Origin of the sequence: Rhizobium sp. BK418, from assembly GCF_004341105.1 — a bacterium.
Lineage (GTDB): Bacteria > Pseudomonadota > Alphaproteobacteria > Rhizobiales > Rhizobiaceae > Rhizobium.
Genome location: NZ_SLZK01000003.1, coordinates 961526 through 1071093, shown reverse-complemented (window position 1 = coordinate 1071093; position 109568 = coordinate 961526). Strand labels below are relative to the sequence as shown.

General features: G+C 61.0%; 123 protein-coding genes, 2 pseudogenes and 1 riboswitch (1 of these 126 cut by a window edge). Of the genes and pseudogenes, 72 read left to right on the top strand and 53 right to left on the bottom strand.

Going from position 1 to position 109568, the window contains the following annotated elements; translation table 11 throughout:
- Positions 1–16: 16 nt before the first annotated feature.
- The gene (locus EV281_RS16825; protein WP_132654210.1) at positions 17–883 is read left to right on the top strand and encodes a LysR family transcriptional regulator; all 867 of its coding nucleotides are present in this window, start codon (positions 17–19) and stop codon (positions 881–883) included.
- 6 nt (positions 884–889) lie between these two features.
- On the opposite strand, the gene EV281_RS16820 is transcribed toward EV281_RS16825, so the two are convergent.
- The gene (locus tag EV281_RS16820; protein WP_132654208.1) at positions 890–1093 is read right to left on the bottom strand and encodes a hypothetical protein; all 204 of its coding nucleotides are present in this window, start codon (positions 1091–1093) and stop codon (positions 890–892) included.
- A gap of 156 nt (positions 1094–1249) precedes the next feature.
- Here EV281_RS16820 and EV281_RS16815 point away from each other — a divergent pair, with 156 nt between their 5' ends.
- The 3 genes from EV281_RS16815 (at position 1250) to EV281_RS31185 (ending at position 2072) form a co-directional block, all read left to right on the top strand.
- Positions 1250–1474 (top strand): antitoxin MazE family protein, encoded by a 225-nt coding sequence (locus EV281_RS16815; RefSeq protein WP_132654206.1) that lies wholly within the window; start codon positions 1250–1252, stop codon positions 1472–1474.
- Positions 1471–1827 (top strand): type II toxin-antitoxin system PemK/MazF family toxin, encoded by a 357-nt coding sequence (locus EV281_RS16810; protein ID WP_132654204.1) that lies wholly within the window; start codon positions 1471–1473, stop codon positions 1825–1827. The genes EV281_RS16815 and EV281_RS16810 overlap by 4 nt, the downstream gene beginning before the upstream one ends.
- A 107-nt stretch (positions 1828–1934) precedes the next feature.
- Positions 1935–2072: a hypothetical protein gene (locus tag EV281_RS31185; protein ID WP_165911878.1), complete on the top strand. Its 138-nt coding sequence runs from the start codon at positions 1935–1937 to the stop codon at positions 2070–2072.
- A gap of 6 nt (positions 2073–2078) precedes the next feature.
- Here the strand turns inward: EV281_RS31185 and EV281_RS16805 are convergent, their stop codons facing one another.
- Positions 2079–2753 carry an RNA polymerase sigma factor gene (locus EV281_RS16805; RefSeq protein WP_132654202.1) on the bottom strand — a complete coding sequence of 225 codons (675 nt, stop codon included), beginning with the start codon at positions 2751–2753 and terminating at the stop codon, positions 2079–2081.
- A 188-nt stretch (positions 2754–2941) separates the two neighbouring features.
- Here EV281_RS16805 and EV281_RS16800 point away from each other — a divergent pair, with 188 nt between their 5' ends.
- From EV281_RS16800 to EV281_RS31180, 3 genes are all read left to right on the top strand, one after another.
- Positions 2942–3463 carry a DUF4142 domain-containing protein gene (locus EV281_RS16800; RefSeq protein WP_132654200.1) on the top strand — a complete coding sequence of 174 codons (522 nt, stop codon included), beginning with the start codon at positions 2942–2944 and terminating at the stop codon, positions 3461–3463.
- Positions 3460–3780, top strand: a complete 321-nt coding sequence (locus EV281_RS16795) for a cupredoxin domain-containing protein (RefSeq protein WP_132654198.1) — start codon at positions 3460–3462, stop codon at positions 3778–3780. The genes EV281_RS16800 and EV281_RS16795 overlap by 4 nt, the downstream gene beginning before the upstream one ends.
- A 194-nt stretch (positions 3781–3974) precedes the next feature.
- Positions 3975–4136: a hypothetical protein gene (locus EV281_RS31180; protein WP_165911907.1), complete on the top strand. Its 162-nt coding sequence runs from the start codon at positions 3975–3977 to the stop codon at positions 4134–4136.
- On the opposite strand, the gene EV281_RS16790 is transcribed toward EV281_RS31180, so the two are convergent.
- Positions 4115–4477 (bottom strand): hypothetical protein, encoded by a 363-nt coding sequence (locus EV281_RS16790; RefSeq protein ID WP_132654196.1) that lies wholly within the window; start codon positions 4475–4477, stop codon positions 4115–4117. The genes EV281_RS31180 and EV281_RS16790 overlap by 22 nt on opposite strands.
- 147 nt (positions 4478–4624) lie before the next feature.
- On the opposite strand from EV281_RS16790, the gene EV281_RS16785 reads away from it, so the two are divergent.
- From EV281_RS16785 to EV281_RS31660, 10 genes are all read left to right on the top strand, one after another.
- A complete protein-coding gene (locus EV281_RS16785; protein WP_132654194.1) occupies positions 4625–5155 on the top strand; it encodes a CYTH domain-containing protein in 531 nt (176 codons plus the stop codon).
- Positions 5156–5232: 77 nt separating this feature from the next.
- Positions 5233–5457 carry a hypothetical protein gene (locus EV281_RS16780; protein ID WP_245508287.1) on the top strand — a complete coding sequence of 75 codons (225 nt, stop codon included), beginning with the start codon at positions 5233–5235 and terminating at the stop codon, positions 5455–5457.
- Positions 5458–5859: 402 nt separating this feature from the next.
- Complete coding sequence (locus tag EV281_RS16770; protein WP_245508286.1) at positions 5860–6108, top strand: hypothetical protein; 249 nt, start codon at positions 5860–5862, stop codon at positions 6106–6108.
- 13 nt (positions 6109–6121) lie between these two features.
- Positions 6122–7807 (top strand): portal protein, encoded by a 1686-nt coding sequence (locus tag EV281_RS16765; protein ID WP_132654192.1) that lies wholly within the window; start codon positions 6122–6124, stop codon positions 7805–7807.
- Positions 7807–8160 carry a hypothetical protein gene (locus EV281_RS16760; RefSeq protein WP_132654190.1) on the top strand — a complete coding sequence of 118 codons (354 nt, stop codon included), beginning with the start codon at positions 7807–7809 and terminating at the stop codon, positions 8158–8160. Before EV281_RS16765 ends, EV281_RS16760 begins: the two co-directional genes overlap by 1 nt.
- Entirely contained in the window at positions 8144–8857 is a 714-nt protein-coding gene (locus EV281_RS16755) for a hypothetical protein (RefSeq protein WP_132654188.1), read from the top strand. The genes EV281_RS16760 and EV281_RS16755 overlap by 17 nt, the downstream gene beginning before the upstream one ends.
- Before the next feature lie 6 nt (positions 8858–8863).
- Positions 8864–9898 carry a major capsid protein gene (locus tag EV281_RS16750; RefSeq protein ID WP_132654186.1) on the top strand — a complete coding sequence of 345 codons (1035 nt, stop codon included), beginning with the start codon at positions 8864–8866 and terminating at the stop codon, positions 9896–9898.
- A gap of 106 nt (positions 9899–10004) precedes the next feature.
- On the top strand, positions 10005–10415 hold the full coding sequence (locus EV281_RS16745; protein WP_132654184.1) for a Bbp16 family capsid cement protein: 411 nt from the start codon (positions 10005–10007) through the stop codon (positions 10413–10415).
- On the top strand, positions 10408–10734 hold the full coding sequence (locus EV281_RS16740; RefSeq protein WP_132654182.1) for a hypothetical protein: 327 nt from the start codon (positions 10408–10410) through the stop codon (positions 10732–10734). Before EV281_RS16745 ends, EV281_RS16740 begins: the two co-directional genes overlap by 8 nt.
- Positions 10735–10913: 179 nt before the next feature.
- Positions 10914–12731, top strand: coding sequence for a hypothetical protein (locus tag EV281_RS31660; RefSeq protein ID WP_245508285.1), 1818 nt, complete (start codon positions 10914–10916; stop codon positions 12729–12731).
- Positions 12732–12738: 7 nt separating this feature from the next.
- On the opposite strand, the gene EV281_RS16730 is transcribed toward EV281_RS31660, so the two are convergent.
- The 4 genes from EV281_RS16730 to EV281_RS16715 form a co-directional block, all read right to left on the bottom strand.
- Positions 12739–13878, bottom strand: coding sequence for an acyltransferase (locus tag EV281_RS16730; RefSeq protein WP_132654180.1), 1140 nt, complete (start codon positions 13876–13878; stop codon positions 12739–12741).
- A gap of 135 nt (positions 13879–14013) precedes the next feature.
- Positions 14014–14514, bottom strand: a complete 501-nt coding sequence (locus EV281_RS16725) for a hypothetical protein (RefSeq protein WP_132654178.1) — start codon at positions 14512–14514, stop codon at positions 14014–14016.
- Positions 14515–14678: 164 nt separating this feature from the next.
- The gene (locus EV281_RS16720) at positions 14679–15731 is read right to left on the bottom strand and encodes an acyltransferase (protein ID WP_165911906.1); all 1053 of its coding nucleotides are present in this window, start codon (positions 15729–15731) and stop codon (positions 14679–14681) included.
- A 284-nt stretch (positions 15732–16015) separates the two neighbouring features.
- A complete protein-coding gene (locus tag EV281_RS16715) occupies positions 16016–16279 on the bottom strand; it encodes a hypothetical protein (protein ID WP_132654174.1) in 264 nt (87 codons plus the stop codon).
- A gap of 334 nt (positions 16280–16613) precedes the next feature.
- Here EV281_RS16715 and EV281_RS16710 point away from each other — a divergent pair, with 334 nt between their 5' ends.
- A complete protein-coding gene (locus EV281_RS16710) occupies positions 16614–17216 on the top strand; it encodes a serine acetyltransferase (protein WP_245508284.1) in 603 nt (200 codons plus the stop codon).
- 237 nt (positions 17217–17453) lie between these two features.
- The gene (locus tag EV281_RS16705; RefSeq protein ID WP_132654172.1) at positions 17454–17663 is read left to right on the top strand and encodes a hypothetical protein; all 210 of its coding nucleotides are present in this window, start codon (positions 17454–17456) and stop codon (positions 17661–17663) included.
- 192 nt (positions 17664–17855) lie between these two features.
- On the opposite strand, the gene EV281_RS16700 is transcribed toward EV281_RS16705, so the two are convergent.
- Together EV281_RS16700 and EV281_RS16695 are read right to left on the bottom strand one after the other, a co-directional pair.
- Positions 17856–18362, bottom strand: a complete 507-nt coding sequence (locus EV281_RS16700) for a hypothetical protein (protein ID WP_132654171.1) — start codon at positions 18360–18362, stop codon at positions 17856–17858.
- Between the two features lie 53 nt (positions 18363–18415).
- Positions 18416–18946 carry a hypothetical protein gene (locus tag EV281_RS16695; RefSeq protein ID WP_245508283.1) on the bottom strand — a complete coding sequence of 177 codons (531 nt, stop codon included), beginning with the start codon at positions 18944–18946 and terminating at the stop codon, positions 18416–18418.
- Between the two features lie 170 nt (positions 18947–19116).
- Here EV281_RS16695 and EV281_RS16690 point away from each other — a divergent pair, with 170 nt between their 5' ends.
- Both EV281_RS16690 and EV281_RS16685 read left to right on the top strand, forming a co-directional pair.
- Positions 19117–19419 carry a hypothetical protein gene (locus EV281_RS16690; protein WP_132654170.1) on the top strand — a complete coding sequence of 101 codons (303 nt, stop codon included), beginning with the start codon at positions 19117–19119 and terminating at the stop codon, positions 19417–19419.
- A gap of 66 nt (positions 19420–19485) precedes the next feature.
- Positions 19486–21114 carry a hypothetical protein gene (locus EV281_RS16685; RefSeq protein ID WP_132654169.1) on the top strand — a complete coding sequence of 543 codons (1629 nt, stop codon included), beginning with the start codon at positions 19486–19488 and terminating at the stop codon, positions 21112–21114.
- Between the two features lie 133 nt (positions 21115–21247).
- On the opposite strand, the gene EV281_RS16680 is transcribed toward EV281_RS16685, so the two are convergent.
- Positions 21248–21508, bottom strand: coding sequence for a KTSC domain-containing protein (locus EV281_RS16680; protein ID WP_132654168.1), 261 nt, complete (start codon positions 21506–21508; stop codon positions 21248–21250).
- Positions 21509–21837: 329 nt separating this feature from the next.
- Between EV281_RS16680 and EV281_RS16675 the strand changes: the two genes are divergently transcribed.
- The 3 genes from EV281_RS16675 (at position 21838) to EV281_RS16665 (ending at position 26349) form a co-directional block, all read left to right on the top strand.
- A complete protein-coding gene (locus EV281_RS16675) occupies positions 21838–22968 on the top strand; it encodes an acyltransferase (RefSeq protein ID WP_132654167.1) in 1131 nt (376 codons plus the stop codon).
- A gap of 333 nt (positions 22969–23301) precedes the next feature.
- Positions 23302–24096 (top strand): metallophosphoesterase, encoded by a 795-nt coding sequence (locus EV281_RS16670; protein WP_132654166.1) that lies wholly within the window; start codon positions 23302–23304, stop codon positions 24094–24096.
- A 345-nt stretch (positions 24097–24441) separates the two neighbouring features.
- Positions 24442–26349 (top strand): adenylate/guanylate cyclase domain-containing protein, encoded by a 1908-nt coding sequence (locus tag EV281_RS16665; protein ID WP_132654165.1) that lies wholly within the window; start codon positions 24442–24444, stop codon positions 26347–26349.
- Positions 26350–26600: 251 nt separating this feature from the next.
- On the opposite strand, the gene EV281_RS16660 is transcribed toward EV281_RS16665, so the two are convergent.
- The 16 genes from EV281_RS16660 to EV281_RS16580 form a co-directional block, all read right to left on the bottom strand.
- Positions 26601–26936, bottom strand: coding sequence for an XRE family transcriptional regulator (locus EV281_RS16660; RefSeq protein ID WP_132654164.1), 336 nt, complete (start codon positions 26934–26936; stop codon positions 26601–26603).
- Positions 26933–27286, bottom strand: coding sequence for a type II toxin-antitoxin system RelE/ParE family toxin (locus EV281_RS16655; RefSeq protein WP_184326913.1), 354 nt, complete (start codon positions 27284–27286; stop codon positions 26933–26935). Before EV281_RS16655 ends, EV281_RS16660 begins: the two co-directional genes overlap by 4 nt.
- 127 nt (positions 27287–27413) lie before the next feature.
- Positions 27414–28328 (bottom strand): RDD family protein, encoded by a 915-nt coding sequence (locus tag EV281_RS16650; RefSeq protein WP_132654163.1) that lies wholly within the window; start codon positions 28326–28328, stop codon positions 27414–27416.
- A complete protein-coding gene (locus tag EV281_RS16645) occupies positions 28325–29404 on the bottom strand; it encodes a stage II sporulation protein M (RefSeq protein WP_132654162.1) in 1080 nt (359 codons plus the stop codon). Before EV281_RS16645 ends, EV281_RS16650 begins: the two co-directional genes overlap by 4 nt.
- Positions 29401–30720, bottom strand: a complete 1320-nt coding sequence (locus EV281_RS16640; protein ID WP_132654161.1) for a DUF58 domain-containing protein — start codon at positions 30718–30720, stop codon at positions 29401–29403. The genes EV281_RS16645 and EV281_RS16640 overlap by 4 nt, the downstream gene beginning before the upstream one ends.
- Positions 30721–31677: a MoxR family ATPase gene (locus EV281_RS16635; RefSeq protein ID WP_132654160.1), complete on the bottom strand. Its 957-nt coding sequence runs from the start codon at positions 31675–31677 to the stop codon at positions 30721–30723.
- Positions 31664–32938 (bottom strand): hypothetical protein, encoded by a 1275-nt coding sequence (locus EV281_RS16630; RefSeq protein WP_132654159.1) that lies wholly within the window; start codon positions 32936–32938, stop codon positions 31664–31666. Before EV281_RS16630 ends, EV281_RS16635 begins: the two co-directional genes overlap by 14 nt.
- Positions 32931–33686, bottom strand: a complete 756-nt coding sequence (locus EV281_RS16625) for a hypothetical protein (protein ID WP_132654368.1) — start codon at positions 33684–33686, stop codon at positions 32931–32933. Before EV281_RS16625 ends, EV281_RS16630 begins: the two co-directional genes overlap by 8 nt.
- A gap of 5 nt (positions 33687–33691) precedes the next feature.
- A complete protein-coding gene (locus EV281_RS16620) occupies positions 33692–34135 on the bottom strand; it encodes a DUF805 domain-containing protein (protein ID WP_132654158.1) in 444 nt (147 codons plus the stop codon).
- A gap of 326 nt (positions 34136–34461) precedes the next feature.
- Positions 34462–34896: a DUF805 domain-containing protein gene (locus EV281_RS16615; RefSeq protein WP_132654157.1), complete on the bottom strand. Its 435-nt coding sequence runs from the start codon at positions 34894–34896 to the stop codon at positions 34462–34464.
- 1006 nt (positions 34897–35902) lie between these two features.
- Entirely contained in the window at positions 35903–37309 is a 1407-nt protein-coding gene (locus EV281_RS16605) for an adenylate/guanylate cyclase domain-containing protein (protein ID WP_132654156.1), read from the bottom strand.
- Positions 37310–37504: 195 nt separating this feature from the next.
- Entirely contained in the window at positions 37505–38026 is a 522-nt protein-coding gene (locus EV281_RS16600; protein ID WP_132654155.1) for a cytochrome P460 family protein, read from the bottom strand.
- A 156-nt stretch (positions 38027–38182) separates the two neighbouring features.
- Complete coding sequence (locus EV281_RS16595; RefSeq protein ID WP_132654154.1) at positions 38183–38584, bottom strand: response regulator; 402 nt, start codon at positions 38582–38584, stop codon at positions 38183–38185.
- A gap of 9 nt (positions 38585–38593) precedes the next feature.
- Entirely contained in the window at positions 38594–39661 is a 1068-nt protein-coding gene (locus tag EV281_RS16590; protein ID WP_132654153.1) for a PAS domain-containing sensor histidine kinase, read from the bottom strand.
- Positions 39607–40230, bottom strand: coding sequence for a PAS domain S-box protein (locus EV281_RS16585; RefSeq protein ID WP_132654152.1), 624 nt, complete (start codon positions 40228–40230; stop codon positions 39607–39609). Before EV281_RS16585 ends, EV281_RS16590 begins: the two co-directional genes overlap by 55 nt.
- A 212-nt stretch (positions 40231–40442) precedes the next feature.
- Positions 40443–40886, bottom strand: a complete 444-nt coding sequence (locus EV281_RS16580; protein ID WP_132654151.1) for an SRPBCC family protein — start codon at positions 40884–40886, stop codon at positions 40443–40445.
- Between the two features lie 200 nt (positions 40887–41086).
- Between EV281_RS16580 and EV281_RS16575 the strand changes: the two genes are divergently transcribed.
- From EV281_RS16575 to EV281_RS16535, 8 genes are all read left to right on the top strand, one after another.
- Positions 41087–42091 (top strand): LacI family DNA-binding transcriptional regulator, encoded by a 1005-nt coding sequence (locus tag EV281_RS16575; protein ID WP_132654150.1) that lies wholly within the window; start codon positions 41087–41089, stop codon positions 42089–42091.
- A gap of 64 nt (positions 42092–42155) precedes the next feature.
- Positions 42156–43517 carry a sugar ABC transporter substrate-binding protein gene (locus tag EV281_RS16570; RefSeq protein WP_132654149.1) on the top strand — a complete coding sequence of 454 codons (1362 nt, stop codon included), beginning with the start codon at positions 42156–42158 and terminating at the stop codon, positions 43515–43517.
- A gap of 110 nt (positions 43518–43627) precedes the next feature.
- Entirely contained in the window at positions 43628–44569 is a 942-nt protein-coding gene (locus EV281_RS16565; protein ID WP_132654366.1) for a sugar ABC transporter permease, read from the top strand.
- Positions 44562–45410, top strand: coding sequence for a carbohydrate ABC transporter permease (locus tag EV281_RS16560; RefSeq protein WP_132654148.1), 849 nt, complete (start codon positions 44562–44564; stop codon positions 45408–45410). Before EV281_RS16565 ends, EV281_RS16560 begins: the two co-directional genes overlap by 8 nt.
- A 19-nt stretch (positions 45411–45429) precedes the next feature.
- Complete coding sequence (locus EV281_RS16555; RefSeq protein ID WP_132654147.1) at positions 45430–46638, top strand: glycoside hydrolase family 172 protein; 1209 nt, start codon at positions 45430–45432, stop codon at positions 46636–46638.
- Positions 46639–46796: 158 nt separating this feature from the next.
- Complete coding sequence (locus EV281_RS16550; RefSeq protein WP_132654146.1) at positions 46797–47234, top strand: VOC family protein; 438 nt, start codon at positions 46797–46799, stop codon at positions 47232–47234.
- Between the two features lie 384 nt (positions 47235–47618).
- On the top strand, positions 47619–48554 hold the full coding sequence (locus EV281_RS16540; protein ID WP_132654145.1) for a sialate O-acetylesterase: 936 nt from the start codon (positions 47619–47621) through the stop codon (positions 48552–48554).
- 125 nt (positions 48555–48679) lie between these two features.
- Complete coding sequence (locus EV281_RS16535; protein ID WP_132654144.1) at positions 48680–49012, top strand: HNH endonuclease signature motif containing protein; 333 nt, start codon at positions 48680–48682, stop codon at positions 49010–49012.
- Positions 49013–49117: 105 nt separating this feature from the next.
- Here EV281_RS16535 and EV281_RS16530 read toward each other — a convergent pair whose 3' ends face one another.
- A complete protein-coding gene (locus EV281_RS16530) occupies positions 49118–49444 on the bottom strand; it encodes a hypothetical protein (RefSeq protein WP_132654143.1) in 327 nt (108 codons plus the stop codon).
- A 139-nt stretch (positions 49445–49583) separates the two neighbouring features.
- Positions 49584–50342 carry an SDR family oxidoreductase gene (locus EV281_RS16525; RefSeq protein ID WP_132654142.1) on the bottom strand — a complete coding sequence of 253 codons (759 nt, stop codon included), beginning with the start codon at positions 50340–50342 and terminating at the stop codon, positions 49584–49586.
- Between the two features lie 281 nt (positions 50343–50623).
- Between EV281_RS16525 and EV281_RS31435 the strand changes: the two genes are divergently transcribed.
- Positions 50624–51286 carry a hypothetical protein gene (locus EV281_RS31435; protein WP_184326898.1) on the top strand — a complete coding sequence of 221 codons (663 nt, stop codon included), beginning with the start codon at positions 50624–50626 and terminating at the stop codon, positions 51284–51286.
- Between the two features lie 553 nt (positions 51287–51839).
- Here the strand turns inward: EV281_RS31435 and crcB are convergent.
- The 3 genes from crcB to EV281_RS16510 form a co-directional block, all read right to left on the bottom strand.
- Positions 51840–52271 (bottom strand): fluoride efflux transporter CrcB, encoded by a 432-nt coding sequence (gene crcB / locus EV281_RS16515; protein ID WP_132654141.1) that lies wholly within the window; start codon positions 52269–52271, stop codon positions 51840–51842.
- 76 nt (positions 52272–52347) lie between these two features.
- Positions 52348–52409: riboswitch (Fluoride riboswitch) on the bottom strand.
- Between the two features lie 57 nt (positions 52410–52466).
- Entirely contained in the window at positions 52467–52637 is a 171-nt protein-coding gene (locus EV281_RS31175; protein ID WP_165911905.1) for a hypothetical protein, read from the bottom strand.
- Positions 52638–52761: 124 nt separating this feature from the next.
- Positions 52762–52971: a cold-shock protein gene (locus EV281_RS16510; protein WP_132654140.1), complete on the bottom strand. Its 210-nt coding sequence runs from the start codon at positions 52969–52971 to the stop codon at positions 52762–52764.
- Positions 52972–53276: 305 nt separating this feature from the next.
- Between EV281_RS16510 and EV281_RS16505 the strand changes: the two genes are divergently transcribed.
- The 3 genes from EV281_RS16505 to EV281_RS16495 all read left to right on the top strand — a co-directional run bounded on the left by EV281_RS16505 (position 53277) and on the right by EV281_RS16495 (position 54211).
- A complete protein-coding gene (locus EV281_RS16505) occupies positions 53277–53603 on the top strand; it encodes a hypothetical protein (protein ID WP_132654139.1) in 327 nt (108 codons plus the stop codon).
- A 17-nt stretch (positions 53604–53620) separates the two neighbouring features.
- Entirely contained in the window at positions 53621–53842 is a 222-nt protein-coding gene (locus EV281_RS16500) for a BON domain-containing protein (RefSeq protein WP_165911904.1), read from the top strand.
- Between the two features lie 81 nt (positions 53843–53923).
- The gene (locus EV281_RS16495; RefSeq protein WP_132654137.1) at positions 53924–54211 is read left to right on the top strand and encodes a hypothetical protein; all 288 of its coding nucleotides are present in this window, start codon (positions 53924–53926) and stop codon (positions 54209–54211) included.
- Positions 54212–54434: 223 nt separating this feature from the next.
- Here the strand turns inward: EV281_RS16495 and EV281_RS16490 are convergent, their stop codons facing one another.
- Positions 54435–54710, bottom strand: coding sequence for a DUF4242 domain-containing protein (locus EV281_RS16490; RefSeq protein ID WP_132654136.1), 276 nt, complete (start codon positions 54708–54710; stop codon positions 54435–54437).
- 169 nt (positions 54711–54879) lie between these two features.
- On the opposite strand from EV281_RS16490, the gene EV281_RS32005 reads away from it, so the two are divergent.
- Positions 54880–57468, top strand: a complete 2589-nt coding sequence (locus EV281_RS32005) for an AAA family ATPase (RefSeq protein ID WP_132654135.1) — start codon at positions 54880–54882, stop codon at positions 57466–57468.
- An 89-nt stretch (positions 57469–57557) separates the two neighbouring features.
- Here EV281_RS32005 and EV281_RS16480 read toward each other — a convergent pair whose 3' ends face one another.
- Positions 57558–58526 (bottom strand): LysR family transcriptional regulator, encoded by a 969-nt coding sequence (locus EV281_RS16480; RefSeq protein WP_245508281.1) that lies wholly within the window; start codon positions 58524–58526, stop codon positions 57558–57560.
- Between the two features lie 118 nt (positions 58527–58644).
- Between EV281_RS16480 and EV281_RS16475 the strand changes: the two genes are divergently transcribed.
- Positions 58645–59586 (top strand): AEC family transporter, encoded by a 942-nt coding sequence (locus EV281_RS16475; RefSeq protein WP_132654134.1) that lies wholly within the window; start codon positions 58645–58647, stop codon positions 59584–59586.
- Positions 59587–59800: 214 nt separating this feature from the next.
- Here the strand turns inward: EV281_RS16475 and EV281_RS16470 are convergent, their stop codons facing one another.
- The 4 genes from EV281_RS16470 to EV281_RS16455 are packed head-to-tail and all read right to left on the bottom strand — an operon-like array spanning position 59801 to position 62186.
- Positions 59801–60451, bottom strand: coding sequence for an HD domain-containing protein (locus EV281_RS16470; protein WP_132654133.1), 651 nt, complete (start codon positions 60449–60451; stop codon positions 59801–59803).
- 7 nt (positions 60452–60458) lie between these two features.
- Entirely contained in the window at positions 60459–60920 is a 462-nt protein-coding gene (locus EV281_RS16465) for a carboxymuconolactone decarboxylase family protein (protein ID WP_132654132.1), read from the bottom strand.
- Positions 60921–60939: 19 nt separating this feature from the next.
- A complete protein-coding gene (locus tag EV281_RS16460) occupies positions 60940–61470 on the bottom strand; it encodes a DUF4863 family protein (protein WP_132654131.1) in 531 nt (176 codons plus the stop codon).
- A gap of 17 nt (positions 61471–61487) precedes the next feature.
- Positions 61488–62186, bottom strand: a complete 699-nt coding sequence (locus EV281_RS16455) for a nitroreductase (protein WP_132654130.1) — start codon at positions 62184–62186, stop codon at positions 61488–61490.
- A 131-nt stretch (positions 62187–62317) separates the two neighbouring features.
- On the opposite strand from EV281_RS16455, the gene EV281_RS16450 reads away from it, so the two are divergent.
- The 8 genes from EV281_RS16450 (at position 62318) to EV281_RS16415 (ending at position 71427) form a co-directional block, all read left to right on the top strand.
- On the top strand, positions 62318–63274 hold the full coding sequence (locus tag EV281_RS16450) for a LysR family transcriptional regulator (protein ID WP_132654129.1): 957 nt from the start codon (positions 62318–62320) through the stop codon (positions 63272–63274).
- Between the two features lie 111 nt (positions 63275–63385).
- Positions 63386–64183: a class I SAM-dependent methyltransferase gene (locus tag EV281_RS16445; RefSeq protein WP_132654128.1), complete on the top strand. Its 798-nt coding sequence runs from the start codon at positions 63386–63388 to the stop codon at positions 64181–64183.
- A gap of 140 nt (positions 64184–64323) precedes the next feature.
- On the top strand, positions 64324–64887 hold the full coding sequence (locus tag EV281_RS16440) for a hypothetical protein (RefSeq protein WP_132654127.1): 564 nt from the start codon (positions 64324–64326) through the stop codon (positions 64885–64887).
- A gap of 331 nt (positions 64888–65218) precedes the next feature.
- Positions 65219–65854 carry a hypothetical protein gene (locus tag EV281_RS16435; protein ID WP_132654126.1) on the top strand — a complete coding sequence of 212 codons (636 nt, stop codon included), beginning with the start codon at positions 65219–65221 and terminating at the stop codon, positions 65852–65854.
- Entirely contained in the window at positions 65847–67940 is a 2094-nt protein-coding gene (locus EV281_RS16430) for a hypothetical protein (RefSeq protein WP_132654125.1), read from the top strand. The genes EV281_RS16435 and EV281_RS16430 overlap by 8 nt, the downstream gene beginning before the upstream one ends.
- Positions 67921–68397, top strand: coding sequence for a hypothetical protein (locus EV281_RS16425; RefSeq protein ID WP_132654124.1), 477 nt, complete (start codon positions 67921–67923; stop codon positions 68395–68397). The genes EV281_RS16430 and EV281_RS16425 overlap by 20 nt, the downstream gene beginning before the upstream one ends.
- On the top strand, positions 68390–68902 hold the full coding sequence (locus EV281_RS16420; protein WP_132654123.1) for a hypothetical protein: 513 nt from the start codon (positions 68390–68392) through the stop codon (positions 68900–68902). The genes EV281_RS16425 and EV281_RS16420 overlap by 8 nt, the downstream gene beginning before the upstream one ends.
- A gap of 8 nt (positions 68903–68910) precedes the next feature.
- Positions 68911–71427 (top strand): hypothetical protein, encoded by a 2517-nt coding sequence (locus tag EV281_RS16415; RefSeq protein ID WP_132654122.1) that lies wholly within the window; start codon positions 68911–68913, stop codon positions 71425–71427.
- Positions 71428–71467: 40 nt separating this feature from the next.
- Here EV281_RS16415 and EV281_RS16410 read toward each other — a convergent pair whose 3' ends face one another.
- Both EV281_RS16410 and EV281_RS16405 read right to left on the bottom strand, forming a co-directional pair.
- Entirely contained in the window at positions 71468–73135 is a 1668-nt protein-coding gene (locus EV281_RS16410; protein WP_245508280.1) for an alpha/beta-hydrolase family protein, read from the bottom strand.
- 329 nt (positions 73136–73464) lie between these two features.
- Complete coding sequence (locus EV281_RS16405) at positions 73465–74259, bottom strand: class I SAM-dependent methyltransferase (RefSeq protein WP_132654121.1); 795 nt, start codon at positions 74257–74259, stop codon at positions 73465–73467.
- Positions 74260–74572: 313 nt separating this feature from the next.
- Here EV281_RS16405 and EV281_RS16400 point away from each other — a divergent pair, with 313 nt between their 5' ends.
- From EV281_RS16400 to EV281_RS16390, 3 genes are all read left to right on the top strand, one after another.
- Complete coding sequence (locus EV281_RS16400) at positions 74573–75499, top strand: class I SAM-dependent methyltransferase (RefSeq protein WP_132654120.1); 927 nt, start codon at positions 74573–74575, stop codon at positions 75497–75499.
- A gap of 206 nt (positions 75500–75705) precedes the next feature.
- Positions 75706–77304, top strand: coding sequence for a hypothetical protein (locus EV281_RS16395; RefSeq protein WP_132654119.1), 1599 nt, complete (start codon positions 75706–75708; stop codon positions 77302–77304).
- Positions 77301–77714: a hypothetical protein gene (locus tag EV281_RS16390; RefSeq protein ID WP_132654118.1), complete on the top strand. Its 414-nt coding sequence runs from the start codon at positions 77301–77303 to the stop codon at positions 77712–77714. The genes EV281_RS16395 and EV281_RS16390 overlap by 4 nt, the downstream gene beginning before the upstream one ends.
- Before the next feature lie 58 nt (positions 77715–77772).
- Here EV281_RS16390 and EV281_RS16385 read toward each other — a convergent pair whose 3' ends face one another.
- Together EV281_RS16385 and EV281_RS16380 are read right to left on the bottom strand one after the other, a co-directional pair.
- Positions 77773–78444: a VOC family protein gene (locus tag EV281_RS16385; protein WP_132654117.1), complete on the bottom strand. Its 672-nt coding sequence runs from the start codon at positions 78442–78444 to the stop codon at positions 77773–77775.
- A gap of 109 nt (positions 78445–78553) precedes the next feature.
- Positions 78554–79471: a LysR family transcriptional regulator gene (locus EV281_RS16380; RefSeq protein WP_132654116.1), complete on the bottom strand. Its 918-nt coding sequence runs from the start codon at positions 79469–79471 to the stop codon at positions 78554–78556.
- Between the two features lie 118 nt (positions 79472–79589).
- Between EV281_RS16380 and EV281_RS16375 the strand changes: the two genes are divergently transcribed.
- Positions 79590–80468 (top strand): aldo/keto reductase family oxidoreductase, encoded by an 879-nt coding sequence (locus EV281_RS16375; RefSeq protein ID WP_132654115.1) that lies wholly within the window; start codon positions 79590–79592, stop codon positions 80466–80468.
- A gap of 165 nt (positions 80469–80633) precedes the next feature.
- Here EV281_RS16375 and EV281_RS16370 read toward each other — a convergent pair whose 3' ends face one another.
- Both EV281_RS16370 and EV281_RS16365 read right to left on the bottom strand, forming a co-directional pair.
- Positions 80634–81242 (bottom strand): hypothetical protein, encoded by a 609-nt coding sequence (locus EV281_RS16370; RefSeq protein ID WP_132654114.1) that lies wholly within the window; start codon positions 81240–81242, stop codon positions 80634–80636.
- A 237-nt stretch (positions 81243–81479) separates the two neighbouring features.
- The gene (locus EV281_RS16365) at positions 81480–82094 is read right to left on the bottom strand and encodes a hypothetical protein (protein WP_132654113.1); all 615 of its coding nucleotides are present in this window, start codon (positions 82092–82094) and stop codon (positions 81480–81482) included.
- Between the two features lie 75 nt (positions 82095–82169).
- On the opposite strand from EV281_RS16365, the gene EV281_RS16360 reads away from it, so the two are divergent.
- Both EV281_RS16360 and EV281_RS16355 read left to right on the top strand, forming a co-directional pair.
- Positions 82170–84464 (top strand): hypothetical protein, encoded by a 2295-nt coding sequence (locus tag EV281_RS16360; RefSeq protein WP_132654112.1) that lies wholly within the window; start codon positions 82170–82172, stop codon positions 84462–84464.
- A complete protein-coding gene (locus tag EV281_RS16355; RefSeq protein ID WP_245508279.1) occupies positions 84406–84861 on the top strand; it encodes a hypothetical protein in 456 nt (151 codons plus the stop codon). Before EV281_RS16360 ends, EV281_RS16355 begins: the two co-directional genes overlap by 59 nt.
- 162 nt (positions 84862–85023) lie before the next feature.
- Here EV281_RS16355 and EV281_RS16350 read toward each other — a convergent pair whose 3' ends face one another.
- Both EV281_RS16350 and EV281_RS16345 read right to left on the bottom strand, forming a co-directional pair.
- Complete coding sequence (locus EV281_RS16350) at positions 85024–85866, bottom strand: IS1595 family transposase (protein WP_132654360.1); 843 nt, start codon at positions 85864–85866, stop codon at positions 85024–85026.
- 523 nt (positions 85867–86389) lie between these two features.
- Positions 86390–86608, bottom strand: coding sequence for a hypothetical protein (locus tag EV281_RS16345; RefSeq protein ID WP_132654111.1), 219 nt, complete (start codon positions 86606–86608; stop codon positions 86390–86392).
- 187 nt (positions 86609–86795) lie between these two features.
- Between EV281_RS16345 and EV281_RS16340 the strand changes: the two genes are divergently transcribed.
- The 5 genes from EV281_RS16340 (at position 86796) to EV281_RS16320 (ending at position 92212) form a co-directional block, all read left to right on the top strand.
- Positions 86796–87224, top strand: a complete 429-nt coding sequence (locus tag EV281_RS16340) for a hypothetical protein (protein WP_132654110.1) — start codon at positions 86796–86798, stop codon at positions 87222–87224.
- A 101-nt stretch (positions 87225–87325) separates the two neighbouring features.
- Positions 87326–91084, top strand: coding sequence for a hypothetical protein (locus EV281_RS16335; protein ID WP_132654109.1), 3759 nt, complete (start codon positions 87326–87328; stop codon positions 91082–91084).
- Between the two features lie 55 nt (positions 91085–91139).
- Positions 91140–91391 carry a hypothetical protein gene (locus tag EV281_RS16330; RefSeq protein WP_132654108.1) on the top strand — a complete coding sequence of 84 codons (252 nt, stop codon included), beginning with the start codon at positions 91140–91142 and terminating at the stop codon, positions 91389–91391.
- A gap of 225 nt (positions 91392–91616) precedes the next feature.
- On the top strand, positions 91617–91820 hold the full coding sequence (locus EV281_RS16325; RefSeq protein WP_132654107.1) for a hypothetical protein: 204 nt from the start codon (positions 91617–91619) through the stop codon (positions 91818–91820).
- Positions 91817–92212, top strand: a complete 396-nt coding sequence (locus tag EV281_RS16320; RefSeq protein WP_132654106.1) for a hypothetical protein — start codon at positions 91817–91819, stop codon at positions 92210–92212. The genes EV281_RS16325 and EV281_RS16320 overlap by 4 nt, the downstream gene beginning before the upstream one ends.
- A 131-nt stretch (positions 92213–92343) precedes the next feature.
- On the opposite strand, the pseudogene EV281_RS16315 reads toward EV281_RS16320, so the two are convergent.
- Positions 92344–92589 (bottom strand): annotated as a pseudogene (locus EV281_RS16315) (AhpC/TSA family protein); the annotation flags it as partial.
- Between the two features lie 211 nt (positions 92590–92800).
- Between EV281_RS16315 and EV281_RS16310 the strand changes: the two are divergent.
- The 11 genes and pseudogenes from EV281_RS16310 (at position 92801) to EV281_RS16260 (ending at position 102495) form a co-directional block, all read left to right on the top strand.
- A complete protein-coding gene (locus tag EV281_RS16310; RefSeq protein ID WP_132654105.1) occupies positions 92801–93616 on the top strand; it encodes a hypothetical protein in 816 nt (271 codons plus the stop codon).
- Positions 93617–93880: 264 nt separating this feature from the next.
- Positions 93881–94468, top strand: a complete 588-nt coding sequence (locus EV281_RS16305) for a thioredoxin family protein (protein WP_132654104.1) — start codon at positions 93881–93883, stop codon at positions 94466–94468.
- 60 nt (positions 94469–94528) lie between these two features.
- Positions 94529–96160, top strand: a complete 1632-nt coding sequence (locus EV281_RS16300) for an FAD-binding protein (protein WP_132654103.1) — start codon at positions 94529–94531, stop codon at positions 96158–96160.
- The gene (locus tag EV281_RS16295) at positions 96157–96483 is read left to right on the top strand and encodes a 4Fe-4S dicluster domain-containing protein (RefSeq protein WP_132654102.1); all 327 of its coding nucleotides are present in this window, start codon (positions 96157–96159) and stop codon (positions 96481–96483) included. Before EV281_RS16300 ends, EV281_RS16295 begins: the two co-directional genes overlap by 4 nt.
- A gap of 13 nt (positions 96484–96496) precedes the next feature.
- On the top strand, positions 96497–97333 hold the full coding sequence (locus EV281_RS16290; protein WP_132654101.1) for an ABC transporter ATP-binding protein: 837 nt from the start codon (positions 96497–96499) through the stop codon (positions 97331–97333).
- 15 nt (positions 97334–97348) lie between these two features.
- Positions 97349–98206, top strand: coding sequence for an ABC transporter permease (locus tag EV281_RS16285; protein ID WP_132654100.1), 858 nt, complete (start codon positions 97349–97351; stop codon positions 98204–98206).
- Positions 98207–98236: 30 nt separating this feature from the next.
- Complete coding sequence (locus EV281_RS16280) at positions 98237–99271, top strand: aliphatic sulfonate ABC transporter substrate-binding protein (RefSeq protein WP_132654099.1); 1035 nt, start codon at positions 98237–98239, stop codon at positions 99269–99271.
- Positions 99272–100123: 852 nt separating this feature from the next.
- Positions 100124–100441 (top strand): annotated as a pseudogene (locus EV281_RS32065) (hypothetical protein); the annotation flags it as partial.
- Positions 100442–100653: 212 nt separating this feature from the next.
- On the top strand, positions 100654–101880 hold the full coding sequence (locus EV281_RS16270; protein ID WP_132654098.1) for a biotin/lipoyl-binding protein: 1227 nt from the start codon (positions 100654–100656) through the stop codon (positions 101878–101880).
- 56 nt (positions 101881–101936) lie between these two features.
- Positions 101937–102161, top strand: coding sequence for a hypothetical protein (locus EV281_RS16265; protein ID WP_245508278.1), 225 nt, complete (start codon positions 101937–101939; stop codon positions 102159–102161).
- Between the two features lie 22 nt (positions 102162–102183).
- Positions 102184–102495: a hypothetical protein gene (locus EV281_RS16260; protein WP_132654097.1), complete on the top strand. Its 312-nt coding sequence runs from the start codon at positions 102184–102186 to the stop codon at positions 102493–102495.
- Here EV281_RS16260 and EV281_RS16255 read toward each other — a convergent pair.
- Positions 102456–103385 carry a LysR family transcriptional regulator gene (locus tag EV281_RS16255; protein ID WP_132654096.1) on the bottom strand — a complete coding sequence of 310 codons (930 nt, stop codon included), beginning with the start codon at positions 103383–103385 and terminating at the stop codon, positions 102456–102458. The genes EV281_RS16260 and EV281_RS16255 overlap by 40 nt on opposite strands.
- A gap of 139 nt (positions 103386–103524) precedes the next feature.
- Between EV281_RS16255 and EV281_RS16250 the strand changes: the two genes are divergently transcribed.
- Entirely contained in the window at positions 103525–104124 is a 600-nt protein-coding gene (locus EV281_RS16250; protein WP_132654095.1) for an NAD(P)-binding domain-containing protein, read from the top strand.
- 12 nt (positions 104125–104136) lie between these two features.
- Entirely contained in the window at positions 104137–104520 is a 384-nt protein-coding gene (locus tag EV281_RS16245; RefSeq protein WP_132654094.1) for a limonene-1,2-epoxide hydrolase family protein, read from the top strand.
- Between the two features lie 70 nt (positions 104521–104590).
- Here the strand turns inward: EV281_RS16245 and EV281_RS16240 are convergent, their stop codons facing one another.
- From EV281_RS16240 to EV281_RS16215, 6 genes are all read right to left on the bottom strand, one after another.
- Positions 104591–105157 (bottom strand): hypothetical protein, encoded by a 567-nt coding sequence (locus EV281_RS16240; protein ID WP_132654093.1) that lies wholly within the window; start codon positions 105155–105157, stop codon positions 104591–104593.
- Between the two features lie 295 nt (positions 105158–105452).
- Complete coding sequence (gene queE, locus EV281_RS16235) at positions 105453–106199, bottom strand: 7-carboxy-7-deazaguanine synthase QueE (protein ID WP_245508277.1); 747 nt, start codon at positions 106197–106199, stop codon at positions 105453–105455.
- Positions 106196–106552, bottom strand: coding sequence for a 6-carboxytetrahydropterin synthase QueD (gene queD, locus EV281_RS16230; RefSeq protein WP_132654091.1), 357 nt, complete (start codon positions 106550–106552; stop codon positions 106196–106198). Before queD ends, queE begins: the two co-directional genes overlap by 4 nt.
- Entirely contained in the window at positions 106552–107277 is a 726-nt protein-coding gene (gene queC / locus EV281_RS16225; protein ID WP_132654090.1) for a 7-cyano-7-deazaguanine synthase QueC, read from the bottom strand. Before queC ends, queD begins: the two co-directional genes overlap by 1 nt.
- Before the next feature lie 110 nt (positions 107278–107387).
- Positions 107388–108200, bottom strand: coding sequence for a PhnD/SsuA/transferrin family substrate-binding protein (locus EV281_RS16220; RefSeq protein ID WP_132654089.1), 813 nt, complete (start codon positions 108198–108200; stop codon positions 107388–107390).
- Between the two features lie 47 nt (positions 108201–108247).
- Positions 108248–108871 (bottom strand): LysE family translocator, encoded by a 624-nt coding sequence (locus tag EV281_RS16215; protein ID WP_132654088.1) that lies wholly within the window; start codon positions 108869–108871, stop codon positions 108248–108250.
- 239 nt (positions 108872–109110) lie between these two features.
- Between EV281_RS16215 and EV281_RS16210 the strand changes: the two genes are divergently transcribed.
- Both EV281_RS16210 and EV281_RS31170 read left to right on the top strand, forming a co-directional pair.
- Positions 109111–109401, top strand: a complete 291-nt coding sequence (locus tag EV281_RS16210; RefSeq protein ID WP_132654087.1) for a hypothetical protein — start codon at positions 109111–109113, stop codon at positions 109399–109401.
- Positions 109402–109448: 47 nt separating this feature from the next.
- Positions 109449–109568, top strand: partial view of a hypothetical protein gene (locus EV281_RS31170; protein ID WP_165911902.1) — the 5' portion only. 18 nt of this gene lie beyond the right edge of the window; only the first 120 of its 138 coding nucleotides appear in the window; it begins with the start codon at positions 109449–109451; the stop codon falls past the right edge of the window.

Genomic DNA, 109568 nt, shown 5'->3' with positions numbered 1-109568 from the left:
AAGGGGGTTTTCACAGATGAAAGAGGCCAGCTGGGACGATCTGCAGCTCTTCTTCCATGTCGCGACGTCAGGCGGCCTGACCGGTGCGGCGGCACGGACGGGTCTCAGCGCGCCTACCATCGGCAGGCGCATGCTGGCGCTGGAGCGGGCAACCGGGCGCACGCTCTTCCGGCGCGGCCCGACCGGCTATCTTCTGGCCACGGACGGCGAGACGCTGTTCGAGCGCGTTCAGGTCATGCAGCAGGCGGCTGAAACGATCGCCGACTGGCGCGGCGACGTCCTGACCCTGCCGATCGTCTCCATCGGGGCGGATGCCTGGATGTTATGGTTCATCGCCGGCCACCTGCCCGCCGTCTGGCAGCCGCAAGACAGGTTCCGCATGTGCTACAAGGCGCTCGATACCGGCCTCGATCTCACCTATCGCGAGGCCCATCTCGCCATCATGCACGGCCGGCCGGAGCGCGGCAATTTCGCCACGCGCCGCTCCGTCTCCGTTGCCCATGCGGCCTATCAGGCCAGCACTTTCGATGCCGCCAATCACAACTGGATTTCGCTCGGAACGGAGATTGCGGTAACACCGGCCGACAAATGGACCTTCGAGCAGCCCGACCACTGGATCACCAGCTGGACGAACACGCCGCTGATGCTGCTCCACCTCATCCGCGGCGGCGCCGGCCGCGGGCTGCTGCCCTGCTTCATGGGCGATGCCGAGCCCGGACTCGTCCGCGCCGGGCCTGTGATCGACAGCCTGACTTACGATATCTGGATCGCCGTGCACGAAGATGAGCGCCAGCGGCCGGAAGTGCGCACTGTCATCGACAGGCTGGGCGCGCTGTTTGCCGCCCATGCGGATCTGTTTGCCGGCAGATGCGAGCGTGCCTGAAGGCTGTTACAGCGCGGCCGGCGCCGCCCCATGCCGCGGCCATTGCGGCACCTGCACCGTGGGGTGCGCGACGCCCTCGCCTTCGGCATCCTCGTCACAGCTCGCCTGGAGTTTTATCGCACTGCCTTCGATCTCGTCGAGCAGGGTCTGAACGTCATCGAACCGACCCATCAGCCGCCTGGTCAGCCTCTTGAATTTGCGTCTGGACATGATGGGCTCCTTTGATCCGGGAACGCCGAGGATCAAAGAAAGTTCGAGGATGGATAGGCATCTTTTCCTGACACAGGCAGCGATGCCTTTCTGGAAAGCGCTGGCAATAGCATCCATCTCATGGTAGGTTACATGTAACCCTGCTGGAGCATTGTCATGGCTGGAGTATCAAGTCCGAAGTCCTCACGCGAGAAGGTGCGCGAACATCGTGAGCGTCTGCGATCGCAAGGTCTGCGCCCGATCCAGATCTGGGTGCCGGATGTGCGCGCATCATCGTTCAAGTCGGAGGCGCACCGCCAGTCTCTGGCGGTGGCCGCCAGTGCCCGTGCCCACGAGGATCAGGCATTCATCGACGCGGTCTCAGACTGGGACGATGAATGAAGCGCGGAGAGATTTGGACCGTCGCCGGCGGCAAGGATTATGCCGGCAAACCCCGCCCCGTCGTCGTCGTACAGGACGACAGCTTCGACGCTACGGACTCGATCACGATTTGCGCCTTCACCACCGACCCGACCGACGCACCGCTGTTCCGGCTCCCGGTCGAGCCGAATGAGCGAAATGGCCTGCGCTCTCCCTCACGGTTGATGGTAGACAAGATCACGACGGTCCCCAAATCCAAGGTCGGCGACCAGCTCGGGCGGCTCGACGATGAGGACGTGGTTCGGTTCAATCGGGCTGTAACAGTTTTTCTCGGACTGGCTGCCTCCCCGAGATTTGGCCGAGAAGAAGAATGATGGGAAAGGGCTCCGCATCATCTCCAATATAGCACCACAGTCCCCAACCCCGGACAGGAACTCTAGGCCTTAGAGCCCGACCAACAATTTCAGGATCGGATCGTCCCATGCGACCATTGATGTTGATAATCCTGGCAGCGATGATCGCATCGGTCGTCGGCATATTGGCGGTGAAAATGTTCGACGGCAGCGGCACCAAGAGCAAGACGCCGCCGCCCGTCATCCAGCAGCCGGAGCCGAAATAGAGCCTCTCACGGCCCCATCAGCTTGCCCATCACCTTCTCCGTCAGGCGATCGCATTTCCAGCCGGCAAAGGGGAAGGCATCGAGCGCGATCGGCCCGATCAGCTGGTCGAGCTCGCGGCGGAGCAGCGCGCGGGCGCGGTGCAGTCGGCTACGCACCGTTTCCGGCTTCAAGTCGAGAAGCTCGGCGGTTTCCTCGACGCTCATCTCCTCGATCACCCGGGCAATGAAGACGAGGCGGAATTCCTCCGGCAGGTTGTCGGTCGCCTCTTCCACGAGTTTCAGGATCTGTCGCTGCGCCATAGTGGTCTCGGGGTTGTCGATCGGCGAACCGGTCGGGAAATCGAGGATGCGGCCTTGCATCGTATCGACGGGCACCTCCGGCATTCGGCGCACCTTGCGAAGCCGGGCGAGCGCCTCGTTCATGACGATGCGCGTCAGCCAGGTAGAAAAGGCGCTGGCGCCCTGGAAATCGCCAAGGTGGCGGAAGGCCTTGAGATAGGCCTCCTGCAGCGCATCCTCGGCCATCGCATCATCGCGCAATATGCCCCGCGCGATGCGAAACAGCCGCCGGTTATAGCGCCGCATGATGGCGCGAAAACCTTCGGCATCGCGCGCCAGCGCCATCGCCACCAGCTCGGGGTCGCTTTTCTCTGTTCTCGAAATCTCGGCCTGCTGCGCCATGGCTCATCCTTTTTCCCGCATTGGATGCCGGCTGACCGCAAAGGTTCCCGAAAAATCCGGGGCTCCCGAAAAAGGAGGGAAGAATCTTTTCTGTCCACTCCCCCAGACGGGAACGTTTGCGCAATCCCGGAGTCCAATTCTGCGTCGAAAACATCGACCGGCGCCGTGTCGCCGGATGGAGGACTGAGATGCACAAACACCTTATCGCCGCCCTTGCCGCTTTCGCGCTCTCCGCGCCTGCGGCCTTTGCCGCCGGCGCGGCACCCACCGATCCGCAGATCGCCCATATCGCCTATACGGCCGGCGTCATCGATATCGACGCGGCCAAGTTGGCGGTCCAGAAATCCAAGGACAAGGAGGTCGTCGCCTTTGCCAAGGATATGATGCGCGACCACGAGGCCGTCAACAAGCAGGCAACCGATCTCCTCAAGAAGCTCAACGTGAAGCCCGAGGACAACGATACCAGCAAATCGCTGACATCGGATGCCAAAGCCGAGTTGAAGAAGCTGTCCAAGCTGAAGGGTGCGGCCTTCGACAAGGCCTATATCGACAATGAAGTCGCCTACCACAAGAAGGTCAACGATGCCCTGCAGACGACGCTGATCCCGGCCGCGCAGAACCCGGACCTGAAGTCCCTGCTCGAAACAGGCCTGAAGATGTTCCAGGGCCATGAGCAGCATGCCGAGCATGTTGCCTCGATGATGAAATGATGGCCATGGCGCTCCTGCCGAGCCTCTGCCTTGCGGCCGGCCTTTCTCTTACGGCAACGGCCGCAAGTGCTGCCACGATCGAGGTCACCATGGAGAAACTGGGATTCAACCCTGCGGTAGTCACTGCGCATCCGGGCGATACGATCGTCTGGCGCAACAAGGACATGATCGATCACACCGCGACGTCGAAAGGCAATTTCGATGTGGTGATATCCGCCGGCAAGTCGGGTTCGACCGTGGTCAAGGTGGATGGGGCGGTGGATTATATCTGCCGTTATCATCCGAATATGAAGGGGCGGATCGAGGTGGGGCGGTAAATTGAGCCGGCTGCGCCATGTCAGCCGCCGTCGGTGCTATTTCCGGTCCCGGCCAATGGGACAGACGGCACGGATTGTGCCGTCTTCCTATCTGACGTGGCTATGCGGCCGGCAAACCGCCGGCTGAGCTCTCCGTAGCCGACCACGCCGGCCCGGCTCGCGCCGGCGAGGATGACCTCGGCTGCGATGAACGGATGCTTCTTGATGAGCTGCACCATCATCCGCACCAGGCCGGCCACCGCAGCCTTTTCCAGACCGGCGCGGCCGAAATGGGCGAGCGCAAATCGCTCTATGGCGCCGCTATCGAGCTGCTCATCGGAAACGGGCGCGATCGTCAGTGCATCGCGCCCCGCTGAGGGCGGTCTCGGATATCTTTCTGCATTTTTTTCGGCAGCGCGTCGCGAGCCGAACTCCTGATCACGTCGATAGCCGCATCGGCGGCGCTGCTCATGGCCGAACCCGCAATGCCGAGCGCACGCTTGCCCTTGCGGGCACCCTTGCCGGCAGCACCCGACATCTCGTCGCTTTCGCTGAGCAGCACGGTCGCGGCGGCACCGGCAGCGGCCGTCACCGCGTTTGCAAGAATGCCCCGCCCGATATCGCTCGCCAGCAGGCCGCGTATCATAGGCGATTTCCGGATTGCTTTGGGAATCTTGTAACCCACGATCTTCCTGGGAATCCTGTTTTTCTTGGCCATGGTCCGGCTCCTCTCGCTTTTCGAACGTTGGCTCGCTTCTTTTTGTTCCCCGCCTTTTTGGAGCCGCAAGGTTCCAACGTGCCAAGCCGTGGAACCAGAACCGTGTCTTCCTTGTTGTTGAGTCCTGATCAAACGAGGCGGACACGCATGAGCCTGGAGATCGAGCGGAAATTTCTTGTCATCAACGATGACTGGCGCCCCGCCGTCCATTCCACGGTGCACATCGCCGATCACCTCATTGCTCAGTTCGACGGCGGAAAAATGCGCATTCGTTTCTGCCGGCGATCCTCCACGCTGACCATCAAGGGCGCAAGACGCGGCGTGATGCGCAGCGAGTACCATATCCCCCTGTCCGACACGGACGCCGAGGCGATAATCGGCGAGTTCTCGGACGGGCCGGCGCTGGAGAAGCAGCGCCACGAGGTCGATGTCCACGGCCTCTGCTGGCAGGTCGACGAGTATCAAGGCCCCTTGCGCGGGCTCGTGACCGCGGACGTCGAATTGCCAGACCCTGATTTTCCAGTGGCGATACCGGACTGGGCCGGCCCCGAAATTACCGGCGACATGACATTCGCATCCCGCCGGCTTGCCGACGCCATCACAACCGGGCCGGTGGCGGTCTCAGGAATTCTCGATACTTACAGAACCATGGCGGCATCTGTGAGTGAAGGAAGGTAGGCGCGGTTAGATAGCTCCTCCCCCTGGGGATGGGTCGAGACCCGTGGCTCGACCCCGATAGTTGGAGCGGGGTCTTTATGGGGTTCAACCCGGCGGTAGTCACGGCGCATCCGGGCGATGCGATCGTCTGGCGCAACAAGGACATGATCGATCACACCGCGACCTCGAAAGGCAATTTCGATGTGGTGATACCGGCGGGCAAGCCGGGTTCGACCGCAGTCAAGGGGGATTGGGGCGGTGGATTTTATCTGCCGTTATCATCCGAATATGAAGGGGCGGATCGAGGTGGGGCGGTAAATTGAGCCGCCCTTGTTTCTCATGTTTTGGAAGGATGCGCGTCCACTACGGGCTTTTTGCCGTGAGACACCCCCCTCTGCCCTGCCGGGCATCTCCCCCACAGGTGGGGAGATTGGCTGGGCGCGACGGCTCCCCAAACAATCAGCGTTGCAGCCGGCGAAACGGCGAATGGGCACGAAGGTCGGGCCTCTTGTCGATCTCCACCCTTGTGGGGGAGATGTCCGGCAGGACAGAGGGGGTGTCACACGGCACAGCGCCTCCGATGAATAGCCTTTGAGACGCAATCCTTCTCCAGCCATGTCACCCCCTCAACCATTCATCCCTCACCCTCCCACCATCAAAGCCAATCGGCCGGATGGAGGGTGATCGTCCGTCCCGGCCCGCGCCAACACCGCCACCAGGATCGGATGAGCCAGATGTGCATGTTCTCCTCCCCGCCGAAAGCCGAGCCGCCACAGGCGCCGCCGGAATACGCCCAGCAGAAGACGCCGGATTATGCCGCCGCCCAATCCACGGCCGCGCGGCGCGCCTCCGACAAGGTGAAGGGGGCGCCCTCCACCATCCTCACCTCGCCTTCGGGCGCTCCCGTTCTCGCCGATACGCAATCGCCGGCGCTTTCGGGCAATACGCTCAAGAAGACGCTGCTCGGGCAGTAAGGCGGAGATATCAATGGACAATCCCCGTCGCGCCAACGAGACGCAGATCGCCTACCACCGCCGCAGGCTCGAAGAGCTGAAACAGGTGCGCCAGCCATGGGAGGCCGAATGGCGCACGCTTGCCGATTATATCGAGCCGACGCGGCTGCGCCTTCATGCCGAAAGGGAAGGCCCGCGCTCGCGCGACAGGATCATCGACAGCACCGGCACCCATGCCTACGAGACGCTGAAATCCGGCATGCATTCGGGCCTGACCTCGCCCGCCCGCCCCTGGTTCCGGCTCACCACCTTCGATCCCGATCTGAAGAAGCGGGATTCCGTCAAGGTCTATCTCGCCGCCGTGCAGGACAAGATGCGCGAGGTCTTTGCCGCCTCCAATCTCTACCGCGCCTTCCACATCGGCTATGGCGATCTCGGCCAGTTCGGCCAGTCGGTGGCGATCCTCGTCGAGGATCAGGAGACGGTCATCCGCGTCCAGCAGCTGGTGCATGGCCGCTTCTGGCTGGCCCGCGACCACAAGGGCAAGGCCACCACGCTCTACCGCACCTTCCGCTGGTCCGTGCAGCGCATCATCGAGCGCTTCGGCTACGACAATGTGCCGGAGCGGGTAAGGAGCCTCTATGATTCCTCGAAATATGGCGAATGTTTCGATGTCTATCACGCCATCGAACCGCGTTATGACCGCGACCCCAGACTAATCGACAAGCGCAACAAGGCCTTCCTCTCCAATTACTGGATCGACGAGCTCGGCGGCGATCTCCTGGAGGAAAGCGGCTTCGACAGCAATCCGATCATCGCGCCCGCCTGGGAGCTTTCCGAGGACGATCACTATGCGCTCTCGCCCGGCCAGAAGGCGCTCGGCGATATCAGGATGCTGCAGCTCGAACAGACGCGAAAGCTCGAAGGCATCGACAAGAAGGTGCGCCCGCCGATGAACGCGCCGACCTCGATGCAGAACAGCCCCGCCTCGCTGCTGCCGGGCGCGGTCAATTACGTTGATGATCCGACGGGCAAGGGTTTCCGCCCGGCGATGGAGGTCAATCTCAGCCTCGCAGAGCTGCGCGAAGACATACAGGAAGTGCAGAACCGCATCGAGAAGACCTTCTTTGCCGATCTCTTCTTCGCCATCACCAATATGGAAGGCGTGCAGCCGCGCAACCAGTTCGAGCTTACGCAGCGCAAGGAAGAGCAGCTCTTACAGCTCGGCCCGGTGCTGGAAAACGTCTTCGGCGATCAGCTGGGGCCGACGATCGACCGCACCTTCGATATTCTGGCCGCCCGCGACGAACTGCCCCCGCCCCCGCCGGAGCTCGAAGGCACGGAGCTGAAGGTGGAATATATTTCCACGCTGGCGCAGGCACAGCAGGCGGTCGCCACAGGCGCGATCGAGCGCGGTGTCGCCTTCATGGGCCAGGTCTCGGCCGTCAAGCCGGAAGCGCTCGACAAGCTCGATGTCGACGAGGCGATCGATCTCTATTTCGATGCGATCGGCGCGCCCCCATCGATGATCCTTGCCGATGACAAGGTGGAGGATCTGCGTTCACAGCGCGCCCAGCAGATGCAGGCGGCGCAGACGGCGCAAATGGCAGCACAGGTTGCACCCGCGCTGAACCAGGGCGCCAAGGCCGCACAGGTGCTGGCCGATGCCAATGACAACCCGAACGGATCGGCACTGCTGCGCCAGCTGGGGCTCGCCTGATGGACCATTTTAAGGATCAACCTTTCACCCCCGATAGCGTCGCACGAGACGAAATCACGACGGCGTTTCGCGAGGTCTTCGCCACCGCCTCCGGCAAGCGCGTGCTGTTCTGGATGTTGGAACAATGCGCCGTCTACCAGGAGGCCTATGCGGGCGAACTCGCCAACGCGACGCATTACACGCTCGGCAAACAGGGCGTCGGCCGGCGGCTGATCGCCGAGCTCGATCGCATCGACCCGACGCTTTATCCGCGCCTGCTGCTCGCCATCGCGGATCTCAAGGCAACAGACAAGGCAGCGGCGGCAAGCCGCGCCGCAAACGAGGAAGGCGAAGACCATGACAGCGATGCTTAGCAGCAGCCCCTTTCCGGCAATTCTCCGCAGCGCCGAAGGTACTGGCAGTGGCGGAAGTGGCAGCGGTGGCGGCGAAAGCGCCTCGCCCGAGACCATTCTGTTTCCCGACGATGCGCCATCACCGGATGGTGACAGCGGTGGCGATGACCGCGATAGCGCCGCCGGCCATGATGCCGGCAAGCCCGACGATAGCGCTGATAATGACCCTGCCGACCGTGTGCCCGACGATGGCCGCTATACGCTGACCATGCCCGAAGGCATCGAGGTGGATCAGGAACTGATCGACGCGCTCGGTCCCGATTTCCACGATCTCGGCCTCACCAACCGCCAGGCGCAGCAGCTCGCCGACCGTTTCATCGAGATCCAGGGCCGGCGCGGCAAGGCGGCCAGCGAAGCCTGGGCCGGCCGCGTGCAGGGCTGGGCCGACGAAGCGCGGAAAGACCGCGAGATCGGCGGCGCGAAATGGGCCGGCACCGTCGGCTCCGCCCAGCGCGCGCTCTCGCGGCTCGGCACGCCAGCGCTGCGCGAGTACCTCAATTCCAGCGGCGGCGGCAACCACCCCGAGATGATCAGAATTTTCGCAAAGGTCGGATCGATGATCCAGGAGGACAACCCACCGAATGGCGGCGCGGGCGGAAACGGCAGGAAGGCCGAAACCGCGCACCTGATGTTTCCCAAAGACGCACCGAAGGGCTGATAAGACATGGCCACCATTGGCAGCTACTACCCCAACCTCGTTGACGCATACAAAGGCTCTGCCGAAGGCGCCGTCATCGAGCTTCTCTCCCAGCAGAACCCGATCCTCGACGACGCGATGGCCGTCGAATGCAACATGGATGCCGTGCACCGCCACATGGTGCGCACCGGCCTGCCCTCGGTCTCCTGGGGCCGGCTCTACCAGGGCATCAAGCAGTCCAAGGCGACCATGCAGCAGGTCGACGATACGACGGGCTTCGTGCATGCCCGCTCGGAAATCGACATGCGCCTTCTGGACCTCGCGCCCGACAAGGCAAAGGCCCGCCTCGTCGACACCATGCCCTTCATCGAGTCGCTGAGCCAGGAAATGGCCTCCGGCCTCTTCTACCACGATACGGCAACGACGCCGGAGAAGTTCAAGGGCCTTTCCGCCCGCTACTCCGCCTATAACCCGAACCTGCCGAATGTGACCCAGCCGAACATCGCCAACCAGGTGGTCAACGGCGGCGGCACGGGGGCGGACAATACCTCGATCTGGTTCGTCACCTGGGGCGACCACGCCACCCACCTTCTCTACCCCAAGGGCACGAAGGCAGGCGTCAAGATCGACGACAAGGGCGAGCAGCGCGTGCTCGATGCCAATGGCGACCCCTACTATGCCAAGGAGACGCTCTACACCTGGCATATCGGTGCGGCCGTGAAGGACTGGCGCTACAATGCCCGCGTCGCCAATATCGACGTCTCGGACATGATGGCCGGAACCGTCGATCTCTGGTCGCTCTTGCGCAAGGGCTATTACCGCCTGCAGTCGCGCCGGCTGAACGCCAAGGCAAGCCGCATCGCCATCTACATGAACAAGGATGTGCTCGAAGTGCTCGACGTGCAGTCGACCGACCGCGCGCTGACCACGGACCGGCAGAACACGGTGCACCTGACCACGCAGTTCGTCGAGGGCCAGGAAGTGAAGTTCTATCGCGGCATTCCGATCCGCGAGACGGACGCGATCCTCAACACCGAAGCCGCCGTTCCGGCGCTCGCCTGATCGTCTCCACCCAGTCCCGCCGTCATCGGACGGCGGGCGACCCTCTCCTGAATAAGTCCCGCCGTCTTGAGGCGGCGGGCGATCCAATCACGAAAGGTCCACACAGATGATTTTCGACCGGCAGACGCTGCTTTCGGACGCGCAGGTTATCACCGCAACCGGCCCCAGCACCAATGTCATCCATCTCGGCCCGATCCGGACGGGGCTGACCCGCGATATCGGCAAGGGCGAACCGATCCCCTTCCTCATGCAGGTGGTGGAAAGCTTTAATAACCTGACCTCGCTCGCCATCACCATCCAGACCGACGATAACGAGGCCTTCTCCTCGCCGAAGGCGGTCATCACCACCACGCTCAACCTCCCCGATCTCAAGGCCGGCAAGATCATCCCGCCGAGCCATATTCCGCGCGGCACCGACGAACTCTACCTGCGCCTGCTCTACACCGTGACCGGCACGGCCCCGACCACGGGCAAGATCACCGCCGGCTTCACGGCTGGGGTTCCCTCGCATGGTTGAAGTCGTCGCCACCGAGCGTGGCTATTACGGCGGCGCCAGACGCGATCCCGGCGAGCGCTTCAGCTTGGCCGACGCGCTCTGGAAGGACGAAAAGCGCCGCCCGAAATGGGTGCGCCTTGCAAGGCAGGGCGACAAGGCGATCGGCAAGGGCGAAGCGGATGCGGCAGACAAACGGCCTGCTGCAAAACCCGCCAAATCCCCCGCGCCTTCCGAGCCTGCCATGCCTTTAGAGCCAGCAGGTAACGGCGTGCAGCAAGAGCTCGGCGGCCCCGCCCCGGACTGGCTGCCGCCGCCCCCCCCAGAACGCCTCCCAGCCTGACGACTGATACCCCCGGTTGACAGGCCACCGACTGGAGCTTCGTGCGTCCGCTCGGACGCACGAAGGACGCTCCAGCACTTTGAATCGCATCAGGCTTCCGAAAATCGACTTCGATTTTCGGGCCGATGCTGCAGCGGCTTCGGCCGCTCTTTTTCTTGATGAGCGAGGAAGACGCACCGATGGCGAAACTCTACAATATGCAGCCCGTCCAGGGTGTGGTGATCGTTCCCGACGGCACGCGCATGTTCAACAACCGCCCGGTCATCGGCATCCGCGATGTGGGCGATGCCACGCTCTTCGTCGACAACAGGCCTGTGCTGGGTGTCGACGTCATCAGCGACGGCGCGACCCTCTATAACGGCCTGCCCGTGCTCGGCGCTGTCAGGATATCGGATGGGCGCAGCCTCTATGGCAATGCGCCCGTCATCGCGGTCAAGAGCAGCGGAGAACCCGTCGACCCCGACCGCTATATGTTCTTCGCCTCCCGGGGCTCCCGCATGCCCTCCGGCTATGCCGTCGATACCACCAGCATCGGCCTCACCTACTTTGCGAGCAGGCTGAAATTCGGCAATGCGCCCTACAGGACGAAGGCGCCGCGCTTCCACTTCACGGGCTTTGCCATGAACGAGGGTTTCGGCCCGCAGGAAACGATCGTCGCCGGCAACGATGTCGTCATTGATGGCGTGGACCTCATCGTCAAGGGCGTCACCTACCTGTCGGACTTTTCAGGTACTCCGGGCGTGACCATCGCCTCCGGCGCCAAGGGCGCTTTCTGCGACTTTCCCACCTTCACTGGCGAGCTCGATCCGCTGGAGGATTTCCTCGTCATCACCCGCTGGCACATCGCCTCGGTGGGCCAGAAATTCATCGGCCCCGCCCGCATCCAAAAACACCGCGGCGAGAAATACTGGGCCGCCGCCGACGCATCGACGCTTGCCGCCCTCATCGCCGCCGACGCGCCGACGACGGCCGTTCTCGACAATTTCTATGCCGTCGCCCCCGGCAACCAGACGAACAGCCAGCTCATCTGCTACGGGCCGGACCTGATGCTCGCCAAGGGCGGCTGGGATGGCAGGCCGGTCGTTCTCGGCACCGGCGACAGCATCGGCTACGGCCGCCAGGAAGTATCCGCCTCCGCCGATCTCAGGGGCAATCTCGGCTGGGAAAGCAAATGGCTGGACCTCGACGGCGGTCCCGGCCGCATCCCCCATCTCTTCATCGGCTGCCCCTCGGCCCAATCCGCCCGCGAGCTTGCGACCAGCGCGCTCCTGCGCTGGGATATCCTTGACGACATCAAGGCATTCAACGGCGGCAAATACCCCTTCACCATCGTCATCAACCAGATGGGCACAAACGACGCCAACACCACGACCGCGACCTGGAAATCCCGCCTCGTCAGCCTGATTTCGCGCATCAAGACGCGGCTCGGAGCCGACATGAAGGTCATCCAGTGCACCATCCCGCCGCAGAACGGCTCCACCGCCGCCTATTCCACCGCGGCCGCCATCACCGTCAGCGCCCCCGTCTGGACGACGGGCCGCGCGAGCATCAACGACGATATCCGCACCAACAACGGCTTCGGCCATGACGGCTATCTCGATATCGACCAGGCATGGGCCGACTATCCTGCCAACCCCGACAAATTCCGCGCCGCCGTGGATATCGGCCAGATCGGCACCCTGCTCTCCGTCACGCCGGGCGACGGCTCCACCACGCACCCCACGGGAACGGCCGATTTCCAAGCGAAGATCGGCGACAGCCTCCTCATCGAATACCAGTCGGGACTTTACGCCAACCGGGTGGTGATCGATGTCAGCGCCAACGGCAACGGAACCTGTTTCGTGACCTTCGCAAATACCTACAACACGGCGTTTCAGGCCAATGCGAAGACCTATTGGGCGGTCAGTCCGGAGGGCATTCATCCGCAGCCGGGCTATATCGATCACTGGATCGTCCCGAGACTGGCGCAGGCGGATAAGGGGAAATTGGTGGGGTGAGTGGTGGTCAGTCGGAGGGCGCCGGGACGTCCGTGGCGCTCGCAGCCCCTTGCGCGCCGATCGGATTTGCTGCCGCACGCTTCCGCGAGCGCTTGCGCCAATCGTTGAACGGCCTCTCCACAATCAAATGAAACAAGACGCCACCTGCGACGGCAACGATGAAGGTCATCGCTACGGCTTGGTCGATGAATCTCACCAGACCGAAGCTGATAAGTTTCGGGTAGAACCTCGCCAGGACGTTATAGATGATGACGACGTGGATCAGATAGATTGAGTAGGAGGCGTCGCCAAGAAATTGCAGCGCCTCTCCGATGCTTCCGCGCACCTGTTGAGGGAGCACCGTCGCGACAACGATCGCTGCAGGGATGCCCCAATACGCAAACCGCCATGCCTCGGGTAACGTATCGGCCTCGTGAAAATAGGAAGCGACCGCCATGATCACGACCGTTGGCACCAGCGAGTAAAGCGGAAGCGACGGTAGTTTGCCGGTGTTGTAAAGTCGGGCGACAAGGCACCCGAACAGGAACTCGAAGACGATCGGGCTGCTGAAGAAAATCCCGACGGCAAACCGCCTGGATATTATCGTGGCGATGAACCATACAGCAATGATCGTTCCCATCAATACGGGAAGATACCGCCTCCTGCCGATGGCCAAGGCGGCGGCAAACGCGAGGTAGAAGTACATTTCATAAGACAGCGTCCATCCGACGCCCAGAATGGGCTGAACAAGTCCTGCGCTATCAAAGGACGGGATGAGAGCCATGGATGCAACGATCCGCCAAGGCGTGAAATCGGCTGGAATAGAGTGCACCCACGCAATCGTCAGCCCCATCAGGACAAGCGTCGCGACGATGTATGGCGGATAGATACGCTCGACGCGCTGAAGAAAGAAATTGCCGGATGTCTTTCTTCCTTCTGCATAGTCCCCCGAAACGTGGACCATGATAAATCCGCTGATCACAAAGAAAATATCGACACCGACCGCCATGCCATCGCGGAACCATGGCGATGACAGCCATGATTGCGGCAGCCCCTGCATGTAACCCGGTGCGTTGATCGTGTAGGCCCTGATGGAGTGTGATAGTACAACGATGAGGGCAGCGACCGCCCTGAGCACCTGAACGGAGTAGAGTTTGCCGGGCTGCATGAAAATCCCCGAGACCTGTTCGCAGTTGCGTGACACATCCGGCGTGCGTGCTTGGAGCACGGATGGCGGATATCGTGGCTGATTGGGTAAGGGGGTAAGTGCCGATCCCGGCGTGGGTTTACGGTGTGGTGAGATCTAGGTTTGCGGTCGCGAGGCGCCGAACAGCTTTCCAACGGCAACCAGCGCTGCGCGCAGGCCGATCGCGGCCATTGTCGGCTTTTTGATGATTGGCGGCAGGCCCATCTTGACCCGCGACCTTGCTGTCAGGCGGACCGTGTCTCTCATGGTCCATCCGTCGCCTAAGGCTATGTCGACCAGCCCCAGCTCCGAAGCCCGCCAAACGATCGGATCTTCGGACAGGCCAACATCAACGATCTCGCCATCGTTATCTACCAGAACGCGAAGCAGGTGATCCGTGTCTTGAAATGGATGTGGAATGAAATGCGCATCGTCCGTGCTCATCGAGCCTGCCCCAGAACTACCCTTACCCGTTGGCACAAATAGCAGGTTGCAATAATCACGTATATCGTGCGGAACTATCGACATAGCAAAAACACCAAAAAAGGTCTTCGTCATCCTGAAACGGAAAAAGGCCTCGCAGATGCGCGAGGCCCCCAATCCGGGCAGAACATTCATAGGCACAAGTAATATCTTTTGAGTTGGTGCAGCTCGCAATCTGCAACTTTTTAGGCGTATAAAATGGGGGCTGAACCCGCCCTGTCATCATCTGGTAACATTCGCGCCGGCGCTACGATTCGCCGTTCCCGCCTCAAAACCTCGTCACCAGCCACACCGTCATCTCAAGGCGCCGTTGCCGGGTTGAGCGCCCGTCTTCTGGAGACGAACCTGCTTGAGAGGTAGCGCCGCAGCGGCTCGTCGATCCATATGAGCGCCAGCCAGGACGCGAGCGTCACTATGCCCATCAGCACGAGATTGGCAATGAAGACGTTGATCGGCAAGGCCCGGATGGTCGGCTCGGCAAAATCCCGAACAGGGCCCTGGAGAGCATAGATCGGGAAAGACACCCGCCCGAGCCAGCTGAAAACACGTCCTGATGCCTCGCTATAGGTGGCGCTCGCGCCTAGCCAGATCAAAATCGGGAACACCAGGCATACGTCGAGAAACTGAACGCGCCAGGTCTGGAAATGGAGAAGCTCGGGAACGAGGATGACCGCGAGAAAGCCGGCGACCGGCACCCAGCCCGAAAGCTGCAGCGTGGGCAGCTTGTCACCGTGCCATCGCCACAGCCGATAGAGAAGAACGCCGGTGAAGAATCCGAAGCCGACGCGGGGAAAACCTGCGGCGAAATTATCCGTACCCCAGCCAAGCCCGAGCGTGCCGTAGCTTTGCCCGACCATATAAAGCGCGACGGCCGAGATGCCGATGAGAACCGCGACCGTCCGGCTCCTCAGCAAGGGAATGGCGGCCGCATAGAGAAGGTTGGCAAAAAGCTCGAAAAACAGGGTCCATTGGATTGCGTCGACGCTATAGGCATTCCCCTGCTTCCAGAGCTCGGGAACGAACAGCGCGTTCAAAACGACCGACTGCGCCACCTGGTATGACGGGCCGATGACGAGAGCGGTCAGGATGATGCCGAGCAAGATCAGCGGATAGAGGCGGATCAGCCGCCTTTTGGTGAAGGCCCAGAAGGATAGGCCGTTTCGCAGCGCATCCTCGTATGAGAACGCAATGACGAAGCCGCTCAGGATGAAGAAAAGATCGACGGCCAGGAAACCGATGCGGGCGTAGTGAGTTCCACTGACCGAAGTGCTTTCAAGGTGATGATAGAGGACGAGAAATGCCGCGATGCCTCGCAACCCGTCAAGCGCATCGAAGTATGACCTGTTCTTCATCGAAATCTCACTTAAAAAGCTGGAATTATCGGATGATGCCGGGACGGTGACGGCACGCATTCATTCCATGTCCTCGCAAAGTTTGTTTGCAGCCATCAAATGTCTCAAATATGGACAAGTTTCATCCGGAGACTACGCTGCACCGCAACAAAAATAAAGCGGAATGGCAAAGCGGAGTGGTCATTCCTGATCGCACACCCGTCATTGAGCGGGTGCGTGCACGCGTTACCCTGTTCGGAGTTTCATTATCGTTGTCGACCGCCGGGCAACCAATTCAGGCTCGACTACCAGCGGCGGCTGGCGTCGAAGTCTTCGCGTTCTTCCTCGGTCATCTGCCGGTAAACCCATTGACCGCCGATGATTTTGCGCATGACATGACCACGGATCGGCATCTTCGTATTGACGTCGACGACCTCTCCGGTCACGCGAACATAGCCCCACTCGCCTTCATGACCGCCAGTTAGATAGATCATCGACATCCGTTTGAGACCTGCCGACAGCAAATGAAAAAGATCTTTGGCGGTCTTGCCGACGGTACTTACGCGCATGAAAGGTTCCCCAACCAATGATGGAACTCTACATCTCATGCGCGAGAACCACGCAAGAACCATTTTTGGACTTTTGTGACCTTGGTTACCCACCACCCGATCACGCAGCATGAAAGATACTCGTACGCCTTCAGGTTCCCAACCTAAGAAGCGAGAACATCCCCTTCGCGAGGACGTCCAAGTGCCATTTGGGCAACGTTAACGGCGGGAATCGGACAGGTTTCACCCGGTGCCCCATTATCGACCGACATCTCCTTTATGAGCGCCATACGCCTGCGACCGGGCGCAGATTGCTTGACCTGACGGCAAGCGGGGTATTTTCAGGGGATGGCACATGACAATATCTCGACTGGTGAAACGTATGTTGCGGGTATGCGGATATGCGGGCGTCGTTCCCGTGGCGATCCCTTACTTTCGTTCCGATCACAGGTCGGAAGTGGAGGCCGACATTGAAAAATGGGGCGGCATCGTATTCGATGAAAAACCGAAGAGTGACTTCAGCGCCCTTTTGAAATTGCTGAATGATTACAAAGAATTTCGAAACCTCTATTATTTCAGGGTGCCGAAAGCCAGATGGTTTTCGCTGTTTTGCCGGGAAGAACCGACCCTGCATCTCCAGACACCCGAAATCGGCGGCGGCTTGTTCATCCAGCATGGCTTCGCGACGATCATCAATGCCGAAAAGATCGGGAGAGATTGCTGGATCAATCAGCAGGTAACCGTAGGGCACTCCGGCAAGGGCCGCCGGCCTGTCATAGGCGACGGCGTCAAAATACGCGCCGGGGCAAAGGTCATCGGCAAGATCACCGTCGGTGATGATGTGGCGATCGGCGCCAATGCTGTTGTCGTAAAGGACGTACCGCCGCACTGCACCGTCGCCGGGGTCCCGGCAAAAATCGTCCGCCAGGACGGCGTGCGCGTGGATAAGCCGCTATAGCTGCGGAGACAGCACTACGCATTATGTTCCCGTTTCTACGATGTGACGGCCGTTATATCTTTTGGCGGAAAGCCGCATTAGGAAAGTCGGGAAAGATCAGGTATATTTCCTGCTGAAATTTGCAGCGCTAGCAGGCAAGCGAGAGTGGACGGCAGGAAGATCCACTGGAACTCGCACATTGCAAACGAATGAAGGAAGCAGCCGCTCAGGCGAAAGCTCGCCTGCTTACGACATAAGATGAAACCGCTGCATTACCTCCTGATCATCTTCGCTGTGCCGCCGCTCATCGCGCTCGCGGTCGGGATTATTATCATTATCGCATTGTCGTTCCATGCAGAGCAGTCGGACCCGCGACCGACCGGAACGATCGGCGTCAAAAAGGGCGACAGGATCGGCAGCCCGTCCCGTACGCCTCCGCCTCCGGCGATCCGGCCCGACTTTCAATAGAATTGCCGAGCGCGTGAACTCCCCGCGGCTTCGGTGCAGGCCGGATCCCTGTAAGGATTCTGCAGGTCCGTTTTCGCTTTTATATCGCATTGCCGCTTCTCGGAATGGACCACTGTAATCTCGTAAGCCAAGCGGTCATATACTTGGGGCTGCAGGACGCTCATCCTGTAAATAGCTTTGGATCAGATGCGGTCAGCGCTGGTTCAGCGCGAGCCGGATCCTGTAAAAATTCTGCGCGTCCGGTTTGGCCTTCACGTCGCATTGCTTGGTGCCGACGGCCACTGTTGCGATCTCCCGCACATCGGTGCTGAGCCAGATCGGCGCCTCACGGGTATAGGAACGGCGGGGCAGCGCGCGCCAGTTGGCATAGAAAATGCCGATCTCTTCCCCTGCCGCATTGAGGAAACTGGCGACGATGCAGACCTGATCGTCGTCTTTAGGGTCTTCGTTTCGCAGCGAGATACGGGACAGGACGGAATTGGTCGTCGGGTCCGTGCGGAATGAGAAACTGTAATATTGTGGCCGCTTCCAGTCCCATTTGTCCTCGACGAGCTTGCAATATCCGTTCTCGACATCAAGGCATTGCTGCGCCGCGCGAACCCGCCAGACATAGTTCATCCAGCCGTCCTCATTGGGAAGGGGGGACCGGTCGCTGGTGAGAAGGCCCAGGGCAATCGAGAGCTGCTTGAGAGTCGGCATGCCCGATGCTGTCTAAATTTGCTGCAGCGCGCAAGGCATGCGCCGGCCTTCGATCAGGATTTCCGCGCCAGTGGCGGCAGGGGAACGAAGGGGTTTTCGGAATCGTAGCTCATCTTCGGCCCGCCCCTCTTGCCGGTCTTGCCGCTCCTCAGCAATCCCGGCGCAAGATGGCCTTCCGGGCCGAACAGATAACCGCTCCCCGCACAGAGATGGGCAAGCGCGCGATAATCGAAATAGCGGAAGGTGCTGTCGGCAAGGAAGGCGGCCTCGTTATAGGCCTTGCCCCTGATGTCTGCAAAGCGCGTCTCAGTCATAAAGGCGTAGAGTGCCTTCTTATCGAGCTCGGTACCGCTGCAGAGAGTGGCGAGCGTATCGGCCAGCTTCAGGACCCGCAATGTCTGGGCATCCGCATTGTCGAGCGGCTTCATCGCCTTGGCGATGTAGTGGTTCGTTGCCGGATCGCCGGTCATGGATTTCTTCCAGGAAGCCGGTATCTCCTCTGCCGTGGCGAGGCCCGCAGAAGCGATCGTGAGGCTTGCGGCCAAAGGGCCGGATTTGAAACGACAGGCCAAGATATCCCCCATCCAATCGCCCAGACTGGCTTCGATTCGCAATGCAACGCAAGATCAAACGTCGGCCAGGAGGGTTGAAAACGCCCATCGAGATGTGCCAGCCTCACATTTAGCTTTCAACCATCCCGGCTCCAACTTCGCGGCATGCACTGAACCTGGTGCGAACACGAAGGGAAAAATCGATGAGCAAGTTCGACATCTACCTGAGCCGCAGCGGCACGAATGCAATCTCCGGCGCGAGCCTGCCGATTTCGCTGGCCGATATCGAGGGCCACTATAATGCGGATGCGACCGCAACGGCGCTCGCAGTACCGGTCGAAGCCGTCAGCGACGAGCAGTTCTGGACCGTGACGGCCACCGACGCCGCAATCCGCGTCGACTTCCGCACGCCCGTCACCGCCACCACCGGCTGGCTGGTTCATGCCGGCGAAACGCGCTATTTCGGCGCCCGGATCGGCCAGTCGCCGTCCATCGTGCTCGCCTGACCCCTGGGGATCGTGGGCATCTCGCCGTCTCTTTCAAAACAGCTGTTAACGAGGAGAGCATTCACCATGCTTGGCCTTTCTCTTGGCTTGTCTCTCGGGACATCCACCAACACGTCGAACGGTGGAGGCGGCGGGGTTGAACCCAACCGCTACATGTTCTTCGCCTCCCGGACCCGCATGCCCTCAGGCTTTACGATGCCCGCGGCAAGCGGCCTCAATTACTTCGCAAGCAAGCTGAAATTCGGAAACGCGCCCTACAAGACGCGCGGCTTCCGCTTTCACTTCTCGGGCTTTGCCATGAATGAGGGCCTCGGCCCTCAAGAAACGATCCTGCCCGGCAATGACGTCGTGATCGACGGCGTCGATCTCATCATCGGCGGCGTGGCCTACCCGGCCGTTTTCGGCTCCAACCCCGGCGTTACCATTGCCTCGGGTGCGAAAGGCGCATGGTGCGATTTCCCGACCGCGCCCGATATCGATGCGGAAGCGGATTTCGTCGTCATCACCCGGTGGCATGTCAATGCCGGCCAGAACTTCGTCGGGCCTTACCGCATCCAGAAACATCGCGGCGAAAAATTCTGGGCCGCCGCCGATCCGACGGCGCTTGCAGCATTAATCAGCGCCGACGCTCCGGTCACGCCCTCGCTCGATGTCTTCTACGCTATCCCGGCGGGCAACCAGAGCAATTCTCAGCAGATCTGCTACGGCCCGGATATGATGGTGGCCAAGGGCGAATGGGATGGCCGGCCGGTGGTTCTGAGCCCTGCCGACAGCATCGGCTACGGCCGCCAGGAAGTCTCGGCGACTGCCGATGCCAGAGGCAATCTCGGCTGGGAAAGCAAATGGCTCGATGCCGACGGCGATCTCGGCCGCATCCCCCATATGATCATCGGCTGCCCCTCGGCCCAATCGGCACGGGAACTGACGACGAGCGCCTTTCTGCGCTGGGATATCCTCGACGACATCAAGGCCTTCAACGGCGGCAAATACCCGTTCACCGTCGTTCTCAACCAGATGGGCACGAATGACAACAACGCGACGACTGCCACCTGGAAGTCGCGTATCACGAGCCTGATTTCGCGTATCAAGGCGCGTCTCGGCAGCGACATGAAGGTGATCCAGTGCACCATTCCGCCGCAGAACAGCTCCTCGACGGCTTTCGCGATTTCGGCGGGCATCTCCGTCAACGCCGCAATCTGGGTCACCGGGCGCAATAGCATCAACGCCGATATCCGCAGCAATAATGGCTTCGGCCATGACGGCTATATCGACGTCGACCTGGCCTGGACCGATAACCCTGCCAACCCGGATAAATTTCGCGCGGCGACGGATCTCGGCCAGATCGGCACGATGCTGTCCTATACGCCGGGTGATGGCGCAAGCGTCCTGAGCTCGGGTGTCCTCGGCGGCTTCGTTCCCAGGGTTGGCGACGTCATTGTCGTGGAGTACCAGCCGGCAACCTATGGCGTGCGCACCATCAATGCCGTTGTCGACAATGGAAACGGCACCTACAATGCCGGCTTCACCTCGAACTCGGCAACGGTCTTCCAGGCCAATGCCGCGACCTTCTGGGCGATCAGCTCCGAAGGCATCCATCCGCAGCCCGGCTATATCGATCATTGGATCGTTCCGCGCCTGCCGCAGTCGCAAAAAGCGACGCTCGCCACCGAACCGCTATCAGCCGTCATCGGGTGATAGCTAAACCGCCCAAAGCAGGGATTTCACGCTGTCGGAAACGCCAGCGTGAAATCCGGCTGTTTCCCGATGGCCCGAGCAGCCGTTCTTCCCGACGGGGCGGCAATACCCTGCTCCGTCCATCTATCCGCAATCAGGAAAATTGGTCGCGACGGCCGAGAATCGTCTTGAGTGCTCGGAGGCGGCCCTCCGCGCCGGCGGCCGAACGCGGAAACGCATCCCGGATATGGCGTGTGTAATACCAGCCGGGCGACGTAGCCGTGATCAGGTTCTCATACACGGAAGGCGGAACGTTGAAATAACGGCGATGTCCCTTGAGGCGAATCTCGATATCGAGCACGCCGGTCGACGGGTCGTAGGCAACGGATTTCACGAGCTTTGACGAGAGTTCCATTGTTGCTCCCTATGGTGCGTCGCACAATGGAAACATTCCTACTGACATAGTCAAGCATATCTATGTCTCATCCCCGGCAAGATCGTCGCCTGTCTTCACATTTCCGTGCGCGAATGCGGCTGTTTTGCCCGGGAAAACATGAAGCGAACGCATTTCAATGCAAGAGATCGGATCGCGGTTGAAAGCGGCGTCCACACCCGCTTCGGGCTTCACCTTTTCTTGCCGCAGCGCAATAAAAAACTTGTGCTACCGCTCGAAAGATGGTCCATTCCGCCTACTTTAACGCGTAAATACTCAAATTCCATAACCTTACGCAGAGGAATTTGCTCATGAAGAGTGTTGTCGGCGATCGAGTCGATTGCCTCGACGGCCTGCGTGGCTTGGCTGCTCTATGGGTCCTTGTGGGTCATGCTCATCTCCTCACCCGTTTCTCGGTGCCCGTCATAGGCGATCCCGATCTCGGCGTTGATCTCTTCATCATGCTCTCTGGTTTCCTGATGGTCTTCCACTATCAGCGCCGGCGCGACCGGGAGCCATGGGAGGCGAGCAGCACCTGGATCACCTTCTGGGTCCGGCGCTTTTTTCGCATTGCACCACTCTACTACGTGATGCTCGTCGCCGCCCTGACGCTCGGCCCCATGCTTTACGACGCCCGCATGGCGATCGATGGCTTCAACGGCGTCAGACCGCAGCTCGCCGAGCGCTATCTGGACAGCAGCCTGGCGAATTATCTTGCGCACCTGACCTTCCTCTTCGGCTTCAGCCCGCATTTCGCTTACAGGACGGCGCTGCCCGACTGGAGCATCGGCCTCGAAATGCAGTTCTATGCCGCCCTGCCCTTCATCGTGATCGTGATCGGCCGCATCGGCTGGCTCAAGGGCATTGTCGCCGTCACCGCCATCGGGTTGGTGATTGCCTCCGGCCTCAACCGGATCGGCATCAATTTTCCGATGCCGACCTTCCTGCCCTTGAAAATGCACGTCTTTGCCGCCGGTATGTTGCTGGCCGGCGCGCTGCGGACCGACAGGGCGCGCGCCTACCAGTTCGCGGCGATCGCCATTATGCTGGTGCTGGCGCCTGTCGGCGGCGAACGCGACCTGATGCATGAAACCGTGCGGGTCACACTGGTCCTGATCTTCTTCGCCTTCATCCACACCCACCGCCTGCCGGAACCGATCGCCAGACGATTGAGGCCGATCGGCGCCTTTCTGGGCAACGGCTTCTTCCACAATCTCGGCGAACTGTCCTTCGGCGCCTATCTCATCCATCTGATGGTCATGCAGCCGGTCATCGCCTACCTGATCCGCACAACCAACGTCTCCGATCCGGTGCGCTGGGCCCTGACGCTCGCCATCACCGTGCCGATCGTCTACGCGCTGGCCTGGGTCGGATATAATCTCATCGAAATGCCGGGGCAGAATATCGGCAAGGGCCTGACGAAGCCGCGCGCTTCCGCGTGAGGGGAAGCAGCGGCGCCGATCGGTACGCCGTCAGGAAATATTGAAGACGCCCCTAGCTCCCTCATTCCTGTCCTCGGACGTGTTCCGGGGATCATCAGAGCAATCCGGTCCGCCAAGTCCCTGGGCCGGCGAGATTATTTCCCTCTCGGCACATGCGTCATTTTCCCTCGCGGAGGCGCGATGGCTGCATCTCCGGGACACCCCTTGTGCTAGCATGAGGACACTGAGACGAAGATGGTGAGGCCGGCAATCAGCCGCCCTTTCTTATTCGATGAATGCCCGGAGAATCTGATAACACCTCGTCGCGTACCAGGCATCATCATGGAGGTGTCGATGACCGAAAACGGTTCACTCCATACATTCGCCATCGGCGATGTGCATGGCCGCGCCGACCTGCTCCGCGAGATGCTGGCAGGGATCGCCGATAAGGTGCGCCAGGAAGGGATCCGGCATCGGATCGTCTTCCTCGGCGACATCATGGACCGGGGGCCGGAAAGCCGCGCGGCGATGGATCTCGTCATCAGGACGTTGCGGGAGATACCGGTATCGAAACTGATCCGTGGCAACCACGATGCGATACCCCTACGATTGCTTGGCGAGCCCGACCCCGCCACCCAGGCGACCCTCGCCGCGCACTGGTGGGATCTCGGCGGCGGCGAAACGATGGCCTCCTACGGCCTGCCCTGGGGAGCCCCTATCACCCCGAACGAGATCCGGCGCCGGATGGACGACGAGCACCTAGCCTGCCTGCGCGCTGCCGAGCGCTATGTCGAACTCGACCACCACATCCTCGTCCATGCCGGTCTGAAGCCCGGGATTCCATTGAACGAGCAGGATTCTCATTCGCTGATGTGGATCCGCGACGAGTTCCTCAATTCGCCGGAATCCTTCGGCAAGGTCGTCGTCCACGGGCATACGATTACGGCAAGCGGACGCGTCGAGATTTTCCCGAACCGCATCGCGATAGACACAGGCGCCTTCGCGACAAACATCCTCTCCGCCCTTCACATCAAGCCATCAGGGGATGTCGCCGTGCTGCAGGTGGCGGAGATTCATCCGGGCGCGTACCAGTTCGGAGAGGGCGACCCGTTATATTTGTCTCACGACGATCCGGACAGGCTGGATTAGAATGTCGCAGAATGACGAGGTCGCGTGCTGTGACTCCCTCGGCGGGCGCTGACAGTCTGGCGGGTGCCGTTGGTTTTGGCCACCGATCTCTAGCATTGCTGCCCGCCTGGCGCGAGTAACGCGCAAGAACAACCACAGAAGAATTCTTCTGCGCCGCCCCCCTTTTCGACTTAGTTCGTGAGGCCCGCCCCGCATCGGCGTCCCCCACAAGCATCGCTTGTGCGACGTCGCAAAAAGCAGTTAGCTGCAACAGTTGCGAACGCGCATCCGGCGCGGCCGGAAAGCCCGGATAGGTCAGGGCAAATGATACGGCGTCGAACGCGTCCGCATTTCGAGGGAAATCGCGTGCACTGGTCAAAACCCCTGAGGCTGCATCTCGGCGTGCTGGTCGTGGCATCGCTGCTGTGCACGTCGACGCCGATCATCTGGTTGGCCTTTCGGCACGGAAGCGATGCAGCCATTCAGGTCGGCGCGCGGCAGATGCGCGAGATGAGCCTGCTGCTGATCGAGGGATACCGCAATACGCTGCAAGGCGGCATGGAGGCGGTGGCCTTCGCCTCCGCCCTGCCGCAGCTCACCTCCCCGCCACCGCAGGATATCAAGGCAAAACGGGAGTTCTTCCTGCAAGTCCTGCGCAATGTGCCGAACGCCACGAGCGTCTATGCCGGCTATCCCGACGGCTCCTATCTGCAGGTCATCAACACCGAAAGACAGGATGTCAGGCGCACCCTTGCCGCACCCGATGGCACGTCTTTCGCCATCCGCACGATTGCCCGCAGAGACAGCGCGGATGCCGTCTCGACGTTTGAGTTTCTCGATGACAAGGCGAGCCTCATCGAAAAGCGCGATGTCGAATATGCCTCCTTCGATCCGCGCCAACGCCCCTGGTATCAGGCCGCCGTTCAGGATGGCGTGCCGGTTTCTGTCGGCCCCTATGTCGCCGGAACGCTGAGTGTTCCGACGCTGACGATCGCAGCCCCGATGAAAGACGATAACAAGGTCATCGTCGGCATCAATATACACCTGCTGACCGTGAGCCACTTACTTGACGCGCGCGCCATCTCGCCGCGCGCCCGCGCCTATATCATCGATGCCGGCGGCGAGCTCGTCGCCCATTCCGACCCCGACATCATGAGCAGGATCATCGATATCTGGTCGAGACGCGCTGGCGCCATGCAGGCGACGGCGAACGGCTTCGACACGAGCCTTCAAACCGTGAACGGGCTGCGGCAGGATCCGGCCTTTGCCAATGGCGGGCTCGCGCGCATCGCGCTCGATGGCGAGCCCCATCTCGTGCAGATCGCCCCTGTCAGCGTCGACGGCCTGTTCAAGGGAAGTGCCGCCGCCATCATCGTGCCTATGGAAGATCTGGTGGCGGAAGCCAACCGGCAGCTCATCCGCAATCTGCTGATTGCGAGCGCCTTCCTGATCGCCGGCGTCGTCGCATCGCTCGCCTTGTCCCGCATGGTCAGCCGCTCTCTCTACCGGCTTGCGGGCGAGGCTCGCCGGATCGGCGATCTCGATTTCGGCGAAAAGCCCGTGGCCCATTCCTGGATCTCCGAGATCAACACGCTGGCGACAGCGCTTGCCGCGAGCCGCCACGCCATCAGCCAGTTTGCCCTCTATGTGCCGCGCGAAGTCGTCCGGCGGATCGTTAATCCCGAGGGACAGGCGGTCAAGGCAAGGCGGCAGGAAGTGACCGTGCTCTTCACCGATATCAGGGATTTCACCACCATATCCGAGCAGCATTCGCCCGAAGACGTGGTCGATACGTTGTCAGCCTATTTCGAGCTGCTCAACACCATCGCCGAACGCCATGGCGGCACCGTCGTTCAATATCTTGGCGACTCGATCTTCGTCATGTGGAACGCCCCGGTCGAAGATGCTGACCACGCCGAACACGGCTGCCGCTGCGCGCTCGCCATGAAGGCGGCTGTCGACGGCCTGAACGAGGAAAACAGAGAGAACGGCCACCCCGAACTCGTCACCCGCTTCGGCCTCCACACAGGCCCGGCCGTCGTCGGCAGTTTCGGCGCAATCTCGCGCCAGCAATACACGGCCATGGGCGACACGATCAACGTCGCCTCGCGGCTGGAAGGATTGAACAAGGAATTCGGCACGTCGATCCTGGGAAGTGCGGCGATCCACGGTGCAGTCGCAGACCGGTTCAACTTTCGGCCGCTGGGACTGGTGCAGGTGAAAGGGCGCGCGGAGAAGGTGAATCTTTGGGAGCTGCTTGGGGACAGTGGCTAGGCATCGTGGCCACCCTCTCCTTGCTGAGGAGAAGATGGACACCGCGGTGCCTCGGCCTCCTCAACAGTTTGGTATGGCACGTCCCTTCGCCCGCAGCACATCTTACGAGCGAGATCTAGAGGTGCTCGGCCCGATAAAGCAGCCGACGAGCAATCCTGCCAATGCCAGAAGATCGATAACTAACGGGACTGCGATTTCCAGCGCGAGCGGCAGCAGCAGGAAGCCCTCCCGCGGGGACCGGCGCAACTCGCCTAGACAACCGCAACCTGTACTTTCTTACCGATGCGCTGAACCATCTCGATAAGCGTGTCTACAGTGAATTTGGAAACCTTCTTGTTCACCACATCGGACACACGCGGGCGAGAGACGTGCAGTCTCTCCGCCGCTTCCGACTGTTTGAGCTGGCTTGCAGCAATCCAATCGGAGATTTCAGTCATGAGATTTTCTTTGATTTCGACCAAGGCAGCGATCTGGGCATCAGATTCCGCCTGAAGAGATGTTGCCTCGTCAGAATCAAAACCAAGATCTTCAAAAATATTGGCACCAGCCAGGGTAACGTGACCGATCTCGTCGTCCTTCGGTTTCATCTCGTTTTCCCTTTCGCTTTATCGCTTATTTGCTTTTTCATTGCCTTATAGCGGCTCTTGCCGACATCAATGTCATGCTGCGAGGTCTTTTGGGTGGTCTTCGAGAAGCAATGCAACACGAAGATCCCGTCATCAAACTTCGCGACGTAGAACACTCGATACTGGTTTCCTTCGTCCTTAATCCTTATCTCTGCGGTACCTGGCCCGACCGTGGAGAAAGTTTTCCAGTCGTTAGGAGGCAAACCGGCCTTAATACGGTTGAGGTCGTGACCTGCCTGCTTGCGGGCACCCTTCGGGAACTCCTTGATGTCCTCGAATGACGACCCCATCCAGATGATGTCTTTACTCACCAAAGCTCCGTATAAGTACTTATACACTCACATTTCGAAGTCAAGGTTTATCAGGCGGCGATACACGAACTGCAGGGTCTGGGGGGCGTAATGACTGGTTCAGCAGGCAAAATCCACTTACACCATCTCATACAAGCCTCTTCGCCTCTGTTGTCGTATGCTCGTGAAACTTGTTCTCACGCGCCTTTCCGAACAGCTTCAGGCTCTCCAGATGCTCGCGCTGGGCGCGATAGAAGTCTTTCAGGAAGATGAGCTCCTGGCCGCTCTTGACCGGATCTTCGTAGCGGATCCTTCGCGTAATCGTGCGCACAATTTTGACGATCTCTTCGTCGCCGGAGGTCTTCGTCGTATCGCGAAGCACGTCCTCCAGCGTCTGCAGCTCATATCTCCCGTAGATATCGAGATGTTCAGGATGGAATTCGAAGGTCCCCTCCAACAATCGGGTCGATGGCGAAGACACCACAAGGTCGGAGAGCAGCACCGAGCGCGGATTGTCGACCACGATCGTGCCCGCGATCATGTCGCCGATGCGTTGCCTGCGCCGATTGGCAAGCGGGACGATGACGACGACCAGCAGCCAGAGCGCCGTCAGACCGTCTTCCCATGACGATTGCGAGCCGATCGAAAATAGGAGCACAGCCGGCGTAAATATCTCCACCTCTTTCATCAGGTTGCGGGCTGTCACCTGATGTGGGGTCAAGCGCCGGCCATCAGCATTGATGACGCGAATGCCCGTTACCCGTTTACCAAGTGTGCGTCCGTTCCAGATGAGCTCCGACAACGCGTAATAGGGGGCGCGCAGCAAAAAGCCCAGCAACAGGAACAGCGTCTGCGTGCCCGTGGAAGCCAACCCTGCTGCATAGACGACGACCCCGACGATGAAGAAAACAACGAAGATGAAGATGATATCGAGGATCTGCGCGCCGACACGGCTTCCGAGCGAGGCGATCGCGAAAGTGATCGGAACACCTTCCGGCGGGATGAACTGCTCGACGCGCCTGCTGTCCTTGGTGTCCTGGACTGACTGTTTCGGCTGTTTCATCGCGCAGGCTCACGTTCGGACTTGCCTTCGCGGCCGGCCAGCAGCAGCCAACTCACCCAAAAGAGGCCCATGCCCCAGCCGATGACGAGCCGCCAGATTGTATCCTGTACCAACTGGCGCAGGAAACCTTCGATAAAGGCCGCCACGACGAGCATCAAGGCCGCGAGGATCGCGAGTTTGACGGCATCATGCCCCTGATGACGCAAGGCCTCCCGGCGCGTTCGCCCGCCCGGCAGGAGCACGGCGAGCCCGAGCCCCGCCCCGCCGGCGCAGGCAATGGAGATCGCTGCAAGCTCGGTGACGCCGTGGATCGAGAGCCAGCCGAAAACGTCGAAACCCAGCCCCTTGCGATGGAACATCGCGAAGAACGCGCCGAGGATAAGGCCATTGTAGAAGGTCAGGACGAAGCTCGGCACCGACAGGAAGACGCCGAGCGCAAAGATCAGCACCGCAATCCCTGTATTGTGGGAAAAGAGATAGGCCGAAAAGGCAGCCAACCCGTCGCTCTCATGCCGTTCATTGCCGTAGATCGTCGAGCGCAGGTAATCGGCAGAGGCATCCGGCGTGCGCTGATCGGCCATTTCGGGCGGCACGAAGGTGTAGAACCAGCCTGGATCGCTGCTGCAGAGCCGGTACCCGGCAAAAGCGCCGAGAACGAGCGCGAGAAAACCGATGAACAGCGGCAGGGCCGAGCGGCGCACCGCCTGCGGAATGCCCTTGAGCAGCACCCGGGACATCAGGCCGCCGAGGCTTTCCTGCGGTGCGTAGACGACGAGATAGGCGCGCGCGCAGAGGCTTTCCAGATAGGCGATCAGCGCCCGATCGAGGGAAATGTCGCGGGCCACGGAGAGCGAATTCATCGCCTGCCTGTAGCCGCTGGCGAGATTGCGCACCTCGTTATAGCTGAGTGTTGCCGCACCGCCCTTCTCCGCCCGGCTCACCAGCTCGTCCAGCTGACGCCAGTGCACCTCGCGCTCCAGCCGGAAGCGCGCCGAGCGCAATAGATCGTTCGGCGCAGCACCCGCCTTGAACCCTTCGCCGCCGTCTATCCTGTCATCGATACGGATGTCGCTCATATCATCTCGCGGGATTTGATTTCGATGTAGCGGGCAATGAGATCGGAGGTCAGAGCTTCCGGCGTGCTGTCGAGGCAGAGGACTCCGAGACGGGCGAGCTTTTCCATGACGGCGCGCCGCTCCTGCAGGATTTGGCGGGCTGCGACCGAGCGGGCGATGGCATCAAGCGTCGTCTCCTCGGCTTCCATCAGTTTCGCGAGCATCGGATCGCGCAGCGCCACATAGACGATGAAATGATGGCGGGCGAGCACCTGTATATTCTCGATCATCAGTTCCGCCGTGATGCTATCGACGAAATCGGAGAAGATCACGATCAGCGAGCGCCGCTTTAGGCGCGAGGAGAGATGCGTCAGGCCGAGCGTATGGTTGGTCTCCTGCGTCTCGTAACGCAGCTCGGCGCAGACGGTTTGCAGCCGCGGAAAGGCTGTCCGCCCCGGCAGAGCCGGCACGAAGAGGCGCGGCCGGCTGTCGAAGCTGTAGAAGCCCACGAGATCACCGGCGAGCCCCGCCCCCCAGCACATGGCAAGGGCCGCATTGATGGCGCGATCGAGCTTGGTGAAACCGCCGAGCTGTTCGGCCATCAGCCGCCCGGAATCGATGCAGAGGATCACCTGGTGGTTTCGCTCCGCCCGCATCTCGCGCACGACGAGATTGCGCATGCGCGCCGAGCGCTTCCAGTCGATGCTGCGCGGGTCCATGCCATGGGCAAATTCGCGCAGCTGGTGGAATTCCGACCCCTCGCCGCGCAGCCGCAAATCCTTCTGGCCGGCTTCCAGCGGCAGAATCTCGGTCCTGATCGCCCCTGAGAGAACAGGCGATATGTCGGGCAGAACGGCGATTTCCTTGCCGACCGGCAAGCGCGCGATCACTTCCAGAAGCTTCAGGCGCGACGGCCATTTCAGCCAGAGATTATGAACGGCAAATTGCCCCCGCCCGGTCAGATGCACGTCGATCGAAGCCCTGCCCTGCTTCTCCCCGATACCCGACGCCGTACCCGGCATCCGGCCTTCCCCGATGACGAGTTCGGGCGCGAGATCGAGGCGGATGTCGAACTTCTCCGGCAGCCTGCCCTTCTGCGGGCTGATGTCGACCGTGAAGGCGGCGGTATGGCCGACGAAGCCCTGCGGCGGCAGATCGAAATCGACCGCAATCCGGCCCGAGAGGGCCGACAGCGCCAGATCGCCCGCCGTCACGGCCGCGAGCACGGCCCATAGGCCGATCAGCGGCATGCCCATGTCACGCCACCAGACGCTGACGAACACCGTCACCGCTGCGAGGCCAAGAACGAGCGAGATCAGGGACGAGGACGGTCGCATTTAACGGGGCGCGTCCACACGGTTCCTGATGCTGCGCAACACATCATCCGGCGTGCGCCCGTCGATTTCTGCCGACGGCGAAAGCACGATGCGATGGCGAAGTGCCGGCGTCAGCAGGGCCTGAACATCGTCGGGCAGGCCATAATCCCGGCCCTCGAAAGCCGCACGCACGCGCACGGCCGCCGCAAGGGCATCGGCTGCGCGGGTCGAAGCGCCATAGAGAATATCGGGATCGGAGCGCGTGGCGCGCACGAGGTCGACGACATAGGTCAGGATCGTCTTGTCGAGATGAATCGCGTCGATCAGCGCCCGGCCTTCGGCAAGCGCCTCGCTGGTGACCAGCGGACGGATGCCGGCACTGCGGACATCGGCTTTCAACGCCTGATCGGCATGCCGGGAAAGGATCGCAATTTCGGTATCGCGGTCGGGAAAATCGACCACGAGCTTGAACAGGAAGCGGTCGAGCTGCGCTTCCGGCAAGGGATAGGTGCCCTGCTGCTCGATCGGGTTCTGCGTGGCGAGCACGAAGAAATCCGAGCCCAGCGAATAGTCCTTGCCGTCGATCGTCACCATCCGCTCGTTCATCGCCTGCAAGAGCGACGATTGCGTCTTCGGCGGTGCGCGGTTGATCTCGTCGGCCAGCAGAATGTCGGTAAAGACCGGCCCCTTGGTGAGATGAAACTGGTTGGTTTGGAAATTGAAGAGATTGACCCCGAGCACATCGCCCGGCATCAGATCGGGCGTGAACTGGATGCGGCGATAATCGAGCGCCATGGCGGCCGAAACCGAACGGGCGAGCAGCGTCTTTGCCGTTCCGGGAGGCCCCTCGACGAGGCAGTGCCCGCCCGAGAATATCGAGATCAGCACGAGGTCGATGATCGCATCCTGTCCCTGCACCGCCTTGCCGATCTCTCCGCGAACCGCGGCAACGAGATTGCGAAATTCACCCAGATCCAAAGTCTATGCTCCCTAGCGATTTCCTGAATGTCTCGAGATTGCGGTGCAGATCCGCCCGTCTCATCAAATGCCCGCGGTCAATCAGCGCCTGAGCCGACGAGTGCAGTGCCTGGGCCGCCTCGCGATCGCGGCGCGCCATGCGTTTGAACAGCCGATCTATGCCCGCCTCGTTTCCGGCTCCGGGGCCAAATAGCAACTGCGCCTTGTCGGCAAGCAGATGGAGCACGAACTGCGACACCATCCGCCCGTCATTGCCTGACAGGCGAAGCAGGCGGGCGGTTGCTTCGATCGCCGCAGACTTCGACAGCTCAATATTTCCCGACGCATCCTTCACCGGCGGCCCGAACCGCAGGAACCCACGCCAGAAGCAGATCGCCATGACGACGAACAGGGTTCCCCAGATGGCGGAGAGCGGATAGGCGAAGAAGCGCTTGAGATCGGAGCCGGACCGTTCATAAGTGCGGCCTTCGTCCGCGGGTTTCCTGGCTTCTAGTGGATTGCCTGCTGTATCCAGATAAACCGGCCGCCCCTCGTCGATACCACGCAATCGCCGAATCAGCGACACTGCAAAAGCCGCGTTCTCGGCGAGAGCCAAGCCATGATTATTCAGTAAGTCAGGGTCCGATAGCAGATAGACTTGATGATAGTTTTGGCATTGAACGATCAGCGCACCCGTCTGGGTGCCTACGAGCTCCTTGCAGGCGCGCGGCAGGCTTGCCAAATCGAAGGTCTGCGCCTGATACAGGGCGATCCGAGCCGGTTCCCCCCAGCTCGTGCCCGGATGCGCCTCTGTAAATCCTGGATCATTCCGATTGAGACGTAAGTCTGCAGGCGCGATCCTGCGCAATTCTTCTTGAACCTCTTCGAGAGGCAGCAAATCGGCCTGCCGTGCAATCCCGTCCCTCAACAGACTACCGCGCCATTTCGGCATGATAATCAGCGTCGGAAGCCCATAGCGTCGTGAATCGCTTCCCCAACTTTCCGGTCTAGCACCCTCAGCTTCCTCATCTGTTTCAGAAGCGGCAGCTTCGTCTTTCTCTACCGGCAGGGAAAGGACGCGCATGGAGATCTCCGCCCGCGCCCTGACGAAATGCGGATCGGAGCGGATAACGGGAATACCGTTGGCTTCCAGCCAGACCTGCAGCCCCCTGCTGCCGAGCGGCGAATGGTCGAAATCATTCTCCCGCGGCAGCGCGAAGAGCGCCAGCGCGGCCAGCCCGAGCAAGGCTGCCAGGATCAGGATGGGGCCTGCGTTACGCATGGGACAATCTGCCGATCGACAGCAGGCTTCGCGCGCTGACCAGAAGCGCGCCGAAATGGCTTTCTGCGACCGGGCGGCCGCCATAATGAACGAGCTCCGTCTCGGTCAGCAGATGTTCCAGCCGCTCGCGGTCAGGCATATGGACCGGCAGCCGGGCAAGAACCGCGCGCTCCGTGTCCGAGCGGAAAAGCCGCGTTCCCGTCACATCGGCGGCATGCAGCAGGCAATGCCTGAGCAGGAGCACGAGCGCCTGCCGGCGATCTTCCATGCTGGCAATCCGCCGCAGGAAATCACTGGGCCTTTCCTCGGTCCCCGCATCCGATGTGCGCCAGCTCTCCGGCGCCTCCCCTTGGCGCTTCTTCACGTCACGCGGCACAGACGACAGCAGCACGCCGCCATTGCCGAAGTACAGGGCAAGGCCGATGACGGCAGCCAGAGCGACGAGCACGAGGATGACGGCCAGAGGGCCGTCGATGGCTGGCGCTGGCTCCTGCGAAGAAAAAGATCGCTTATTCGGCGACAGGGTCGCATCCGGCACACGCTTCGACTTTTCAGCGCCATCGCGATAGGTGAGCTTGCAGCGCACACCATTCAGTGCGCATTGCGCAGCATATTCGCTGCCGACGACGCTGAGCGGCCGGTCGCCCGTCCCGCCCTGCTGGCTGCTGCCCTGCGCCAGCGCAGGATAAAACTGGGCCGAGGCGGCCAGTGATAGAGCCACCAGCAAGCCGGCGTGACGGATGACTATGCGGCTCAGGCAAAGACCTCCGCTCTCGCTTCCGGCCGCAGCGGGTCCGGCCCGAACTTGTTCGGACCTTCCGTGCCCCTCAGCACGGTAATGACGAGGCCCGCGAGGCCTGCAACAACATTGAGGTAGGGAATGAAGTTCGCGATAAAAATCGCGAGATACCACCAGCCCGAGATGTTGCGATCATGGAAACGGCGAACCGTGAGGGACATCTGCGGCAACATCATTGCGAGCACAAACAGTCCGGCGATGACCCCGATGGCAATAAGCAGTGATGAAGGTCCATCCTGACCATCGGAACCGGCGGCCAAAGCAGCCAAAATTCCAAGTCCGATCAGCACTAGGCAGTAGAAAAGCTGAAACCACCAGCACTCCGAGCGGGAGGCCCGACCGGAGAAGGTCGCATATTTTTGCGTCAAAACGGTCCGAACAGCTTCAGTAAACCCCATGAAATGCCCCCATTTCTGCTTGCTGCGAATACAGTCTCGGCCCAATCATTACTTTTAAGTGACAGTAGTACCGGATGAGAAAAGAGCTACAATTCAAACGCGGAGATTGCAATGTCCCAGTTGTAACGGCGCATGATTCAAAGAAATAACGATTCTGCATTGAATTTTTATCTCCGCCTAAGTTCGCGCATCCGATCCTCTCAAGGCTGAAAGCACCGCTCGGGCGGGAACGCTGCCCAAGCAGAACCCAACCTCCTGGAATTGCCAGGATTGTGACAACCGCGTGAGCTGGCAGGCGAGGTTTCAGGATGGGATCGCCATGCGGCTCAGGCAAAGACCTCCGCTCTCGCCTCGGGACGCAACGGATCCGGACCGAACCTGTTCGGACCTTCCGTGCCCCTGAGCACGCAGATCACGAGAAATGCAATGGCTGCGATTAGCCCGACAAGGGGAATGAAACACACGACGAAAAGGCCGAGGACCCACCAACCGGAAATGTTGCGATCATGAAAACGGCGGACTAGGAGAGCTATCATCGGCAACAGCGTGGCAAGTGCGTATAATCCACCGATGATCGAGAAAATGTTGGTCGACGACCATGGGGCGCCGTTCGCACCCGTCAAAATGCCCAGGATTGAAAATAGGCCCCCGACCAGCCAATTGAACAACTGAAACCACCAAAACTCCGAGCGGGAGGCCCGGCCGGAGAAGGTTATATATTTCTGCGTCAAAACCGTCCGAACAGCCTCAGTAAACCCCATCGAATGCCCCCATTTCTGCTTGCTGCCAGCGTGGCGATGACCTCAATAGCCTCGGATCGACAGCAGTTTCGGATGAGAAAGAGCTACAATTCAAACGTAGAAATTGCAATAAGCGCGTTGCGATTGCACGTTGAATTTTTCATCATGCCTGCCGATCATCTGCCAGATCGACAGCCCAGGAACTGCTTAGGAACCAGCGGCTTAAACCGCCGCCCATAATCGGCCAAAGCTGTTCGAAGCACGGGAATACAGAAAGAAGCCGCCAAGGGCGTTGGCGGCTTAGAGGGGTTGAAAAGGGTGTTCCGACTCAAGAATGGACACCCTTTTCGTGCTGACTCTGGAGTCATCAGCACAACAAAAACTAGCGGCCTGATCGCTGCCTTCAATCGGACTAAAGTCCGATACTTCATTAGCTTGCGTCAGTTTGGAACATCCCGGCGCGATCGGTTGTTTGTATATTAACGACTATCCACGCGGCAGCGAGTTCGGACGTAGCGATGCAGCGTAAATGAGGCATGTCGAATCGCCTGAAATATTTACTACTTGCAGTCGCCGTCTCGCTCATGATGTGGGCGGGAATAATCAGAGGAACAATCTGGATGCTGAGTGACGGGACGGATTACAGTTTCACCGCCGGTACCAGATAGATCACTCATAAGCGGACACATGTCCCTTAAAAATTGTGTGATGGCTGGGGCCTTTGTGGCAACCCTCCCTTGGATATGCTTGGTCCTATTTTCCGGCCCGGATCAGGCTTCTACGGACGACCATGTCACCTTCCAAAACGGAATGATGACATGGTGGGGATTCCGGGAAGCCGTCGAATTGCTCGCAGAAATGGCTGTATTCGGCATTGCTGCCGGTGGACTGTTCTGGCTGGTAGCCGCCGCAGGGATCAAAAGACACAGTTTCCCACATGGCTCATAGGAAAGTGTTTGAGTAGGCAGTCCTCGATATAGTCAGATACTCGCCGCCCCTCATCAAATGGTGGGTGGCGAAGCCGCCCTTACGACAGCGCGAAAATCCGCACTTCCCTCCCGATGCCGTGAAGCTCCTCCATCCGCGACACCGAGCTGATGCCGCCGTCGCGCAGGATCTCCGAAACCTGCTCGTTGTCGACCACTGCCTCCGTCGTAAGGATCACATGCGGTTCGGCCAGCTCCTGCACGCGCGAGGCGATGTTGACGGTCTGGCCGAAATAATCCTGCCGGTCGTTCATATTGACGGCAAGGCACGGTCCTTCATGGATGCCGATCTTGAGGAGAAGATCCTCGCTGCCGCGTTCGGTATTCAGCTGTAGCATCGCTTCGCGCATCCTGAGTGCCGCCGCCACCGCCCGGTCCGGGCTCGGGAAGGTCGCCATCACGGCGTCGCCGATGGTTTTCACGACCGCGCCGGCCTCGCCCGCGACGATCTCGTGCAGAACCCGGAAATGCGTGCGCACCAGATCGAAGGCCGAGAGATCGCCGACGCGCTCGTAAAGCGCGGTGGAGCCGCGCAGGTCGGTGAAGAGGAAGGTCAGGCTGGTGATCTTCAGGCGCTGATCGACATCGAGCGTATCGGTCCGGTAGATGTCGCGAAAGCTCTGGTTCGTCAGGAGCCGCTTGGCCGTCAGGAACGGCCGCCTGTGGCCTAATATGTCGTGCAGCTCGTCTCCCGCGACGCAGACATTCGGCAGCACCCTGCGATCGGTGTGGTTTTCCAGCGTCAGCCGCAGCGGGCCTGGTCGCAGGACAAGCGTTTCGTTCGGCGCATGCCCGTTGCTGAGGACCATCGAGAGCGTCTGCCGTTCGTCCGTCGGTTCGCCCTGCACGTCGATGAACTGCGCCGAATGGGTCACCGCATCAAAGATGATGACGAACGCCGCCGGCAGCTGCAGCGAGACGAGAGCCCTCTCGCCCGGCTCCAGTTCGACCTCTTCCAGAAGAACGTGTGCGAACCTTTCTTCGAGATTGTCGGGCAGATCGACGCCGGTGCTGAAAAAGATCTGGCGGTAATATTCGAGCGGAGGCAACCGGTCGGGATCGTGGGCGGCGATCCTGCGCACCCGCGGGCTGACCGTGAAGGTGACCTCGACCATCTCGTCGAGGGTCGGCTCGTAACCGGCAGCACAGAGCGCGCAGTGATAGCATTCCCGATCGACCGTTTTGAGCGTCGCGCCGCTGTCGAGCACGCCGCCGCATCCGGGGCAGAGCACATTCCAGGTCATCTCGAAAGCCCCCATGCGGGCCGCATGGAGAAACGCCGCAATCACCTTCTCTTCGTCGAGGTGATGCGCCCCCGCGAAGGCCAGCGCATTGATGCGGTTGAGATCGCGATCGGCGCCATGCCTGACGACATTTTCGATGCAATCGACCGTCTCAGGATCGGCCGCCTGCCGCAAGGCTGCAAAAAGGACGTCCATTTCGCTCATCGGACAAGCCTCTGTGGGCGCAACGCCCTGCCGGACGACGCCTGCAGCAATTATAGCACGGAATTCGCTGATAGACATCGCCGTGAACAAGGAAGCGGTTGAGGATGGCACCTGGCGCCTCCCCGCGTTCTTCACGCGCAAACCGCGTCCCGAAAAAGGCATCAGTAACAAAAGCCCGTCGCTCGCGGCCATCCGTCATGGTGCGTACCGGCTGAACACGAAGTCGCGGTCCTTGACGACGGAGTGACAGGAAAAGCATGCTTCGGGCATTGCTTTCGCGGAGGGTTTGCCGTTGTCGAACTCGACATATCCCCAGCCGCCGGTCGAGGCGAACTTCTTTGCATCCTTGACCATGAACTGCACGCCGTTCTTGGGTAATCCCGCGACGAAGGACTGGGGAGCGCCGAAGGCCGCCTTGCTCTCCTCCAGCGGGTGATAATCCCAGGCAAGGCGTCCGATGATGGTGCCGTCGGGATAGGTAGTGGCCCCTTCCCGGAAAGCTTTGATCGCGATATCGTTCCCGAGGATGGCTCTGATATCGTTGAGCTTGCCTTCCTCGTGCGCCACGGTGATCAGCGGCCAGTCGCGGTAGCCGGCAGGCAGTTCAGACAGGGCCGGCGCGCGCCCCTCATCGGCCCCTCCGGATGCGGCGGTATTGTAACCGACCAGACCGGTAACCAGACCAACGGCCAGCGACACCCCGATAATCCGCTTCATCGAAATTCTCCAGCCATCAGAGCGCCGTGCTCTAACTCTTCAATCTACGCATCGATTCCGATTTTCGGGCCGATGCAGTAAGCGATGAAGCGATCCTCGCAGATATTCCGGCAGGCGAAATCATACTTTAATATGGTGGACACCGACCGGCAGGCCCTACAGGCCCTGCCCCAGCCTGCGTTCGTTTTCGATGCGTGTGACGCAACCGGAAATTTTTGCCATCAGGAGATCGAAGTCGATCGGCTTCGTAAAATAGGCTTCCGCTCCGGCCTGCAGGCCCGACAGCATATTATCCCGATCGGCCAGCGCCGTCAGCATGATGAACGGCGTTCGCGCGAGTTCCGGATAATTCACCTGGAGTTCGGCCAGAAGTTCATGACCGCTCATGACGGGCATGGAAATATCGCAGATGACGAGATCGGGCCAGTGAGAGACGATCATTTCAAGCCCCTCCCTGCCGTTCGAAGCTTGCAGCGTCTTAAAGCCGGCATCCTCCAGTTCCTCCACCAGGATCTGTCGAAGTTCCGTCTCGTCATCGATACAGAGAATGCTGATCATTGTTTCCTCTTATGCCGACTGTTTTTCAATACATTCGTCGAACGGCAGCTCGACCGTGAAGGTCGTGCCGCGCCCCAGCGTACTCTCGACGGAGATCGACCCGCCGTGCAGTTCGACGATCTCCTTCACGATGTTGAGGCCGATTCCCGTTCCGGCGATCCCGGTGGCGCTGCGGGCGCGGAAATAAGGCTCAAACAGCTTCGGCAGATCATCCGCATCGACTCCGATGCCGGCATCGGAAACGCTGACGCGAACCTGCCTGCCGTCCCTCCATCCGGTGACGCGGATGGTCGAACCGGCGGGCGAATATTTCACCGCGTTCGACAGCAGATTGGAAAAGACCCTTTCGATCGCCGCCTGGTCGATCATCTGCAGCTCCGGCAGTGCGCCGAGATCATGGCTGATCGTGTGGCTCTTGCTGATCTCCGCCCGGCTGGCGATACATTGGCGAAGCACGGCACTCAACGAGCCGGCCTCCTTGTTGATGGCAATGGTTCCCATCTCCAGCCGCCCGGCCGCAAGGATGCTTTCCATCAGCTCTACCATCCGTGCCACTGCTCCCTTGATCTGCACGGCCTTGTCTTCCAGGAACTGGGACGTGACGGCGGCTTTCGTCCGCGTCAGCCGCTGCGCCGCTCCGTCGATGACGGCCAGCGGTGTCCTGAACTCGTGCGAGATCATCGCCACGAAGCGGCGCTGCAGGGCATTGATCTCCCGCTCGTGCTGGAGAAGGCGGTCGAGCTCGATGTTCTTCTCTCGAACCTCCGCCGTTCTTATCTGCACGACCTTCTCGAGCTCGTCGCGATGCTGGCGCAGCTTGCGCTCGCTGGTCTCAAGCGCCTTGAGGGCGAGCTGGCGGTCGTGGACGTCTTCGAGGAGGCCGTACCAGCGAACAACCCTGCCCTCGGCATCGCGCCGGGGCGCGGCACGGTTGCGATACCACCGATACCGCCCTTTGGTCGTTCCGATACGGTAGATCATGTCGAACAGCGCCCCGGACCTGACCGCCGCCTCCCATGTCTTCACGACGTCAGGCAAGTCGTCCGGATGCAGGGTTCTGTGCCATCCCTGCCCCATCGCCTCGTCGACGTCGCGTCCTGAAGCATCCTGCCAGCCCGGCCGACTTCGATGACGTTTCCCTCCGCGTCGGCCACCCAGGGTATCTGGGGATGAAGCTCGATCAGCGACCGGTAATGTTCCTCGCTGGCCCTTAAAACCTGCTCGGCGTGACGAAGTTCTGTAAGATCGTAGATAACGACGACGACGATCGGCTTCTTCCCCTCGGACGTGGGAATGAAGGACCGCCGCTTATGAGTTTGGAACGTCCGGATCGATCCATCCGGCGCCGTGATCTCCTCCTCAATCAGGCATGCCTTGCCTGTCGCCAGAACCTGTGCATCCGCTTCCCGCACCCGCGCCGCCTCATCGGCCGGCAAGAAGTCATCGTCCGTGCGGCCGAGGATCTCTTCGAGCCTGAGGCCGAACATCTCGCACGCCTTGCTGTTGATGAAAAGGAAGCGCGATTGATCGTCCTTGATGATCGTCGGCCTTGCCGCATCCTCGAACAGGTCTCTCAACAGATCACGATGCGGCACTTGCAGACCAGGCCTGCTGGACAAGTCACGGTCCATTTCGAAGCTGTTCACGATGCGCGCGCCCTTTCAACTGGGAGGGAATTTACAACCAGAGCGTTACCGAATACTGAAGCGGCGGCCTGCATTTTAGCGATGATGAAAACTGAGAACATGGGGATCCATCGAGTCCTATGGGCTCGGGCGCGACGATTCCGACATTGTCCATTCGCTTGAGCGCCATGCCCGGTCTCCCAGCTCAGCGTTTCGATTTGCAAGCCTCAGGCTTACTGATTGATTTCCGGCTCGACCAGACGGGCGAGGTTGCGCAGCGATTCCTGCCAGCCGAGATAGCAGGCTTCCGGCGGAATGAGATCCGGGATGCCGGCCTGCACCACATGGAGTTCGGTGCCGACGGAGACCTTCGTCAGCGTCACGGTAACGTCCATCTGGCCGGGCAGATTGGCATCGTCGAACCGGTCGGTGTAGTGAAGTTTCTCGCTGGGAACGAGTTCGAGATACTCGCCGCCGAAGGAATGGCTGTGGCCGGTCGTGAAGTTGCGGAAAGACATCCTGTGCGTCCCGCCGACCTTTGGCTCCAGCTGATGAACCGTGCAGGTAAAACCGTTCGGTGGCAGCCACTTGGCGACGGCATCGGCTTCCAAGAAGGCGCGATAGACCTTGTCCGGAGAGGTCGCCAGGACGCGGTGAAGACGAATTGTACTTGGCATGATGATTCCTCCTTGGGATTGGTGTTTGGCAATGCCTCCAGGACGGACCTGATCTTGCCGATCCGACACGGCGATCGAATTTTTTTGCCGCCGCCCTCTCGCCGATCATAAACCACATCTCGAAAACGCGACGATGGCAAAGGTGTTTTTATTTTGCAAATCGATTTGCAAATCGATTTTTTGTGTGTTTTGATGCAGGTATGAGCACGATATCAAAGGTGGCAGAACGGGCAGGCGTATCGCGGACGACAGTCTCGCATGTGCTCAATCATGCCGATCGGGTGTCGCAGGCACTGAGAGAAAAGGTGCTCGCGGCGGTCGAGGAGCTTGGCTATGTGCCGAACCCGCAGGCCCAGAGCCTGCGCACCGGCAAGACCAATCTGGTCGCCATGCTGATCCCCGATATCCGCAACCCCTTCTATCCCGAGCTCGTCAAGACGGCGCAGTCGGAGATGGAAGCGGCCGGCCTCGACATGCTGATCTTCAATACCGACGTGCCGGGCGGCCATTCGCAGGAGCATGGGCGCGAATATCTGCGCCAGATCCGCAACCGCCGCATCGACGGGCTGATCGTCGGTGATTTCGCTTTGCATGGCATGCACGACGCGCTGCTCGATATCGACCTGCCGACCGTCTTCATCGGCGACCTGCCGAACAAGGCAGTCGACAGCCTGAAGATCGACGATTTCGGCGGCGGCCGGCTGATGGGGCAATATCTGGCATTGAAGGGCCACAAACGCGTCGCCCATGTCACCGGCCCGTCCTTCTTCGCCGAAGCGATGGCGCGTGCGGCAGGTTTCGAACAGGGTTTGCGCGATTGTGGCGTCGAGCCCGATCCGGATCTGCGCTTCGAGGGTAGCTATCTCGGCCCCTCGGGCCAGGCATCGGTGGAATGGCTGCTCGAGCGCCATAAAGACGCCCTGCCCTCCGTGGTATTCTTCGCCAACTTCCTGATGGCCTCGGGCGCCCTTGCCGAATTCTACGATCGCGGCATCAGGATACCGCAGGATATGGCGGTTGCCGTCTTCGGCGACCAGACGCAGCTCGAATATGTGCGCCCGCGCCTGACCCGCGTCGGCCGCCCGCCGGCAGCCCTTGCCGCGCGCGCCACCGCCATGCTGCTCGAGCGTCTTTCGGGACGATACGACGGGCCGCCGCGTTCGGAAATCATCTCCTGCAACTTGCAGCCTTTCGACACCGCATGAATGTCAACCGCCTGCAGCCGGAAGAGGAGCCGGTCTGTGAGGTCAATCAAAATGGGAGGAAATCATGACCGATATCAAGAAACCTGGAAATGGCATTTCCCGCAGACAACTGATCCGGAAAGGGGCCCTTTTGACCGGCGCCGGCATGGCCGCCGGGCTGACCGGCTTTCCCTATATCAACCGGATGGCCGTGCGCGCCCAAGGCGCACCATTGAAATTCTGGCAGTTCTATGCGCCCGGCGGCCAGGTCAAAAGCCAGGTCGACTGGTTCACCAAGATGATCGGCGACTGGAACGACAGCCACGACCAGAAAGTCGAGCTCGAATACATTCCGAATACCGAATATATCAACGGTCCAAAGCTTGCGACCTCCTTCGCCTCAGGCGAAGGCCCGGATATCTTCCTGATCTCGCCGGGCGATTTCCTGCGCTACTATAATGGCGGCGTGCTGCAGGACCTGACGCCGCATATCGACGATGCGACCAAGGCGGACTTCCCCGAAAGCGTCATTGCCAACCGCATGGTCGACGGCAAGATCTACGGCATTCCGATGGAAGTCGAGCCGATGGCCATGTACTATTCGATCAAGGCCTTCGAGGAAGCCGGCCTCAACGAGAACGATGTTCCCAAGACCTGGGACGAGCTTCTCGAAGTCGCCAAGAAGCTGACGACGCCGAACCGCTATGGCGTGCTCTTCGAAACGACGCCGGGCTATTACCAGAACTTCACCTGGTATCCCTTCCTCTGGCAGGGCGGCGGCGAATTCCAGACCAAGGACGGCAAGAGCGCCTTCGATTCGCCGGCCACCGTCCAGGCCCTGAAATTCTGGCAGGATGCCGTCAAAAGCGGTGCGGCCCCGCGCCAGGTGCTCGGCAATGGCGCCAACGACACGGTGGCAAACCTCGCCGCCGGTTACTGCGCCATCCAGAATGTCGGCATCTGGGGCATCTCGCAGCTGGCGGGCAATGCCAAGGATTTCAAATACGGCGTCTTCAAGCTGCCGACACCGGCCAACGGCAAATACGTGACCGTCGGCGGCGGCTGGGCCTTTGTTGCCAATGCCAAGGGCAAGAGCCCGGATGCGGCGGCAGAATTCTGCGCCTGGGCGCTCGCCTCGATGGATAAGGGTTCCGTCCAGCGCGTCGCCGATTGGTGCACCAAGGCAAAGTCTGACATGCCGCCGCGCAACAGCGCGCTCCAGGCCGGCGGCGATGCTTTCAAACAGGGGAATATCGGCACCTTCGCTAGGGATATTCACCCAGGCACAAGAGCTGAACCGCGGGTGCCGCCGGAGGTCTACAAGATCATCTCCGACGCCATCCAGCAGACGCAGCTCGGCGGCGCCGATCCGCAACAGACGGCGACCGCAGCATCCCAGCAGCTCGACGCGTTCCTCGCCTCCTACAGCGGCGCGCCGATCCTCTAGTCGCTTCTTTCTTTACATGAAGGAAGTGACCTAGTGCGTTGTTCTTACAATGACCGTGCCGCATCTTAAGACAGATGCGGCACGGCAGGGAGTTGCACATGGACACGGGTATGAGGCCACACCAGAACAAGCCGGACCAAGGCAAGCCCGTCAGGCAGAGGGGCCTGTCGGCCAAACATCGCGAATGGGTGGCGGGCTACCTCTTCGTCCTGCCGGATGCGATCGGGCTCTTGATCTTCCTCGGCCTGCCGATGGTGCTGTCGCTGGTGCTGGCGGTCTTCGAGGTCAATGGCTTCGGCGGCTATCGTTTCGTCGGCATGGCGAATTTCGTGCGCATGGGCAAGGACCCGCTCTTCTGGCAGGCCGCCCGCGTCACCGCCCTTTATGCCGTGCTGCTCGTGCCGCTTCTCTATGTCTGCGGGTTGGGACTGGCGCTGCTCGTGCAGAAGACCAACCGCTTCAACGCGGTCATGCGGGCGATGTTCTTTGCCCCGCATATGGTCAGCCTCGTCGTCGTCGCCGTCGTCTGGCAGTTCATGGTGGTCGACAAGATCGGCGTCATCAACAAGCTGACGCCCTTCCTCGGCATGTCAGGCATATCCTTCCTCGGCGATCCGCAATTTGCCCTGCTGACGGTGGTCTTCGTCAGCCTCTGGTTCCTGATGGGCTTTTACATGCTGATCTTTCTCGGCGGTCTGCAGGACATTCCCAAGGAATATTACGAGGCAGCCAAGATCGATGGCGCGAGCCCCTTCCACTGCTTCTGGTACATCACCCTGCCGCTTCTGAAACCGACGAGCTTCTTCGTGCTGATGGTCTCGATGGTGGCGGCCGTCGCCGGCGCGCAGGCCTTCGACATCATCTACGTGATGACCAAGGGCGGCCCTGCCAATTCCACCGCGGTGCTGATCGTCTACATCTATCAGCAGGCCTTTTCCTTCGGCGCCTTCGGTTATGCCGCCGCCATGTCCTCGGTGCTGGTCATCGTGCTGATGCTGGTGACCGCGCTCTTCTTCGTCATGACCAAGGGAGGCCGCTTCAACTATGAGTAACGTCCCCTCTTCCGCCTATCCCTCGTCCTCACAGGTGACGATCGTGCGCATCCTCTGGATGCTGATCACGGCGATTCTGGCGCTGATGATCCTTTTCCCGCTTCTGTGGATGGTGTCGATCGCCTTCAAGACGCAGGCCGAAGCCTTCTCCCCCAACCTGATCCCCTCGGAGCCGACGCTGGAGAACTTCGAATATGTGCTGACCGGCGTGCCCTTCATCCGCTACATGGCCAACAGCTTCTTCGTTTCGGCGAGCGTGACGATCATCGCCCTGTTCTTCCATACGATGGCCGGTTATGCGCTGGCGCGCCTGCGCTTTCCCGGCCGCGAGATCATCTTCCTGGCGATCTTCTCCACCTTCCTCGTGTCGCTGCCCGTCATCATCGTGCCGCTCTTCGTCATTGTGCGCGCCATGGGCATGCTGAACACCTATGCCGGGCTGATCGTGCCATCGATCTTCAATGCCTTCGGGATCTTCCTGCTGCGCCAATATTACCTGTCGCTGCCGCGCGAGATCGAGGAGGCGGCGATCGTCGACGGCGCCGGCTACTGGCGCATCTACTGGAGCATCATCCTGCCGCTCAGCCGACCGATCATGTCGGCGCTTGCCATCCTGTTCTTCCTGGCAAACTGGAATGCCTTTCTCTGGCCGCTGACCGTCGCCTCCAAGGCCGACCTCTGGGTCGTGCAGGTCGGGATTGCCAATTTCAAGAGCCAGTATTCCGCCTCGTGGAACTACATGATGGCGGCCTCCACGATCGTCGCCATCCCGACGCTCGTGCTCTTCATCATCTTCCAGCGCCAGATCATGGATTCGCTGAAAACCAGCGGTCTCAAATAACATCGAAGAGGAGAAATTGATGACCCAGGCTGGCATATCGCCGCTGCGCGGGCTTGCGACACTGAGGACGGCGAAGACCCGCCGTTTTTCCAGCTACGACCGCACCGGCGGCAATGACGACAGGCTGCATATCGAACCCGGCAAGACCGTGGTCATCGCCGAGCATGCGGGTGCGGGCATCGTCACTCATATCTGGGCGACGCTTGCCTGCGAGAGCGAGAGCTTCCTGCGCAAGATCGTGCTGCGCGCTTATTGGGATGGCGAGGACAATCCGAGCATCGAGGCCCCGATCGGCGATTTCTCCGGCATGGGCCACGCGCAAACGCGCAATTATGCCAGCCTGCCGATGCAGGCGAGCCCAGAGGACGGCAAGGCCTTCAACTGCTATTTTCCGATGCCCTTTGCGAGCCACATGCGCTTCACGATCACCAATGAGGCCGAGCACGACCTGCTCTTCTACTACTATGTCGATCTCGAACTGCATGACCGGCTGGAAGACGGGCTTGGCCGCTTCCACGCGCAGTACCGCCAGGCGCGCCCCAAGGGTCAAAGCGAAGCCGGCCTGACCAACGAACAGTTCCTCTTCGGCGGCGAGACGACCGACGGCAAGGAGAACTACACGATCCTCGAAGCCGAAGGCCACGGCCACTATGTCGGCGTGCTCTTTTCCGTCTATTCGCGGCGCCGCTCCGATGTCTGGGACTGGTACGGCGAAGGCGACGACATGATCTTCATCGACGGCGAGCCGGGTCTTTCCGTGCCCGATACGGTGCGCAAGCCCGATCCGCGCATCGGCCCGAAGGCGGCGCTGATCGAACCGCGCGGCGAAAGCAGCCCCGGCGCCAACGACGCCTGGCCGCCAACACTGCACGGCACCGGCACCGAGGATTATTTCAACACCGCTTGGTGCCCGACACAGGATTATAGCGGCCCCTACCACGGCATCATCGCAGCTGGCGGCCCGAACTGGACCGAGCCGGTTACCCTCTACCGCTGGCATCTCGAAGACCCCGCCATCTTCCAAAAGCGCATCCGCGTGACGATCGAGCACGGCCACGCCAACCGCCGTTCCGACGACATTTCCTCCGTCGCCTTCTGGTATCAGGCCGAGCCCCACAAACCCTTCGATCCCCTGCCCGCGATGGAAGACCGCATTCCGACCTTCCGCCGCCCCTACCAGAACTGGAATGCCGCTGCAGCGGCCGCAAAGAAGGGCGGTGCTTCCTAAGACTTTTCGAAACGGGAGGGCGGTGTATGATTCAAGCTCCTGAAGTGGAAAGCAGCTGATCAAGTGTGGATGGCTGTCGGTATTGGCCTGCCTCGAACGTTCTTTGCGGAACGAGGCGACACCTCGTAGATCGAAGCGATACTTTGGAGATTGGAAACATGGCGCTCAAGCAGATGCACAATGTAGGAATCGTCGTCGAAGACCTGGACGTGACGATTGATTTCTTTCGCGAACTCGGCCTCGAACTCGAAGGACGGGCCACGATCGAAGGGGAATGGGCCGGACGTGTCACCGGGCTGGGCAATCAGCATGTCGAGGTTGCCATGATGCGCACACCGGACGGACACGGCCGGCTCGAGCTCTCCCGTTTCCTCGCCCCTGATGTCGTCGCAGATCACCGCAACGCCCCCGTCAACGCGCTCGGCTACCTCCGTGTCATGTTCGCCGTCAGTGATCTCAACGAGATGCTTCAAAGGCTGCGTGCGCGCGGCGCTCAGCTCGTCGGCGAAGTGGTCCAGTATCAGGACGTATATCGGCTCTGCTACATCCGCGGGCCGGAAGGCATTCTCCTCGGGCTCGCCGAGGAACTTGGCTGAGCGCGAGACCGGTCGGGGTACTCGGTGTCCCCGACCGTAACCGGCGTTCCGCTCCCGCCTTGTCCTCGCCTCCCTGGCCCTGTGGTCGTCGGCCCATAAGCCAGCAACGGGAGTATTCTTCATGGAACTGCTGCTGCAAACGGGCACGATCTCTAACCCATCCGGATGATTGCAATCACTGGTCCGGACTATAGTTTAGAGCGGGTTTCGGCGACCCCACGTGAAATAGTCGTCGATTGGGGCTCGATCTTCGCGACGAACTCTTTTTTGAAGAGCATGCCCGAGCAAGCAGATGTGGCTGGCGTAAACGAACGTTCATGGCTGGAGCAGCCTTGATCGGTCCGTAGGCTCCATGTCACCGGATGGAGTTTCCGAGTTGACGACATGCGTAAAACAATAGCAGTCGGCCTGGGCGCCCTGATCGCTATGTACGTTCTCGGCGGCATGAGCGCGAGACATGAGATCTTTCCTTGGCCGCAACTTTCCGCGCTCAAGAAAATGGCTGGTGCAGAGAAGGCGCCGGCTCCAAGCCGTTATACTTTCGACGACAAGGAACGGCTCATCGGAGATGAATCGAAAACGCCTGTGCCCTGCCCGCCTCAAACTGACCGAACGGCCGTCTTGCTTGTTCTTGGCCAATCGAATGCGGCCAACGACGGTGGACAACGGCACCGGTCGAATTACGGCGCTCGTGTTGTAAACGCCTTCGGAAAACGGTGCTTCGTCGCCGCCTCGCCACTCCTTGGATCGACCGATACCAAGGGAGAGTACTGGACGCTTCTTGGGAATAAATTGATCGCATCCGGACAGAATGACAGCGTCATCATTGCCCCCCTCGCATATTCCGGGTCTGAGGTCGCACGATGGGCGGCAGGCGGTGACATCAATCCCGTGCTGGTCGATACGGTGAAACAGCTTCAGGATTCCGGTTATCGGATAACCAGCGTCCTCTGGGTGCAGGGAGAGAAGGACCTCGTCATCGGCACTACTGCGGAGGCCTATCAGGAGCGTTTCCTCTCGATGGTCGACACGTTGCGTCAGCACGGCGTCGAGGCACCCGTTTATATCTCAATTGCATCGAAATGCCTCGAACCGAGCAACGGCGGCTTCAAGGAGCATATCCCGGACAATGCGATCGTAAGGGCGCAGATGGCCCTGTCGAAAAGCGGCCACGGTATCCGAGAAGGCGCAAATTCCGACGCGTTGCTCGATGGAGACGACCGCTATGACGATTGCCATATCGGAGGCTCAGGCGCGGAGAAGGTGTCGCAGGCTTGGCTGAGCCTTCTGCGCGGCGATCGCCTGGAAACCTCCCGATAGTCTTGCCTGAACCGGTTTTCCCGCCTGCGCGAGCTTCGCCCTCCGACGGCGACGGCCGGTGTGAGCTCTTCCGCTGAGCGGCGGCAGATATTGCCGCCCGGCCGGCCGGCGGTTAGTCTCCGCCTATGGTGCGAAAACGAAACCGGGACATCACTTCATGGTATCATGCGCCCGAGCCTGATATCTGCCCGCTCTGCGGCCGGATCGTCCCGGCCGACCAGAGGGACGAGCACCACCTGGTGCCGAAGAGCCGGGGCGGACGCGAGACACAGGTTCTGCACCGCATCTGCCATCGCCAGATCCATGCGCAGTTTTCCGAGGCGGAGCTGGAACAATCCTACGCCACGGTCGAGGCCCTGCTGGCCCACCCGACCATCCAGACCTTCGTCGCCTGGGTGAAGAAGAAGCCGCCTGGCTTTTATGACGGCACGCAGCCCAGCAAGCGGCGGCGGGAGTGAGCGGCGATCGAATTGGCTTACTCGCCGCAGCCTCTGTTCGATCACTTAGGGGGCGGTGCTTGGCCGCCAGCCCACCGTCGCTTCAAAGAGGGTTACGCAGGGCGGTCAGGCAAATACGGTAATACAGACGGCCATCCAGATGAGCGCCGTTCCCAATGCCATCGCTCGCCTGGCGACGGCGACTTTGTCTGCCTCCTCCTCCGCGACAGGTGTCGTTACAATCCAGGGCACGCAGCCAAGTGCGGCAAATCCGAGGATAGCGACAACCATCACAAGATAATCGATTGGACTCCAGCGCCCCTGTTCATACACTCCCCAATAACCCAGAAAGGCCATCCCTACTGCAAACATGGTGGCGGACGCAGAGCAAAGCCCTGTAACCGACCCGGTAGGGGCGCGCATGTTGCTTTTTTCACGTGTTTGCGAGTTCATGACCCAATATCCACGAACGGTTGGCTGTCCTTCCGCAAATATGTCAGGAATTGGGCGCGGCGTGAAGCGCTGGCGACCTCTGGGAACGGCCGCCAACTCTCATCCCCGGGCGGCACAACGCTACCCGGGGCTAGGTCCGCTAGAGCAGCCGCACCGACATGCCGCCATCGACGATCATTGGGCTGCCAGTCATGAAGCTTGACTGGTCCGACAGCAGAAAGAGCGCGGCCTTTGCGATCTCTTCGGCCGCCGCCATCCGCTTCATCGGATGCAGGCCGGAAATATAGTCGAGGAATTCAGGGTTGTTCTCCCCGCCGGCGGGTGTGATGGTTCCGCCGGGCAGCAGGCTGTTGATCCTGATGCCGTCAGCCGCATGATCGGCGGCGACCGATTGCACGAGGCCGATCAGTCCAGCCTTGGAAGCTGCATAGGCACCCATGCCGGGCAAGCCGCCATTGCTATAGCCGACGAAGGACGAGGTGAAGACGATCGAGCCGCTGCGCTGTGCTTTCATGACCGGCAGCTGCGCCTTCAGCGCAAAGAAGGCGCTTGTCAGGTTCGTCGAAATCACCGTCTCCCAGTTGTCGGCACTCATCTGCGAAAACGCGCCCATCTCGCCGACGACGCCGGCATTGTTGAACGCGCCGTCGAGCCTGCCATAGGCATCGAGCGCGCGATCGACCAGCGCCTGCGCATAGGCGCCCTCGCGCACATCACCGGCCAGGGACACGGCCGTGCCGCCGCTTTCAATGATCTCGGAAACGAGCGCCGCGAGGTTCGGCGCTCGCCGTGCGCCGAGCACGAGCTTCGCACCGCCGGCCGCAAACAGCCGGGCAGCGGCGGCGCCGATGCCGCTGCTTGCGCCAGAGATGATGATGACCTTGTCTTCCAGTTCCATGTCCGAGCCTCCTGTTTTGATGGTCACGGAGGGGTAGGAAATATGAGAAGCGGCAGCCACCCGATTCCGGATCGGCTGGAGGTAATCAAGCAAACACGATGTGAGAGCGCCCCTCCTCGTTCGGCCTCGATACCGTCACAGACCTTAGTCCAGCCGCGGCCGGACCATGGTCCGATGTTATCGGCGCATTCCCCCGCTACTATTCTCCTCATCCTGATTGCCTCCGAGATTCGGCAATCCGGCGTCACGAAACGAAACCTGTCCCCGAGACGGAGAAACAGATGCGTATAACAACCTTGGCGTCCCTAGCCGCCCTTTCCATGATCATCGCTTCAAGCCCCGCAACGATTTCCGGCTTCGATATGGCCGCATTCGCAAAGGACGGCGGCAATGGCGGCGGTAACGGCGGCGGCAACGGTGGAGGAAACGGTGGAGGAAACGGCGGCGGGCATGGCAGCAGCAATGGCGGGGGACAGAGCGGCAGTCACGGAAAAAGTGGCGACCATTCCGGGGGCTCGACGCTTCAGAGCGAAAGCAAGGGCAAATCCCGAGAGAACAGCGAGAAATCGCTGACCGCGAAAAAGACCACCGACGATATCAGGCAAAAGAACGTTCGCGCCGAGCTCGCCGGGCTGAATTCACTCAACCGCAGCTATAAGGCCTATTTGAACACGTCCGATCCGAAGATGACCGCGATCTCGGCCTATGCCGTGGCCTATGCCCAGTTTGAAATCGATAACGGCGTCGCACCCGCACCCGATGATCCGGTCCTGGGCGATGCGGCACTGGAGAAAGCGCTGGAGTCGGCCACGCGCACCGGCGAACTGAGCCCGGCAGCCTTCGATAAAGCCAAGGCCATCCTCGGCGTCGGTGATGCCGATGGAAAAATCGACGAGATCCGTGAATCCCTGTCGCACACAGCCCCGACAACGGCAGGGAATTGACGGCCGCTCGATCCGCCGGGCCGCCATACCCGGCGGATCGATGTACCTGTCATGGATTTTTCCACGGGCAGAACAGTTTCTTTCCCTCCGCACGACGCCATCCGCACGCCGAAATGAAAAATTGCGCTGGCGTCTGCACTCATACTGGCCGTCGGAGCTCGGTAGTCTTCGCCGAGGCCAAGACCACCTCGGCGTCGGTGATGCCGACGGTAAAATTGATGAGATCCGTGAACCCCTGTCGCACTCAGCCCTGACCACGACCGGGATTTAACGGTCGGTCGATCCGCCGGGACGCCATACCCGGTGGATCGATCGCTCCTGTCATGGGTTTTCCCGCAGGCAGAGATGCCGACGGAAAATCGATCCGTGAACCCCTTGTCATAGCTCGCCCCGACTGCGACAGGGATTAACGGCCGCTCGATCCGCCGGACCGCCATACCCGGCGGATCGATTGCATCTGCGTCCCGTGCCTTTCGGACGATGACGATATCTTTCCCGGCTGGAAGGACAGACCGGCTTGATCGTCGGCACGCCCCTCCTGTGCCTCCTTATCTCAGACCTGCTCCTCGATCACCGCCTGCGCCACATCAGGTGCGCCGCTGTTTATCCACGTCGCGACGAAATGGCCGACGGCCACTGCCCCGATGCAGAGCACGATCGAAGCCGCGACATTGATGCAGGCCCGCACGACGGAACCCATTCGCAACAGCTCGAGCGTCTGCAGGCTGAAGGAAGAGAAGGTCGTATAGCCGCCGCAGAAGCCCACGATCACGAAAAGGCGCATGTTATCGGAAATCGGGAAGCGACCACTGGCGAGTGTCAGCGTGCTGAAAAAACCGATCACCAGCGAACCTGTGATATTGATGATGATCGTGCCCCAGGGCAAACCCCGGCTGATGGGTATAGCAAGAATAGAGACGGCGTAGCGGGCGAAAGTGCCGAGCGCGCCGCCGGCCATGACGATGAGACAAGTATAAAATGACATGCTCGCTCCAAAAATCTCGGGCGGGCAACAAAAAACCCGCCTGCAGCGGGTTCCGGACAGATTCCCACCGCGGTTGCACACGGTAGGAGTCATCAGCCTTGAGGGCGGTTTCGGGGGTACTCCATCCCCATCGGGGTGATCTATAGCGCAAACTGCCGTGGAATGGCAAGGGGAGAGCGACCACCCCTCAGGCTGTTATTTCCCGCGCGGCGGCCTGCGGGTTCTGTCGCTCTTGTCTTTGGCGGAAGATGTCTTCGCGTCGAAGGCCTGGCCGAAATTGGTGCCTCCCAGGTGTCCGCCGCCGCTGGTGTTGACCACCTGGCGCGCGGCACGTCTAAGAATTGTCGCAGCATCTGTCTTTGTCATTGTTTTTCTCCAGAACAGAACGGGGCTTGAAAACAAAAAGGCCGGGGCAAGCCCGACCTTTCCAGGGTTCGCATAACCGCAGTGCCAGTACATCCGTGGTCAAAGCGAGGTGCGAACCAATTGATTATGCAGAAGCGAGGTTCTGCGCGGCGTTCTTGCCGCTGCGGGAATCCCGCACCAGGTCGAAACTGACCGACTGGCCTTCACGCAGGAAGGTCATGCCGGACTGTTCGACAGCCGAAATGTGAACGAACACGTCCGGCGAGCCGTCGACCAGCGAAATGAAACCAAAGCCCTTGGCCGTGTTGAAGAATTTAACGATACCAGTATTCATAACGATTTCCTTTCAATCGCAAAGAATTACCAAGCCCGCTATGTGCAGGCGATAAAGTGGTCGAGCTTGAGAGGAAAGATTAGCCAATGCGCATTTTGCGCAGAAACGAAGCTGACGAAGCAAATTCGATTTGCAGAACATAGGGATCATTTGTGTTCAGAACAAGGTATATTTTATTTTTATTAATTTGGCGGCTATTGTGGAGGCGCGCAAAAGGGCGCATGGTGCCCGTGTCAGCAGCCATTTTCACGGGCGCTGTTGGTTAAGGGCATCCACACCCTGGCCCCGACCGGAAGGAGGACTGAATGTCTTCCGCGACCCCGCTAAATCCAGTTCCGATGTCCCCAATCCCGATATCTTCGGCCGACGAAACCGTGCCTGATAACGACGATGTGAACCTGCTGATCCGTATGCTCGATCGAGCCGGATATGACCAGGCTGCCGAGCCGAAATTGTTCGGGCACGCTGCAGCACAACTCCTTTCGCTGTTCGATAGCGGCATCCGCCATGAAACGATCCTCATGGCAGCGCTTCAGAACGCCGGCGACTATCCCGGCGTCGCCGATCCATTCGTCAAGCGCCGCTTTGCGATCCAAGGCCTGCCGCCGGGCAACACCGCGCCGGCAGTGTGATGCGCAGGAGGACGGATATGCCCGTGCGTGAAAGGCATTTGCAGCTTGTGCATTCGAGGCCGGCCAATGCGGCCGATCTGGAATCCGAAGTCTCGGCATCGCTTCACCGCGCAGGCGATATAGATGCGACCTATATCTTCGTATCGGCGCATGACGGCGACGTCACCCTTGCAGGATGGGTGCCGCTCTACACCCAGATCGAGCGGGCGGCGGACGTGCATGGGGCGTCGGTGGCGTGAGGCACGTTTTAAACGAACTCTCCTGTTCGCTCTGACCTGGCCGGCTCGGCGCAGCATCTTTCCTCAGCACAGAGAAACACCATGCCGGTACCATTCGAATCCATCCCGCAGGAAGAACGCCTCACCATCGTCGATCTGCTGATCGCACACCTTGCCGTGGCCTCATCCAACGCGGCCACCGCCGGCAATGCCTCATTGCATGCCGAAATCGGCGAAATCTCGGGACAGCTGAAGACCTGCCGCGAACAGATTTCCGCCAGCGACACGGCGTTCGCCAATCTCGCCGTCTCCGCGGCGCTGCGCCTGCTCTCCCGCCTGCAATCCCGATCTCCAGGCGCCACAGCATCTGCCCGCACGGACTTCTGCTGACATTGGATCTTAAGCCAGCCGGCACTGCATCACATCGATGACCTGCATGAGATCAAACCTGCGCTCACAATCACAGAACTTGCTGCGTGTCGCGTGCCCCAAAAGCCGCCGTCGCAAAGCCCTTCCCCCATCCCCTCCCCGAACTCGTCCGAGGAGGGAACGAGGCGAGCGCCGGTCGCTGCCCCTCGCAAACGGCCAAGCGCGGGTAATCAGGCGCGTGTATTCAGGCGCGTGCGGTTTGCGGGCCGATCTCCGAGGCAATCTCCGTCACCAGATCGGCTGGAAAGCCGCCCTCGCGGGCGTGGCGGTAAACGGTTTCGGCACTGTCGGCTTCGTGCACGCAATAGATCTTGTCGCCGGCGACATAGCTGGTGATCCAGTTATAGGGACGGTCGAGGCCGGCGACGACCTTGTTGGACGTGGCGGAAATCTCCCGCAGCTGCTCGGGCGTGAGTTTGGCTGCACCGGGAACGTTCCGTTCGATGAGATATTTCGGCATGGCGACCTCCTGTTCGCTCTGGCCTCGTTGGCATTGGCATTGACGGGATGCACGCTATGCCTGCGAGCCGGTCTGCACATCGGGATATCTCCCCATTTTCTTAGGCCTCGCTGCCCTATTTTGGCACGCTGCTATTTCCAGCCGCTGGGGATGCTGGCAATAATCCGCGATGCGACTAATCGAGCGCGCGCCCATTCTCGATCATCTGCAGTCGTTGTTGCGCGAAGCCGCCGACGGCGAGAGCCGCGTCGTCCTGCTCGAAGGGGAAGCAGGCGCCGGCAAGTCCTCGCTCGCGGCAGCCTTTTCCCGCGCCGTGCCCGAGGGTACACGCGTGCTATCAGGTGCGTGCGAGAATTTCGGCACAGCCGAGCCGCTCGGCCCCTGGCGCGACATTGCGCGGGAGGCGCGCTGGAAGCTGACGCGCGTGTCGGCCGGCAACTGGATTTCCCTCTTCTCCGAAGTGCTCGATCTCCTGACAGCCGATCGCCAGCCGACATTGCTCGTCATCGAGGATATTCACTGGGCGGATGACGCCACGCTGAACCTGATCCGCTATATCGGCCGCCGCATCCGCAACACCTGTCTTCTGCCGGTCCTCACAGCGCGCAACGACGATACGCCGGGCCAGACGCGATTGCGCCGGCTGCTTGCCGACATCCCGCCGGCCCATTGGCTGCGCATCGACGTGCCGCCGCTTTCGAAAGCCTCCGTGCTGGAGCTGGCACAGCAGGAAGGCCTCGATGGCGAGGCGATTTTTTCCGCCACCGGCGGCAACGCCTATTTCGTCAGCGAACTCGTCGATGCCGCCAGCCGCGACCGGCTGCCGACAACCATCCGCGATGCCGTGCTGGCGCGGGCCGATACGCTTTCGGAGGCAGACAGGGCGGTGCTGTGTGCGGCCTCCACCTCGCCCGATGCCTTCGCCCCTGAGCTGATCGAAGCGATCTGCGGCGAAAACGCCCGCAGGGCACTGGAGGCCTGCGTCGCCTGCGGACTTCTGGTCCCGGCTGGTGACCTGTTCATGTTCCGCCACGAGATCGCCAGACAGGCGATCGAGCAATCGCTGCCGCCGCTTCGCCGCCGTGGGCTGAACGAACGGGCGCTCGCCTATTTCCGTCAAAGCGGCGATGCGTCCGTGGCGCGTATGGTCCACCATGCCAACGAGGCGCAGGACATCGCTGCGATCTCGGAACTCGCACCGAAGGCGGCAGCCGAGGCCGGAAGGCTGGGTGCCCACCGGCAGGCCATTCGCCACTACGAACTGGCGCTCGCCCATGCCGGTGCGTTGGGCGATGCCGCGCGCGCCTGCCTCTATGAGGGTTATGCCTTCGAATGCCACCTGACCGGCCAGATGGAGCGCGCCATTGCCGCGCAGACGAGCGCGCTTTCGCTCTACCGGTCCCTCGGTGATATCAGGCATATCGGCGACAACATGCGCTGGCTGTCACGACTGAGCTACCTCGCCGGAGACCGCAAGGGCGCCGATGCCTTCGGCCGCGAGGCAGTCGAGGTGCTGGAGCAGGCGAACGCCCCTGCCGAGCTCGCTATGGGCTATTCCAACCTGTCGCAGCTCGGCATGCTGGCAGGTGATGCCGAAACGGCCACCTTCTACGGCGAGCGCGCCATCGCCCTGATGACGGCGGAAGATGTTGCCCGGCCCGAGGTGCTCTGCCATGCGCTCAACAATGTCGGCACCGCCATCTGCTGGCGCGATCCCGACCGCGCCCGGCAGACGCTGGAAGAGGCCTTAGCGATCGCCCTCGATCACGGCTTTCAGGAACATATCGCCCGCGCCTTCACCAACCGCGCCTGGGTGGAAATCCAGCTTCATGCGGCCGCTGCCGCCGAAGACGTGCTGACGCGCGGCATTGCCTATTGCATCGAGCACGACCTGGATACGTGGCGCGATTATATGCGCGGCGAGCTTGCCGAACTTCTGACCTTCCTCGGCCGCTGGGAAGAGGCAGCCGCAGCAGCGCAAGCCGTGGTCGACAATCAGAACGCCCCGGCCCTGTCGCGCTATCCCTCGCTCGTTGCGCTGGCGACACTCCGCACCCGGCGCGGCGAACCCGCGGACGCGCTGCTGCAGGAAATGGAAAAATTCCTGGCAAACACGTTCGAATTTCAGCGCCTGTCGGCCCATGCCGCGCTGATGGCCGAGCGCGCCTGGCTCGGCCTCGCCGACCGTGATGCGGCGCTGGCCGCCCTGCGGCAGGCAGCCTCCCTCTGCAGCGACGATGCGCCCGGTTCGACGATCGGCTTCTGGGCGCATATTCTCGGCGAACCCGGCCTTGCGCCTGACAATAGGAATGGCGACGCCGCCGTGACCGCCATGCTCGAAGGCCGATGGCAGGAAGCCGCCGATATCTGGACGGATCGCCGCGCGCCCTATCTGGCTGCGCTCGCCCTGCTCGACGGCGACAGCGACGCGCTCTACCGGGCCTTGGCGACGCTGGAAACCCTCGGCGCCACCACCGTCGTCACCCACGTGAAGGACATGATCCGCAAACGCAGCGGCCGGCTCGCCACGCGCGGCCCGAGAGCCAGCACCCAGGCCAACGCCGCCGGCCTCACGACACGGGAAATGGACGTGCTGCGGCTGATCGACGAAGGCAGGTCGAATGCCGAAATCGGCGCGCAGCTGTTCGTCTCGGCAAAAACGGTGGATCACCATATTTCCTCGATCCTGGCGAAGCTGAACGCGAAATCCAGGGGCCAGGCGGCTGCCGAGGGACGAAGGCTGGGGTTGCTTGGGTAGATTGGGCGATGACCGTTTTCCTCATCATGGCAGTTCATGAGGAAAGCGAGCAAAGACCCCTCCCCACCCCTCCCCACAAGGGGGAGGGACTAACCTGGGGCGCCGCCTTGCTTTTCCCGAAACGTCGAAGTTCTGCAAAGCCGGTGCGGCGGATTAAGCCCCTCCCCCTTTGGGGCGGGGTCTTTGATCGCCCGCCCCGCCACCTCGAACAATTCCGGCACCGCGGGGCTCCTCGCCGTCCGTGAGGCACAAAGCACGACATCAAACTCGGGCGCATCCTCAATCGCCCGCGCAACCACCCGTTCGGCCAGATCGCTGCACAGCGATTGCGGGATCAGCGCCACCCCCAGACCCTCCTGCACCAGCCGGATGATCGTGTGCTGCAGGCGCGGCTCGAAGGCGAAATGCGGGATGACATCGCCAGCAGCGCAGTAAGTGGCAATTGCCGAGCGCAAGGTCGGCGCCACCGTGGCTGGCGCGGCAATCAGCTTTTCGCCGGCGAGAGCCTGCGGGCCGATGCCCTCGGCCTTAGCCAGCGGATGGCCTGCCGGCACGATCAGGCACAGCCGGTCGCGGGCAAGCAGCAATGTCCGCAGATGCGGCGCCGGGCCGCCGCCGAAGGTGACGGCGGCATCGAGCTTTCCCTCCGTCAGCATCTCCTCGATATCGGTGGGTATGCGCTCCTCCAGGATCAGCCGCACATCCGGCCGCGCCTGAGAGTAAAGCCGCACCAGCGCCGGGACGACGCTATGGGCGGCATGCATCATGAAGCCGAACTTCAGTTCGCCCTTCATGCCGCTGGCAACCAGCTGCACATCGCGGCAGGCGGCATCGAACCGTTCCAGCACGGCGCGACAATCGGCAAGAAAATGCTGCCCCGCCGGCGTGAGCGCCACACTGCGCGAGTTGCGCTCGACGAGCCTGACCCCGAGCCGCTTCTCGATGGCCGATATCTGCCGGCTAAAGGGCGGCTGGCTCATGTTCATGCGCGCTGCCGCGTGGCCGAAATGCAGCGTCTCGGCAAGCGCCACGAAATAGCGCATGTGGCGTGTATCCACTCGATACCTCAGAAGTATCAATCAGCATCCCAGATGACATTGGATTATCTTGATCGCATGATCTAGGCAAGGATCGCTCCCGATCGCGAGCCGCGCCGAATTGCCCGAGTTTCCCCGAATGCTGACGAACTTCTCGATTGTCCTGCCGATCTTTGCCCTCATCCTCGCCGGCTGGATTGCCCGGAAGACCGGGGCGCTTGGCGAAAACGCCACGCGCGAGGTCAACCGGCTGGTCGTCTATCTTGCCCTGCCGGCGCTGCTCTTTGACATCATGGCCAATGCCAGGCCCGCCGAGATCTGGCAGCCGGGCTTCATTCTGGCGTTTACCGCCGGCTGCGCGGTCATCTTCGGCGCCACGCTCTGCTGGCGAGTCGCCAAAGGCCGGCATCTCGCCGATGCGGCGATCGACGGGCTGAACGCGAGCTATGCCAATACCGGCTTCATCGGCTTTCCGCTCGTCCTGTCACTGATCGGCGACACCGGCATGGCGCCGACGCTGATCTCCACCATTCTCACCGTCTGCGTGCTCTTCGCCGTCGCCATAATCCTCATCGAAGGCGGGCTGCAATCCGAAACCCGGCGGCGCGACATCGCCCTCAAGACCACCCGCTCGCTCGCCAAAAACCCGCTGCTCGTCGCACCCGCCCTCGGCGCATTGGTCATGCTCTCGGGCGTTTCGCTGCCTGCGCCCGCGCATGCCTTCCTGAAGCTCTTGGGCGGCGCCGCCTCGCCCTGCGCACTGATCGCGCTCGGCCTGTTTCTGGCCGGAACCAAGGCCGGCGAGGCAAGCGCGCGGGCGACGACCACAAGCATACTGGTCGGCTTGAAGCTGATCGCTCAGCCCGTCGTCACCTGGCTCATCGCCGCCCCGCTTCTCAACCTGCCGGCTTCCGCAACCCACACCGCCGTGCTGCTCGCAGCCCTGCCCACCGGCACCGGCCCCTTCATGCTGGCGGAATTTTATGGCCGCGAAGCAAGCCTGACCGGCCGCGTCGTGCTTGCCTCCACCATGCTTTCGGTACTGACGATCTCGGCCTATCTCGCCGTGGCCGGGCACTGAGCCTATGGGGAAAAACTGGTTGTGCTTAGCCTAGAACAGCCCGATCAGCCGGGCGGAACTAATGGCAAGGCCGGCAATCGCCACCAGCAGGAAAATGCTCATGATGACGAGAAAGATCGGGTTCTTCACGATGTCTCCTTCAGAGCCGGTAATGGCCGAGAGGGTGACCTAGCAGCTGGCGGCAGCAGGGACAATCACCCACCGGAAGCGCGTGTCAATGTGCGTCGCAATGCTGCCACGGCGAATGAAGGATGATCGAGCAGAGATCCCCACGCTGAAAATGCGGGTCCTTGAAGGCCAGGAAATCATCGTTAAACGTGCCGAAGGTCGTCATCGGCCGCTCTTTCATGGCGTCGTAGAAGGCATCGATCATGGCATGTTCGAAACCGGCGCCGCGCGGATATGTGCGGATGACCGCCTCGCGCTGCCGATCGGTGAAGCCTTCATATCCCCGGCCGGCGACATCCATGCCGGCACCGGCCTGCACCAGGAATATTTCCGCCTGCATATGTTCGGGAATGCCAGGCGTCGTATGCAGCGCCACCGCGTTCCAGACCTTGTCGATATCGGCCTGCGCAATGTCATAGGCGCGCAGGAAATCCCGCGCGGCATTGGCGCCATCGACCTCGAAGCGAAACTTGCTGTCGCGATAGCCTGCGGTGAGACCGAGATCGTGGAACATCGAGGCGACGTAGAGCAGTTCGGCATCGAATGGCAGCTTCTTCTGCTCCCCCGTCAGCGCACCCCAGAAGAACACCCGGCTGGAGTGGAAGAACAGCAGGTCGTCTTCGGTGTCGCGGATGAACTGCGTGACATCGCGCGCCAGCTTGCTGTCGGGGATCTTTACTCCGGAAATATCGCTCATGGCTGGATCAGCCCTTCAAGGCAGCGACCGCGGCAGGCGGTGCGCGAAAACTGATTGCCATCCGATTATAGGCGTTCATCAGGCCGATCGCGATCGTGAGATCGGTCAGCTGCTGACCATCGAAAACGGCTGCGGCTGCCGCATATTCCGCCTCGGGAACACCGGTCTCCGCCACGCGAGTGACCGTTTCGGCCCATGCGAGCGCGGCACGCTCCCGATCGGTGAACAAGGCCCCGCCCTCTCGCCAGACCGGCAGCAGGACCAGCTTTTCGATATCGAGCCCCTCCTTCAGCAGATCGCGGGAATGCATGTCGATGCAATAGGCGCAGCCATTGATCTGCGAGACGCGCAGGTAGACGAGATCGATAAGCGATTTCGCCAATCCGGAGCGGGAAATATAACCGTAAACGCCGACGAGCGTCTTGACCCCGGCAGGCGAGGCCGCGTTGTAATCCAGTCTTTGTGTCATCGATATTCTCCTCTTGTGCTCATGCGCGCGGCGCTTCGATGTCGTAGGAAATGCGCCCCGACGGCAGGAAGAAGAAGGCGATCAGCGCTCCACCCCTTGCCTCGGGATAGTGATGGCTGCCGGGTGCCGGCGCAGTCCATCCGGCATGACGCCAGCCGAGCGGCCCCATCAGCTCGGCGCCGGCTTCCAGCGGCACGACGAGATTGAATTCGCCATAGGGATGCAGGTGATAATCGCCCCTGAAGACCCTTTCGGGTTCCGGAGTTCCGGCGCGGCTGTCCATATAGACGGTCGTCAGGCTGAAATAATGCGAGCGCTCGCAGGGCTCGAGCAACCGGCTGCGGCGGTAGTGCCGTCCTGCAATCTCGATATTGGCGGCCCAGCCCTCTTCGACGCCGCGGCGCACGCGGCGCGCCAGATCTTCATAGAGCGGGCTGCCCGGCCCGTGCGTCTCGTTCAGCCAGCGCTCCATTGCAGCGCCCGGCGTCTTGTCCTTGATCTCCTCGATGAAACGGATTGCCGTGTCGATCAATGCATCACGTTCGGTCATGGAAATTCCTCCTGTGTTCAGAAGCCGTGAAACGAGGCGATGTCATCGACATCGGCCTTCGGCATATGCGGGCGCCGGTCTGCCCATTGCGGATCGCCAAAACCCATCGACATGCCGCAGACGACCATGGCCTCGGCGCTGAGCGAAAGCTCTCGGCGGATGACGGCGTGATAGCGGGAGAAGAATTCCTGCGCGCACGTATCGAGGCCGCGCGCACCCGCCGCCAGCATGATGTTCTGGATGAACATGCCGAGATCGAGCCAGCTTCCCTTCTCCAGCCGCCGGTCGATCGTGAAGATCAGGCCGACAGGCGCATCGAAAAACCGGTAGTTCCGGGCGGTATTCCTGGCGCGCGCGGCATTGTCGTCGGGCGCGATGCCGAGCGAGCCGTAGAAGACGGCCCCGAATTCCCGCCGGCGCGAGGCATAAGGCTCCGGCAGATCGTCGGGCAGGTATTTGTATTCGGGCGTATGGGCGTGCGCCTCCGTCTCATGCGCATGGCCGAGCGCCTCGATGAGCGATGCCTTCACCTGGCCGGCCACGAGATGCACATGCCAGGGCTGCACGTTGGCACCCGTTCCGGCATGGCGTGCGACCTCGATGATCTGCCGCACCGTCTCAAGCTCGACCGAACGGTCGAGAAAGAACCGATTGGCAAAGCGCCCACGCATGACGCGATCGACGGTCAGGATTGTATTGGCTGGGTCGCGGCTCATCACCAGGCCTCCATCACTCTCTTCATGCGGGATCATCCGCCGCGGGAGCCGTTTCAGGAAGTGCAATGTTGACAATATGAAAATGCATGGCATGCATTATGGCCGCATCGGCTCTCCACCGGACGCGACTGATGAAAAACCTGGACCTCAATCTTCTCCTCGTCTTCGATGCCGTCATGCGGGAGCGAAACGTGCTGCGCGCCGGCCAGGCGATTGCGCTGAGCCCCTCTGCGGTCAGCCATGCCTTGGCGCGCCTGCGGGCGCTGTTGAACGACGAGCTCTTCGTGCGCACCGCCGCCGGCATGGTGCCGACGGCACGCGCAGCGGAGATGGCACCGCTGGTGCGCGATGCGCTGGTCGCGGCCGAACGCGCCATCGGCCCGCCGGAGTTCAAGCCCGAGACCTCTACCCGGCAGTTCTGCATCGCGGCGACCGACTATATGACCGCGGTCGTGGTGCCGCATTTCCTGCGCACGCTCTCATCGCTTGCACCGCATGCCGGCGTGACCATCCTGCCCGCGACGCGCATCGATCTCACCGCCCAGATCGATGTCGGCCGCGTCGACGTCGCGCTCGGCTCCTTCCTCGACATTCCCTATCGCCTGCGCGCCCAGCTGCTGTTCGAAGAGAGGGATGTGCTCGTCGTCGCCCCCGACCACCCCTTGGCCGGCCGGCCCATCGCGGCCGAAGAGCTCGCAGCCCTGCCGCTTTTCGCCGTGGCCGCCGGCGGCATCGAGGACGGGCAGATTTCCGAACGCGGCCTCACAAGGCGCATGGAAATGTTCGACCGGGCTATGCTCGTTGCCGAACTCGCGAAAATCGGCGCGACGCCCAATCTGAGGGTCATCCAACCGCATTTCCTCGCCCTGCCCGCGCTGCTGGCCGGAACCTCCGCAGCCGCCATTGCCCCCGCCAGGCTTGCCGATCTCTTCCGGCGGTCCGGCACGGTGGCAGTTTCCGAACTGCCCTGGAGCGCGCCGCCGACGCCGGTGCAGATGGTGTGGCACAACAGGCTTGGGCATGAGCCGGGTCATGTCTGGTTACGGGCTCAGCTTGAGGATGCCGCGCGGGCGGTGAGCACGTTCTAGGAGCTCGGCTGTAGAGGCGAGATATCGCAGTTGTCCGCCACACCATAAAGGTGCAGGATCGTCCCGCCGCATTCGTTGATCTGCTATTGATGGAAGCGGGGGGAGCCGATCATGTCATCCATCACCACAGGCAATGAGCAGCAATATAGCGACAGCAAGAAACTCGCCGCCCGCGGGTGGCTGAACCGGGAATATACGATCGCCGAAACCGGCTGGTTTCCCTGGGTGGCAAGGCAGCTGCTTCTCAAATCGGGCGACCGAGTGCTGGATGTCGGCTGCGGCCCCGGCTGGTTCTGGGCTTCTGTGGTGAATGAACTTCCCGACGATCTCGCCCTCACACTCGCCGATCTCTCTCCCGGCATGCTGCAGGAAGCGCTCGAACGCTGTCACTCGCTCTGCTTCGCAGGTGTGACGGGCCAGCAGGCCGACGCCACGGCCCTGCCCTTCGAAGACGCTTCCTTCGATACCGTCATCGCCATGCACATGCTCTACCATGTGGCCGACCAGGCCCAGGCGCTTGCCGAAATGCACCGCGTGCTGAAGCCCGGCGGTCACCTTGCGGTGACCACCAATGGGGCCGGCAATATGCGGGGCATGTACGAACTGACGACGGTGTTCGGCAGCCCGCCCTACGACCCGGCGGGTGCTGCCTTCGGCTATGAGACGGCGGAACGGCTGATGCAGGCGCAGTTCGGTAATGTCACCATGACCGAGCACCCGGCGCATATGCGGATCACGGAGCCGGAGGACGTGTTCCTGGCGCTGACCTCCTATCCGCCGGGGGATCGGGCGAACGAAGCGGAGCTTGCCGCATTTCGGGCGGCGATATCAGAGGCATTTCGGGCGGGCGGGGGTGTGCTTGAGGTGGGTAAGGAGACGGGGTTGTTCATCAGCCGGAAGATGGGATGAGCGGTCTCTCCTTCACTGACACCCAACAAGTTTGGAGCACCATCGCAACGGAAATCAGTTCCCGACACTTTGCTGGAAAATCCATGTTGAATATTCGCGCCTGTCGTGCAACCTGCATGTGGGGCTCGGAGTGAATATAGATGTTGTCACTGCTTTTCAATCTTCAGGGCATTTCAGTCGCAATGCTTTTCTCGACTGCAGCTCTTCTTCCGACGTCGAGAATTGCCGTGGACAAATGGGCGGAAACACTCTTTCCCGACCCTGTCAATTGCTCCTTTGGCGAAGGCGGCCTTTCCTACAATGCCGATGACAAGGAAATGCTCATCAACAACCTCGCCCTGCCCGACGCGACGAGGCAAAGCTTGAAGGCCATGGAAAGCAGGATATCGGCGACCTGCACCTCAAACGAAGGGCCACCGGTCGTCGTCAATACGGTCGGGGAATATTTCGGAAGCAGGTTCAACCAGTTCACCCTGCCGATCTACGCCCTCAAGGCCGGCGGCGGCTGTATGTCCGATTTCCACTACAGCTTCACCTTCCCGGAAAAGGCGAAGACGGTGCACGACAATATCCTGCAGCGTACCGGCAAGAATCTCGAAGTCATTTCCGAATCTGGGCGGAGTGTGGACCTAGAAGACGACGGCTGGATCACGGATTACGGCACCTACAGCAAATATACTTGCCGCATGAGGGATTATCTATGAATTGAGTGGGAGGCCGCCCCTTCTCTCCTCACAATTCCCGTGCTTGTCATAGGAATCCGACCCGCCCAAGCCCTTGGGCGGGAAAAACTTTCTTCCTTAGGAGATGCAATCAATCACTGTGGTGGTTGCCGCTCCGCCAAATAGCCCTTCGGCTTACGGGCGCAAACCGGCTGATCCCTGTGACAAGCACAGAAATGAGGGAGGTTGGGGCGTGTGCCACATCGCCCGGTACAGTGCGCGGCGCCCTCGCCTACCCGCTCCCCGCCTCCGCCCCACTTCACCCCAACAACCATCCGCACGCTAGCCCTACTCCAACTCAAGAGGTTGGTTCATGGCTACCGTCGTCTCTATCTGCAATCTCGCCCTTTCCAATATCGGCAAGGACAATATCAACGATCTCACCGAGAAGAGCGCCGAAGCGCGCGCCTGCAATCAGTTCTATGCGCAGACCCGCGATGTGCTGTTGCAATCCTTTCCTTGGGCTGCGGCCGGCAAGACGCTGGCGCTCGGCGCTCTGGAAAATGACAAGCCCGGCGTCTGGCGCCATTCCTATGCGCGGCCGGCCGATTGCCTGCAGATCCGCTGGATCAGGCCGCGCTATTCCGCAAAGACAGCCATCCCCTCGGAAACGCTCAACCCCGATCTCGACGAGGCGGGGCGCGAAATGCAATACCCTTATGCGCTCGAGGGCGACCGGCTCTATTGCGATCTCTCGCCGGCACTGCTGCGCTATACCTGCCGCCTGACCGACCCGACGAAATATCCGCCGCTTTTCGTCGAGGCGCTCTCCTGGCATCTCGCCGTCCGTCTCGCCATGCCGCTGACCCGCGATCCGAAAATCCGCGCCGATGCGATGGCGCTTGCCGAGAGCAGCCAGCGGGCGGCCGAACAGGCCGAAGCCAATCAGGTGAGGCACACGAGCGAGAATTTCGTCAGCGAGCTGATTGCGGTGCGCGCCCATGGCTGATTTCCGCGCCTACCAGCCCTCCTTCACCGCCGGTGAACTCTCGCCGGCCCTCGGCGCCCGCGTCGATCTCACCAAATACCAGAGCGGCTTGCGCACGGCGCTGAACGTCTTCGTCCATCCCCATGGCGGTGTCTCGAACCGCGCGGGGCTGCAATTCATCCATGAGATCAAGGACAGTTCGAAACAGGCCCGGCTGATCCGCTTCCAGTTCAATACCGAGCAGACCTATATCCTCGAATTCGGCCACCAATATATCCGTATCTTCCGCGACGGCGGGCTGGTGCTCTCGGGCTCTGCACCCTACGAGGTCGCGACTGCCTATACCGGCGACGACCTGCGGGACCTCGTCTTCGTGCAGGAAGCCGATGTTCTCTATCTCTGCCACGTCAAGCATCCCGTGCGCAAACTCGGCCGCCTCGCCGACAACAACTGGACGCTGACGACGGTCCTCTTCAAGCCGCTGATCAATCCGCCGGCCGGTACACCGGTTGTCACCAAGCCCGGAGATACCGCGGGCAAGACCGGCTATGTCGCCACCACGTACCGTTACTGCGTCTCGGCCGTCGCCGACAGCGGCGAGGAAAGCCTGCCGTCCAACGCCGGCGCCGTCGTCAACGACCTCGCCATTCAGGGCGGCATCAACCGTGTCACCTGGGCGGCGGTATCGGGTGCGGCGCGTTACATCGTCTATCGTGATGACAACGGCATTTTCGGCTATGTCGGCGGCACGACGGGTCTCACCTTCGACGACGAGAACATCACGCCCGATCTCTCCGACACGCCGCAGAGCGGCCGCAATCCGTTCAATGCGGCGGGCAACTATCCGCGCTGCGTCACCTTCATTGAGCAGCGGCTTGCCTTCGCCTCGACACTGAACGATCCGCAGGCCGTGTGGCTGAGCCAATCCGCCAATTACGAGAATTTCGGCGTCTCTTCACCCGCCAAGGCGAGCGATGCCGTCACCTTCCGCATCCGCGCTCGGCAGGTGAACGAGATCCGCTCGATGATCTCGGTGCGCGGCCTGCTGCTGCTGACATCAGGTTCCGAATGGATCGTCACCGGCGGCTCGGCCGCGGATGCCATTTCGCCCTCCGCCATCAAGCTCGACAACCAGGGCTATCGTGGTGCGGCGCGCGTGCAGCCGATCGTCGTCGGCAATACCGTACTTTTTGCGCAGCGCCTTGGCGGCGTGGTGCGCGATTTCTCCTATGACTATACGCAGGACAGCTATGTGGGGAAGGATCTGACCATCCTTGCTCGCCACCTCTTCAAGGGCCGAGAGATATCGGCCTGGGATTATGCGCAGGCGCCTGATTCCGTCGTCTGGGTGGTGCTCGATGACGGTGCGCTGGTCTCCCTCACCTACATGAAGGAGCAGGATGTCTGGGCCTGGACTCGCCATGAAAGCGGTGCCGATGCCTTCTTCGAGGATGTGACCGTTATCGAAGAGAATGGCGAGGACGTGCCGTATTTCATCGTCCGCCGCACGATCAACGGCACTCAGAAGCGCTATATCGAACGGCTGCACAGCCGCGGTTTCGATGATGTCGAGGACGCCTTCTTCGTCGATTGCGGGCTGACCTATTCCGGCCCGCCGGCCACCACCATCTCCGGCCTCGGCCATCTCGAAGGACAAACACTCGTGGCGCTCGCCGACGGCAATGTCGTGCGCAATCTCACCGTATCCGGCGGCAGCGTGAACCTGCAGAACGCCGCCTCGAAAATCCATATCGGCCTGCCGGTGACGGCGGCCATCGAAACGCTCGATCTCGATGTCGGGCAGATTCAGGGTCTCGGCACCGTGCAGGGCCGCACCAAATCCGTCTCGGAAGTGACATTCCGGGTAGAAAATACCCGCGGCATCTTCACCGGTCCTGCCGATGGCGAGCGAGACAGCAATGTGCTGGTGGAATACAAGCAGCGCCGCAACGAAAACTGGAACGAAGCGATCAGCCTCTATACCGGCGATCTGACCATCACCCCCTATTGGGACTGGAGCACGAGCGGCGCCATGTGGGTGAAGCAGTTCGACCCCTTGCCGATGACCATCCTCTCCATCATGCCGGATGTCACCCTTGGCCGCTGAGATTGCGATCATTCCTGCGAGACCCGGCCATATCCGCACCATCGCCGAACGCATGCGCCAGGCCGACCGCGAAGAAGTCTTCGCCGCCTCGGGTCGCTCGCCACTGTCTGCCCTTTCCTTCTCCCACCGCCATTCCTCGCTTGCCTGGACGGCTCTTTTCGATGGCCGGCCGGAAGTGATGTGGGGTGTCGGCGATATCAATATCCTGACCGGCATCGGCGCCCCCTGGCTGCTCGGCACGGATGCGGTCGAGGAGAGCTTCCGCGCCTTCCTGCGGATATCGCGCGATTGGCCGGCTCAACTGTTGAGCCGCTATCGCTTGCTCAGAAACTTCGTGGATGCACGCAACACGGTCTCGCTCCGCTGGCTCGAATGGCTGGGTTTTCGGCTGTTCGAGCCGGTGGAGATCAACGGCCATCCATTCCGGCTCTTCGAGATGGGAGAAATCTATGTGTGATCTTGGTCTGGCGCTGACATTGGGCTCGACGCTGCTCGGCGCCGCCGGCCAGGTGCAGCAGGCGAAGGCGACGGCGGAGGCGAACAAATACAACGCCCAGGTCGCCGAAATGAATGCGCAGATTGCCGACAAGCAGGCAAAGGACGCGATCGAGCGCGGCAAGCAGGAAGAGCAGCAAAAGCGCCTGCAGACGGCGCAGCTCGAAGGCCGCCAGCGCGCCGCGATCGCCGCAAATGGCGTGGACCTCACCTTCGGCTCGCCACTCGACACGATCGTCGACACTGCCAAGATGGGCGAGATCGATGCGCTGAACGTGCGCACCAATGCCTATCGCGAAGCCTATGGCTACAAGGTGCAGGGTACCAACCAGCTGGCGAGCGCCAAGCTGGACCGCATGCGCGCCGACGCCGCCGTCAAGGGCGGTTATCTCGATGCCGTCGGCACGATCCTCGGCGGCTCGGGCAAGGTTTACACCCAGGCGAAAACGCTTGGATACATCAAGTGAGGTGAAGAATGCCGACTGTTCCGACCTATCAGGACACGCAGCAGCACGTCGCGCTCCGCCCGGAATATACCGAAGGCTTCACCGTGCAGGCCGATGCCGAAGCCTTCGGCGCTGCGATCGGCAAGGGCATGCAGGGCCTTGCCAGCGGCATGGGCACGCTAGGCGATGCAGTCGTAAAAGTCGAGGAACTTGACAATGCCAACGCCGCCAAGGATGCCCAGACGAAATTCGACGACTGGCAGCGCGAGGGTCTCTACGGCAAGAGCGGCTTTCTGACGCTGACCGGCCGCGCCGCCGTGGAAGGCCGCGCCGCCTTCGAAAAGCTTGCCGAGCAGAAACGCGCGGAATTCGGCAAGGGCCTGACGCCGGGTGCAGCCCGAACCTATGAAGAGACCAGCCGCGCCAGCATGAAAACCCTGCTGGACAGCACGATCCGCCACACATTCGACCAGCGCAAGGCCTGGTTTGCCGAGACGTCCAGCAAGAGCATCAAGTCCTCAGCCGAGGATGCCGTCGCCGTCTACAACGATCCGGCCAAGGTCGATGCCGCCATCCAGAAGGGCGTCACCGAAATACAGCACGCCGGCCGGATGCAGGGCCTGAGCAAGGAGAAGCTCGACCTGAACACTGCGCAATATATCTCCGACACGACGAAGAAAATCGCACTGAAGCTGGCGGCCGAAAGCCCTATCAAGGCCGAGCAATATGTCAATGCCGCCGGCGACAGGCTGTTGCCCGCCGCCCGCACCGAACTGCTGGCCACGCTGAAATCCGCCGTCACCGACGAGCGGGCGAAGCGCAACGCGGAAGACATCATTGCCAATCTTCCGCCGACCTATACCGGCGCGCCGGATACCAACACTGCCGCCGCGCCCTCGCCCGACGCCCCGCAGGCGCAGGCAGGCAACGGCGAGGCGGGCGAGCGCCCGCCTCAAACCGAGGCGCGAAACGCCAGCCATCCCGCCGATACCGGCACAAAAGCGAACACTCCACAAACCAGCGGCCTCGAGACCAAGGCTGCCGCAAGCGGTGGCAACAAGGCTGCTGGCACTCAACCGGCCGCCGCACCTCAAATCACCGGCTCTGAAGGTCCGTCCCGCCAACCGAGCGGCCCTGAAAATTTCCGCACTGTCGCAAGCGCAATCACCTTTCCCGGCAAGGCGAAGGACGATGTCGCGCTCGCAGGCTTCGTGAGGAACGCCGCCGGCACATCCGTCGATCCCGCGCTCAAACCCTGGCTTTCCCATGTCGCCGGCGCCATCCTCGGCACGACGACGGCGCTTACCAGTCCCATCAGAGGCGCTGCTGCTGACGCCGACAGCTTCCGCCGCTTCGGCCTGCCGACCGAAACACCCCGCGCCGGCGACATCGTCGTCCTCCGCCCGGTACAGCAAGGTGGCGCCGCAAACGATGGCGGCAAAGGTAGTGACGACAAGAGCCTTATCGGCTTCTTCCGCGGCTACGATGCCGACGGCAACATCCTCGTTTTCGGCCCCGACCCCAGGCATGCGGGGGAAATCGCGCTTTCCGCCCACGCCCCGAACCGCGTCAGCGGCTTCCGCACATCCGGCATCGTCGATGCCAAGACGATGGCCTTGCCGAACTACAATCCCGACGGCCTGCGCATGATCGAAGAGGGCCTCAACCGGATCACCGACCCCGCCCTGCGCGCCGCCACCGAAGCGCAGCTCAGCGGCTATGTGATCTCGCAGAAGAAGGCGATCGACGCTCAGCGCATCCAGGTACAGGAATGGGCCAACAACCAGGTCATATCGGATCCCAATTTCGACCCGACGAAGCTGCCGCTCCACATCCGACAGACCCTCGGCCCGGCCGGCATGACGACACTTCTCGACTACAAGGAAAAGGTCCACGCCTACGGCCAGCCGACCACGGACCCACACACCCTCTACGATCTCCAGACGCAATTCGCCACCGATCCCGCTGCTTTCGCAGGCACCGACCTCTTCGAATACCGCGCCAAGCTCTCCGACAAGGACTGGGAAAAGGTCATGGGCTGGCGGCAGATGGCACTTACCGACCAGCGCAAGGCCCGCCTCGAAAGCCTCGACCTCAGGACCGCCTTCGAGCTCGCCCGCCCGCAGTTGGAAGGCCTCGGCCTCATCAACCCCAATCCCGGCTTCTTCTCATCCGCGGATGCCCCCCGCCGCGCCGCCCAATTCCAGACCATGCTGGTCGACCAGATGGACGAGTTCAAGACGATCAACAAGGGCCAGAATCCGAGCCAGAGCGACATCCAGAAAATGATCAACCGCCTGCTGCTGCCGATCGTCATCAGCACGCCCGCCCATGGCCGCGGCCTGCCGGCGAGCGAGCAGCCGGGCTACTTCTTCGAAGCCAATAGCCGCGCCAACGACGCGACCTACGACATCACCGTGCAGTACAAGGATATTCCGCGGGATTTGAGGTTGGCGATCGAAGCGGACCTGAAGAAACGTAACGGCAAGCAGCCAACGCCTGACGAAATTGCGAATGAATATGAGCAATTTATGCTCAATCGCTGAGCTGATGCATTAGAAAAACATCGGGTAATACCCGTCTCGATCAATCGCTCACTTCGATCGGCGGAGCGCTCTCGAAGTGCCGCTTCAGCCGCTCGATCTCCTCAAGCGACCAGCCCGGCGGGTCCGTGACCGCCAGCCAGGCATCGATATAGTGCTGCGGCGCATAGACATGGCCGAAACCCATGGGCGACGTGGTGGCGATCATGGCGTCGAAGCCAAGCTGCAGGGCGGTGACGATCGGAAACCATTGAAAATGCGGTGACACGTCCGGGCCGCGATGCCCCTTCATCCAGTCCGGCTCCCGATAAAGCGCCCGCCAGTCGAAGAAGGTTACGGGATCGCTGGCATATTGCAGGAAAACGATGCGCACCGGCCCCCAGGCGGCACCGGCAGTGGTGGCAGACGTCCACTGATTGGAAAACCGGATCATGCTGCCATCGCGAAATTGCGGCAGCCAGGCCGGTGATCCCGGATTGCGATTTGCGGTCAGATAGGACCATGTGCCACTCGCAAAGGGCGGCCCGCTCCACAGCGCCCCCTGGAACGGATCGTCAAATACCTCGAAAAGATTGACGGAGGACTGGGAATTCAGCGCCCCGAGGCTGAGGCCGTGCAGATAGAGTTTCGGGCGATGATCGCGAGGCAGCGTGCGCCAATAGCCGTAGATTTCTCGAAACAGCGCCCTTGCCGTATCGGACCCGTATTCCGGCTCGACCATCAGTGACAGCCAACTGCTGAGATAGGAATACTGGATCGCGACGCTCGCCACATCGCCGCGGAGCAGATATTCGACCGTATCCAGGGCTTGCGGATCGACCCAGCCGGTTCCCGTCGGCACGACGATGATCAGGAAGGGTCGCTCGAATGCGCCCTGGCGTTTCAGCTCGGCGAGCGCCAGGCTTGCCCGCGCCTCTGCACTGTCTGCGCTGTTGAGGCCGACATAGACCCGTATGGGATCATTTGCGGGTGAATTCAGGAATGCGCCGATCTGCTCCCGCGTCGGACCTGAAGCGACGAAATGACGGCCCCGCCGTCCGAGTTCCTCCCAGTTGACGAGCGAGGCCGCACTGCCCGTTTTGGCCGGATCGTCGGGCATCGGCGTATCGTCGTCAATCAGCGCATCGGCCTCCCGGAAGGAGGAATCGACGACCCGCAGCGCGACATGGAACAGCACGCCGTCGACGACCGTCCAGAAGGCGAAGACCGAAATCACGATTGCGGCAACGGCGGCGATCCTGTTTGGAACGAGGCGGCTGGCGCGAGCGTAACTCGCAAGCACCATCATCTTGAAAAGCCGGCCGATCGCGACGAGCAGGATGAAGACGACGGCTGCGGTGAAGATCAGCAGGAAGGGCTCGATCGTGGCATTGGGAGGAAGCTGCATCAGTGCCCGAACGGAATTCTGCCAGGATGACGACTGCCACACGAACACGGCGGCGATGGCCGCACCAACCAAGATAGCCACCGATCGCACGACCCATCCAGGGCTGAAGCGGAACGGCGGGATCTCGAGATAGATCCAGAGCCATTGGAGGACGACGCCGCAGAAATAACCGACCGCAGCACTCGTGCCCGACAGAGCCCCCTGCACGAACCACGACCGGGGCATGAGGCTAGGCGTGAGCGACAGGCACAGGCAAAGCAGCGCGAAGAAAAGACCCGGCCACGAAAGCGGCCTGACGGAAACGATCGTCTGATATCGCATCATTGCCCTCGCACCATGCCGAATGCTGCAAGCCTGTTTTATGACAGACGCTGCATACGATCTAGACGCGATGTGGGAACGCAGATCCTAGGATTTGTCTGATGACGGCAGGCTGATATGCCTGAAGCAGCATCACACAATCTATATCTCGCCTCCTTATCTCACACCGGCCCCGCGTCCAGTGCGAGCGGAAAAATGGCGGCCATGAGCACACTCATCGTCGATCAACCGACGCAGACCGAGCACGTGGTCCGCGCCATCTTCGGCATTACGCTCATTGAAATGAGTGGCAGACCCGCGATCCCTCGTGCTCGCCGGATCTCCTGGTCAATTCAATGTCTGACCAACCGGGAAAGCCTCTGCTTCAGCAGGTATGCCGTGTCGAGAACGACTGATGCCATGCTCCAGGAGCCTCTCTTCCGAGCTATCAATTGGTGGGTTACGCCGAGCAAGTTCTCTTGAGACATGCCCCTCGCAATAGCCGCGGCCCCAAATGGGTGGCCCAGCAAATTCGCATCTTCCTTCAAGATTTCACTTCGAAGAACGCGCAAGCCTGCCAGTTTCGCGCAGGCCCTTATGTAATCCGTCGAAGGGCGCATGTTGAAAAAGGACGGATTGAGCATGTACTCGACCTTTGCCCTGGCAAGTTCTTCCGAGGAATAGAGATTGTTATTGATCGCTATCTCGGCAATCTCGTCCGGAGATTTCACAAGGTGGATCCAGGGCCATTTGACGAACTCACCCATATGGTGACCACCGGGCGACTGCCAAAGCGGCGATGCGAGAGAATATATGATGCCACCCTTGCGCGCCACTCGCGCCATTTCGGAGAATGCCGCCTCCACATTGGGGACGTGTTCCATCGTCGCATAGCAGTACAAGAGATCGAACGATTCATCTGCGATCGAACGCATGTTTTCCGCGCTCTCGCAGAGATATCTAACTTTCGGATGCAAGAACTCGCTTCCGACTTCTTCGATTACATCAAGGCCCAAAACCGACTTGGCCCCAAACTCGACAAAATATGAACAATCGTTGCCGGTGTTGGCCCCCACTACAAGCACATCCGGATGCCTGATCGTCAGATGCTTCCATGCAGAAGCTGCGTTGTGCCTGTTGTAATCCATCCATTCCCCTTACCCATTAGAAGACATTGCCATTCATGAGAAAGCCAATACACAACAGTAGTTTGGTGCTTTCAACGAGCGATCGTCGTGGAATCCAAAGCTCAAATCGGCGGGAAGACGAGAGGGAAACTGAAACGAGGAGGAAGCAAATCCTCGATCCAATATTTCTAGCGGAAGGCTCCGACATGATGACGCCCCAAGCGTGGGAGATATATTATGTCATGACATGCTTTCGGTCTTTTCTCTGTCCGAACATGCACCAATGAAATAGGGATTTCAGACTGATGAAAAATTCGTCTCCAATGAGCGCCATATGTTGAACGAAAGCTTCAATCAACTGCTGAATATATTCTGGCTTCGGCCGGAGACCGCGCTCTGGCGATACCTAGATATCAAAGCAATGCGCGACTTTGAGTTCGCTGGCCGCTCGCTCGACTTCGGGTGCGGTGACGGTTTGTTCTCTTTCATCAGGGCCGGTGGACAGTTCGATCCGCTCTTTGATGCTTTTCAGAAGACCGCCAATCTTGATCGCTTCTATGAGAAAATCGACGTATTCGACGCCTACGATGGCAGCTACACGCCGTTGGTGATCAAACCACCTGGTTACCAAATCTCTGTCGGCTTCGATCATAAGCCAAATCTGTTGAAAAAGGCGGCCGGATTGGGTCTTTACACTGAGACGGTGGCCGGCGACGGCAACGAGTCTCTGGCTTTTGAGGACGAAAGTTTCGATACAATCTTTTCTAACATCGTCTACTGGCTGGAAGACCCAGCGAAAGTACTTGACGAGCTTTCTAGAATACTACGACCCGGCGGGCGGCTGTGCCTCATGCTGCCAAACGCGACGCTTCCCGAATATAGCTTCTTCAACCGCTTATTTGCACAGACTAAGGATCCAGCATGGAGTTGGCTTGACGGAATTGATCGTGGTCGACTGAGCGACAACATCAAACAGTCTGCCAGCGACGAGCAGTGGCGGCACCTTTTTGATGCCTCGGGATTGAAAGTACATCATCACTCTCAACACCTGTCGAAACACATCATTCAGGCTTGGGATATTGGCTTCCGGCCAATGTTCCCCGCGTTCCTGAAAGCTGTTGAAGCCATCCCCGCCGACAAACTTGCTGACGTGAAAACTGAATGGGTGGAATCCCTGAAGAGATTCGCCGTACCATTTGCCGCTACCGAGGTCCGCGATAATCCCGCCAACGCCTTCCACTGCTACACCCTCACAAGGTAGCGGTTACACCAATCGGCTTGCATACAGGTGTGCTCAGATCAAGCCACCTTTCGAGCGGCTTGTTCTTTGTAGCGGGAATAACACAGCGGCCCCGGCTACGAGATACGGAGTCCAGGATCACGCGCCCGATGGCGTCGGTCTCTAATCACCACATCAGCCCAACAACCTTCTTGCGCCTATAGTCACCAAAACTAGAGGCGTGATCTATGACAATTTCAAGCGAGACAAATCGGTCCGGCCCCTATAGCGGGGACGGCACCACCACGGCCTTCGAATACAAATTCAAGATCCTTGAACCTCAACATCTGCAGGTGATCCACACGGATGCCTCAGGCACGGATACGATCCTTGTACTGGATGCCGACTACTCAGTAACCGGCGTTGGCAATGATGGCGGCGGCAGTGCGCTCATCACCCGTGCCCCCGCCAAAGATAGCCGGATAACGCTGTTGCTGGACGTGCCTTTTACCCAAGAAACCGACTTAGAGAACCAGGGCGCCTATTACGCCGAGACCGTCGAGCAGGCGCTCGACCTGATCGTGATGCGGCTTCAGCAACTGAAGGAACGGGCGGCCCGCGCCATTACCATTCCACCGAGTTACGATTCCGCGACCATCGACCAGCTTATTTCCAATGTGCTGGCGCTGAGCGACAAAGGAGCAGCCATCGAAGCCGTCGCGGCTGTGGCACAATATCTGAAAACGATCGCCGATATCGCTGATGATATTCCAGCCGTTGCAGACCTGACGCAGATTGCCACGCAGAAAGCGAGCGAAGCTGCGCAATCGGCGATAGCCGCCAATACAAGCACAAATCTCTCGGCCGCCTATGCGACCAATCCCGAGGATGTCCAGATCCCGGGCACAGGCGGTCTTTTCTCCTCCTTTCACTGGTATCGAAAAACACTCGCACTCTACGGTTCGGTTGCCGCCGGCATCGCCGGAATGTTTCACAGCTCAGCCGCAAAAGCGGATATCGCGGATAGCGACGAATTCGCTATGGCTGACAGCACCGACGGCTGGACCCTGAAAAAGGTCCTGGCGAGCAGTGTTGTCAAATATGTCTGCGTTGCCACCGGCTTTGATTTCTTTACAGGATTTATCCCGGCCTACGCCGGAGTTGCATCTGTAACCATCGGCCCAGGCGTTGGCTGGTTTGGCGGCAAGAAGCACCAGACCGCTATTGCCACGCCTAAAACGCTTGCTCAGCTCCTCGATACCGGATCTATACAGCCATCGAAGACATATTTTCTCTATGCCATCAGGAAGACAACAGACGGCACGACGGATTTCATGATGTCGCTCTCGACATCAGAGTCAGGTGTCATCAAGCCGGCCGGCTGGGAATGCCTGTCCGGAAGCCGCGTTGGCCTAATCCTCACCAACGCATCGGGAAACGTCGTCCCATTCTGGCAGACCGGCAATGAGGTCAACACCGATACCTACGCGTGGTTCGTCGCCAACACCAATGTGCAGGGCCTGGCAATACCGAGCAATATCCCCGTGGGATTGAGCGTCGACGTTTCGGTCCTGATCGACACCGTTGTCGCAGCCACCGGGCAGGATTGCATCGGAATCATCTCGGATGCTGCCGTCGCCAACTACACCTCCAGTGCCGCCCATCAGGTGCGGTGCCGGTCACGCTCGGGCAATGATTATCCCGATCAAAGCGCGGCTGCGGGTAAGGCACGCAGCAATGTTAATGGCCAGCTCTGGAGGTACGCTGCGGTGACGAGCACGGCCGCCGCAGCCTCCTTCTTCGTCTGCGGCTGGCATGACTACACCTGCAGGAGGCTCTTTGCATGACAACTGTATACGTTCGCTACGATAGCGCTGGGACGATCCTTGAAATATTCACCCGCGATCAGCCCAATTTGGATCTCACCCCTCATGACGACCAAGAGCCTGCAATCGCAAAATACCTCCGCGACCCCACGGGATCGGAAGATCGCTTCCCCACCCTCCGGAAGTGGCAACTCTGGCTCGCCGCGCTCGAACTGGGACCGCCGATTTTCAAGGCGGATGTCTTGGCCACGATCGACAGCATGCCGAATATGTCGACCAAGGACAAAGAAACCGTCCGCATCATGATCGACGATGCGCAGGAATATTCCCGTGAAGACCCCCGCATCGATCTGCTCGCTGTGGCCATGGGCATTCCGCCGAACCAGATGGACGACTTATGGAGGTGGGCGGCCCAGATCGAACCTGTGTGATTCCCACGTGCGTGAGCAGCAGGCGGGATCGGCTCGTCCAGCCGGTCCCGCCTGGGGATCACAACGGCAGCGGCCTGCCCGTCTGCTCGGCCATCATATACTCGGCATACCAGTCCGGCCAGTTCTCGTCGTGCTTTCCGCCGTTGCGCTTCTCGTGCTCGCCATGTGCAGCGGCCGCCCGGCGAAGCCCTGCGGCAAGGTCTTTCGCCGTGCGGAAAGCGGCGAGGTCGGAGGTGATCCGACCGGGCAGGCGGGTGGTGATTTCCTGGAAAAGCCAGCCATTGCCGTCAGGGTCGCTGAAGGCCGCAAAGGAGCGGTAGCTGCTGCGGTCGGGATCGGGCCCGCTGACCCGGCGCCGGCCGAAAAGATAGGGCACATCGGGCCCGCTATAGACCTCGCCTTCAGGATGAAAGACCTCGCTGACCTCGACACCGCGCTCCCGGAGCTCCTTTCGTGCCGCCTCGATATCGGACACGATGAGATAGAGGCCCTGCGCGGAGCCGGGTGCCGCCGGCGTCACGTTTTTCCCGAAGATGATGGATGCATTCGAGCCCGGAGGGGTGAACTGGATCACCCGGTAGTTATCATCAGAGGAATAATCGGCATCGAGGCGCCAGCCGAGCCCGCCGTAAAAGGCCTTGGCCCGGTCGACATCCGAAACGGGCACGACGATGATCTCCAGTTTCATCTCGCTCGTGCCGTTGCCGGTCATAGTGCTTGCGCTGCTCATGATCTTCCCCCTCTCATCGTCACGACGATGGTGATGTTGATGATGATGGCGATGCGGCGAATGCATCGCCCGCGGCCACTCTACCACGTTGCGGGCCGGTAATCGCTGTTCACCCTTCTCGCGGCATCGCCTTGATGAAATCGATGAAGGCGCGCAGCGGTGCAGGCACCAGCCGCCGCCCGGGATAATAGAGGAAGGGGCCGGAAAAGCTTTCCCACCAGTCCTCCAGCACCGGCTCGAGCGCGCCGCTTTTGAAATAGGGCCTGAGCCAGTCCTCGAAGGTGAAAACGACGCCGGTTCCGGCGACCGCCGCATCGATGGCGAGATCCGTGCCGCCGCCATTTTGGACGATCAGAGGGCTCGGCGGATCGACCCTGACGATCTCGCCATTGCGCTCGAATTCCCAGACCGGGATGGCGCGACCGGCAAACCGCCCGCGGATGCACGCATGTTGCAGCAGATCGCGCGGATGCTGCGGCCGCCCGTGTTCGGCGAGATAGGCGGACGATGCACCCCCGGCAAAACGCTGGCGGCGCGGGCCGATCGGCACGGCGATCATGTCCTGCTCCAGCCGCTCGTCATAGCGGATGCCAGCATCGCAGCCGCCGGCGATGATATCGACGAAATTTTCTTCCGTGACGATTTCCAGCCGGATATCCGGATAGCGCTTCAGAAACGGCGGCACGATGCCCGGCAGCACCAGCCTCGCTGCGCTGACCGGCACGTTGAGTTTCAGCGAGCCGGCCGGCCGATCGCGAAAATCCTTCACGAAGTCGAGCGCCGCATCGATCTCGCTGAAGGCAGGGCCCAGCCGCTCCATCAAGCCGCGGCCGGCCTCCGTCGGCACCACGCTGCGCGTCGTGCGGTTGAAGAGCCGCACCCCGAGCTCCGCCTCCAGCCGGCGCACCGCATCGCTGAGTGCCGAAGAGCTCATATGGCTCACCCGCGCCGCCTCGCGAAAACCGCCGGCCCGCGCCACGACGAGAAAGGCACTGACATCGCTGATCTCGGGCGACCCCAGCTTCATATTCCCAGCCCCTCGTTTATTGTCCTGAAATCCGGACGGCCCGTCCGGATTATAGCCGATTGTCCGGACAGCGATACAGGCCTATCTCCTCTGCGCCTTCAATCGGAGATGAAATCTCATGTCTACTGTCGAAAAATCCGGAACATTCAAGCTCGGCGACCGCGTGGTGAAACGGCTCGGCTACGGCGCCATGCAGCTTGCCGGCAAGGGTGTCTTCGGCCCGCCGCTGGATCGAAACGAAGCCATCGCCGTGCTGCGCGAAGCCGTCGAAAGCGGCGTCAATCATATCGACACCAGCGATTTTTACGGACCCTACGTCACCAATGAGATCATCAGGGAAGCGCTTCACCCCTATCCCGATGATCTCGTCATCGTTACCAAAGTCGGCGCGCTGCGTGGGGCCGACGCCTCCTGGAACCCCGCCTTCTCGAAAGAAGAGCTGACCGCGGCGATCCACAGCAACCTGAAAAACCTTAGCCTCGACGTCATCGAGGTGGTGAACCTGCGCGCCATGTTCGATGTGCATGGCCCCGCCGAAGGCTCGCTCGAAGCGCCGCTCACGGTTCTGGCCGAGCTGCAGCAGCAGGGGCTGATCAAACATATCGGCCTGTCGAATCCTACAGCAAAACAGGTGGATGACGGCCGCAGGATTACCGAGATCGTCTGCGTCCAGAACCAGTATAACCTCGCTAATCGCCATGACGACGCGCTGATCGACAAGCTTGCAGCAGAAGGCACGGCTTACGTGCCCTTCTTCCCGCTCGGCGGCTTCTCGCCGCTACAATCTTCAACGCTCTCTGAGGTCGCCACCCGTTTGGGTGCCACGACCCTCCAGGTGGCGCTCGCCTGGCTCCTGAAACGCGCGCCGAATATCCTCCTGATCCCCGGCACATCCTCGCGTGGCCACCTGCGGGAAAACCTCGCAGTGGCCGATATCGAATTGTCGCCCGAGGCGATGGCGCAGCTCGATCGCATTGCCGGTGCGAACGGCGCCTGACTCTAAGCCTGTCGCGAAGAAGGTTTTGCGATAAGCACGTGCCTAAGACAGAAGTAGGAACGAAACGCGGCGGATCGCCTGCCGCGCTTCACAGGCCACATCACGCTGCCACCAGTCCGTAGCTACCGCATCCGCAGATGCGGAGGCCTCTTGCTACATCGGTCGTCAGTGATTGAGCGCGCCAAGATAGCTGAGCCCAGCCACCACAAGACAGGCAAAGCTTCCGGCCATCAGGCCCGCGTGAGGATCCCGATCTCCGCCCTTCAGGTCACGAATGATGAAAAACGCAAGCAGGCTAAATATCAGAATGACGATGGCAGTGCCTAGGACGCCGCTGCTCCAGGCCGTCGTTCCATCCTGATAATCCGGCGCGTGCGCGGCGATTGCGAAGGTAACGCAAAGGCTGCCGGCGAGCGCGAGCGCGGCCAGCAGGACAAGGCTGCTTATCAGTCCATCAGACATCTGCGCGGCGCGGGCGACATTTCGCGGCGGATAGAACCTCATCCGATAGCGATAGGCTGCGATGGCGCCAACCAGGGCGATAATGAAGAGGTGAAGCCAACTGGCTGCTAGGTAGGAGGCGAAGGATGCATTAGTATGCGTCGGATCCACCAGCCACAGGCAGAAGGCAGACAACAGCGCAACGACGGGAACGCCGATCAGCGCATAGATGAAGACGCGCCACGGTTGGCGGCCGCCTTCAGGAAGCATCAGGCTCCAATGCATGGCTCCAAGCCATGTCGCAATCACCGCAAACCCAAAAACTACCGGCATCGATATCCTCCCAATCTAAAATAGAACCGCGCTCCCCGGCCGCTTCGCATAAGACGGAGCAGGTCACGGATAAACCGCCGAATTTCACGCAAACGTAAGGAAACGCCGCCCGCAGAACGCCAGCAAAAAACCATTATTCAATCCACGGCTGAAAATCCAGAGAGATGCGCGCGAATTTTCTCGCGATCCACGAGAGCCAGGGACAAAAATCGACCCGGCAAAGCCTCTCCGCTACGCTCAGCCATTGAGATGTTTGAGCATGCCGAGATAGGCGAGCCCGCTCATCGCGAGCGCGACAACGGTTCCCCCCATCAGCCCGGCATAGGCGTCCCGCTTTCTTCTAGCAAAACGAGTGACGAAAAAGCCGATGAGCGCGAGGATGACGATTAAAAGAGTTCCGCCAAGGAACTCTCCCAAGAAGCGGCCTGTCCCGCCCGGATAATCCGGCATGCGCCCGCCCGCCGTCACGCTGACACAAAGGAAACTGACGAAGGAGAGAATGACCAGCAATGAGATGCTGTTCTTCATGCCGGCAGACATATGGGCCGCCCGATCGGCTTCGTCAGGCTCGTAGTGCGTAAGACGAAATCGATAGACTGCAATACCGGTCACCACTGCGACAATAGCCAGCCCGTATAACCTGTCCGCGACGAAGGCCGCCGCCGTGGCATTGGACTGCCCCGGATCGCGGAACCAGACCAGCAGAACGCAGGCGAGATAGGTGGGCCAGGCGCCGATCAAGGCGTAGACGAAAACCCGCCACGCCTGCCTGCAGCCTTCCGGCAGCATCTCGCTCCAATATTTCGCCCCCAACCATGCGGCAAACATCGCAGCCGCAAAAACCCCAGGCATCGCTCCCCCTCCCTCGATTTATAAATCAACCCTTCCGCACCTACCCCTGTCTCTCGGCCGAACGGGAGAGAAGCCATGGATATGATGTCGGACTATGACGTCTGGTCGCGCAAACGGCGCCAGCAGGATGCGGCCGCAGCGAGCAGCGTTATTCAATCCTCGGATGAAAATCCAGATGAGGTTGCGGATAATCTTAATTTCGCGCGGGAGTTCGCAGCAACTACAGGAAACCTTATCCCGCCCCTGCCGATGGTCAAGGATAACCGCGACCCTCTGCAACGGTTGATCGATGACGTCCGCAATAAGAAGATCCTCTCCTCTTCACCGCGCCTTGCGCGCTGGCTGAGTGAAAATGCAGCAACGGCACCGCTAGCGAAAGACGATCTTCACAACCTTTCAGCTTTGGAAAGGCTGGCGCAGACGAATCCGCAATCGCCCGCTCGTCAACCTGCCGTCCTCCCGGTGCCGCTTGCAGTTCCCTTCTCTCGACCGCCAGCAAGTCAGCCTGCGTGGCCAGACAAACCTTTTGCGGAGTCCACTACTCCAACAGAGATGTCAGCGACGCAAAAGCGGAAAACCGTCGCTCAAAACTGGTCTGACAATGCCGATCGCCTCGACGCACTTGACAGTTTCCTAAACGGAATCGCCCCCCTTGAGCGCGGGAGGTGGATGCCTGCTACTCCACCGCCGGACAATGACACACCAACGCCGGGGTCATTTGCCGATTGGCGAATCGGACAGTGGAACTCCTTACTTCGTGGCGGCTATGGCGTAGCCCAGATATTCAATCAGTATATGATGGAACAGACTGAGGCCCGCGCGCGGGACCGCAAAATGAGTTTCAATGAACTCCTTGAATCGCAACGTGAACCAATCGTTACACGGCAGGGGAAAATCATACCCCCGCTCTCACCGGTAGAATATTTCTTCGCAAGTACCCGCTGGCTCGACGCTCGGTATGCAGACCTCATCAAAACTGACGACGAGGCGAGTTCGCAGGAATATGCTCAGGCGCTAGGGAAGAACATCGCGGCCATAAAGGCACTACCTAAATCGGCGATGGCGACGGCCGCCGAAAATGCGATGTTCGTCGATGGAGCGGGTTTCCAGGAGACAATCAATAATATCGGCGCTGCAATCAAAGCAAATCCCACCGGTGTTCTAGCCTGGGTTTTGGAGACGACAGGTGAAACCGCCCCTCAAATAGCTGCCGTTACGGCAGCCACGGTCGCAACCCACAATCCGGCGATCCCATTTATCGTCGCGCGCGGCGCGACGTACGTGACCGAACGCTACACGTCACCGGCAGATTTCTTCGAAAAAAAGGGCTTTGATCTCACTAAGCCCAAAGATATCGAGCGCCTGCTGCATGACCCCGCCGTGCTCAAAGAAGCAAGCGAAAGAGGTGTTATTCGCGCCCTGACGGTCACTGCATTCGATGCAGTCTCAGGCGGACTGGCCGAGAGACTGGGGGTTGGCAATCGCGTTGGTCAACTGGCCGTGGACACCATGCAGGCAGCGATCACCAGCGGTGCCGGTGAATTAACGGCACAAAAACTCGCAGGTGATGATACAGACTGGAACAAGGTTCTCAAGCAGAGCCTGTCCAGCGTAGGCACCCTCCCCGCCGATGCGGCGTTGACCGCCTTTGAGGCCCGGCGAGAGGGGCAAGACGCAGCGGCGGCCACTCCAGCGCTCACGCCCACAACCACCGCAGCGACAACATCTGCAGCTCTACCCCCCGCGGCTACGCCCGATACAGCTTCAGCCCCTGCAGTCATACCGCCAGCAGCTCCGGCCCCGACATCATCCGCAGATCCTGCACCTGTGACTACAGCACCCACAGTACCTGCAATAGCAGCACCCACGCCAGCATCACAGACAGCCCCACCAGAGACAGCTCAAGTTTCTACGGCCACAACATCAGCGGCCGCAACGCCTGCATCGTCCGCAACTCCATCACCTCCGGCCACAACACCCACGACGACAACGCCAGCGACTCCAGTTCTCGTGGCCACGACGCCTGTTGCTCCAACGATAAAAACCGATCGTAATCTAATACAGAGCATTTCCAAGGCATCGGCAAACTCGTTGCTGCGCAGCCGCTCTGACGGTGAGTTTTATCGCCTTATGACCGCCATGCTGAAAGGTACCACTACCGAGAACCTTCACATCCCCGTCGATGGCTTGGCTGAACAACTCAAAACACACCGTACCGATCTGAGTAAATTTGCGGAATTAGGTAGCAAATGCCACAAGATTCCGGACGCAAAAATTGTTACCTCCAACTCTTCCGGTGGAGTTGGATTGTATGGTGTCGATCGTCGAGGAATTAAAGGGAAAGTGGGCCGAGCTGGACGCCAGGCTTGAAGCCATCACGGCAGAGGCGCTGATTTTGGAAGGCCAAAAGGCGGCGATTTTGACCGTGATGGAGATTTTTGATCCCAGCGCAACCTCGAAGCTTTCTCAGCAGCCCAAGAGGAGGGATCGATCTACCCCTGGCCGCCGCGTGACCGACCTCCTCAGGGGGCGTGATGTCCGCCGCGGCGTTCTTGAACTCCTCCGAGATGCCGAAGAGCCGATCCTTGCAGGTGATCTGTCGAAACAGTTTGCCGAACGGGAGGGCTTTGAAACTGAGATCGCCGTCATTGGCCCAAACCTGGCTGGAAGGTTCTCCGGCCTGCTCGACCGAATGGAGCAGGTCGGACTTGTTCGATCATCGGAAGCTCCCGACGGCCGACGGCGGCTCTGGGAGATCGCCAGGTGATTGAAGTATCAGGTTAGGGTTTCGTTGATCATCGTTTGCACCTTGAGACCGCCCTCTGGAAGACCCTTCGGCGACACAAGAATTGGCTTGGTCATTCTTCTCTCCTGTTTCTAACTCGATGCTGCACGACGGCTAATCCTGGGTCAACGCGGTCCTCCGCGGTCATCGCAGATAGAGTTGCTTCTTGACCTCCGTGTTCTCGTCCCACACCTGGTCCTCAATGCGCTCCGCCGCGCCCTGCCAGTATCCGCAGAGGTTCTCCGACGTCGTGCGGTGGGTGACCGTGCGCAGCACGTCGGAGAGCTGCCAGCGCAGCCCCATGTAACGGGTGTCCTCCTTCCAGGCGACCATCGCCATGTACCAGTCCAGGTACTTCACCGAGAAGCGGTGGTGAATGCCAACATACGAACGCTCGGCGCGGGCGAAGAAGCTCTCGATCCTGTTGGTATCGGTGCCATCCTCGGTCTGGTACGCCAGGCTGTGGTTCACGCGCTTGAGGATCGCCAACCCGACGAGATCATCGTATGAGCCGTGCTCGTCGGCAGTCAGCACCGCCCCCGGACGGACATGGTCTTTCACGGCCGCCCAGGCGGCCTTGGGGTTCTCGTCGGAAACGATCCTGGTGATCGTGCGGTTAGGCGCATCGGGGTTGTGCTCGCGGATCGACAGAACGCACATGCGCTTTCCGTTCTGGTTCTCCTTTCGGCGACGATCGACACGCTCTTTCTTCTTGTTCTCTGGTTTGATGTGGCCGCCGATGTACTTGCCGTCGATCTGGATAGAACCCCAGAGCTTCATCTTCGCCCGCCGCTTGCCGATCGCCTCCCTGATCTTGGCCAGCAGCACCCATGCGGTCTTGTACTCGACGCCGAGCTTGCGGGTCAGGTGCAGGGCGGCAAGTCCCTTTACGGCCGTCACCTCTTCCCAGATCGCCATCAGGAGCTTCTTGAAGGAGAGTTTGCGGGAATGGAAGACGGTGCCGGACGTGACCGAAAATTCTCGCATGCACTCGCCCTCCGAACAGCGGAATCGGCGTCGGCGAATGCCGTACGGTTCGGTGTTCCCGCACTTGGGGCAGAACGGCTTGCCGCCGTTCGCGGACCACCGGAACGAGCAGAACAGGCCATAGGCCTCGTCCTCTCCAAGCCCCCAAACGGCCGACGGATCGACGTTTCTGGCCTTCTTCGTCAGCAGGAAGTGCTGTCCAAACTCGTCCTTGGGATCAGGCCAGAGACAGCGTTCGTATTTCCAACCTCCGGGCCTCTTCTTCGAAGGGGTCGTAGGCGTTGGGAGCCAGGATCGGAAGGTTGGTGCGGAGCATGATCACCTCGGGACAACGAACAAATGCCGATACGCCGCCTCGGAAGGCGTCTGGATCAGCGGGCTATTCGTGTCGCTCTCGTAATCATGCTGGTCCCATATCAGGAGCCGCACGCGAAGTCGATCGACCAGCTTCGATATGGTTAACGGTGATTCGCGGAACTCAACGGCCTCATTTCGAGACCGTCACAATGAATGCGGCAGGCAATCATTCATAGAAAGCTCCAGCTTGTAACAAAAAAGCGGCGAGCTTCCATGGGTTGGCTTCGCTCTGTGGTGCACTGTCTTTTAGCCAGGCACTCATGGCCTCAAGGTAGCTCGCAAGGTCGGTGTTTTCCCATCGGACAGCGCCACTCTCGAAATCGGTTCGTATCGACGCCAGGTACTCTAGGAAACTTTGCTGATCGATTACGCTTTCAATATTCATCAATTCGTCGCCTCGTTTCATCTCAAATAGCATGAAATCGCTGTCGAGGTGAGCGAGGAACTGCCGTTTTGCTATAAAATCAATCTTAGGTAGTGCAGAGCGATGGGATGCGTTCTTTGTGGCATTTGCTACCTAATTCCGTAAATTTGCCGCCAGCACTCGCGGCATGAGCACTCATGATGTGTTGGTGGCGTTGGCGACCGGCAGTGCCGTCAAACTTTCTGCAGCCGCCTATGCCACAGACCACGCTGGCGGAAAGTTCGATGCATTCCTCCAGGAAAATTCAAGCTTTGATCCCCGCACCCCGACGACCTCTGAAGCAAAATCGCCACGGCTCTTTGAGCAATCCAATGCTTCCAATCTGAGGGGCGAGCAGGCCGATGCGTATAACCGCGCGCTGAATCCGCGGGCCAACCCCGCCTTCTCCTCCCCCATCATCGACCGTGCCGCTGAACAACGAATTCACAATCTCGCAGTGTTGCGCTCTGCCATCGCCGGACATCCTGCCGAGACCGTATCCCATTTCGCCATGAGTCATTCCGCCTTCACGTCCGCCTTGGCGCACTCGGAGGGCCGCAGCCTCGATGAATATCTGAAGCTCTATCCGCAGCCCTGACCGGCAAGCGATTTCCCGAGGAATTCAACTTGAAAAATCCGACCAATCGTTCCGTCGACACGACAACCCTGTCCGCCCAACCTCCATCTGGAAACGCGGTGATGAAGGCCAATAACCTCACATCCGGGACGTCGCCGCGGTTGTTCCGAAACCCGGCGGTCTCACCCGACAGCCCACTCCGTATCCCCGCCGGCACCGAGACCATCCTCGACATCTTCCGCAAGCCAAATTTCTCCGCGCTGCTGCAAGGAGCGAGCCGCCATTTCCTCGATATCATGCAGGACATGGCGGGCCGTGGCGTTCGCGCGGCCGGCGAAAGTTTCGCCCATCTCGAAAGCTGGTGGCGCGAGGAAGCGAAGGCCGTCGCAGCTGATGGAGTGCGCGCCAAACCCGGCGTCAAGATCACTGCCAAGGACGTGCTCGCAGCGCTCGATCGCGGCACTACCGGCAATCCCCGCAAAGACGCGGCAGTCGATGCCGCCATGCAATCCTTCTTTGCCCGCGCCGCCGAAACCTATCTGATCGAGGGCAAGGCGCCTTCACTCGATATGCGCGGCGTCTTCGAGCAGTTCCACGACTGGTTACTGTCGATCTACCGCCGCCTCGTCGCCCTCGATGTTTCTCTCGCCCCAGACGTCGCCGCCATCTTCTTCCGCATGCTCGCCTGCGACACTGCGATCGAGATGGCCCAGCAGGATGTCGGCGGCGATGAGCCCGTCTTTGCCAATGCGCAAGCCGCCGGCCTGACGCAGCCGCACTACGATCGGCTGCTGAAGCTGCGTGCGCTCGCCTCCCAGGAAGCAAAAGCCCGTCTTCTGCGGCAGATGATGGAGCCGATACGGCGAGAGAGGCGAAAGGCTTACAAGGTGGAGAAGGCTGCCGTGCGGCGCGCGGTGGAGAAGGAGATTGAAGCCACCGGCCTCTACCGCGCCATCGAATGGATGGCCAACAGCCGCTGGCTGGATAAGGAAAATCCCGCACCATCCGGTGACATCCGTTTCGACAAGGCAGCCCTTGAGGCGCGTTATGGCGCGGGCATTCTTGGCGCTTTGCCCCGCGGCAAGCACTCTCTCTATGCCGATAACGGCGGGCTCGATCCGGATATCGTCGCCGATCTCTTCGGCCTCGGCTCCGGCGATGAGATGGTGGCGGCCATGGCGCTGGCGCCGAGCCGCGACGATGCGATCACCTTCGAGGTCGAGCGCGTCATGCTCCAGCGCCATGGCGACATGCTGATCGATGGTTCCGCCGAGGAACGCGCAATCGCGGCCGTGCATAATGACAGGCGGGCCGAATGGCTGGCGGCCGAGCTTGCGGCCCTCATCGAGGTTGCCGGCTCAGGCGACGGGCTGACGGCGAGTGAGGCGAAGGCCTATGCGCTCTCGGCAACCGCGGGCATGGAGGTGGCCGATGCCATGGACGGCGCGCGCTTTCTCGCGGCGGGCCGGCGCACCGCCATCGAAGCAAACAGGCTGGGTGACGAACTGGCGCAGGATGAGGCCTGGCGCGCGAGGGCAAGCCGAAAGGCTGCCGGCGATGCAGACGCCGCCCCTCACGGACATGACGAACGCGTCACCAGGCTGATCACGGCCAAGCGCCGCCAGCTTCTCAATCACGCGATCTATGCCGAAAGCCTCGACATTATCGGCAAGGTTGAAAAATTCGAGGCCGAAGCGGAAAGCCTCGCAAGCGGTCCCGCGCGGGAAAAACTCGCCGCAGCCGTCCTTCGTGACAATGGCCGCATCGATTACCTCGGCGCGATCGATGCCCTGCTCGACCGCTACGGTCTCAGCGGCCGGGCAGATCGTCAGGCCGGAGGTCAGACGGGCGGACAGGATGGTCCGCGCGTCGCCCTCAGAAACTATAGTCTCGCCATGAAGTCGGCAGGCCGGGAAAACGAGCTTGCCATTCCCGATAGTGTGCTGATCGGCTCCGGCCGCCAGTCCTATAAGGAGATCACGCTGGAGCGCTTCCGCGCCGTCATCGCGGCGCTGAAGAATCTCGAACATGCGGCAAGGCGCGCCGGTAAGCTGATCGATGCAGACCATGAAGCCGATGTCGAGCAGATCGTTGCGAGCCTCATCGGCGCCGTGAAAAGGCCGCGACCACCTGGCCCGGCCAAAGACGAACGTACTCCCCTCGATCCGACCCGGGCGATGGATGCCCTGCTGCTTGAGCTCGACACCGCCGCCGCCGGCCCAGCCCACCGGGCCATCAAGGCGCCGATTGATGCCGCCGCAAACCGTCTGGCGCTGCGCAAACAAAAGGCCGCCGCTGATCTGGAAGCGCTCTACGATGTCTATTCCGGCGAAGAGCGCCGCCAGATGGCGAGCCGCCGCTATCTTCCGGCTCTCGGCCAGTCCCTATCGAAATGGGAGGCCATCGCCATTGCCCTGAATGCGGGCAACGAGGCCAATCGCCGGCGCCTGACGGATAGCCGCATCGAAGGCGCCCTGGACGAAGCCGGACTCGCCGCGGTGCTCGCCTCGCTCGATGCGCGCGATGCCGGCTTCGTGCAATCCGTCTGGGATTATCTCGCCGCCTTCGGGCCGGATATCGCCGCGCGCGAAAAGCGCGTGACCGGCATCGCGCCGCAATGGGTACAGCCCCTCTCAGTCAGCATTGGCGGCAAGGTGCTGAAAGGCGGCTATTATCCGCTGGCCTATGATGCCGCCGATGCCGCCCAGGACCTCGCGCAGGCCCTTGCTGCCGGCCGTTTCGTCAAATCCGCGACCGAGGCCGGTCATGGCCGGTCCCGCGTCGACCTCGCCGCCCGGCCGCTCGATCTCGACATCGCCGTGCTGCACCGGCACGTCAATCATCTCATCTACGACCTGGAATTCAGCGAACCGCTCTCGAATGCAAAGCGCCTGCTTGACGATGTCAGCCTCAAGTCGGCCTTCGAGGAGACCGGCCGTAGCGCCGAACTGGAGATCCTGCAGGCCTGGCTGAGCGAAGAGGCTGCCGGCGAATTGCGCTCCGCCGATCGTATTGGTCGCATGGCTCGCCTGACGAGAAAAAATGTCACCGCCGTCAACATGGCGAATGATCTGGCGGCTGCGTTCTCGCGCCGCTCTCGGCTCGCCGAAATCATCGCGGCGGCAGGCAGAGGCGATTTCGCGGCCGGGTTGCGAAATGCCTCCCGGCCCGGCATCGTGGAGGAGATTGTCAGCCGCTCGCCCGTCATGGCCCAGCGCCGGCACCAGCCTTTGCCCGATGCCGGGACGGCATGGGAGAGGATGGCCAATTGGCTTGCGCAGACGCTGCAATATCGCCTTATCGATATACCGGCGTGGCTCGCCCACTATCACAAGGGCCTCACCCAGCGCGGCACGGACGAAGCGAGCGCCATTGCTCATGCAGACGCGTGCATGAAACAGGCGATAACGGACCCCTTCAGCCCCGGCAGAAGCGAAACCCTGCGGCTTTTCACGTCCCTCGGCTCGCATCTCGCCGCGAAGTTCGATGCCGCTGCCGAAGCAGCGGATGCGGCCACGGCCGCCCGGCAGGGCATCTCGCTCGCCATGGATCTGACCGCGCTCGCCATGACGGATATGATGTTTGCCGCCGCCATCGGCGGGCAGCATAAAGACCCCACATGGCCGGCCTTCCTGGCACAGCAGACCGGCTACTCCGTCATGGCCGCCCTGCCCGCGATACGCGACTCAAGGGGTCCATCTGCCGGCGCCGATGGCGAGGTAAGAGCACTTGCAAATGCCATCCGCTTGTCAGGCGACGTAGACATCGTCCACCAGCATGTAACCGATATCCTCGCCGCCACCGGTCTTGCTGCGGCAGAACCAGCCGACGAGATTGCCCGCAAGGTAGATGCCGGCCTAAAGCAGATCGGTCAGCCATGATTTTCGATTTCAACTCTTCGTTCCCTATCCATGATGTCAAACAAGGAATGGCATCATGGATGAGGCAACCCGCAACGAGCTCGAAAAGCTCCATGGCAGGATCAGCGATTTGAAGGAGCGGGTCGTCTCGCTCGAAGCGCAACAGCCGCATATCAATGCGGCGTTGCTGCGCATCGAAGGCAGCGTCGAAAAGCTGGCAAACCGCATCGGCAAGGCGCTGTGGGCCGTCGTCGCCATCGTGCTGACTCCGCTTGCCGGCCTGCTGATCAAGGCAATTGCTTCGGGCGCGCTTGCGCGGTTTCTTTAATCGGTTTCTGCGAACATGGGCGCGATTTTGCGTTGGGGATGCCTGCCTCCGGTCCTCCGTCATCCTCGGGAGAGGCCAAGGATGACGTTGCGTGAGCGGCATGCGTCCGCCGAGAGAAGGCGCTGTCGGGGGCATTCCAGCAAAAGTGCGATCACCCTGGAATTCACCCAAACAACTATCCTCGCTCCATCCTGCCGCTCTCCATTCTCATCACGGGCAGCAGACATGACCCTCGTCTTTATCCGCATTCTCTTGCGTTACCTCGCCGCCATCCTCATCACCCGCGGGCTGATCGCGCCCGATCTCGGCGAGATGATCTCGCGCGATCCCGATGTCGCCATGGCGCTTCAGGTCGCCTCCGGCGCGCTCATCGCCGGCTTCGCCGAAGGCTGGTATTATCTGGCGCATCGCTTCGGATGGGCGAAATGAAGTGGCTCGCCGACCTTCTTCTCGGCGGCATCATCGAGAAATTCACCGGTCCGCTTCTGGCTGCCTATCAGGCGAAACTCGCAGCCGAAACCGACCAGCAGAAACTTGCCGCCGAAGAAGCAATCCGCGGCATCGAAGCCGCCCGCGATATTGCGGTCGCGGAAGCCGCCGACCGCTGGAGCGCCACCCGCCTTGGTCGCCTGCTCATCGTTATCCCCTTCGGCCTCTGGTGGGCGGCGATCTACATGGTGCAGATCCTCAATCCCTGGTTCGGCCTCGATTTCGTCGTCATCGACGTGCCGCCGCGCATCAATGACATGGCACTGGTGCTGATCCCCGCCATCCTCATCGGCGATGCCGGCGCTCTGCTTGCACGGCGGCTGAAACGTTAGGCGGGAGAACGCCTCAACTGTTCAGTGAGATCATCGCAGCATCAAGAGAGCGCTGGGTTGGGGGCCGAATTCCTCCGGTGACCTTGCGAAACGCCTTCGGCCGGAGCCAGGCGCTCTCTTGATACCTGTTCTCAGGCAACCCGCCGCAGGGCGGCGTCCCGGAGCACCGGCAGCATGTCTTCCGGTTCGGGGCGTCGCGTATAATCCGGGTTGACCTCGGCATAGAGAATGACGCCGTCCTGGTCTATCACGAACCGGCCGGGCATTGGCAGGGTCCAGCTCGGATCGTCGTTGAATGATGGCAGATCGTTCTTCAGGCTCTTGTAGAGATCGACGAGATAATCCGGCAGGTGGAAACGCAGCCGGAAACTGCGCGACGCCGTCATCGCCCACCTGACCATCGCCGAAGGCCTCGGCCCGCTCTTTGCACGAGTCCCGCCGCGCGACGCCGCCTGACATCATCAGCGACTTATCCGATCGTGCCCGGCGATGTCAGGCACGATCGGAACGCCTCTTCCGGAGGACATGTCAGCTGGCGTATAGGATTTGCGAACTGCCGCTCGGGGATCGAAAGAAAGCGAAGCGAATATGTCTGCCAGTCTGGCCGCAGGGCAAGAAGCCGATAGCCTGGTCACCCTGGTCTCGGCCGAGGAAAGACCTGATCTCATTCTGGCCTTCGCCGAACTCGGCGCCGCCGTCTGGCCGAAATTCATCAGCGGCGACGCTGTCGCCGTCAATTACTGGGACAGCCTCTTTTCGGAAAACCTGCGCCGCCATCAGTTTCTTGCCCTCAGCACTGACCGCGACGGAAACGAACGGGTTCTGGCAACGTCGAACAGCATCCCCTTCGCCTGGGCCGCGCCCGACGAGGATACTTCCCTGCCCGATGGCGGATGGGATGCCGTTCTCGCCGCCGGCGCGCATACCCTCGCGGCAGGCCAGAAACCCAATGCCCTTTCTGCGCTTGCCATCGTCGTCTCGCGTGCCATGCGCGGCTCGGATCTCGCCGAGCGGCTGATTGCCAACATGAAGGCGGATGCCAGAAAACATGGTTTTCAGGCTCTCGTCGCACCCGTGCGCCCGACGAAGAAGGCAGCTTATCCGCTGACCTCCTTTAAGGATTACGCAGCCTGGTCGACGCCGTCAGGCGCGCCCTTCGATCCCTGGGTGCGCAAACATTGGCAGCTCGGCGCGAGACTCGTGAAGACAGCGCCGCGTTCGATGCGGGTCGAGGCGCCGCTGTCGCAATGGACGGAATGGAGCGGGCTGCGTTTTCCAGTGTCCGGTCCGTATCATGTGGAAGGCGGCTTGGCGCCGCTGATGGCGGATTGCGCGAGCGGAATCGGCCTCTATGAAGAGCCGAATATCTGGATGCGGCATAGGCTGGAGGATGATGGACGGTGATGCTGTCGGCGGCTGACTGAAAGAGACGTCTCCGGCCACCACGCGTACTTGGTGTCGTGCGGCCTCCCTCTTCTTGTCGGCCAAAATCACCAGACTCCTTCCTCCCACCGTCCGCTTTCCCTGCGGCCTCACCCAACGATTTTTCCAACATCCCCCTCTTAGACAAAAAGCTATTTCGCTAAAGCCCGTTCGAAGCAAATTTCCTCGGGTTCAAACTTCATGAAATTTATAGATTATATCTTCGAAACTATCAGGAGGATATTCATGCCCAAAACAGCGTCCAATTCCATCGAGCTCGGCACCAAGGCCGCGGACTTCATCCTGCCGGATGCCAAGGGCGTGCTTCACAAGCTCTCGGATTTCGACGGCACGCCTGCCCTGCTCGTCGCTTTCATTTCCAACCGCTGCCCCTTCGTACAGTTGATCCGCAATGACCTCGCCGCTTTCGCGAGGGAATACGAAGCGAAAGGCCTGCGCATCATCGCAATCAACAGCAACGATGCTGAGGCGCATCCGGAAGAAAGCCTTGCGGCGATCGGCCAGGAGGTCGAAGCGGTCGGCTACACCTTCCCCTATCTGAAGGACGAGGCCCAGGCGGTTGCCAAGGCCTATGGTGCGGCCTGCACGCCGGATCTCTTCCTTTTCGATGGCAGCAGGAAGCTCGCCTATCACGGCCAGTTCGATGATGCCCGCCCCGGCAATGGCAAACCGGTCACCGGCAAGGATTTGCGCGCTGCAGCGGACGCCGTCCTCGCCGGAGCCAAACCCTCTCTGGAGCAGACTCCATCCATTGGCTGCAACATTAAATGGACCGCGGGCAACGAACCCTCCTGGTTCTCCAGCGCGGCCTGATGTCCAGCGCGGCGGCCCTGCGGCTGCCGCGCTTTTGTTACATGACCCCGAGATTTCCTGATGTCGCTGAAGCGTAAAGACTTGGCGGGCAGCGGCCCGTTGCATCTGCAGACGGACGTGCTCGTCCTCGGCGGCGGGCCGGCCGGCGCCTGGGCGGCCCTTTCGGCTGCGCAAAATGGCGCCCGCGTGGTGCTGGCCGACAAGGGCTATCTTGGCACCAGCGGCGCAACTGCCCCGTCGAACACAGGCACCTGGCTGGTGCCTCCAGGCGAAAGCCGCGCCCAGATCGTTGAGCGCCGCTGGCAGCGCACCGCAAATCTTGCCGATCAGCGCTGGATGCTGCGCACCGTCGATCAGGCCTATGAAAACCTCCTAAAGCTTGCCGAATGGGGCTATCCCTTCCCCGATGACGAGGATGGCAAGCTCTATATCGCCAACCTGCGCGGACCAGACTACATGGCCTTCATGCGCCGGCGTGTACTCAAGGCCGGCATCACCGTTCTCGATCACCACCCTGCGCTCGAACTCTATTTCGATGGCGAAGCCGTCACCGGCGCTGCCGGCATCGACCGCCAGCGTGATCGCGACTGGCGCGTCGATGCCGGCGCCGTGGTGCTGGCAACCGGCGGCTGCGCCTTCCATGAGCGCATCCTCGGGGCTGCGGCGCTGACCGGCGACGGACACCTCATGGCGGTCGAAGCCGGCGCCAGCCTCTCCGGCATGGAATTCACCGGCAAATATACGCTCGCCCCCTATGGCTCCTCGCTCAACAAGGGCCTGCCCTTCCGCTGGGCTTCCTTCTTCCGCGAGGACGGCACGCCGATCCTCGACAGCGACGGCAACCATCTGCAGAACGGTATCGGCGAGCGCGAAAGGGAAATCGCCAAAGCCATGATCGAAGCTCCCGTCTATGCCGTGCTCGATCAGGCTGAATCCGCACTGCAGGATTGGCTGCGCCGCGGCCAACCCAACTGTTTCGTGCCTTATGACCGCACCCCGGTCGATCCCTTCACCCAGATGTTCCGCGTCACCTTCCGCGCCGAAGGCACGGTGCGCGGCACCGGGGGCATCCGCATCGCCACGTCCGATTGCGGCACCGATGTACCCGGCCTCTACGTTGCGGGTGACGCCGCCAGTCGCGAACCGCTTGCCGGCGCCACGTCGGGCGGCGGTGGCCCAAATTCCTCATGGGCCATCGCCAGTGGCTGGTGGTCCGGACAGGGTGCGGCCTCCCACAGCAAACGCCGTGGCGACAAGGCGTTTCGCGCTAATTCCAGCCCTCTCGGCCGAGCGGGTCTGCGCCCCGGCGGCACGGCAAAGCCGTCGCTGACGCCCAAGGATGTCATCGACAGCGTGCGCGCCGAAGTCATCCCGCTGGAAAAGAACTATTTCCGCGAGGGCGCTCGCCTGCAGGCGAGCCAGGAGAAGCTCGACGCCCTCTGGGTCGATGTCGCAAACCACCTCGTAGGCTCCGGCGTCCACAAGCTGAAAGCGCGCGAGGCAGCAGCCATCGCCGCCTCGGGCCGCTGGTCGCTCGCTTCCGCACTCGCCCGCAAGGAAAGCCGCGGCATGCACCGCCGTTCGGATTTCAAGAGCAACGACCCGGCCTTTGCCCATTCCATCATCGTGCGCGGCGTCAATGACATCGTGGTCGCGGCACAACCGGAAGCCCGCCAGGAGATCGCATCATGATCGAAGTCGTCTCCGAAAGCCGCTGCGTGGAATGCGATATCTGCGTGAAGGTCTGCCCGGCCAATGTCTTCGACGCGACCGGCGGCGTTCCGGTCATCGCCCGCCAGGATGACTGCCAGACCTGCTTCCTCTGCGAGATCTACTGTCCGACCGACGCGCTCTATGTCGCCGAGCGCGCCGACGGCCCTCTCGCCATCACGGAAGAAGAGGTCGAGGAGCGCAATCTCTTCGGCAGCTATGCCCGCGCGCTCGGCTGGAGGCGCGGCAAACCGGGCGGATCGCAATTCGATCCCACCCACCGCATCCGCGTCGCGCAAGTCTGAATTGGAGAAGTTCATGAACCGCATCACCGTCACCGATGTCCGCAAGACCTTTCAGCTGAAGCCCGGCCAGACGGTAACGACCGATGGCCGCCCCTCCAACCGCGTCACGGTCTTGAACGGCGTCGATCTTTCCATCCGCAAGGGCGAGTTCATCACGCTGGTCGGTCCGAGCGGCAGCGGCAAATCCGTGCTGCTCGATATTATCGGCGGGCTGACGGAAGCCTCTGAGGGCGTCGTCAGTATCGATGGCAAGCGTATCGTCAAGCCGGACCCGAAAACCGGCTACGTCTTCCAGCAATATGCGCTGTTTCCCTGGCGCACGGCGCTCGCCAATATCGAATATGCACTTGAGGTCCATGGCGTTCCCAAGCGCGAGCGCACCGAGAGGGCGCGCTATTTCCTCTCCCTCTTCGGCCTCTCCGGCTTCGAGGATCGTTTCCCCAACCAGCTCTCCGGCGGCATGCAGCAGCGCGTGGCGATCGCCCGCGCGCTTGCGACCGATCCCGAAGTCCTGCTGATGGACGAGCCTTTCGCCGCCCTCGACGCCCAGACCCGCGAAATCCTGCAAACCGAGCTTTTGCGCATCTGGGAAAAGATCAACACGACCGTCGTCTTCGTCACCCACTCGATCGACGAGGCGATCTACCTCGCCGACCGCATCGTCGTCATGACGGCACGTCCCGGCACGGTAAAGCAAATCATCGATGTCGACCTGCCGCGCCCGCGCGATGGCGATATCCGGGCCAGCGCCGTGTTCAACGCCCATCGCGGCCGTGTCTGGGAAGCGCTGCGCGACGAAGTGAACAAGGCGCAGAAGAACTGGGCGCTTTCACCGGCTTACGCCCACTGAAACCGGAGAATTACTATGGCCTATGTAACCGACAAGACCGTCCTCGGCGCCGAGCTTTCTCCTGCCCGTCCGAAGCGCAGCAGCCCGCGCGCAAAACGCCGCATCGAATTCGGCGCTGCCACCTATGGCCTGCCGCTGATGGTCGTCTTCTTCGGCCTCTGGGAAATCGCGCCGCGTCTCGGCTGGCTGAACCGCATCTTCTTCCCGCCGCTCAGCGACGTGCTGGAAGCCTGGTATGCGATGCTGCTCGACGGCACGCTTTCGGCCAATATCGGCATCAGCCTGCAGCGTGCCGCAATCGGCTTCCTGCTTGCCGTCGTGGTCGCCGTTCCACTCGGCTTCCTGATGGGGCGCTATACGCTGTTTGAAAAGGTCTCCGACCTGCTCGTGCAGACGCTGCGCAACACCTCGCAATTCGCCCTGCTGCCGGTCTTCATCCTGCTGCTCGGCATCGGCGAGGCCTCGAAGATCGCCATCTGCTTCTATTCGTCGGTCTTCTTCCTGCTGATCAATACGATCTCGGGCGTTAAGTCCGTCGATCCGCTGCTTTTGAAGGCCGCCCGCTCCATGGGCACGTCGGATTTCGACATGTTCCGCAAGGTCATCCTGCCGGCGAGTATTCCTTCGATCGTCTCGGGCATGCGCCTTGCCGTCAAATCCTCGATCTTCGCCGTCATCGGCGCCGAAATGCTCGCCGCCAAATCCGGCCTCGGATTCCTGATCCAGCAGTCGCAGCTGATGATGGAAACGGCCGACATGTATGCCGGCATCATCACCATGACCGCGATCGGCCTGCTCGTGAACTACCTGCTCGTCTGGTTCGAGCGCTGGGCCACCGCCTGGAAGGGCAGCTCCGAAATCTCTCACAACTGAATGCAATACCGTTTCTGAAGGGGACACGACATGGCACGCTTCAACCCATCCATCCTGCGCCGCACGCTGCTATCGGGCATTGCGGCCCTCGCGCTCGGCAGCGCCGCCCTCACCGGCCCGGCCCTCGCCGAAGACAAGCCTGATGTGATCCGCATCGGCAGCACCGCCCCCGGCCACCTGAAATTCATCCTCGAGCGCCATAGCGGCTCGCTCGCCAAGGAATTCGAAAAGGACGGCATCAAGGTCGAATTCATCGCCTTTACCAATGGCGGCTCGGAAGCAACGACCGCGCTTGCCACGGGTGCTGTCGAATTCATCTATACCGGCAACAACCCCGCGCTGCGCGTCGCCGCCGCCGGTGCTGACGTGAAAGCCATCGGCCTCTCCAGCTTCGTCAAGGAAAACGGCTCGGCCATCATCGTGAAGGCAGATTCGCCGATCGAGTCGATCGCCGATCTCAAGGGCAAGAAGGTCGCCTATCTCGCCGGCACCGTGCGCCACTCCACCTTCGCCAAGGCGCTGAAATCCGTCGGCCTGTCGCTTAACGACATCGAATCCCTCAACCTCGCTTTCGACGCGTCCGGCCCGGCGCTGGTGCGCGGCGATGTCGATGCCGTCGTCGAAAGCGGCGATGTCGCCGCCAAGCTCGTCGAAACCGGCCAGGCCCGCGTCATCCTCGACGCGTCATCGCATCCGGAATGGTCGGCCCCCTTCCTGATCTCCGCCAATGGCGAGTTCGTGCGCAAATATCCCGATCTCGTCAAGCGCCTGCTGAAGGTCGATATCGAAACCGCACGCTGGGCCGATGCCCACCCGGAAGACACGATCAAGATCTTCGTTGACGAGACCAAGTCTTCGGAAAAGTCCGTTCGCCAGACCTATCACGATAACGTCTTCTATCAGGATCCGAAGATCACGCCTGAGGCGCTCGCTTCGCTGAAGAGCGAAGAACAGTTCATGGCCGACGCCAAACTGCTGAAAGGCTCGGTCGACTACGACAAGTGGATCGACACCAGCTTCCTCGACGCCGCCTACAAGGAAGTCGACGCCGAGCAGTCGAATTGAGCTAAGCCTCGTAAGCGAGCCGACCAAACTCTTCCGTCATGCTCGGGCTTGTCCTCCTTGAGATGGCTCAGCGCGTCAGAGAGCAGCGTGCGGTCCTGCGGCGTCCGGATCGTTGGCGAGCTCGCTCTCGTCCTCGACCCTCTGCCGCTCCACGGCGTGCGCAGCCGCTATATCCGCACTGCGCTCGCTGAAATAGCCGTTGATTTCGTCAGTCTCAGGTCGTGTAGCTGCACATAGCCGCGACCGCAGAATCGCACGCCGTCGCCGGGCTGCGTGTTGCCGAGGCGTCTTGCCACATCCGGCCACTGCTCCTGCGGATCATACATCTTAAAAAGGAATTGCCGCCCCATTCCTTGATCGGCTGCACGGTTCTGCCGGCCTCGTGATGGGCCGTTGTCGCCTCCCCGAAAAATGCTGCGGGGAAGGATAAATCATGATTAACTCATTTCAACCTGTAGTTAGAATCGGAGAAATACACTAACATCTACATGTTCTACGGATTCAATTGGAATTTTAATTTCACATCCAGAAGGTATGAGCATGGCAAGTGTTTGGGTTTCGTAAGGAAAAGGCAGGCAGCAGCGACATCGGGGGCATCGACGTTCCCCGTATTTACGCCGTAGGTTACTGTTGCGTACTTACGCGCTATGCCCGAAGCGCTTAAAATTCAGTCGACACTTGAATGCCGTCCCGGGAGAGCATGGCATGATTGGCATGGGAGATCTAAGCAGAATGACGAGGCCGCGCAGCCGTCACTGGACCGCCATCGGGGTCACCAGCGGAACGGCGTGCCTTGTCGCTCAAACCGCAACGGCGGCGGATGACGCAGCGAGCCAGCCCTATCACGCCGCGCTGACCGATCATGTGCCCGGCTTCATCACCGCGCCCGGGCAGACCGACTATCTCTTCATTGCCGTCATCGTGCTGATCCTGCTGATCATCCTCGCGATCGGCAATTTCTACTTCCAGCTCCATGCCGTTCCCGAGCGCATCGCGCACCGGGCCAACAAGGCGCAACTGGAGGTCGTCGCCGTACTGGCGCTGATCTCCCTCTTCACCCACAATCATATCTACTGGATCATCGGCCTGCTCCTGGCCATGGTCCGCATTCCCGATTTTTCGACGCCGCTTTATTCCATCGCGCGGTCGATCGCGAGGCTCGCGAACCGAAGTCCCGAAGCTGGCGTCTCTCTGGGCGCCCCCGTTCCTTCGACTGAAGCCCATCCGGCTGAAGACCTTAAGGAATCTCCGGCTACGACAACCCCATATCATGCGGCAACCGGCGCTCCCGCCGGCGCACCGACCGCTCCTGGCCCGGCGCCGCATCCGCAGCCCGTGCAGCAGATCGTCAAGACCGGCACCCAGAGAGAAGGTATCTGACCATGCTGGAACTGATCCTCTGCTCGATGCTGACCATTTTCCCCGATTATCTCTTCCGCCGCTATGTGCAGGGCAAGCGCATCGGCCAGGAGATCACCCTCTACAGCATGTGGTACGAATTGCGCTGGGGCATCTCGGCCTGCTTGATCCTGACGATCTCACTGATCACCATGATCTTCTATTTCCACCCCTCGACAAAATCCGTCACCGCCGTCTTCCGCACCGTCACCATCCTTCCGGAAAGCATCGGCCGCGTCGATGAGGTCTTCGTCGGCATCAACCAGAAGGTCGAGGCCGGCGCGCCGCTCTTCCGCCTCGACGATTCCGCCCAAAGGGCCGCGCTCGATGTGGCGCACAAGCAGATCGCCGAGGTCGAGGCCCAGACCAAGGTGGCCCAGAGCGAGCTTGCCAGCGCAGACGGCCAGATTCGCCAGGCCGAAGGCGCCTTGCAGGTCTCGATCGACGAACTGCAGATGAAGACCCAGCTTCTGAAAAATGATGCTGTTGCCCGACGCGAGGTGGACCGGCTCACCAACACTGTCGAAAGCCAGCGAGGCATGGTCAGCGCCGCGTATGCCGCCAAGGAAACGCTGCAGACCAAGCTCGCCGTGCTCCTGCCGGCGCAGAAGGCAAGTGCCGAGGCAGCCCTCGCCCAGGCCCAGGTGGAACTCGACAAGACGGTGGTCAGAGCCGGCGTCGCCGGCACCGTCCAGCAGTTCACGCTGCGCCCGGGTGACGTGCTGAACACCATGCTGCGCCCGGCCGGCGTGCTGGTGCCGAGCGAGGCCGGCCGCGGCACGCTGATTGCCGGCTTCGGCCAGATCGAGGCGCAGGTGATGAAGCCCGGCATGGTGGCCGAAGCGACCTGCGTCGGCAAACCCTTCGCCATCATTCCCCTTGTCGTCACCGAGGTTCAGGATGTGATCGCCGCCGGCCAGCTGCGCCCGACCGACCAGCTTCTCGATGTCTCGCAGCTGGCAAGCCCCGGCACGCTGACCGTCTTCCTGCAGCCCCTCTTCCCCGGCGGCCTTGATGGCGTGCCCCCGGGCGGCAGCTGCATCGCCAATGCCTATACCAACAACCACGATGCGCTCGCCGACCCCAATATCGGCACCTTCAAATCGATCGGCCTGCATGTGATCGACACCGTCGGCCTGGTGCATGCGATGATCCTGCGCATGCAGGCGCTGTTGCTGCCGGTGCAGACGCTCGTGCTGACAGGGCATTGAGGAGGGTCCTATTCGGCAGCGCCGCAATTGATAGCAAGGCGCTGTCGAGCTACCACATGGGCATGACTCATTTTGGAAACGAGATCGTTCCAGCGGAATTTCCCGAGCTGAAAATGCTCGCATGGAACAGCAGTCCCGCGCGTCCCATTGCTGCCGGCGAAGCCTTTGCGCTCTATGAGCGGAACTGGCGTTTCGTCGATCGCGGCAAACTGACCCCTCATGAGAAGCTTCTGATCGAGGAGTTGACCGAAGAATACGGTCACGGCATCACACTGGTTTAGCGGCCCCGGCATCAGGCATCAGATGAACCCCGCAGACGACGATTTCTCTCAGGCGCTTGCCCTCATCCCGGAAGGCTACAGCGAAGGCAGCTTCGAAGCCGGCCGTTGGGGCGTCACCGTCAAACGTTCGCCTGACGGCAAGCGCATCTGGCTCTATGCCGAGGATCTCGCCGGCAGCGATATCGTCAGCTTCAACCTCTATCTGCTGGAGGCGAGCGGCAGCACGCTGAAACCCTGCGAAATGTCGTCCGCGAAAGTCATCACCTTCGTACACGGCTACCGGCCCGACAAGGATCAGCCGATGCTGCCGGCAAAGCGCTCGGACCACCGCTGACGCTGAAACGCCTCGACCACGAAATCGACGAATACCCGCGTCTTCAAGGGAAGCAGCGTCCTGTTGGCGTAGTAGACGGAGATCGGCCCGATATCGACATACCATGACGGCACGAGGCGGATCAGTTCGCCGCTGTCGAGATAGGGCAGCGCATCGGCCTTTACGAGCAGCGTCACCCCGAGCCCGAGAAGGGCGGCAGCGCGCATGGCGACGGGATCGTTGACGACGATCCTTGCCGGCAGGTCGACGGGCCGCTCCTCGCCCGCGGCATTGCGCATCTGCCGCTGCGTCATGCGCCCCGTGCGCAATGATTTCATGACGATACCGTCGAAAGCTGAAAGCCCGGCCGGATCGGCCGGCGGCACGCGCCCCCGCATATAGGCCGGTGACGCCACCACCACGAGATGGGCCGGCGCCAGTGCACGCGCCACCAAGCCGGGGGCGAGCTCGAAGCCGCCTCCAACAGCTGCATCATAACCCTCGGCGATGAGATCGACCGGCCGGCCCTCGAACATCCATTCCGGCTGCACCAGCGGATAGCGCGCCATGAATTCCGGCAGCAGCGGCAGGATATAGCCGATGCCGAAAGTTGGCGGCAGGCTGACCTTCAGGACACCTGCCGGCTCTGCCTGCTCGCTGGAAATCCCTGATATCGCCCCCTGCAGCCCTTCCAGATGATCGCGCACCGACAGAAGGAAACGCTCGCCCGCCTCCGTCAGCGTCAGGCTGCGGGTGCTGCGGTAAAAGAGCCTGATCTTCAGATTGGCCTCAAGCGCCGCCACATTGCGGCTGACTGCCGCCGGCGTCAGGCCGAGGCGCCGTGCAGCTCCCGAAAAACTGCCGAGCTCGGCGCTGCGCACGAAACATTCCAGGTTGGCCAAACTCTCCATCCAAAAAGCCTTTTCATCAGCCGCCATCTTCAAGAAACACTTGAAGCTGATAGCGCGGATTACAGGCTAATCAAAGAGGAATGCCGGCACGATATTCACTCCATCGAAACGAACACGACATGCAGAAAGGAAACTTGCCATGTCCATCGGTATCATCGGCGCCGGCAATATTGGCGCAGCCTTTGCCCGCGCGCTTGCCAGGAACGGCATTGCCGCCACCATCGCCAACAGCCGCGGCCCTGAAACGCTCGGCGAGCTGTCTGCCGAACTCGCCCCGCACCTCACCGCCGCGACGATTACGGAGGCCGCCAGCGCCGATATCGTCCTCGTCGCCGTGCCCTGGTCGAAGCTGCCGGCAGCCCTGTCAGGCTTGCCGCATTGGGCCGGCCGCATCGTGATCGATGCCAATAACCCGATCGAGGCGCCGCTCTTCAAGCCGGCCGAGCTCGGCGGCCGTCTGTCGAGCGAAATCGTCGCCGATCTCGTGCCCGGCGCCCGCCTCGTGAAAGCCTTCAACCACCTCTTCGCAAACCTCGTCTCGGGCGATCCGAAAGCCGAAGGCGGCAACCGTGTGCTCTTTTATTCGGGAGACGATATCGAGGCGAAGTCGCAAGTCGCTGATATCATCACCCGCCTCGGCTTTGCCGGCGTCGATCTCGGCCCGCTGAAAGTGGGCGGCGCCCTGACGCAGTTCCCCGGCGGCCCGCTGGCGGCGCTGAACCTCGTCAAGTTTGGCTGAGGGAGACGCGCCATGTCACCTCTCGAAACGGCGCAGACCTTCTTCGCCCACTGGAGCGCCAACCGCATCGACGAAGCCGTCGCCATGCTGAGCGATGATGTGCTCTACGACAACGTGCCCCTGCCCGATATCGTGGGTCGCGAAAACGTCCGGAAGTTCCAGACGGACTTCGGCATCGGCACCGCCTTCAAGGTGGATTGGAAAATTACCGGGATCGCAGTCTCGGGCAATGTCGTGCTGAATGAGCGCATCGATATCTTCACCCATGAGAATGGCGGCCAGATCACCCTGCCGGTCATGGGCACGCTGACGGTCGAAAACGGCAAGATCACCGTCTGGCGCGACTATTTTGACCTTGGCAGCTTCGAGCGGCAGCTGGCGGCGATCAAACGGTAACTGCGGCGCCGCCCTCATTCGATGGGAGAGCCTGGGACCCGGATCACCGGCACGCGGAATAGGGGCAGATTTAATAGAGCACCCTTAAAGCCATTGAACCGGGCTCGTGTTCAGTCACAACCCTGTAATAGGTACGCATGTTCTCGCGCTCTTTCTCGTAAGTCCACTTCAAACCCCATCTGCATTCGTCCGTCATGCACCCACGGCTCTTCGATTCGTACACATCGAGTTGAAATGCCTCGCCATTGATCTCACCGGTGATCGAGCCGGTTTTCCCTTTATCCTTCGATATGAGTTCAAACGCCCCTGTCCGACCATCCAGACAGTAGATCTTCCCGTGATAGATTCGCTCGCCGGTTTCCAGCTTCCAGAAATTCGTCTTCACCTCCGACACGCTATAGCGCCCCCTGCATTGCTGGCTTTTGGCCGAGCCGATCTCAATCGTTCCCCCCATCTGCTCACTCTCGTTGTGCGCGGTCACCTTTCCGAGCACCGGAGTGCCCGTTGCGAGATAGCTTCCCTCGACACCACGGACAAAATTATACGAGCATCCCGCGAGCGCGAAGCAGATAGCCGTCACCAAGCCGGCAAGCATCAAACCGTGGACCGCCTGTGAACATCTCAATAAAGACAGCAAGCCTATATCTCCGTGTTCATTTTTATGTTCTCGGATGCCAGAATGAGCGATGAGGAGCGAAAGTCAGGAATGGGCCAACAGACGAGGACGGGCCGCCACGCATTAACTTCTAGCGAAAGATGTATTAATATTCAAACCGTGGTGTTTCCCCACACCGGAAGGGGGGAACAGTTGCCAGCACATCGAGGATCCAGCGCCGTCTCCCATGTCATGGAGACGCTAGATAATGAACATGGCCGGCGCTTCGGAGACATACCCTTTTGCGAAATGCCGATACTGCGGCCAAGCCCGCTCCTCACACCCCACGCATGTTCCCCCACAGCAGCACATGCAGTTGCGGCAGAACCCGGGCGCTGAACCAGCGGTCCGACGTAACCCTGTCGACCAGCCAGCGCATTCGGTTCAGGATACCGTCGAGATCAATCCTATCGTTGTCGTTCACCGGCGGTGTATGATTGCCGGGCTGCAGGAAGATCGGCAGCGTGTCGAACGCTCCGGCGACGGACTTGGCGAAGGCATAATCGTCTTCGTCGAAGATGACGATCTTCATCGCGATGTCAGGGCCATCGCCGGCTGCCTTCACGCAGTCCCTTAAAGCCGCCACATCGAAGGCCATGTGGCTGGAGGGCGGTTTCGGGCTGAGGATGAGGTGATCGAGCCGCGCAAACCAGTCCTTGGCGATCGAGCCCTGCGTTTCCAGCGCGAACCGATAGCCGTCCCGCTTGCCCCGCTCGATCAGCGGTCCCAGCGGCTGGATGGCCGGGTTGCCGCCGGACAGAGAAACCGTGAGCGCACAGCACCCGGACAGCGTCTCCACCTTCGCCCAGATCTCGTCCACCGCCATCGGCAGCCATTCGTCGCGATAGGCGCTGTCGACGGCGTGCAGCGTGTCGCACCACGAACAGCGATAGTCGCAGCCGCCCGTCCGCACGAAGACGGTCGGAAGCCCCGAAAGTGGCCCCTCGCCCTGGATCGTCGGCCCGAAGATTTCGCTGATGCGGATCTTCTGCTCCCGCCCATCAGTGTTTTCCAGGCCGGTCATGCCCGGTACTCCGCCCATGTCTTCGGCGTTTCGCTGACCCTGACGGCGGAAGTTTCCGGCAGGCGCTGCTTGCACCAGTCGTAAAAATGCCGGGCGAGCCATTCCGACGTTACCCTGTCATGGCCGAGCGCCTCGTTCAGGTGCCTGTGGTCGAAATTGTCGTCGATATAGCGCTTGAGCGGCGCAAGCTCATGATAGTCGCGCACGAACCCGTCCTCGTTCAGCTCGGCAGCCGCAAGCTCGACGACGACGATATAGTTATGCCCGTGCAGGCGCTTGCACTGATGCCCCTCGGGAAGATGCGAAAGCTGGTGAGAGGCGGAGAAATGAAATTCCTTGGTGATGCGGTACATCACTTCGCCTCCTCTGCCTTGAAGCCGCCGCCCCTGAAATCGGCAGTGGCGGCGACCCAGAAATCCGGATCTTCGTAAATAGTGGGGTCCGCAACACCCGCGAGATGGAAGGCCTCGCGGCGCTCGACGCATGTCCCGCATCGCCCGCAATGGGCAGCCCCTCCCTTGTAGCAGGACCAGGTCTCGCCGAACGGCGTCTGGTGTTTGAAACCGTCGGCGACGATGTCGGCCTTGGTCGCGTTCACATAGGGCGCGAGCAGCGTCACATCGGCATAGCCTTCGAGGGCATGGCGCTGCATCGTCTCGAAGGCCGAAATGAAGCCCGGTCGGCAGTCGGGATAGATGAAGTGGTCGCCCCCATGGACCGCGATCGCCACGGCATCGGCCTGGCGCGCGGCGGCAAGCCCGAAGGCGATGGACAGCATGATGGCATTGCGGTTCGGCACCACCGTCGCCTTCATCGTCTCCTCGGCATAGTGTCCGTCCGGCACCTGGATGTCGTCCGTGAGCGCCGAGCCGGTTAGGTGCTTGCCGATGCCGGAGATGTCGATGATATCGTGCGGCACGTTGAGCCTGCGGGCGCACAGAGCCGCAAATTCCAGCTCCTTGACGTGCCGCTGGCCGTAATTGAAGGAGATGAGGCCGATAAGCTGGTGCTCCGCCGCCATGGCATAGGCGAGCGAAACGGAGTCGAGTCCGCCGGAGCAGACGACAAGTACTTTCATGTCAGGATCCCTTGTTTTGTTGAACCGGGTGGGCTGCGACCGGTTAGCGGGCATCTTCTAGACGCGCGGAGGGGCCATGTCCAGATATGAAACATCGAGAGGTTTCATATCTACGCTCCGAATTCGTCGTAGCCGCCGGCAATCGCCTCTTCGGCGAGCCTCAACAGCGGTTCGTAATCGTCATCGGAAAGCACTTCGAAACGGATAAGTCCCAGCGTGTCGCGCACGGCTGCGAGCGCGGGCTCCGCAATGGCCGCAGCAAGCGCCTGCCGCAACTGCGTCAGCCGCTCGCCGGATGCGTCCGCCGCCGTGATGAAGGGCAATCCCGGCCCGGAAACAGTCTCGGCGAGGATGCGCACGCCGCAGAGCCGCTCAGGATCGAAACGCTGGATATTCCCGAAGGTGATGCAGTCGATCGCCGCGCAATCCGCCCTTCCTTCCGAGACCGCGTCGATGCTCGCCCCATGGCTGCCGGTCTCGATGACGCTGGCGAAGAACCGGCCATCTTTGGCAAGCGGCGCCACGGATGCCCGAAAGAGATTGCAGCCGGAATTACTGTCGCGACTGTTGATGGCGGCAATGCCGCCGCGCAGATCCGCCAATGAGCCGGCTGCGTTTTTACTGCTGAGGATGATGAAGCTGCGCATGAACGGCCCGTCGCAACCGGGATGGCAATAGACCGGCGTTGCCACGAGCTGCACCCTGCCCCGCAAGGTTTTTACATAGGGATAACCGCAGGTCTGCGAGAGCAGGAGATTGGGCTGGAACCACGCTTCGTCATGAGCGAGATCGGTATCGAGAGCTTCGGGCAAATCGACAACCCCTGCCGCTGCCAGCTCCCCGCGAAGAAACGCCCAGAGATCGGCAGTGGCAGCCGCAAGCGGCGGCGGTGTGACATACATCGCCATGCTGGCGAGAGACACGCCGTTTCCAACCTCTGTCCCGGTCCGCAGGGGTCGCTCAGCCGCATTCACTGCTGCTGCAACGCCAGTCGCACGCCGAGCGCCATATAGATCGAGCCGATCACCTTGCCCTGCCAGCGGCCGATCGTCCGGTTCCTGGCGAGCCAGCCGCGCACCGAGCCGGCGCCCAAGGCAAGCGCCGAGGTCACGCCGATGCTGAACACGACGAAGATGATGCCGAGCAGCGCGAATTGCCCAATCACCGATCCGCTCTCCGGATGGATGAACTGCGGCAGGAAGGCGAGGAAGAACAGCGCCGTCTTCGGGTTCAGGATTTCCGTGAATATCCCCTGCCGGAAGGCCTTGCCGGGGCTGATCTCGGGTGCCGCCGCCAGATCGAGATTGCTGGACTTTTCGATGAAGGCACGGTATCCGAGATAGATGAGGTAGGCCACGCCGATATATTTGACCACTTCGAAGGCGAGCGCCGAAGTCGCAAGCAAGGCAGAAAGGCCGAAGGTCGCCATGGTGGAATGGATGAGGTCGCCGGCCGCAATGCCAAGCCCCGTTGCAATGCCGGCCCGCCGGCCGCCGCTGACCGATCGGGCGAGAACCAGGAGCGTCGCCGGGCCGGGAATCACCATCAGCCCGAGGACGACGAAAATATAGGTCGTCAAAACAGCAATACTCATCTTTACCTTCCATTGCCTGAAATATCCACTTTCAGATTAACGGCTTCGGCCGGAAGCGCAATATTTCATAAATTTACGCCGCGACGGCCACCGGGACCCCGGCTCCCGCGACAACACCCTTGCGCACAGCAGGGAATGAGCGCAGGATTCGATTGCCGGCAGCCACTTCAAGGGCGCTGCCGGTTCAGGACGCTGCCGGTTCAGAATGCATGTCCTGGCCCCAACGAAAGGAGGAGGCGATGTCTTCCGACTTTTATCCGCCAAGCCTGTCGCGCAATCTCATCCGGACCGGCGCAGCCGGTTACCGTGAAAATGTGGCGCTCGGCATTCTCGATCGTGCCGAAGTGGCAGCCGCCGGGCGGCCGGGCCAGAGTTTCGGAGCCTCCGGAACCTTCACGGCTTTTCCCGATTTCAGCCACGGCCCGAATGCGCTGCGCACCCGCTCCCCAGGATTGCCACAAGGGCAACCGCGTCACGCATTGGCAGCCTCTCTGGACAAGCATTCCGGCATCGAACTCCCTCCCATTTGATGCCGCAATATCAGATCCGTCCCGCATCAGCACATCAGGAGGAAACCATGGCGAAAGGCCAGATCCGTAGCCACCGCGAAGTCCGCAAGCCGAAAAAAGACCGCTCTGCCGCAGCGGCACCCGCCGCAGCCCACGGCATGCAGGTCAAGATGGCAAGCAGCAGCAGT

What these genes read in the sequence shown, in the direction of transcription:
- EV281_RS16670 (WP_132654166.1), top strand. Translation starts at nt 23,302, where the DNA reads ATGACCGAAAACGGTTCACTCCATACATTCGCCATCGGCGATGTGCAT.
- EV281_RS16365 (WP_132654113.1), bottom strand. Translation starts at nt 82,094, where the DNA reads ATGCCTGGGGTTTTTGCGGCTGCGATGTTTGCCGCATGGTTGGGGGCG.
- EV281_RS16335 (WP_132654109.1), top strand. Translation starts at nt 87,326, where the DNA reads ATGAAGGCCAATAACCTCACATCCGGGACGTCGCCGCGGTTGTTCCGA.
- queE (WP_245508277.1), bottom strand. Translation starts at nt 106,199, where the DNA reads ATGACCGGCCTGGAAAACACTGATGGGCGGGAGCAGAAGATCCGCATC.
- EV281_RS16725 (WP_132654178.1), bottom strand. Translation starts at nt 14,514, where the DNA reads ATGAATGTTCTGCCCGGATTGGGGGCCTCGCGCATCTGCGAGGCCTTT.
- EV281_RS16350 (WP_132654360.1), bottom strand. Translation starts at nt 85,866, where the DNA reads ATGCGAGAATTTTCGGTCACGTCCGGCACCGTCTTCCATTCCCGCAAA.
- EV281_RS16460 (WP_132654131.1), bottom strand. Translation starts at nt 61,470, where the DNA reads ATGACCGAACGTGATGCATTGATCGACACGGCAATCCGTTTCATCGAG.
- EV281_RS16305 (WP_132654104.1), top strand. Translation starts at nt 93,881, where the DNA reads ATGCCCAAAACAGCGTCCAATTCCATCGAGCTCGGCACCAAGGCCGCG.
- EV281_RS16430 (WP_132654125.1), top strand. Translation starts at nt 65,847, where the DNA reads ATGGCTGATTTCCGCGCCTACCAGCCCTCCTTCACCGCCGGTGAACTC.
- EV281_RS16820 (WP_132654208.1), bottom strand. Translation starts at nt 1,093, where the DNA reads ATGTCCAGACGCAAATTCAAGAGGCTGACCAGGCGGCTGATGGGTCGG.
- EV281_RS16680 (WP_132654168.1), bottom strand. Translation starts at nt 21,508, where the DNA reads ATGGAACTCTCGTCAAAGCTCGTGAAATCCGTTGCCTACGACCCGTCG.
- EV281_RS16390 (WP_132654118.1), top strand. Translation starts at nt 77,301, where the DNA reads ATGACAACTGTATACGTTCGCTACGATAGCGCTGGGACGATCCTTGAA.
- EV281_RS16380 (WP_132654116.1), bottom strand. Translation starts at nt 79,471, where the DNA reads ATGAAGCTGGGGTCGCCCGAGATCAGCGATGTCAGTGCCTTTCTCGTC.
- EV281_RS16790 (WP_132654196.1), bottom strand. Translation starts at nt 4,477, where the DNA reads ATGGCCAAGAAAAACAGGATTCCCAGGAAGATCGTGGGTTACAAGATT.
- EV281_RS16715 (WP_132654174.1), bottom strand. Translation starts at nt 16,279, where the DNA reads ATGCGCGTAAGTACCGTCGGCAAGACCGCCAAAGATCTTTTTCATTTG.
- EV281_RS16360 (WP_132654112.1), top strand. Translation starts at nt 82,170, where the DNA reads ATGGATATGATGTCGGACTATGACGTCTGGTCGCGCAAACGGCGCCAG.
- EV281_RS16795 (WP_132654198.1), top strand. Translation starts at nt 3,460, where the DNA reads ATGATGGCCATGGCGCTCCTGCCGAGCCTCTGCCTTGCGGCCGGCCTT.
- EV281_RS16825 (WP_132654210.1), top strand. Translation starts at nt 17, where the DNA reads ATGAAAGAGGCCAGCTGGGACGATCTGCAGCTCTTCTTCCATGTCGCG.
- EV281_RS16270 (WP_132654098.1), top strand. Translation starts at nt 100,654, where the DNA reads ATGCTGGAACTGATCCTCTGCTCGATGCTGACCATTTTCCCCGATTAT.
- EV281_RS31185 (WP_165911878.1), top strand. Translation starts at nt 1,935, where the DNA reads ATGCGACCATTGATGTTGATAATCCTGGCAGCGATGATCGCATCGGTC.
- EV281_RS16530 (WP_132654143.1), bottom strand. Translation starts at nt 49,444, where the DNA reads ATGAACTCGCAAACACGTGAAAAAAGCAACATGCGCGCCCCTACCGGG.
- EV281_RS16755 (WP_132654188.1), top strand. Translation starts at nt 8,144, where the DNA reads ATGACAGCGATGCTTAGCAGCAGCCCCTTTCCGGCAATTCTCCGCAGC.
- EV281_RS16410 (WP_245508280.1), bottom strand. Translation starts at nt 73,135, where the DNA reads ATGATGCGATATCAGACGATCGTTTCCGTCAGGCCGCTTTCGTGGCCG.
- EV281_RS16475 (WP_132654134.1), top strand. Translation starts at nt 58,645, where the DNA reads ATGCTGACGAACTTCTCGATTGTCCTGCCGATCTTTGCCCTCATCCTC.
- EV281_RS16700 (WP_132654171.1), bottom strand. Translation starts at nt 18,362, where the DNA reads ATGCCGACTCTCAAGCAGCTCTCGATTGCCCTGGGCCTTCTCACCAGC.
- EV281_RS16810 (WP_132654204.1), top strand. Translation starts at nt 1,471, where the DNA reads ATGAAGCGCGGAGAGATTTGGACCGTCGCCGGCGGCAAGGATTATGCC.
- EV281_RS16560 (WP_132654148.1), top strand. Translation starts at nt 44,562, where the DNA reads ATGAGTAACGTCCCCTCTTCCGCCTATCCCTCGTCCTCACAGGTGACG.
- EV281_RS16385 (WP_132654117.1), bottom strand. Translation starts at nt 78,444, where the DNA reads ATGAGCAGCGCAAGCACTATGACCGGCAACGGCACGAGCGAGATGAAA.
- EV281_RS16675 (WP_132654167.1), top strand. Translation starts at nt 21,838, where the DNA reads ATGAAGAGTGTTGTCGGCGATCGAGTCGATTGCCTCGACGGCCTGCGT.
- EV281_RS16470 (WP_132654133.1), bottom strand. Translation starts at nt 60,451, where the DNA reads ATGAGCGATATTTCCGGAGTAAAGATCCCCGACAGCAAGCTGGCGCGC.
- EV281_RS16345 (WP_132654111.1), bottom strand. Translation starts at nt 86,608, where the DNA reads ATGAATATTGAAAGCGTAATCGATCAGCAAAGTTTCCTAGAGTACCTG.
- EV281_RS16355 (WP_245508279.1), top strand. Translation starts at nt 84,406, where the DNA reads ATGGTGTCGATCGTCGAGGAATTAAAGGGAAAGTGGGCCGAGCTGGAC.
- EV281_RS16750 (WP_132654186.1), top strand. Translation starts at nt 8,864, where the DNA reads ATGGCCACCATTGGCAGCTACTACCCCAACCTCGTTGACGCATACAAA.
- EV281_RS16815 (WP_132654206.1), top strand. Translation starts at nt 1,250, where the DNA reads ATGGCTGGAGTATCAAGTCCGAAGTCCTCACGCGAGAAGGTGCGCGAA.
- EV281_RS16260 (WP_132654097.1), top strand. Translation starts at nt 102,184, where the DNA reads ATGAACCCCGCAGACGACGATTTCTCTCAGGCGCTTGCCCTCATCCCG.
- EV281_RS16300 (WP_132654103.1), top strand. Translation starts at nt 94,529, where the DNA reads ATGTCGCTGAAGCGTAAAGACTTGGCGGGCAGCGGCCCGTTGCATCTG.
- EV281_RS16395 (WP_132654119.1), top strand. Translation starts at nt 75,706, where the DNA reads ATGACAATTTCAAGCGAGACAAATCGGTCCGGCCCCTATAGCGGGGAC.
- EV281_RS16375 (WP_132654115.1), top strand. Translation starts at nt 79,590, where the DNA reads ATGTCTACTGTCGAAAAATCCGGAACATTCAAGCTCGGCGACCGCGTG.
- EV281_RS16320 (WP_132654106.1), top strand. Translation starts at nt 91,817, where the DNA reads ATGAAGTGGCTCGCCGACCTTCTTCTCGGCGGCATCATCGAGAAATTC.
- EV281_RS31435 (WP_184326898.1), top strand. Translation starts at nt 50,624, where the DNA reads ATGCGTATAACAACCTTGGCGTCCCTAGCCGCCCTTTCCATGATCATC.
- EV281_RS16640 (WP_132654161.1), bottom strand. Translation starts at nt 30,720, where the DNA reads ATGCGACCGTCCTCGTCCCTGATCTCGCTCGTTCTTGGCCTCGCAGCG.
- EV281_RS16565 (WP_132654366.1), top strand. Translation starts at nt 43,628, where the DNA reads ATGAGGCCACACCAGAACAAGCCGGACCAAGGCAAGCCCGTCAGGCAG.
- EV281_RS16490 (WP_132654136.1), bottom strand. Translation starts at nt 54,710, where the DNA reads ATGCCGAAATATCTCATCGAACGGAACGTTCCCGGTGCAGCCAAACTC.
- EV281_RS16590 (WP_132654153.1), bottom strand. Translation starts at nt 39,661, where the DNA reads ATGGGGCAGGGATGGCACAGAACCCTGCATCCGGACGACTTGCCTGAC.
- EV281_RS16740 (WP_132654182.1), top strand. Translation starts at nt 10,408, where the DNA reads ATGGTTGAAGTCGTCGCCACCGAGCGTGGCTATTACGGCGGCGCCAGA.
- queC (WP_132654090.1), bottom strand. Translation starts at nt 107,277, where the DNA reads ATGAAAGTACTTGTCGTCTGCTCCGGCGGACTCGACTCCGTTTCGCTC.
- EV281_RS16280 (WP_132654099.1), top strand. Translation starts at nt 98,237, where the DNA reads ATGGCACGCTTCAACCCATCCATCCTGCGCCGCACGCTGCTATCGGGC.
- EV281_RS16440 (WP_132654127.1), top strand. Translation starts at nt 64,324, where the DNA reads ATGTTGTCACTGCTTTTCAATCTTCAGGGCATTTCAGTCGCAATGCTT.
- EV281_RS16370 (WP_132654114.1), bottom strand. Translation starts at nt 81,242, where the DNA reads ATGCCGGTAGTTTTTGGGTTTGCGGTGATTGCGACATGGCTTGGAGCC.
- EV281_RS31180 (WP_165911907.1), top strand. Translation starts at nt 3,975, where the DNA reads ATGCTTCTTGATGAGCTGCACCATCATCCGCACCAGGCCGGCCACCGC.
- EV281_RS16285 (WP_132654100.1), top strand. Translation starts at nt 97,349, where the DNA reads ATGGCCTATGTAACCGACAAGACCGTCCTCGGCGCCGAGCTTTCTCCT.
- EV281_RS16290 (WP_132654101.1), top strand. Translation starts at nt 96,497, where the DNA reads ATGAACCGCATCACCGTCACCGATGTCCGCAAGACCTTTCAGCTGAAG.
- EV281_RS16570 (WP_132654149.1), top strand. Translation starts at nt 42,156, where the DNA reads ATGACCGATATCAAGAAACCTGGAAATGGCATTTCCCGCAGACAACTG.
- EV281_RS16770 (WP_245508286.1), top strand. Translation starts at nt 5,860, where the DNA reads ATGAGCCAGATGTGCATGTTCTCCTCCCCGCCGAAAGCCGAGCCGCCA.
- EV281_RS16420 (WP_132654123.1), top strand. Translation starts at nt 68,390, where the DNA reads ATGTGTGATCTTGGTCTGGCGCTGACATTGGGCTCGACGCTGCTCGGC.
- EV281_RS16525 (WP_132654142.1), bottom strand. Translation starts at nt 50,342, where the DNA reads ATGGAACTGGAAGACAAGGTCATCATCATCTCTGGCGCAAGCAGCGGC.
- EV281_RS32005 (WP_132654135.1), top strand. Translation starts at nt 54,880, where the DNA reads ATGCGACTAATCGAGCGCGCGCCCATTCTCGATCATCTGCAGTCGTTG.
- EV281_RS16605 (WP_132654156.1), bottom strand. Translation starts at nt 37,309, where the DNA reads ATGAGCGAAATGGACGTCCTTTTTGCAGCCTTGCGGCAGGCGGCCGAT.
- EV281_RS16615 (WP_132654157.1), bottom strand. Translation starts at nt 34,896, where the DNA reads ATGGGGTTTACTGAGGCTGTTCGGACGGTTTTGACGCAGAAATATATA.
- EV281_RS16450 (WP_132654129.1), top strand. Translation starts at nt 62,318, where the DNA reads ATGAAAAACCTGGACCTCAATCTTCTCCTCGTCTTCGATGCCGTCATG.
- EV281_RS16310 (WP_132654105.1), top strand. Translation starts at nt 92,801, where the DNA reads ATGTCTGCCAGTCTGGCCGCAGGGCAAGAAGCCGATAGCCTGGTCACC.
- EV281_RS16445 (WP_132654128.1), top strand. Translation starts at nt 63,386, where the DNA reads ATGTCATCCATCACCACAGGCAATGAGCAGCAATATAGCGACAGCAAG.
- EV281_RS16580 (WP_132654151.1), bottom strand. Translation starts at nt 40,886, where the DNA reads ATGCCAAGTACAATTCGTCTTCACCGCGTCCTGGCGACCTCTCCGGAC.
- EV281_RS16425 (WP_132654124.1), top strand. Translation starts at nt 67,921, where the DNA reads ATGTCACCCTTGGCCGCTGAGATTGCGATCATTCCTGCGAGACCCGGC.
- EV281_RS16540 (WP_132654145.1), top strand. Translation starts at nt 47,619, where the DNA reads ATGCGTAAAACAATAGCAGTCGGCCTGGGCGCCCTGATCGCTATGTAC.
- EV281_RS16760 (WP_132654190.1), top strand. Translation starts at nt 7,807, where the DNA reads ATGGACCATTTTAAGGATCAACCTTTCACCCCCGATAGCGTCGCACGA.
- EV281_RS16780 (WP_245508287.1), top strand. Translation starts at nt 5,233, where the DNA reads ATGGGGTTCAACCCGGCGGTAGTCACGGCGCATCCGGGCGATGCGATC.
- EV281_RS16210 (WP_132654087.1), top strand. Translation starts at nt 109,111, where the DNA reads ATGTCTTCCGACTTTTATCCGCCAAGCCTGTCGCGCAATCTCATCCGG.
- EV281_RS16600 (WP_132654155.1), bottom strand. Translation starts at nt 38,026, where the DNA reads ATGAAGCGGATTATCGGGGTGTCGCTGGCCGTTGGTCTGGTTACCGGT.
- EV281_RS16800 (WP_132654200.1), top strand. Translation starts at nt 2,942, where the DNA reads ATGCACAAACACCTTATCGCCGCCCTTGCCGCTTTCGCGCTCTCCGCG.
- EV281_RS16500 (WP_165911904.1), top strand. Translation starts at nt 53,621, where the DNA reads ATGCCCGTGCGTGAAAGGCATTTGCAGCTTGTGCATTCGAGGCCGGCC.
- EV281_RS31175 (WP_165911905.1), bottom strand. Translation starts at nt 52,637, where the DNA reads ATGACAAAGACAGATGCTGCGACAATTCTTAGACGTGCCGCGCGCCAG.
- EV281_RS16435 (WP_132654126.1), top strand. Translation starts at nt 65,219, where the DNA reads ATGGCTACCGTCGTCTCTATCTGCAATCTCGCCCTTTCCAATATCGGC.
- EV281_RS16325 (WP_132654107.1), top strand. Translation starts at nt 91,617, where the DNA reads ATGACCCTCGTCTTTATCCGCATTCTCTTGCGTTACCTCGCCGCCATC.
- EV281_RS16330 (WP_132654108.1), top strand. Translation starts at nt 91,140, where the DNA reads ATGGATGAGGCAACCCGCAACGAGCTCGAAAAGCTCCATGGCAGGATC.
- EV281_RS16405 (WP_132654121.1), bottom strand. Translation starts at nt 74,259, where the DNA reads ATGGATTACAACAGGCACAACGCAGCTTCTGCATGGAAGCATCTGACG.
- EV281_RS16730 (WP_132654180.1), bottom strand. Translation starts at nt 13,878, where the DNA reads ATGCAGCCCGGCAAACTCTACTCCGTTCAGGTGCTCAGGGCGGTCGCT.
- EV281_RS16595 (WP_132654154.1), bottom strand. Translation starts at nt 38,584, where the DNA reads ATGATCAGCATTCTCTGTATCGATGACGAGACGGAACTTCGACAGATC.
- EV281_RS16265 (WP_245508278.1), top strand. Translation starts at nt 101,937, where the DNA reads ATGGGCATGACTCATTTTGGAAACGAGATCGTTCCAGCGGAATTTCCC.
- EV281_RS16555 (WP_132654147.1), top strand. Translation starts at nt 45,430, where the DNA reads ATGACCCAGGCTGGCATATCGCCGCTGCGCGGGCTTGCGACACTGAGG.
- EV281_RS16705 (WP_132654172.1), top strand. Translation starts at nt 17,454, where the DNA reads ATGAAACCGCTGCATTACCTCCTGATCATCTTCGCTGTGCCGCCGCTC.
- EV281_RS16785 (WP_132654194.1), top strand. Translation starts at nt 4,625, where the DNA reads ATGAGCCTGGAGATCGAGCGGAAATTTCTTGTCATCAACGATGACTGG.
- EV281_RS16495 (WP_132654137.1), top strand. Translation starts at nt 53,924, where the DNA reads ATGCCGGTACCATTCGAATCCATCCCGCAGGAAGAACGCCTCACCATC.
- EV281_RS16550 (WP_132654146.1), top strand. Translation starts at nt 46,797, where the DNA reads ATGGCGCTCAAGCAGATGCACAATGTAGGAATCGTCGTCGAAGACCTG.
- EV281_RS16745 (WP_132654184.1), top strand. Translation starts at nt 10,005, where the DNA reads ATGATTTTCGACCGGCAGACGCTGCTTTCGGACGCGCAGGTTATCACC.
- EV281_RS16455 (WP_132654130.1), bottom strand. Translation starts at nt 62,186, where the DNA reads ATGAGCCGCGACCCAGCCAATACAATCCTGACCGTCGATCGCGTCATG.
- EV281_RS31660 (WP_245508285.1), top strand. Translation starts at nt 10,914, where the DNA reads ATGGCGAAACTCTACAATATGCAGCCCGTCCAGGGTGTGGTGATCGTT.
- EV281_RS16765 (WP_132654192.1), top strand. Translation starts at nt 6,122, where the DNA reads ATGGACAATCCCCGTCGCGCCAACGAGACGCAGATCGCCTACCACCGC.
- EV281_RS16215 (WP_132654088.1), bottom strand. Translation starts at nt 108,871, where the DNA reads ATGAGTATTGCTGTTTTGACGACCTATATTTTCGTCGTCCTCGGGCTG.
- EV281_RS16245 (WP_132654094.1), top strand. Translation starts at nt 104,137, where the DNA reads ATGTCACCTCTCGAAACGGCGCAGACCTTCTTCGCCCACTGGAGCGCC.
- EV281_RS16575 (WP_132654150.1), top strand. Translation starts at nt 41,087, where the DNA reads ATGAGCACGATATCAAAGGTGGCAGAACGGGCAGGCGTATCGCGGACG.
- EV281_RS16620 (WP_132654158.1), bottom strand. Translation starts at nt 34,135, where the DNA reads ATGGGGTTTACTGAAGCTGTTCGGACCGTTTTGACGCAAAAATATGCG.
- EV281_RS16465 (WP_132654132.1), bottom strand. Translation starts at nt 60,920, where the DNA reads ATGACACAAAGACTGGATTACAACGCGGCCTCGCCTGCCGGGGTCAAG.
- EV281_RS16690 (WP_132654170.1), top strand. Translation starts at nt 19,117, where the DNA reads ATGAGCAAGTTCGACATCTACCTGAGCCGCAGCGGCACGAATGCAATC.
- EV281_RS16415 (WP_132654122.1), top strand. Translation starts at nt 68,911, where the DNA reads ATGCCGACTGTTCCGACCTATCAGGACACGCAGCAGCACGTCGCGCTC.
- EV281_RS16255 (WP_132654096.1), bottom strand. Translation starts at nt 103,385, where the DNA reads ATGGAGAGTTTGGCCAACCTGGAATGTTTCGTGCGCAGCGCCGAGCTC.
- queD (WP_132654091.1), bottom strand. Translation starts at nt 106,552, where the DNA reads ATGTACCGCATCACCAAGGAATTTCATTTCTCCGCCTCTCACCAGCTT.
- EV281_RS16685 (WP_132654169.1), top strand. Translation starts at nt 19,486, where the DNA reads ATGCTTGGCCTTTCTCTTGGCTTGTCTCTCGGGACATCCACCAACACG.
- EV281_RS16645 (WP_132654162.1), bottom strand. Translation starts at nt 29,404, where the DNA reads ATGAGCGACATCCGTATCGATGACAGGATAGACGGCGGCGAAGGGTTC.
- EV281_RS16630 (WP_132654159.1), bottom strand. Translation starts at nt 32,938, where the DNA reads ATGCGTAACGCAGGCCCCATCCTGATCCTGGCAGCCTTGCTCGGGCTG.
- EV281_RS16650 (WP_132654163.1), bottom strand. Translation starts at nt 28,328, where the DNA reads ATGAAACAGCCGAAACAGTCAGTCCAGGACACCAAGGACAGCAGGCGC.
- EV281_RS16505 (WP_132654139.1), top strand. Translation starts at nt 53,277, where the DNA reads ATGTCTTCCGCGACCCCGCTAAATCCAGTTCCGATGTCCCCAATCCCG.
- EV281_RS16720 (WP_165911906.1), bottom strand. Translation starts at nt 15,731, where the DNA reads ATGAAGAACAGGTCATACTTCGATGCGCTTGACGGGTTGCGAGGCATC.
- EV281_RS16400 (WP_132654120.1), top strand. Translation starts at nt 74,573, where the DNA reads ATGTTGAACGAAAGCTTCAATCAACTGCTGAATATATTCTGGCTTCGG.
- EV281_RS16710 (WP_245508284.1), top strand. Translation starts at nt 16,614, where the DNA reads ATGACAATATCTCGACTGGTGAAACGTATGTTGCGGGTATGCGGATAT.
- EV281_RS16660 (WP_132654164.1), bottom strand. Translation starts at nt 26,936, where the DNA reads ATGAAACCGAAGGACGACGAGATCGGTCACGTTACCCTGGCTGGTGCC.
- EV281_RS16295 (WP_132654102.1), top strand. Translation starts at nt 96,157, where the DNA reads ATGATCGAAGTCGTCTCCGAAAGCCGCTGCGTGGAATGCGATATCTGC.
- EV281_RS16535 (WP_132654144.1), top strand. Translation starts at nt 48,680, where the DNA reads ATGGTGCGAAAACGAAACCGGGACATCACTTCATGGTATCATGCGCCC.
- crcB (WP_132654141.1), bottom strand. Translation starts at nt 52,271, where the DNA reads ATGTCATTTTATACTTGTCTCATCGTCATGGCCGGCGGCGCGCTCGGC.
- EV281_RS16695 (WP_245508283.1), bottom strand. Translation starts at nt 18,946, where the DNA reads ATGGGGGATATCTTGGCCTGTCGTTTCAAATCCGGCCCTTTGGCCGCA.
- EV281_RS16805 (WP_132654202.1), bottom strand. Translation starts at nt 2,753, where the DNA reads ATGGCGCAGCAGGCCGAGATTTCGAGAACAGAGAAAAGCGACCCCGAG.
- EV281_RS16510 (WP_132654140.1), bottom strand. Translation starts at nt 52,971, where the DNA reads ATGAATACTGGTATCGTTAAATTCTTCAACACGGCCAAGGGCTTTGGT.
- EV281_RS16250 (WP_132654095.1), top strand. Translation starts at nt 103,525, where the DNA reads ATGTCCATCGGTATCATCGGCGCCGGCAATATTGGCGCAGCCTTTGCC.